At 41.4% G+C, this 112,322-nt stretch carries 131 protein-coding genes and 2 tRNA genes (2 of these 133 running past the window's edge); 65 read left to right on the forward strand and 68 right to left on the reverse strand.

Going from position 1 to position 112,322, the window contains the following annotated elements:
• Window positions 1-239: the 5' portion of a cobyric acid synthase gene (locus BLP52_RS03365; RefSeq protein ID WP_091708703.1), read on the reverse strand. Its footprint begins 1,246 nt before the window's first position; only the first 239 of its 1,485 coding nucleotides appear in the window; its start codon is at window positions 237-239; the stop codon falls past the left edge of the window.
• A gap of 114 nt (window positions 240-353) precedes the next feature.
• Between BLP52_RS03365 and cbiT the strand changes: the two genes are divergently transcribed.
• The 7 genes from cbiT (at window position 354) to BLP52_RS03400 (ending at window position 4,634) form a co-directional block, all read left to right on the forward strand.
• Entirely contained in the window at window positions 354-908 is a 555-nt protein-coding gene (cbiT, locus tag BLP52_RS03370; RefSeq protein ID WP_091708704.1) for a precorrin-6Y C5,15-methyltransferase (decarboxylating) subunit CbiT, read from the forward strand.
• A 38-nt stretch (window positions 909-946) separates the two neighbouring features.
• The gene (locus BLP52_RS03375; protein ID WP_091708706.1) at window positions 947-1,558 is read left to right on the forward strand and encodes a cobalt-factor II C(20)-methyltransferase; all 612 of its coding nucleotides are present in this window, start codon (window positions 947-949) and stop codon (window positions 1,556-1,558) included.
• A gap of 16 nt (window positions 1,559-1,574) precedes the next feature.
• Window positions 1,575-2,318, forward strand: a complete 744-nt coding sequence (gene cobM / locus BLP52_RS03380; protein ID WP_091709174.1) for a precorrin-4 C(11)-methyltransferase — start codon at window positions 1,575-1,577, stop codon at window positions 2,316-2,318.
• A gap of 62 nt (window positions 2,319-2,380) precedes the next feature.
• Window positions 2,381-2,830 (forward strand): cobalamin biosynthesis protein CbiG, encoded by a 450-nt coding sequence (locus BLP52_RS03385; RefSeq protein WP_091708707.1) that lies wholly within the window; start codon window positions 2,381-2,383, stop codon window positions 2,828-2,830.
• Window positions 2,827-3,180: a cobalamin biosynthesis protein gene (locus BLP52_RS03390; RefSeq protein WP_091708709.1), complete on the forward strand. Its 354-nt coding sequence runs from the start codon at window positions 2,827-2,829 to the stop codon at window positions 3,178-3,180. Before BLP52_RS03385 ends, BLP52_RS03390 begins: the two co-directional genes overlap by 4 nt.
• Entirely contained in the window at window positions 3,149-3,940 is a 792-nt protein-coding gene (cobJ, locus tag BLP52_RS03395) for a precorrin-3B C(17)-methyltransferase (RefSeq protein ID WP_091708711.1), read from the forward strand. Before BLP52_RS03390 ends, cobJ begins: the two co-directional genes overlap by 32 nt.
• Window positions 3,930-4,634, forward strand: a complete 705-nt coding sequence (locus BLP52_RS03400; RefSeq protein WP_091708712.1) for a precorrin-8X methylmutase — start codon at window positions 3,930-3,932, stop codon at window positions 4,632-4,634. The genes cobJ and BLP52_RS03400 overlap by 11 nt, the downstream gene beginning before the upstream one ends.
• Before the next feature lie 51 nt (window positions 4,635-4,685).
• On the opposite strand, the gene BLP52_RS03405 is transcribed toward BLP52_RS03400, so the two are convergent.
• From BLP52_RS03405 to BLP52_RS03435, 7 genes are all read right to left on the reverse strand, one after another.
• A complete protein-coding gene (locus BLP52_RS03405; protein WP_091708714.1) occupies window positions 4,686-6,452 on the reverse strand; it encodes a hypothetical protein in 1,767 nt (588 codons plus the stop codon).
• A gap of 107 nt (window positions 6,453-6,559) precedes the next feature.
• Window positions 6,560-7,213 carry a cytochrome c biogenesis CcdA family protein gene (locus BLP52_RS03410; protein WP_091708716.1) on the reverse strand — a complete coding sequence of 218 codons (654 nt, stop codon included), beginning with the start codon at window positions 7,211-7,213 and terminating at the stop codon, window positions 6,560-6,562.
• Window positions 7,214-7,699, reverse strand: coding sequence for a thioredoxin family protein (locus tag BLP52_RS03415; RefSeq protein WP_091708718.1), 486 nt, complete (start codon window positions 7,697-7,699; stop codon window positions 7,214-7,216).
• Between the two features lie 125 nt (window positions 7,700-7,824).
• Window positions 7,825-8,514, reverse strand: a complete 690-nt coding sequence (locus tag BLP52_RS03420; protein ID WP_091708720.1) for a 2,5-diamino-6-(ribosylamino)-4(3H)-pyrimidinone 5'-phosphate reductase — start codon at window positions 8,512-8,514, stop codon at window positions 7,825-7,827.
• Window positions 8,515-8,564: 50 nt separating this feature from the next.
• On the reverse strand, window positions 8,565-9,416 hold the full coding sequence (locus tag BLP52_RS03425) for a CBS domain-containing protein (protein WP_091708722.1): 852 nt from the start codon (window positions 9,414-9,416) through the stop codon (window positions 8,565-8,567).
• Window positions 9,417-9,427: 11 nt separating this feature from the next.
• Window positions 9,428-9,886, reverse strand: a complete 459-nt coding sequence (locus BLP52_RS03430; protein WP_091708724.1) for a universal stress protein — start codon at window positions 9,884-9,886, stop codon at window positions 9,428-9,430.
• A 30-nt stretch (window positions 9,887-9,916) separates the two neighbouring features.
• Window positions 9,917-11,017, reverse strand: a complete 1,101-nt coding sequence (locus tag BLP52_RS03435; protein ID WP_091709176.1) for an amidohydrolase family protein — start codon at window positions 11,015-11,017, stop codon at window positions 9,917-9,919.
• 363 nt (window positions 11,018-11,380) lie between these two features.
• Between BLP52_RS03435 and BLP52_RS03440 the strand changes: the two genes are divergently transcribed.
• Window positions 11,381-11,707: a DUF167 domain-containing protein gene (locus tag BLP52_RS03440; RefSeq protein ID WP_091708726.1), complete on the forward strand. Its 327-nt coding sequence runs from the start codon at window positions 11,381-11,383 to the stop codon at window positions 11,705-11,707.
• A 381-nt stretch (window positions 11,708-12,088) separates the two neighbouring features.
• The gene (locus BLP52_RS03450; RefSeq protein WP_091708730.1) at window positions 12,089-12,556 is read left to right on the forward strand and encodes a toprim domain-containing protein; all 468 of its coding nucleotides are present in this window, start codon (window positions 12,089-12,091) and stop codon (window positions 12,554-12,556) included.
• A 15-nt stretch (window positions 12,557-12,571) separates the two neighbouring features.
• On the opposite strand, the gene BLP52_RS03455 is transcribed toward BLP52_RS03450, so the two are convergent.
• The 3 genes from BLP52_RS03455 to BLP52_RS03465 all read right to left on the reverse strand — a co-directional run bounded on the left by BLP52_RS03455 (window position 12,572) and on the right by BLP52_RS03465 (window position 14,463).
• On the reverse strand, window positions 12,572-12,940 hold the full coding sequence (locus BLP52_RS03455; protein WP_091708732.1) for a DUF356 domain-containing protein: 369 nt from the start codon (window positions 12,938-12,940) through the stop codon (window positions 12,572-12,574).
• Window positions 12,941-13,129: 189 nt separating this feature from the next.
• Window positions 13,130-13,945, reverse strand: coding sequence for a pyrroline-5-carboxylate reductase (proC, locus tag BLP52_RS03460; protein WP_091708734.1), 816 nt, complete (start codon window positions 13,943-13,945; stop codon window positions 13,130-13,132).
• A gap of 26 nt (window positions 13,946-13,971) precedes the next feature.
• On the reverse strand, window positions 13,972-14,463 hold the full coding sequence (locus tag BLP52_RS03465; RefSeq protein WP_091708735.1) for a multiprotein bridging factor aMBF1: 492 nt from the start codon (window positions 14,461-14,463) through the stop codon (window positions 13,972-13,974).
• 83 nt (window positions 14,464-14,546) lie between these two features.
• On the opposite strand from BLP52_RS03465, the gene BLP52_RS03470 reads away from it, so the two are divergent.
• Together BLP52_RS03470 and BLP52_RS03475 are read left to right on the forward strand one after the other, a co-directional pair.
• Window positions 14,547-15,836, forward strand: coding sequence for a proteasome-activating nucleotidase (locus BLP52_RS03470; protein WP_091708737.1), 1,290 nt, complete (start codon window positions 14,547-14,549; stop codon window positions 15,834-15,836).
• 48 nt (window positions 15,837-15,884) lie between these two features.
• Entirely contained in the window at window positions 15,885-16,484 is a 600-nt protein-coding gene (locus BLP52_RS03475; protein WP_091708740.1) for an endonuclease dU, read from the forward strand.
• Between the two features lie 41 nt (window positions 16,485-16,525).
• On the opposite strand, the gene glmM is transcribed toward BLP52_RS03475, so the two are convergent.
• Window positions 16,526-17,866 carry a phosphoglucosamine mutase gene (gene glmM, locus BLP52_RS03480; RefSeq protein ID WP_091708741.1) on the reverse strand — a complete coding sequence of 447 codons (1,341 nt, stop codon included), beginning with the start codon at window positions 17,864-17,866 and terminating at the stop codon, window positions 16,526-16,528.
• 152 nt (window positions 17,867-18,018) lie between these two features.
• Here glmM and larE point away from each other — a divergent pair, with 152 nt between their 5' ends.
• From larE to BLP52_RS03495, 3 genes are all read left to right on the forward strand, one after another.
• Window positions 18,019-18,837 carry an ATP-dependent sacrificial sulfur transferase LarE gene (gene larE, locus BLP52_RS03485; RefSeq protein WP_091708743.1) on the forward strand — a complete coding sequence of 273 codons (819 nt, stop codon included), beginning with the start codon at window positions 18,019-18,021 and terminating at the stop codon, window positions 18,835-18,837.
• 93 nt (window positions 18,838-18,930) lie between these two features.
• Window positions 18,931-19,467: a DUF531 domain-containing protein gene (locus BLP52_RS03490; protein ID WP_091708745.1), complete on the forward strand. Its 537-nt coding sequence runs from the start codon at window positions 18,931-18,933 to the stop codon at window positions 19,465-19,467.
• Window positions 19,468-19,507: 40 nt separating this feature from the next.
• On the forward strand, window positions 19,508-20,251 hold the full coding sequence (locus tag BLP52_RS03495) for a DUF166 domain-containing protein (RefSeq protein ID WP_091708746.1): 744 nt from the start codon (window positions 19,508-19,510) through the stop codon (window positions 20,249-20,251).
• 28 nt (window positions 20,252-20,279) lie between these two features.
• Here BLP52_RS03495 and BLP52_RS14665 read toward each other — a convergent pair whose 3' ends face one another.
• A complete protein-coding gene (locus BLP52_RS14665) occupies window positions 20,280-20,720 on the reverse strand; it encodes a PEF-CTERM sorting domain-containing protein (RefSeq protein WP_238380703.1) in 441 nt (146 codons plus the stop codon).
• Window positions 20,721-20,957: 237 nt separating this feature from the next.
• Entirely contained in the window at window positions 20,958-21,446 is a 489-nt protein-coding gene (locus BLP52_RS03505; RefSeq protein WP_091708750.1) for a PEF-CTERM sorting domain-containing protein, read from the reverse strand.
• A gap of 212 nt (window positions 21,447-21,658) precedes the next feature.
• Here BLP52_RS03505 and BLP52_RS03510 point away from each other — a divergent pair, with 212 nt between their 5' ends.
• On the forward strand, window positions 21,659-22,786 hold the full coding sequence (locus BLP52_RS03510) for a DUF362 domain-containing protein (RefSeq protein WP_091708752.1): 1,128 nt from the start codon (window positions 21,659-21,661) through the stop codon (window positions 22,784-22,786).
• A gap of 70 nt (window positions 22,787-22,856) precedes the next feature.
• Here BLP52_RS03510 and pheS read toward each other — a convergent pair whose 3' ends face one another.
• Both pheS and BLP52_RS03520 read right to left on the reverse strand, forming a co-directional pair.
• Window positions 22,857-24,335, reverse strand: a complete 1,479-nt coding sequence (gene pheS / locus BLP52_RS03515) for a phenylalanine--tRNA ligase subunit alpha (protein ID WP_091708754.1) — start codon at window positions 24,333-24,335, stop codon at window positions 22,857-22,859.
• A 95-nt stretch (window positions 24,336-24,430) separates the two neighbouring features.
• A complete protein-coding gene (locus BLP52_RS03520; RefSeq protein ID WP_091708756.1) occupies window positions 24,431-25,729 on the reverse strand; it encodes a tryptophan--tRNA ligase in 1,299 nt (432 codons plus the stop codon).
• A gap of 201 nt (window positions 25,730-25,930) precedes the next feature.
• On the opposite strand from BLP52_RS03520, the gene BLP52_RS03525 reads away from it, so the two are divergent.
• Window positions 25,931-26,473, forward strand: a complete 543-nt coding sequence (locus BLP52_RS03525) for a hypothetical protein (RefSeq protein WP_091708758.1) — start codon at window positions 25,931-25,933, stop codon at window positions 26,471-26,473.
• Window positions 26,474-26,491: 18 nt separating this feature from the next.
• Here BLP52_RS03525 and BLP52_RS03530 read toward each other — a convergent pair whose 3' ends face one another.
• From BLP52_RS03530 to BLP52_RS03550, 5 genes are all read right to left on the reverse strand, one after another.
• Window positions 26,492-27,694 (reverse strand): radical SAM/SPASM domain-containing protein, encoded by a 1,203-nt coding sequence (locus BLP52_RS03530; protein ID WP_238380704.1) that lies wholly within the window; start codon window positions 27,692-27,694, stop codon window positions 26,492-26,494.
• A gap of 5 nt (window positions 27,695-27,699) precedes the next feature.
• Entirely contained in the window at window positions 27,700-28,479 is a 780-nt protein-coding gene (locus tag BLP52_RS03535; RefSeq protein ID WP_091708760.1) for an RAD55 family ATPase, read from the reverse strand.
• 119 nt (window positions 28,480-28,598) lie between these two features.
• The gene (locus BLP52_RS03540) at window positions 28,599-29,207 is read right to left on the reverse strand and encodes a translation initiation factor IF-2 subunit beta (protein ID WP_091708762.1); all 609 of its coding nucleotides are present in this window, start codon (window positions 29,205-29,207) and stop codon (window positions 28,599-28,601) included.
• Window positions 29,208-29,232: 25 nt separating this feature from the next.
• Window positions 29,233-29,751 carry a 50S ribosomal protein L16 gene (locus BLP52_RS03545; RefSeq protein ID WP_091708764.1) on the reverse strand — a complete coding sequence of 173 codons (519 nt, stop codon included), beginning with the start codon at window positions 29,749-29,751 and terminating at the stop codon, window positions 29,233-29,235.
• A 206-nt stretch (window positions 29,752-29,957) separates the two neighbouring features.
• Complete coding sequence (locus tag BLP52_RS03550) at window positions 29,958-31,040, reverse strand: DUF1786 domain-containing protein (RefSeq protein WP_091708766.1); 1,083 nt, start codon at window positions 31,038-31,040, stop codon at window positions 29,958-29,960.
• Window positions 31,041-31,087: 47 nt separating this feature from the next.
• Between BLP52_RS03550 and BLP52_RS03555 the strand changes: the two genes are divergently transcribed.
• The 3 genes from BLP52_RS03555 (at window position 31,088) to BLP52_RS03565 (ending at window position 32,917) form a co-directional block, all read left to right on the forward strand.
• Window positions 31,088-31,627: a MogA/MoaB family molybdenum cofactor biosynthesis protein gene (locus tag BLP52_RS03555; RefSeq protein ID WP_091708768.1), complete on the forward strand. Its 540-nt coding sequence runs from the start codon at window positions 31,088-31,090 to the stop codon at window positions 31,625-31,627.
• A 173-nt stretch (window positions 31,628-31,800) separates the two neighbouring features.
• Window positions 31,801-32,499, forward strand: coding sequence for an RAD55 family ATPase (locus BLP52_RS03560; RefSeq protein ID WP_091708770.1), 699 nt, complete (start codon window positions 31,801-31,803; stop codon window positions 32,497-32,499).
• Between the two features lie 157 nt (window positions 32,500-32,656).
• The gene (locus BLP52_RS03565) at window positions 32,657-32,917 is read left to right on the forward strand and encodes a YhbY family RNA-binding protein (RefSeq protein WP_091708772.1); all 261 of its coding nucleotides are present in this window, start codon (window positions 32,657-32,659) and stop codon (window positions 32,915-32,917) included.
• Between the two features lie 19 nt (window positions 32,918-32,936).
• Here BLP52_RS03565 and BLP52_RS03570 read toward each other — a convergent pair whose 3' ends face one another.
• Window positions 32,937-33,266, reverse strand: a complete 330-nt coding sequence (locus tag BLP52_RS03570) for a DUF190 domain-containing protein (protein ID WP_091708773.1) — start codon at window positions 33,264-33,266, stop codon at window positions 32,937-32,939.
• A gap of 169 nt (window positions 33,267-33,435) precedes the next feature.
• On the opposite strand from BLP52_RS03570, the gene BLP52_RS03575 reads away from it, so the two are divergent.
• Window positions 33,436-33,861: a hypothetical protein gene (locus BLP52_RS03575; RefSeq protein WP_154717782.1), complete on the forward strand. Its 426-nt coding sequence runs from the start codon at window positions 33,436-33,438 to the stop codon at window positions 33,859-33,861.
• Window positions 33,824-34,939 (forward strand): cytochrome c biogenesis protein CcdA, encoded by a 1,116-nt coding sequence (locus BLP52_RS03580; protein ID WP_091708776.1) that lies wholly within the window; start codon window positions 33,824-33,826, stop codon window positions 34,937-34,939. Before BLP52_RS03575 ends, BLP52_RS03580 begins: the two co-directional genes overlap by 38 nt.
• On the opposite strand, the gene crcB (BLP52_RS03585) is transcribed toward BLP52_RS03580, so the two are convergent.
• The 10 genes from crcB (BLP52_RS03585) to sppA all read right to left on the reverse strand — a co-directional run bounded on the left by crcB (BLP52_RS03585) (window position 34,932) and on the right by sppA (window position 41,474).
• Window positions 34,932-35,282, reverse strand: a complete 351-nt coding sequence (gene crcB, locus BLP52_RS03585) for a fluoride efflux transporter CrcB (RefSeq protein WP_091708778.1) — start codon at window positions 35,280-35,282, stop codon at window positions 34,932-34,934. The genes BLP52_RS03580 and crcB (BLP52_RS03585) overlap by 8 nt on opposite strands.
• Window positions 35,272-35,670, reverse strand: coding sequence for a fluoride efflux transporter CrcB (gene crcB, locus BLP52_RS03590; protein WP_091708780.1), 399 nt, complete (start codon window positions 35,668-35,670; stop codon window positions 35,272-35,274). The genes crcB (BLP52_RS03585) and crcB (BLP52_RS03590) overlap by 11 nt, the downstream gene beginning before the upstream one ends.
• Complete coding sequence (locus BLP52_RS03595; RefSeq protein WP_091708782.1) at window positions 35,663-36,847, reverse strand: molybdopterin molybdotransferase MoeA; 1,185 nt, start codon at window positions 36,845-36,847, stop codon at window positions 35,663-35,665. The genes crcB (BLP52_RS03590) and BLP52_RS03595 overlap by 8 nt, the downstream gene beginning before the upstream one ends.
• 21 nt (window positions 36,848-36,868) lie before the next feature.
• Window positions 36,869-37,150, reverse strand: coding sequence for a ubiquitin-like small modifier protein 1 (locus BLP52_RS03600; protein ID WP_091708784.1), 282 nt, complete (start codon window positions 37,148-37,150; stop codon window positions 36,869-36,871).
• Window positions 37,151-37,255: 105 nt separating this feature from the next.
• A tRNA-Pro gene (locus tag BLP52_RS03605) sits at window positions 37,256-37,333 on the reverse strand.
• Between the two features lie 232 nt (window positions 37,334-37,565).
• Window positions 37,566-38,339, reverse strand: a complete 774-nt coding sequence (locus BLP52_RS03610; protein ID WP_091708786.1) for an ABC transporter permease — start codon at window positions 38,337-38,339, stop codon at window positions 37,566-37,568.
• A gap of 1 nt (window position 38,340) precedes the next feature.
• Window positions 38,341-38,892: a UbiX family flavin prenyltransferase gene (locus tag BLP52_RS03615; RefSeq protein WP_091708787.1), complete on the reverse strand. Its 552-nt coding sequence runs from the start codon at window positions 38,890-38,892 to the stop codon at window positions 38,341-38,343.
• Window positions 38,893-38,905: 13 nt separating this feature from the next.
• Window positions 38,906-39,259, reverse strand: a complete 354-nt coding sequence (gene lpdD, locus BLP52_RS03620) for a prenylated flavin chaperone LpdD (RefSeq protein WP_091708788.1) — start codon at window positions 39,257-39,259, stop codon at window positions 38,906-38,908.
• 1 nt (window position 39,260) lies between these two features.
• Window positions 39,261-40,463: an HD domain-containing protein gene (locus tag BLP52_RS03625; RefSeq protein ID WP_091708790.1), complete on the reverse strand. Its 1,203-nt coding sequence runs from the start codon at window positions 40,461-40,463 to the stop codon at window positions 39,261-39,263.
• A gap of 75 nt (window positions 40,464-40,538) precedes the next feature.
• Complete coding sequence (gene sppA / locus BLP52_RS03630; RefSeq protein WP_202905718.1) at window positions 40,539-41,474, reverse strand: signal peptide peptidase SppA; 936 nt, start codon at window positions 41,472-41,474, stop codon at window positions 40,539-40,541.
• Window positions 41,475-41,582: 108 nt separating this feature from the next.
• On the opposite strand from sppA, the gene cofD reads away from it, so the two are divergent.
• The 12 genes from cofD (at window position 41,583) to pscS (ending at window position 52,456) form a co-directional block, all read left to right on the forward strand.
• Entirely contained in the window at window positions 41,583-42,494 is a 912-nt protein-coding gene (cofD, locus tag BLP52_RS03635) for a 2-phospho-L-lactate transferase (protein WP_091708792.1), read from the forward strand.
• Window positions 42,495-42,650: 156 nt separating this feature from the next.
• Window positions 42,651-43,058 carry a hypothetical protein gene (locus BLP52_RS03640; RefSeq protein WP_091708794.1) on the forward strand — a complete coding sequence of 136 codons (408 nt, stop codon included), beginning with the start codon at window positions 42,651-42,653 and terminating at the stop codon, window positions 43,056-43,058.
• A 76-nt stretch (window positions 43,059-43,134) separates the two neighbouring features.
• The gene (locus tag BLP52_RS03645; protein ID WP_238380705.1) at window positions 43,135-44,262 is read left to right on the forward strand and encodes a magnesium chelatase ATPase subunit I; all 1,128 of its coding nucleotides are present in this window, start codon (window positions 43,135-43,137) and stop codon (window positions 44,260-44,262) included.
• Between the two features lie 13 nt (window positions 44,263-44,275).
• Window positions 44,276-45,943: a VWA domain-containing protein gene (locus BLP52_RS03650; RefSeq protein WP_091708795.1), complete on the forward strand. Its 1,668-nt coding sequence runs from the start codon at window positions 44,276-44,278 to the stop codon at window positions 45,941-45,943.
• A gap of 168 nt (window positions 45,944-46,111) precedes the next feature.
• A complete protein-coding gene (locus BLP52_RS03655; protein WP_091708797.1) occupies window positions 46,112-47,371 on the forward strand; it encodes an ATP-binding protein in 1,260 nt (419 codons plus the stop codon).
• Complete coding sequence (locus tag BLP52_RS14285) at window positions 47,368-47,526, forward strand: hypothetical protein (protein ID WP_154717783.1); 159 nt, start codon at window positions 47,368-47,370, stop codon at window positions 47,524-47,526. Before BLP52_RS03655 ends, BLP52_RS14285 begins: the two co-directional genes overlap by 4 nt.
• Before the next feature lie 221 nt (window positions 47,527-47,747).
• Window positions 47,748-48,311 (forward strand): hypoxanthine/guanine phosphoribosyltransferase, encoded by a 564-nt coding sequence (gene hpt, locus BLP52_RS03660; RefSeq protein WP_091708799.1) that lies wholly within the window; start codon window positions 47,748-47,750, stop codon window positions 48,309-48,311.
• Window positions 48,304-49,299, forward strand: a complete 996-nt coding sequence (gene dph2 / locus BLP52_RS03665; RefSeq protein ID WP_091708801.1) for a diphthamide biosynthesis enzyme Dph2 — start codon at window positions 48,304-48,306, stop codon at window positions 49,297-49,299. The genes hpt and dph2 overlap by 8 nt, the downstream gene beginning before the upstream one ends.
• Before the next feature lie 2 nt (window positions 49,300-49,301).
• Window positions 49,302-49,889: an METTL5 family protein gene (locus BLP52_RS03670; protein WP_091708803.1), complete on the forward strand. Its 588-nt coding sequence runs from the start codon at window positions 49,302-49,304 to the stop codon at window positions 49,887-49,889.
• 310 nt (window positions 49,890-50,199) lie between these two features.
• The gene (locus BLP52_RS03675) at window positions 50,200-50,787 is read left to right on the forward strand and encodes an exosome complex RNA-binding protein Csl4 (protein ID WP_091708804.1); all 588 of its coding nucleotides are present in this window, start codon (window positions 50,200-50,202) and stop codon (window positions 50,785-50,787) included.
• Window positions 50,788-50,840: 53 nt separating this feature from the next.
• Window positions 50,841-51,119, forward strand: coding sequence for a DNA-directed RNA polymerase subunit L (locus tag BLP52_RS03680; RefSeq protein ID WP_091708806.1), 279 nt, complete (start codon window positions 50,841-50,843; stop codon window positions 51,117-51,119).
• Between the two features lie 179 nt (window positions 51,120-51,298).
• Window positions 51,299-52,456, forward strand: coding sequence for an O-phospho-L-seryl-tRNA:Cys-tRNA synthase (pscS, locus tag BLP52_RS03685; RefSeq protein ID WP_091708807.1), 1,158 nt, complete (start codon window positions 51,299-51,301; stop codon window positions 52,454-52,456).
• A gap of 54 nt (window positions 52,457-52,510) precedes the next feature.
• Here pscS and BLP52_RS03690 read toward each other — a convergent pair whose 3' ends face one another.
• Window positions 52,511-53,317: a hypothetical protein gene (locus BLP52_RS03690; RefSeq protein ID WP_091708809.1), complete on the reverse strand. Its 807-nt coding sequence runs from the start codon at window positions 53,315-53,317 to the stop codon at window positions 52,511-52,513.
• 327 nt (window positions 53,318-53,644) lie between these two features.
• Here BLP52_RS03690 and BLP52_RS03695 point away from each other — a divergent pair, with 327 nt between their 5' ends.
• Window positions 53,645-54,541 (forward strand): mechanosensitive ion channel family protein, encoded by an 897-nt coding sequence (locus BLP52_RS03695; protein ID WP_091708811.1) that lies wholly within the window; start codon window positions 53,645-53,647, stop codon window positions 54,539-54,541.
• Between the two features lie 11 nt (window positions 54,542-54,552).
• Here BLP52_RS03695 and BLP52_RS03700 read toward each other — a convergent pair whose 3' ends face one another.
• Entirely contained in the window at window positions 54,553-55,221 is a 669-nt protein-coding gene (locus BLP52_RS03700; protein ID WP_091708813.1) for an alpha/beta hydrolase, read from the reverse strand.
• Window positions 55,222-55,384: 163 nt separating this feature from the next.
• Here BLP52_RS03700 and BLP52_RS03705 point away from each other — a divergent pair.
• The 5 genes from BLP52_RS03705 (at window position 55,385) to BLP52_RS03720 (ending at window position 58,063) form a co-directional block, all read left to right on the forward strand.
• A tRNA-Gly gene (locus BLP52_RS03705) sits at window positions 55,385-55,456 on the forward strand.
• A gap of 120 nt (window positions 55,457-55,576) precedes the next feature.
• Window positions 55,577-56,290 carry a DUF1003 domain-containing protein gene (locus BLP52_RS03710; protein ID WP_091708815.1) on the forward strand — a complete coding sequence of 238 codons (714 nt, stop codon included), beginning with the start codon at window positions 55,577-55,579 and terminating at the stop codon, window positions 56,288-56,290.
• A 170-nt stretch (window positions 56,291-56,460) separates the two neighbouring features.
• Window positions 56,461-57,261: a carbon-nitrogen hydrolase family protein gene (locus tag BLP52_RS03715; protein WP_238380706.1), complete on the forward strand. Its 801-nt coding sequence runs from the start codon at window positions 56,461-56,463 to the stop codon at window positions 57,259-57,261.
• Between the two features lie 105 nt (window positions 57,262-57,366).
• Window positions 57,367-57,498: a hypothetical protein gene (locus BLP52_RS14765; protein ID WP_274377633.1), complete on the forward strand. Its 132-nt coding sequence runs from the start codon at window positions 57,367-57,369 to the stop codon at window positions 57,496-57,498.
• A 46-nt stretch (window positions 57,499-57,544) separates the two neighbouring features.
• The gene (locus tag BLP52_RS03720) at window positions 57,545-58,063 is read left to right on the forward strand and encodes a gamma carbonic anhydrase family protein (protein WP_091708817.1); all 519 of its coding nucleotides are present in this window, start codon (window positions 57,545-57,547) and stop codon (window positions 58,061-58,063) included.
• A gap of 25 nt (window positions 58,064-58,088) precedes the next feature.
• On the opposite strand, the gene BLP52_RS03725 is transcribed toward BLP52_RS03720, so the two are convergent.
• Window positions 58,089-58,475 carry a hypothetical protein gene (locus BLP52_RS03725; RefSeq protein WP_154717784.1) on the reverse strand — a complete coding sequence of 129 codons (387 nt, stop codon included), beginning with the start codon at window positions 58,473-58,475 and terminating at the stop codon, window positions 58,089-58,091.
• Between the two features lie 123 nt (window positions 58,476-58,598).
• Here BLP52_RS03725 and BLP52_RS03730 point away from each other — a divergent pair, with 123 nt between their 5' ends.
• The 3 genes from BLP52_RS03730 (at window position 58,599) to BLP52_RS03740 (ending at window position 61,270) form a co-directional block, all read left to right on the forward strand.
• Window positions 58,599-59,468, forward strand: coding sequence for a CBS domain-containing protein (locus BLP52_RS03730; protein ID WP_238380707.1), 870 nt, complete (start codon window positions 58,599-58,601; stop codon window positions 59,466-59,468).
• Window positions 59,469-59,651: 183 nt separating this feature from the next.
• Window positions 59,652-60,593: a phosphotransferase gene (locus BLP52_RS03735; protein WP_091708820.1), complete on the forward strand. Its 942-nt coding sequence runs from the start codon at window positions 59,652-59,654 to the stop codon at window positions 60,591-60,593.
• Window positions 60,572-61,270, forward strand: a complete 699-nt coding sequence (locus BLP52_RS03740) for an HAD family hydrolase (RefSeq protein WP_091708822.1) — start codon at window positions 60,572-60,574, stop codon at window positions 61,268-61,270. Before BLP52_RS03735 ends, BLP52_RS03740 begins: the two co-directional genes overlap by 22 nt.
• Window positions 61,271-61,276: 6 nt before the next feature.
• Here BLP52_RS03740 and BLP52_RS03745 read toward each other — a convergent pair whose 3' ends face one another.
• Both BLP52_RS03745 and BLP52_RS03750 read right to left on the reverse strand, forming a co-directional pair.
• Window positions 61,277-61,885: a hypothetical protein gene (locus tag BLP52_RS03745; protein WP_091708823.1), complete on the reverse strand. Its 609-nt coding sequence runs from the start codon at window positions 61,883-61,885 to the stop codon at window positions 61,277-61,279.
• Between the two features lie 32 nt (window positions 61,886-61,917).
• Entirely contained in the window at window positions 61,918-62,820 is a 903-nt protein-coding gene (locus BLP52_RS03750; protein ID WP_091708825.1) for a PrsW family intramembrane metalloprotease, read from the reverse strand.
• Between the two features lie 102 nt (window positions 62,821-62,922).
• Between BLP52_RS03750 and BLP52_RS03755 the strand changes: the two genes are divergently transcribed.
• Window positions 62,923-63,429 (forward strand): DUF5788 family protein, encoded by a 507-nt coding sequence (locus BLP52_RS03755; protein ID WP_238380708.1) that lies wholly within the window; start codon window positions 62,923-62,925, stop codon window positions 63,427-63,429.
• Between the two features lie 35 nt (window positions 63,430-63,464).
• Here BLP52_RS03755 and BLP52_RS03760 read toward each other — a convergent pair whose 3' ends face one another.
• On the reverse strand, window positions 63,465-64,406 hold the full coding sequence (locus BLP52_RS03760; protein ID WP_091708827.1) for a mechanosensitive ion channel family protein: 942 nt from the start codon (window positions 64,404-64,406) through the stop codon (window positions 63,465-63,467).
• Between the two features lie 193 nt (window positions 64,407-64,599).
• On the opposite strand from BLP52_RS03760, the gene BLP52_RS14290 reads away from it, so the two are divergent.
• Complete coding sequence (locus BLP52_RS14290) at window positions 64,600-64,767, forward strand: hypothetical protein (RefSeq protein ID WP_154717785.1); 168 nt, start codon at window positions 64,600-64,602, stop codon at window positions 64,765-64,767.
• Between the two features lie 46 nt (window positions 64,768-64,813).
• On the opposite strand, the gene BLP52_RS03765 is transcribed toward BLP52_RS14290, so the two are convergent.
• Both BLP52_RS03765 and BLP52_RS03770 read right to left on the reverse strand, forming a co-directional pair.
• Window positions 64,814-67,273 (reverse strand): tetratricopeptide repeat protein, encoded by a 2,460-nt coding sequence (locus BLP52_RS03765; RefSeq protein ID WP_091708828.1) that lies wholly within the window; start codon window positions 67,271-67,273, stop codon window positions 64,814-64,816.
• A 116-nt stretch (window positions 67,274-67,389) separates the two neighbouring features.
• Window positions 67,390-67,986 (reverse strand): IMPACT family protein, encoded by a 597-nt coding sequence (locus BLP52_RS03770; protein ID WP_091708830.1) that lies wholly within the window; start codon window positions 67,984-67,986, stop codon window positions 67,390-67,392.
• Between the two features lie 150 nt (window positions 67,987-68,136).
• Here BLP52_RS03770 and BLP52_RS03775 point away from each other — a divergent pair, with 150 nt between their 5' ends.
• From BLP52_RS03775 to comE, 9 genes are all read left to right on the forward strand, one after another.
• Entirely contained in the window at window positions 68,137-71,325 is a 3,189-nt protein-coding gene (locus BLP52_RS03775) for a tetratricopeptide repeat protein (protein ID WP_091708832.1), read from the forward strand.
• A gap of 55 nt (window positions 71,326-71,380) precedes the next feature.
• Window positions 71,381-72,037 (forward strand): HAD family hydrolase, encoded by a 657-nt coding sequence (locus BLP52_RS03780; protein ID WP_091708834.1) that lies wholly within the window; start codon window positions 71,381-71,383, stop codon window positions 72,035-72,037.
• A 100-nt stretch (window positions 72,038-72,137) separates the two neighbouring features.
• On the forward strand, window positions 72,138-72,860 hold the full coding sequence (locus BLP52_RS03785; protein ID WP_091708836.1) for a tetratricopeptide repeat protein: 723 nt from the start codon (window positions 72,138-72,140) through the stop codon (window positions 72,858-72,860).
• Between the two features lie 153 nt (window positions 72,861-73,013).
• The gene (locus BLP52_RS03790) at window positions 73,014-74,264 is read left to right on the forward strand and encodes a cysteate synthase (protein WP_091708838.1); all 1,251 of its coding nucleotides are present in this window, start codon (window positions 73,014-73,016) and stop codon (window positions 74,262-74,264) included.
• Window positions 74,265-74,279: 15 nt separating this feature from the next.
• Entirely contained in the window at window positions 74,280-75,044 is a 765-nt protein-coding gene (locus tag BLP52_RS03795; protein WP_091708839.1) for an ATP-binding cassette domain-containing protein, read from the forward strand.
• Window positions 75,041-75,739 (forward strand): GTP-binding protein, encoded by a 699-nt coding sequence (locus BLP52_RS03800; RefSeq protein WP_091708841.1) that lies wholly within the window; start codon window positions 75,041-75,043, stop codon window positions 75,737-75,739. Before BLP52_RS03795 ends, BLP52_RS03800 begins: the two co-directional genes overlap by 4 nt.
• Before the next feature lie 3 nt (window positions 75,740-75,742).
• Window positions 75,743-76,384 carry a (Fe-S)-binding protein gene (locus tag BLP52_RS03805; RefSeq protein ID WP_091708843.1) on the forward strand — a complete coding sequence of 214 codons (642 nt, stop codon included), beginning with the start codon at window positions 75,743-75,745 and terminating at the stop codon, window positions 76,382-76,384.
• A 14-nt stretch (window positions 76,385-76,398) separates the two neighbouring features.
• A complete protein-coding gene (gene comD, locus BLP52_RS03810; protein WP_091709188.1) occupies window positions 76,399-76,923 on the forward strand; it encodes a sulfopyruvate decarboxylase subunit alpha in 525 nt (174 codons plus the stop codon).
• Window positions 76,848-77,483 carry a sulfopyruvate decarboxylase subunit beta gene (gene comE / locus BLP52_RS03815; RefSeq protein WP_238380709.1) on the forward strand — a complete coding sequence of 212 codons (636 nt, stop codon included), beginning with the start codon at window positions 76,848-76,850 and terminating at the stop codon, window positions 77,481-77,483. The genes comD and comE overlap by 76 nt, the downstream gene beginning before the upstream one ends.
• On the opposite strand, the gene BLP52_RS03820 is transcribed toward comE, so the two are convergent.
• From BLP52_RS03820 to mdh, 6 genes are all read right to left on the reverse strand, one after another.
• The gene (locus tag BLP52_RS03820; protein ID WP_238380710.1) at window positions 77,452-78,735 is read right to left on the reverse strand and encodes a methanogenesis marker 16 metalloprotein; all 1,284 of its coding nucleotides are present in this window, start codon (window positions 78,733-78,735) and stop codon (window positions 77,452-77,454) included. The genes comE and BLP52_RS03820 overlap by 32 nt on opposite strands.
• A gap of 102 nt (window positions 78,736-78,837) precedes the next feature.
• Window positions 78,838-79,971: a hypothetical protein gene (locus BLP52_RS03825; protein ID WP_091708847.1), complete on the reverse strand. Its 1,134-nt coding sequence runs from the start codon at window positions 79,969-79,971 to the stop codon at window positions 78,838-78,840.
• Window positions 79,972-80,050: 79 nt separating this feature from the next.
• Window positions 80,051-81,001 (reverse strand): tyrosine--tRNA ligase, encoded by a 951-nt coding sequence (locus BLP52_RS03830; RefSeq protein ID WP_091708849.1) that lies wholly within the window; start codon window positions 80,999-81,001, stop codon window positions 80,051-80,053.
• A gap of 62 nt (window positions 81,002-81,063) precedes the next feature.
• Window positions 81,064-81,804, reverse strand: a complete 741-nt coding sequence (locus BLP52_RS03835; protein WP_091708850.1) for a tRNA(His) guanylyltransferase Thg1 family protein — start codon at window positions 81,802-81,804, stop codon at window positions 81,064-81,066.
• Between the two features lie 3 nt (window positions 81,805-81,807).
• Complete coding sequence (locus BLP52_RS03840) at window positions 81,808-82,077, reverse strand: PRC-barrel domain-containing protein (protein ID WP_091708852.1); 270 nt, start codon at window positions 82,075-82,077, stop codon at window positions 81,808-81,810.
• Between the two features lie 107 nt (window positions 82,078-82,184).
• Window positions 82,185-83,108, reverse strand: coding sequence for a malate dehydrogenase (gene mdh, locus BLP52_RS03845; protein ID WP_091708854.1), 924 nt, complete (start codon window positions 83,106-83,108; stop codon window positions 82,185-82,187).
• Between the two features lie 174 nt (window positions 83,109-83,282).
• Between mdh and BLP52_RS03850 the strand changes: the two genes are divergently transcribed.
• The 4 genes from BLP52_RS03850 (at window position 83,283) to BLP52_RS03865 (ending at window position 87,514) form a co-directional block, all read left to right on the forward strand.
• Window positions 83,283-84,032 (forward strand): ribonuclease H-like domain-containing protein, encoded by a 750-nt coding sequence (locus BLP52_RS03850; protein ID WP_091708855.1) that lies wholly within the window; start codon window positions 83,283-83,285, stop codon window positions 84,030-84,032.
• Between the two features lie 7 nt (window positions 84,033-84,039).
• The gene (uvrC, locus tag BLP52_RS03855; protein WP_091708857.1) at window positions 84,040-85,836 is read left to right on the forward strand and encodes an excinuclease ABC subunit UvrC; all 1,797 of its coding nucleotides are present in this window, start codon (window positions 84,040-84,042) and stop codon (window positions 85,834-85,836) included.
• Between the two features lie 93 nt (window positions 85,837-85,929).
• A complete protein-coding gene (locus tag BLP52_RS03860) occupies window positions 85,930-86,661 on the forward strand; it encodes a glucose-6-phosphate isomerase family protein (protein ID WP_091708859.1) in 732 nt (243 codons plus the stop codon).
• Window positions 86,662-86,758: 97 nt separating this feature from the next.
• Window positions 86,759-87,514: a DUF128 domain-containing protein gene (locus BLP52_RS03865; protein WP_091708860.1), complete on the forward strand. Its 756-nt coding sequence runs from the start codon at window positions 86,759-86,761 to the stop codon at window positions 87,512-87,514.
• Between the two features lie 53 nt (window positions 87,515-87,567).
• On the opposite strand, the gene BLP52_RS03870 is transcribed toward BLP52_RS03865, so the two are convergent.
• Both BLP52_RS03870 and BLP52_RS03875 read right to left on the reverse strand, forming a co-directional pair.
• A complete protein-coding gene (locus BLP52_RS03870; RefSeq protein WP_091708862.1) occupies window positions 87,568-88,944 on the reverse strand; it encodes a RecJ family nuclease in 1,377 nt (458 codons plus the stop codon).
• A gap of 8 nt (window positions 88,945-88,952) precedes the next feature.
• A complete protein-coding gene (locus tag BLP52_RS03875; RefSeq protein ID WP_091708864.1) occupies window positions 88,953-89,450 on the reverse strand; it encodes a hypothetical protein in 498 nt (165 codons plus the stop codon).
• A gap of 150 nt (window positions 89,451-89,600) precedes the next feature.
• Between BLP52_RS03875 and BLP52_RS03880 the strand changes: the two genes are divergently transcribed.
• Entirely contained in the window at window positions 89,601-89,783 is a 183-nt protein-coding gene (locus tag BLP52_RS03880) for a hypothetical protein (protein ID WP_091708865.1), read from the forward strand.
• A 10-nt stretch (window positions 89,784-89,793) separates the two neighbouring features.
• Window positions 89,794-90,213: a secondary thiamine-phosphate synthase enzyme YjbQ gene (locus BLP52_RS03885; RefSeq protein ID WP_091708868.1), complete on the forward strand. Its 420-nt coding sequence runs from the start codon at window positions 89,794-89,796 to the stop codon at window positions 90,211-90,213.
• 86 nt (window positions 90,214-90,299) lie between these two features.
• Here the strand turns inward: BLP52_RS03885 and BLP52_RS03890 are convergent, their stop codons facing one another.
• Window positions 90,300-90,698 carry a DUF1699 family protein gene (locus tag BLP52_RS03890; RefSeq protein WP_091708869.1) on the reverse strand — a complete coding sequence of 133 codons (399 nt, stop codon included), beginning with the start codon at window positions 90,696-90,698 and terminating at the stop codon, window positions 90,300-90,302.
• A gap of 540 nt (window positions 90,699-91,238) precedes the next feature.
• Between BLP52_RS03890 and BLP52_RS14295 the strand changes: the two genes are divergently transcribed.
• Window positions 91,239-92,051: a hypothetical protein gene (locus BLP52_RS14295; RefSeq protein ID WP_154717786.1), complete on the forward strand. Its 813-nt coding sequence runs from the start codon at window positions 91,239-91,241 to the stop codon at window positions 92,049-92,051.
• Window positions 92,052-92,067: 16 nt separating this feature from the next.
• Here BLP52_RS14295 and BLP52_RS03905 read toward each other — a convergent pair whose 3' ends face one another.
• The 6 genes from BLP52_RS03905 to BLP52_RS03930 form a co-directional block, all read right to left on the reverse strand.
• Window positions 92,068-92,814: a MinD/ParA family ATP-binding protein gene (locus BLP52_RS03905; protein ID WP_091708874.1), complete on the reverse strand. Its 747-nt coding sequence runs from the start codon at window positions 92,812-92,814 to the stop codon at window positions 92,068-92,070.
• 77 nt (window positions 92,815-92,891) lie between these two features.
• Window positions 92,892-93,251: a helix-turn-helix domain-containing protein gene (locus BLP52_RS03910; RefSeq protein WP_091708876.1), complete on the reverse strand. Its 360-nt coding sequence runs from the start codon at window positions 93,249-93,251 to the stop codon at window positions 92,892-92,894.
• Window positions 93,252-93,360: 109 nt separating this feature from the next.
• Window positions 93,361-95,007 carry a tRNA uridine(34) 5-carboxymethylaminomethyl modification radical SAM/GNAT enzyme Elp3 gene (locus BLP52_RS03915; RefSeq protein ID WP_091708877.1) on the reverse strand — a complete coding sequence of 549 codons (1,647 nt, stop codon included), beginning with the start codon at window positions 95,005-95,007 and terminating at the stop codon, window positions 93,361-93,363.
• A gap of 22 nt (window positions 95,008-95,029) precedes the next feature.
• Complete coding sequence (locus BLP52_RS03920) at window positions 95,030-96,064, reverse strand: AAA family ATPase (protein WP_091708879.1); 1,035 nt, start codon at window positions 96,062-96,064, stop codon at window positions 95,030-95,032.
• Window positions 96,065-96,075: 11 nt separating this feature from the next.
• The gene (locus BLP52_RS03925; protein WP_091708880.1) at window positions 96,076-97,773 is read right to left on the reverse strand and encodes a preprotein translocase subunit SecD; all 1,698 of its coding nucleotides are present in this window, start codon (window positions 97,771-97,773) and stop codon (window positions 96,076-96,078) included.
• Complete coding sequence (locus BLP52_RS03930; RefSeq protein ID WP_091708882.1) at window positions 97,770-98,672, reverse strand: protein translocase subunit SecF; 903 nt, start codon at window positions 98,670-98,672, stop codon at window positions 97,770-97,772. Before BLP52_RS03930 ends, BLP52_RS03925 begins: the two co-directional genes overlap by 4 nt.
• Window positions 98,673-98,787: 115 nt before the next feature.
• On the opposite strand from BLP52_RS03930, the gene BLP52_RS03935 reads away from it, so the two are divergent.
• Window positions 98,788-99,249 (forward strand): deoxycytidylate deaminase, encoded by a 462-nt coding sequence (locus BLP52_RS03935; RefSeq protein ID WP_091708883.1) that lies wholly within the window; start codon window positions 98,788-98,790, stop codon window positions 99,247-99,249.
• Here BLP52_RS03935 and BLP52_RS03940 read toward each other — a convergent pair.
• The 4 genes from BLP52_RS03940 to BLP52_RS03955 form a co-directional block, all read right to left on the reverse strand.
• Window positions 99,235-99,993, reverse strand: a complete 759-nt coding sequence (locus tag BLP52_RS03940) for a coenzyme F420-0:L-glutamate ligase (protein WP_394328624.1) — start codon at window positions 99,991-99,993, stop codon at window positions 99,235-99,237. The genes BLP52_RS03935 and BLP52_RS03940 overlap by 15 nt on opposite strands.
• A 256-nt stretch (window positions 99,994-100,249) precedes the next feature.
• Window positions 100,250-101,044 carry a helix-turn-helix transcriptional regulator gene (locus tag BLP52_RS03945; RefSeq protein WP_091708884.1) on the reverse strand — a complete coding sequence of 265 codons (795 nt, stop codon included), beginning with the start codon at window positions 101,042-101,044 and terminating at the stop codon, window positions 100,250-100,252.
• Between the two features lie 435 nt (window positions 101,045-101,479).
• The gene (locus BLP52_RS03950; RefSeq protein WP_091708885.1) at window positions 101,480-101,941 is read right to left on the reverse strand and encodes an Hsp20/alpha crystallin family protein; all 462 of its coding nucleotides are present in this window, start codon (window positions 101,939-101,941) and stop codon (window positions 101,480-101,482) included.
• A gap of 144 nt (window positions 101,942-102,085) precedes the next feature.
• Window positions 102,086-103,291 carry a cofactor-independent phosphoglycerate mutase gene (locus BLP52_RS03955; protein ID WP_091708887.1) on the reverse strand — a complete coding sequence of 402 codons (1,206 nt, stop codon included), beginning with the start codon at window positions 103,289-103,291 and terminating at the stop codon, window positions 102,086-102,088.
• Between the two features lie 106 nt (window positions 103,292-103,397).
• Between BLP52_RS03955 and BLP52_RS03960 the strand changes: the two genes are divergently transcribed.
• From BLP52_RS03960 to BLP52_RS03975, 4 genes are all read left to right on the forward strand, one after another.
• Complete coding sequence (locus BLP52_RS03960; protein ID WP_091708889.1) at window positions 103,398-104,684, forward strand: hypothetical protein; 1,287 nt, start codon at window positions 103,398-103,400, stop codon at window positions 104,682-104,684.
• A gap of 114 nt (window positions 104,685-104,798) precedes the next feature.
• Window positions 104,799-106,211, forward strand: a complete 1,413-nt coding sequence (locus BLP52_RS03965; protein WP_091708891.1) for an aspartate kinase — start codon at window positions 104,799-104,801, stop codon at window positions 106,209-106,211.
• Window positions 106,208-107,212 carry a phosphoribosylformylglycinamidine cyclo-ligase gene (purM, locus tag BLP52_RS03970; RefSeq protein WP_091708893.1) on the forward strand — a complete coding sequence of 335 codons (1,005 nt, stop codon included), beginning with the start codon at window positions 106,208-106,210 and terminating at the stop codon, window positions 107,210-107,212. Before BLP52_RS03965 ends, purM begins: the two co-directional genes overlap by 4 nt.
• Window positions 107,213-107,227: 15 nt before the next feature.
• Window positions 107,228-107,506, forward strand: coding sequence for a DUF1894 domain-containing protein (locus tag BLP52_RS03975; protein WP_091708895.1), 279 nt, complete (start codon window positions 107,228-107,230; stop codon window positions 107,504-107,506).
• 25 nt (window positions 107,507-107,531) lie between these two features.
• On the opposite strand, the gene BLP52_RS03980 is transcribed toward BLP52_RS03975, so the two are convergent.
• From BLP52_RS03980 to mtrE, 9 genes are all read right to left on the reverse strand, one after another.
• Window positions 107,532-108,098 (reverse strand): hypothetical protein, encoded by a 567-nt coding sequence (locus tag BLP52_RS03980; protein WP_091708897.1) that lies wholly within the window; start codon window positions 108,096-108,098, stop codon window positions 107,532-107,534.
• Window positions 108,099-108,287: 189 nt separating this feature from the next.
• A complete protein-coding gene (gene mtrH, locus BLP52_RS03985) occupies window positions 108,288-109,244 on the reverse strand; it encodes a tetrahydromethanopterin S-methyltransferase subunit H (RefSeq protein WP_091708898.1) in 957 nt (318 codons plus the stop codon).
• Window positions 109,245-109,261: 17 nt separating this feature from the next.
• A complete protein-coding gene (gene mtrG / locus BLP52_RS03990) occupies window positions 109,262-109,498 on the reverse strand; it encodes a tetrahydromethanopterin S-methyltransferase subunit MtrG (protein WP_091708900.1) in 237 nt (78 codons plus the stop codon).
• A 1-nt stretch (window position 109,499) separates the two neighbouring features.
• Window positions 109,500-109,727, reverse strand: a complete 228-nt coding sequence (locus tag BLP52_RS03995; protein ID WP_091708901.1) for a tetrahydromethanopterin S-methyltransferase subunit F — start codon at window positions 109,725-109,727, stop codon at window positions 109,500-109,502.
• A 1-nt stretch (window position 109,728) separates the two neighbouring features.
• Window positions 109,729-110,457 (reverse strand): tetrahydromethanopterin S-methyltransferase subunit A, encoded by a 729-nt coding sequence (mtrA, locus tag BLP52_RS04000; protein WP_091708903.1) that lies wholly within the window; start codon window positions 110,455-110,457, stop codon window positions 109,729-109,731.
• Between the two features lies 1 nt (window position 110,458).
• Entirely contained in the window at window positions 110,459-110,773 is a 315-nt protein-coding gene (locus BLP52_RS04005) for a tetrahydromethanopterin S-methyltransferase subunit B (protein ID WP_091708904.1), read from the reverse strand.
• Entirely contained in the window at window positions 110,770-111,579 is an 810-nt protein-coding gene (gene mtrC / locus BLP52_RS04010; protein WP_091708906.1) for a tetrahydromethanopterin S-methyltransferase subunit MtrC, read from the reverse strand. Before mtrC ends, BLP52_RS04005 begins: the two co-directional genes overlap by 4 nt.
• Window positions 111,580-112,290 (reverse strand): tetrahydromethanopterin S-methyltransferase subunit D, encoded by a 711-nt coding sequence (mtrD, locus tag BLP52_RS04015; RefSeq protein ID WP_394328627.1) that lies wholly within the window; start codon window positions 112,288-112,290, stop codon window positions 111,580-111,582.
• 5 nt (window positions 112,291-112,295) lie between these two features.
• Window positions 112,296-112,322: the end of a tetrahydromethanopterin S-methyltransferase subunit E gene (gene mtrE / locus BLP52_RS04020; RefSeq protein WP_091708909.1), read on the reverse strand. Its footprint extends 888 nt past the window's final position; 27 of the gene's 915 nt are visible here — the last part of the coding sequence; its start codon lies off the right edge, out of view — the gene reads right to left on this strand; the stop codon is at window positions 112,296-112,298.

Here is a 112,322-nt window from a genome sequence, read left to right on the forward strand (position 1 = left end):
GGGTTCATGTCTGCAGTGGGCTCAACTCCGGCAGCTTTGGCCTGAATAGCCTGGGCAATTCCAATTTCCTTTCCATCTTTTGTTATCCATGAATTCAGGCTCATGTTCTGGGCCTTAAATGGTGCAACCTTGTATTTTCTGGAGAGTATCCTGCAGAGTCCCGTGACCATTATGCTCTTGCCAACGTCCGATGCAGTACCGAGTACCAGTAATTTTCTAGCTTTTTTCTTGTTTTCCATTGCAACCGCCCTAATAATATTTTTGGATTCTTATACTATTTCGTAATAATGCAACAGTTTTATGAAGGGCAACTTATATCTACTTAACTCCAGTTTATCTTAGTTAGGTGGAATATGACTGAACTTTTGCATGTAAGTGGCGGCCCTACAAAACCAGAAATTATCGCAGTTTCGTTATCTAAACTTGATTTAGCAGACGGTTGCAGATTTTTTGATATTGGTTGTGGAACAGGAGCCGTGTCAATAGAAGCTTCAAAAATGGTACGTGACATCAGTATATGCGCTATTGATGCAAGGGAAGAAGCCATTAGTGTAACGAAGAAAAATTTCGAAGCATTTAAGATTAACAATGCACAAGTGTTTTCCGGTGAATCATCTGAGATCCTTGAAAAACAGGAAGTTGGTTCAATAGATTGTGCATTCATTGGCGGCACAAAGAATATTTCCCGTGTGCTTGAAGTGCTTGCCGAGAAAAAGGCAAAAAGTATTGTATTGAATGCGGTCAGGATCGAGACTGTCGTAAACGTAATAAACAAGATGAAAGAACTTGACTTATTCGATGAGGCACTGCATATTATAGTATCTCGCAGCGCGCCGATAACTGGCGAAACTATGTTCAAGCCGGAAAATCCGATCTATATTGTTGTCGGCAAGTCCGGTAAAAACTGACGTTAACTTAATTTATCTTTATTTAATGGTGATAAAAAATGCTTGTAGGAGTAGGACTTGGTCCGGGTGATCCGGAGCTTCTGACATTGAAAGCTGTTGAAAGCCTGAAAAATGCATATAAGGTATACGTTCCCGGTCGAATGGCAGCCGACTTGGTAGCACCTTATGCAGAATCAGAAATTCTCGATTTCCCAATGCTGACCGATTATGAGGTACTCAATGAGGTCTGGAAAAAGAATGCTGATATGCTTGCTGAGGAATCAAAGGATAATCTAATTGTCTTTGGTCTTATCGGAGACCCAAATTTCTTCTCAACTTTCACTCATTTAAAACGTGTAATGAAGAAATTCTATCCTGATGTTGAGACTGCAACAATTCCGGGCATCAGCTCGATCACATCTTTCGCTGCACAGACTGGTGCTGAGGTTGACTCATCATTTGAGGTAAGCGATGGTTCAGACAGCAAGTATAGAATAAGGCTCAAGGCAAGCAGGCCACTTGAGATCATCGAATCATATGAAAAGGAAGGCTTTAACAAGTTCACTTTCTGCGAGCGCCTTTTCAGTGACAGGGAAGTAATAATCACAGAAAGGGATAAGATTCCTGAAAAAGGCAACTATTTCAGTATAATCTATGCCCAGAAGGAATAATCACAAGGTGAATGCAATGACAGATAAGAAAGTCTATTTTGTAGGGTCCGGCCCGGGAAATGCAAAATACATTACCGTAATGGGCAAAGAGCTTCTTGAAGGGGCTGACCTTGTAATCTATGCAGGTTCCCTTGTAAATCCTGAAGTTGTAAACTACTGTAAAGGCGAAAAGATTGACAGTTACGGACTTACCCTTGATGAGACCAACCAACTTATAGTTGACAATCTAGAAGCAGGTAAGAAGGTCGTAAGATTACACAGCGGCGACCCATCACTTTACGGTTCAATCGTAGAGCAGATCGAGGAACTCAAGAAGTTCGATGTAGAAGTTGAGATAATTCCTGGTGTATCTTCAGTATTTGCAACAGCAGCAGCGCTGAAGACCCAGCTTACACTTAATGATGTCTCAGAAACTCTTATTATAACACGTCCTGCAGGTAAGACACTTGAGAAGGACCAGATCAAGGAACTCTCAAGACATGGCGCAACCATGGCTGTGTTTTTGGGAACCCAGAAGATCGAGCAGATCATGGAGAAAGTGGAATATCCAGACGACACTCCTGTGGCAGTTGTTTTCCATGCATCATGGCCTGACCAGAAGATCATTAAGGGCACTGTTGCAGACATTGCCGGCAAGGTCAAGGAAGCAGGTATCAAGCGCTCCGCAATGATCCTTATCGGTGGAGTTGTAGAGCCTGTAGAATATGGTAACTTCGGGAGGTCTTACTTATACGGAGTGGCACAAGAACCGCTGTCATAACCTTTGAGAGAAATCTTGAGGTTGCAGAGCGCCTGGCAGAACATCTGGATGCAGATATCCTGATGTTCGATAAAACCATCTTCAGAAAGGCATTTGAAGAATATGATGCCATCGTGGCAGTGTTTGCCACCGGCATTGTTGTCCGTGAGATAGCACCGCTTATAGTGAATAAGTGGAAGGATCCTGCAGTGGTAGTTGTAGATTCTAATATGAATTTTGCAATTCCTCTGCTTGGTGGTCATCATGGAGGCAACGAAGTTGTCAGGAAGATAGCTGAAATTGGTCCTGTTCCGGTTGTAACTACAGCTACTGAGGTCCACAACAGGAATTCGGTGGAAGGAATTGCCAAGTCGCTTGGATGTGACATTGTCAATAAGCCATCCACTGTTCAGGTGAATTGCGCTCTGCTTGATGAGGATGTTGAAGTCCTCGAAATAAAAGGTCCAAAGATAGTCATTGTCGGAGACGATGTTTCGGTCCTGAAACGAGAAGAAAAGGCTGAGGGCAAATGATCATAGGTATGGGAGCCCGAAGGGGTATTGACAGTCAGGAAGCCATCGATGCGATAAACAATGCGCTTGCGGAGGTAGGCAGAAGTATCGGTGATGTGGAAGGACTGGCATCAGCAAAACTTAAAGAGAACGAGACTGGACTGCATGAAGCAGCTAAGTTCTTCGGGCTCACAATAACGTTCATAGATCACGACGAATTGAATAACTATGATGCGCCGTCGGCTTCGCAGGCAAAACGCTTCGGGCTTAGGGGCGTTGCAGAACCTGCTGCACTGGCGCTGTCGGAAAAAAAACAATTGATACTAAGGAAGAAGGTATATGGAAGGGTCACAATCGCAATCGCAGAGTAAAGGTAAACTCTACATCATCGGAATAGGTCCGGGTTCAGTCGAACAGTTGACAGTGAAGGCAAGGGATGTAATCATGACATCAGATTACATTGTCGGAAACGGTACCTATCTTGACCAGATGGCAAGCCTGCTGGATAAACAGGAGATAGTCCGCAGTGCCATGGGTAAGGAAGTTGACCGCTCACGCAAGGCAGTGGAGCTTGCGCAGGATAAAGTTGTTTCCATGATAAGCGGTGGAGATGCCAACGTTTACGGTATGGCAGGTCTTGTTCTTGAAGTTGCAGAACACGCTGGTCTTGGTGTTGAGGTAGAGGTTCTGCCTGGTGTAACTGCAATTACAGCAGCTGCAAGTGTTGTTGGAGCACCTATTGTCAATGATATGTGTACCGTAAGTCTCAGTGACCTTCTGACACCATGGGAAGTCATCGAGAAAAGACTTGATGCAGCAGCATCAGCAGATTTTGTGATGTCACTCTACAATCCAAAGAGCCGCCAGCGCAAATCCAATTTCTCAAAGGCCATTGATATCATCAGAAAGTACAAGGAAGATTCAGTTCCTGTAGCTCTTGTTAAAAATGCCCTGAGGGACAGTGACCAGGATTACGTTGTCACAACCCTTGGCGAGGTTATGGACTACAACGACTGGGTCGACATGAGTACAACAATCCTTATCACAACAAATGATTCCCGTATATGGGATTCACCATACGGTAAGAGAATAATCACTCCAAGGGGGTATCATCGGAAATATGACTATTGATTCCAAAAAGACTGACACAAGTATTGAAGAGCTTGTGGAAATGACAACTGAGATCGACCCTGATCTCGTTGCTATCTGCAATGACCTTGGTTCACAGACCGATGAGGCCAAGGCAATTTACATGACAAGCCGCAACATTGCCCGCAAGCTTGTGGGTGATGAAACTCCTGAGGATCGCGTGAAACAGCGCTGTGTAACCTCAACCGGTGACCCTGCAGTAGCAGACATCATGCGCTTTGTCAATGATCCTATAAATGCAGGTGTTGAGGCAATTAGAAAGGGAGCTCCCATTCTTGTTGACATCAACATGGTCAAGTCAGGAATTACCAAGAGAGGCCACAACTGTGAGATTATCTGTGTACTTGACAAGGATGAGGATGCAGAACTTGCTAAAAAGTACGGTATTACAAGAACTGCAGCAGGATTCCTGAAATGCAAGGATATTCTTGAAGGTTCAATTGTTGCAATAGGCAATGCACCATCCGCTGCATTTGCAGTATGCAGGATGATAGAACACGGCATCAAACCAGCTATCATTGTAGGCACACCTGTAGGTTTTGTCAACGCAGCAGAATCAAAGGAAGTTGTCAGGGGCGCACCAGTTCCATCAATCACATGTGTGGGTACACGTGGTGGAACACCAATGGCAGTTGCCTGTATAAACGAACTTGTTACAATAGCAAATGAAGATTAATGTGTTCTTGTTTGAACACATTAACCTATTCTTATTTTACAACTGTCTTTCTTATTTTATCTTTCTCATAATATACAAACTAGCTACTACTGCAGCAACACTCATCAATCCTGAAAATCCCGGTCCTTCTTCTCCTTGCCCATCCTGCTGAACATTGTTGTTATTTCCATTCTGGAAATTACCGTTTGCTCCGATTGTGAAAACTCCTGCATCAGGTGCCCTGTCATATAGAGATCTGCCATCGCTGTCTGGATTAATATATACGGTTCCGGTTTCTGCCCGCTTTGAGCCTGGGATTTTCGTACCATAGGGGACCAGGGCAGTTTCGATGAAAATATCCATGTTTCCATCATCGGGCAAAAACTCTGCAGGAATGCTCAGGTACATCTTATTTCCCTGCATGGTGATCAGGTGAGTTGCTTCCCTTACGCTGTACTTTCCATTGTACATTCCAAACATAGTTCCTGAAAGATCTCCATTGTACAGGCCAAAGCTGAGCATGTAGTCCGGGCTATTGTCCTGGTTTGTGTCAAAGTAAACAGTGGTGATAGCTCCATCATCCAGTTCGAGACTTGCATATGCAATAGTTATCAGCATGATGTTGTCCGTGAAGCCGATATCCGCAGATATGATGTCATCACCATCGTATCCAAAACCAGTTGAGTCTCCTGCAGCATCAGTAAGTGTCTTTTTGTCTGCTCCATATGCAAGAAGGGGTTTGATCGAGCCGTCAGCAGTGTTAAGAGCACCCTGTCCGTAATCAGGTACACTGTCCATTTCCCCTCCAAGTGAGCCCTGCAAGCTGAAAGAATCTGCTGTGATGTACATATTCCCGTCATCATTTCCAAGCATTGAGAGGGGTATTCCAAGGAATACTTTATTTCCTGAAACTTTGAAGGTAGCATCATTGTATGGTACCCCGATAGGTGTGCTCCTTGTATCCGAGTAACCTAATTTTGCCATCTCTGAGCCTGTTTTTATCATTTTGATATTTGCATCTGTTCCGGTAAGGGCTCCAACTGCATATTCTATCCTGTAATCCACACCGAAAGTGGGAGGCGCCTGTTCCGTATTGGTAAATCCAGTTGCAAGTTTCTGGTCAGCATCGATGGATATCCAGCCGGTGATGTCTTCGCCATAAGAATATCCACTGGACTCGATATTCTGGTTATAGATCACTTCGACGTTCAGGACATCATTCGTTACACTTGCACTCATCTCTCTAATATCTGCTGAACTGGTGTCTCCGATTTTATCAGTAACAGTTCCTCCAGCCAGATCCAACCCTGAGGTCTCAACACTCCCTGTTGCAGTATTGAATACTCCCTGATCAGGGGCACGGTCAAAGTCAAGGGCTTTTACCATCTGATCATGGAGAGCAACAACAACATTCATGTTCCCATCATCATTTCCAAGTGCCGAAAGAGGCAGTGTTATGAAAATTTGATTGCCCTGCGCATAAATAGAGTCACTGTACAGTGTGTTGTCGTTTAGTGTGGTTGTCACCATGGGTTCTGAATAAATAATGCTCATGTAACTGAATTGATACACATAGTCTGCACCATTATCAGCATAGCCGGTCAGAACATTCTTATCAGTGTCAATAAATACAGCTCCGTAGAAACTGTAATCTGCTACATCTTCTGTACAGGTTATTGTAATGTAAAGGTTATTTCCATCAGTTGAAACATCAAGTGAGCTTATATCCTGTGAATCAAAATCTCCGATAGTATCGGAAATAGCTGCATATGATGTGCCTGCTATCCCGATGATTATAGTAAGAACTAGTCCAGCCAATAATATTATTTTGAAATTCATTATACCACCAAACAAATCTGCCAAATGCGTCCAATTGACATTGCTAAAAAATATGCTACATTTTTATTTAACCGTTATGAAATTTGTCCGGTTTGTATGGAGCTATCTTACAAGAAAAATCTTAGGTGATTTGAATAAACCATCCATAGTCCTACGATTATAAGTATAATGCCTGCTCCTTTTTTGAGCTCGATATCGTATTCTGATATTTTGCTAAGCCTGTCACCAGATAGTTTTGCAAAATAAGCGATAATTATCATTGGAATTGCAAAACCTATTGAATATATTATCAGAAGTCCTGCGCCATAAAGTACGTTTCCTTCAAGTGCAACAAGGGTGAGGATAGATGCAAGTATAGGTCCAACACATGGGATCCATACTATTCCAAGTGTCGCTCCGATTATAAGTCCGCCAATAAGTCCTTTTCCTTCTGTGTGGAGTTTTCCTGTGTATTGAGACAGGGATGTAAATAAGTTCTTTTCCATGAGCATTGATATGCCCATGAAAATGATTATTAGCTCTGCAACAATTCTGAGTTCGCCAATATAGGGTAAAAAATACTCTCCGAATGCTGATGCTGCAATGCCCATTACGGTGAATGAAAAAGTAAGTCCGGCAATTATTGCCAGGGGGCGAAGTCTGCTGTTTCCAGTTGAGTATGCAAGTACGATTGGAAGCAAAGGTAATACACATGGAGAGAACACGCTCACAATTCCTGCAAAAAAAGATGCCACTGGAGATAGTGTGCTTGCATCAATCATTTAATCAACTATTGATTTTCTATATTTTATTGCGTTATCAAGCAAATCTGTAAATTTGCTTTTAGTTGTCAGACCGATGTACCTTGCATAATTTCTATCTGTTGTAACCTGACCATCTGTTCCCATGTAGACGTAACCATTCTCTCCGTTCTTAACTATGACAAACGAGTCTGGGATCGAATAGATGTTAAAACTGGCAGCAAATGCACCTGCCTTGTCCGAGTTGAGATATACTACAGATGCTTTTCCTTCGTATTCCAGTGATATCTCCGCCATTATGGGTTTTTGTGAGCTGCAGGCAGGGCACCAATCAGTTCCTATTTCCATCAGAACAGGTCCCTGTGCTAATAGATCATTAAGTTCCTGTGCACTTGTGATCTCTATTATCGCACTGTTTTCCATCGCTTCTTTATTGTCGCCTGTCATTCCTGCGACTATGAAGAGCACTGAAATCAAGACTATTATCGGCAGGACTAATTTATTCATGATATCACATTTCTCTGGTCAAGGGTTCTTAGCATTCTGTCTGGCTTATATTTAAACTATGATGATTTATAGTTTGTGTGTATTTGGCAATAATGCACAAAACCATAATCTAAAAAAAGAAAATATTATTTCTCTGAATTAGCAAGAACTTTCCATTTAAGGAGAACTCCTTCTTCCATTTTCTCGGCATCAATGAGCTCGAGCTTCTGTATATCTTTTTCAGTAAAACCTTCACCATCTGTAAAGGTTGGTGCTGTCTTTCCGCCGATTATTAAGTTCCCTACAAATGTATAAAATTCATCAACAAGCCCGTTTGATATCATTCCCCAGTTAAGCGTTGCACCGCCTTCGATCATTAAGCGTTCAATTCCCTGGTTTTTGAGTTCTGACATGGCTTTTTTAAGGTCCACATTTTCCTCACCTGCAACAACAATTATTGCCTGCTCTTTCAGAAGATCTACTTTATCTGCCGGAGCAGATTCTGAAACGATAATGATACGCTTTCCTTTCCCTTTTTTAAAGATGTCAGCATCAAGAGGTGTCCTTGCTTTGCTGTCAACAATAATTCTCGCGGGGTTCTCATCCCTACCTGATGAAATCCTTTCTTCCTTGAGTTCAGCAGATTTCACCGTCAGGCTTGGATCATCGGCAAGTACTGTTCCGATACCCACCATTACTGCATCGGATCCTGCACGTAACTTATCCATACGGTTGAAGTCTATCTGGCCGGAAATCCTTACTTGCTTTCTTTCTTTTGTGGATATCTTACCATCGGCAGACATTGCTGAATTTATAAATACAAATGGCCGTTCCATTGGAATCACTATTAAAAAAGATTGTCTGGGTATTGCTACCCATAAAATGATTAATTTTCAACGATTGCTTTCATGAGATTACGGTCACGCAGAAGTCCCAGGAATCTCTGGTTTGCATTGACGATCGGGATCTGGTCTATCTTGTTCCTCTTCATCTTCAATGCACATTCGCTGACACCTGATATGTATGCAGCTTTTACAAGGTCACTGACCATTACATCCTTTACTGGTATGTCAGGTACTTTAACTCTTGAAACGCTGTAATAAATGCTCATGGTATCCCTCATGGATTCCCATGTCCATTCGTCGTCATCTGAACCATTGGACATATCAGACATCTCTACTGAATCCTCGATAACACTGGCACTTATGACATCACGGTCTGTGATAATACCTACAACTTCAAGATTGCTGTCTATTACCGGTGCAGCCTTTGCTTTTGCAAGTTCCATGACCCTTGCGGCAACATTGAGCGGTGTATCTGTCCATATAGGAACAACAGTCTTGTTCATATACTGTCCAACATGGTCTGTTATGTTGAGTTCTGCAATGGATGCAACAATATCAGCAACGGATATGATGCCTACAAGCTTCTCATCTTTTACAACAGGAAGTCTTCTGATGTTGTGCTCCATAAGTATCTTTGCAGCATCGACAATGCTTCCATCAGGGTCTATAACTACAGGGTTGCGGGTCATTAAAAGTGCGAGTTGTTCTTCTTCTGGATTTTTCAGAAGGTTAGCTCTGCTCACAACACCTACGATCTTACCGTCCTTTAATACCGGAACACCTGATACTCTCTTCTCTTTGAGCAAGGCGTGTACTTCATCTCTTGATCCCGGGAGAGTTGCGTATGCAACTTCTGTTCTCATTATATCAGAGACTTTGATGTTTTTTGGCATGGTGAAACTCCTTACTCTTCCTCTTCAGATTCGCCTCGTACTACAAGTACGGGTACCATTGAGTTTCTTGTTACCTTTTCTGCAACACTTCCAAGAAGGAACCGGTCAAATCCGGTCTTTCCGAGAGTTCCCATTACAATAAGGTCAATGTTGTTGTTATTAGCAAATTCGATTATCTCATGGCTGGGGTTACCTTCAAGGACCACGGTTTCAACGGTAACACCTTCTTTCTTTGCCAGCTCTTCAACTGATTCAGTAGCTCCGTTAGCTTCATTTTCCAGAAGTTCGTACATCATTTCCCATCCGGCATCCATAGGGATTGATGCAAAAGCCGCAGTATCAACAACATATCCTGCATATAATTTCGCACCACTCATTTTTGCGAGTTCAACGCTGTGCATAACTGCTTTCTGGTTTTGTTTGGATCCATCGGTTGCAATAAATATATTTTTATACAGAGTACTTGTCATTGTCCCTCTCCTTCGTAAATATATCCCTGTTTAAATTATTACAGATAGTATATCATCGGGTCGCGCTCTTCTCACAATCCCACTTATTATTTCCCTTGTACCTGTGAGATTGCTTGAATCCCCATTAATGATCATGATTTTTGCTTTATTTCCTTCAAGAATAGAACCGGTGTTCTCAAGTCCTAATATTGTTGCTCCCATAAGCGTACACATCATAAATACTTGTCTGTCCTCTATGCCAAAAATTTTAGCTAAAATCTCCATCTCAGAGAACATATTGACAGAATTAAGCATTACATTATCGGTTCCCACTGCCACTTTAATTCCTTCGTCAAGCATTTTTGCAACAGGTGACATTCCAACACCAGTAATAAAATTAGATCGTGGACAGACCACTATAGGTATGTCTTCCTCTGCAACCTTTTTTAGGTCAGACGCTTCTGCATGTGTCATGTGGATCAATATATCAGGATCAAGTGATAATGCCATGTCTATATCACTTCGGTTATTCTCGCCGGAGTGAATAGCAAATGTTGCACCGTATTTTGCTGTCTGTTCTCTTGCAGTTTCAAGTATGCTCATATCCATGTCATTAGTACCGCTCATTCCTAGTCCATCAGCACATGCCAGTATATCATCCAGTTCTGTGCGAAGTTCTTCTGTATTTTCGGTTTTCACCGGTCTGGCAAATATTCTCCTTTCTATCTCTGATGAACTGAGAGCTTCTTTGAGATCATTGATCCCATTTACTCCACCTTCTCTGAAATCTGCAAAAGCATATGTGCCTGTATAATTCATATCGCAGATGGAGCTTTTCATCGCTTCAATCATTTCATCATGGGGAGTACTGTTCAATATGCGATGTTTGAATCCATCAGGTGGTTTTACGAGCTGGTCAAGGTCTCTTTTTACATAGTGTCCAACGGTTTCACCAAGAACAGGATCCTTGCAGACAGAATCACCTATATGGGTGTGTGCATTAACAAAACAGGGAGCAATGATCAATTGTGAATCATTTTTTTTCTCATGCACTTCCTTGATGATGCCATCCTCTACGACAATATAACCTTCAATGACCTCTGCCTCTGGTCCGTATATTATTTTTCCGGATATTGTTTGTTCCCATGACATGAACATGCATTAATGGCTTTAATCCTTTATAAGCACTTATCAAGTATATGTTTTCAGTTTTCATTTACGGTGCTTTTTAGACGCTATATTTATATGCCTCAGCTGTAGTAGATAAACGTGCGTATTGTTAGGTCCTTGCATGAGAGCATGGCAGAGCCTATCTGTGATTGTACAGACAACCTCAATACGCTACATTGGATAGTGCGATAAAGCCTGTCACGAGGGAAACTGGGAAGGACAGCGGAAATTCCAATAGGATGATCTCCCGGAGTTAGTGCGCCAGACGACAGCATTATCCTTCTTTTCATACGATCATTTGTTTTGTTCGTTGGATGTTAATCTGGAATATGGGGAAGTGGCACAATGTCTTTTGAGGATGCTCTAAAAGAGGTAGATTCCGGGGTCATTATTGATATTGAAGTAACACCTGGCTCAAAGGTCCTTTGCGTGCCAAGCGGTTATAATCTATGGAGAAAACGCATCGAAGTGCGTTTGTCTCAGAATGCTCAGAAAGGTAAAGCCAATGAACAACTTATCTCTGCTCTTGCAGACCTGTTTGGACTGCGTAGTTCTGATGTATCTTTTGTAAATGGGATGCATAACTCTAAGAAATCTCTTCTTTTGCAGAGTGCTGAATATTCTAATGTAGCAGCAGTTCTCAGAGACAAACTGCCTGATGATGCTGTTTAATCTTAATGCTCCTGTTATGTTTTTCATATGCCTTAATACTTTCACCTCGCTTGCCTTCTCTTAATATATGCAGATGACAATCTAGTATCTGAGGTGAAATACATGGATGAATATTTCGACAACCTGGTAGAAAGAGCATACTACTATGAACAGTTTGATCAATTCGTTCGCTATTACAAGTAAATTTATCATGTCCTGTCGCAACGATTCCCTCCCAATCCCAAAATGTTTGCTTTCGATTGCGACAGGTCTTTACTTGTAATAGTATCTCTTTTTTATATCTGTTTTGTTTCATGTTTTCAAAGGTCATTCTTTAATCAAATGAAAGGCAATTTACAATCCTGTTTGTACAATAATACTTTTAAAATCTGGACAATTGCCATGCGACCAAGAAAACCCGGCTCAAAAAGATATTTGAAAGCTCCTTTGATCGTATATGAGAATAGAATGGAGCAGATGGATAACTTACTGGATGAGCTTCAGGATTTTGTAGATAAGGGTTCAATTATTGTCGTGGAAGGAAAAAGAGATGTAATTGCATTAAAGTCTCTTGGGTTTCATGCTGAGTTCAGACTGGCCACTCATTATTCGATTGTAAATTTCTGCGAAGACCTTGCAAAGAACGGAAAGGAGATAGTGATTTTAACTGACTGGGATCGCAGAGGCAACATACTTGCTGATAAACTCGTAAAGAATCTGCATTCGCTAGGGGTAAATCCGGATACAAGAATTAGGGAACTTATTGTGTCCCTGGTTCAAAAAGAGATAAAAGATATCGAAAGTCTACCCGGGTACGTAGAAAAACTCAGAAAGATAACCAAAGGTACAGATACAACCGATTCTCTCTAACTTCATAACACCTTTTTAGTGGTGTTGGGGTTCAAAACTACGCTCAAATTCCGGATATAGTTCAGATTTGTCCATAAGCTCATCATAGACATCGTGCCTTGGACTAACTATAACTACATGGGCAGGAGGATGAATCTTCCTCAATTTACTGATTGCAGCGCCTGCGTTGTTGTCAAGCTCCACAAGTGCAGCAGAATTGCATCTGGCTTTCAGTGGTACACCTGCAACACTAACCAGAAGGTTATCCGCATAAACAGGTTCTATTCGTTTAGGTTTTGATACAAACCTCATTCTTCCGTAATGCTCAAGATCATGTAATGCCACGTTGACTTTGTCAGCATTGTCACCCCGGATCACAGCAAAAGATTTAACTCCAATCCCCATTCCAGAAAATCCCCTTGTGTAATTTTTTCATATATTTCTCTCATTGTTTACGTTTTTTAGGCTCCCGCACCTAATATGCCTGGATTTCCTAGCCTAGATATAATTAAAACTTTTTACAGTAATAAACCTTTCTATTCTAGGAAATACAGGACTAGAACAATAATAGAAATTATTATTTTCTGGTATTTATTATTTTCCAAGTTCTTTTGAACGGTTGGATGATTCAATAACAGCCTGCATAAAAGCGGATCTGATGCCGTATTCTTCAAGAACTTTAATTCCTCTTATGGTTGTTCCCGCAGGAGATGTTACCATGTCCTTCAGTTCACCTGGGTGAGTTTCGGTCTCAAGTGCCATTTTTGCAGCACCCAGAACTGTCTGTGCTGCAAGTACAAGTGCACTTTTTCTGTCAAGTCCTTCGTATACTGCACCATCTGCCATTGCTTCTATAACAGGGAATATATATGCGGGTCCACTGCCTGAAAGCCCTGTTACTGCGTCCATGAGATTTTCAGGAACCTGGATCGCACTTCCAACTGAACTGAATATTGCAAGAGCATCCTCTGCATCTTCTTTTGAGGCATTACTTCCCTGTGTGATGGCAGAAGCAGCTTCAGCAACAGTTGCAGCAATATTTGGCATAACTCTTATGACTCTGGTTCCTTCATTGAACTCGCTTTCAATATCCGCAAGTTTGACACCTGCTGCAATGGAAATGATCAGTTTGTCCGAGTCAATATCATCTTTTATGCTTGCAATTACTTTCTTTAGAATCTGTGGTTTTACCGCAAGCACAATTATATCAGAATTAATAACTGTAGCTGCATTATCTGTAGATACGTTAACTCCTACATTCTGTTTAAGTTCATCTAGGGATGGCTCATAGAGGTCACTTGCATATACATTGGATGGAGCAAAAAGTCCGGCGTCGCATATTCCTTTAATTAATGCACTGCCCATTTTTCCTGTTCCGATAAATCCGAGTTTTTTACCTTCAAGGCTCATTTTATCACTCTGGTAATTTTGATTATTTATTTTCTCTTGATGGTCACTATGTCCCCAAGAGTAGTTCCACGATTAAGTCTTTCACCACTCCAATCATTATCTCCGGTTCTTTCCGTGAGCTTGAGATCGAGCGCTTTTTCTATCTTTTGGCGAACATCGTCCTCAGGTACGATCTCCTCACGCTCTATCTTTTTGACAAGTGTTGCTTTTTCCTTGATCTTTGAAGCCAGCTGGTCGTGTGACCACTTCTTTCGTTCTCTTGCTTCTTTTATTGCCTGTCCGTACTCATCTATTAGTTCGTCAACTATCATTCCAGGGGCTTTCCTTGGTGGTCTGCTGCTTCCAGTTGCTGAAGCTGGCCGACGGCTTACAGGTGCAATCTTCTTGGATACAGGACTGCGCTTTCCTGCTGCAGTACCATATTGTGAACATCTTCCACATACTGTAAGTTCACTACCGTCAATATTTACTTTAAAAGAATCGCCTCTGATCTCGGCGCCACATATTTCACACTGCATAGATCTTCAACTCATAAAGTGTCTAATCTCTTCTTTACGAAAGGGCTATATACCCTTTGCACTTAAATAGTATTCGGAGGCACATGAGCGAGACCAGCGACAGTGACTTTGAGCACGGCAGGTATGATTTTACCTCTGTGAACAAAGCCGACTATGACTATGTCGGTTCAGATAATGAGGAAGATTTTTCCAAATATCTGTTAGACCGTATGAGACAGTTAGAGTCCAGGAATACTCTCCTGAAGGAACAATGCGACCAGATCGAGTCGGAAAAACGTTTTGTTGAGAGCCAGAAGCTCAAATATGAACGTGAGGTGCGCAGACTGCAGGCGGAAGTTGACCGTCTGAAAACAGTTCCTCTTGTAGTGGCAACAATAATGGATGTCATTTCAGAGGAAAAAGTGCTTGTCAGAAGTTCCACGGGACCGCAGTTCATGGTCAATGTATCACAGTACCTGAATGAAGAATCTTTAGTTCCAGGTGCAAAAGTTGCATTGAACCAGCAGACACTTGCGATCGTGGAAGTGATCCCTACAAGTGAAGACCCTGCAGTTTCAGCAATGGAGGTAATAGAGTCACAGGATGTGGACTACGAAGATATAGGTGGACTGGATTCACAGATACAGGAACTTATTGAATCTGTGGAATTGCCACTGACAAAACCGGAGGCTTTCCAGCGTATAGGTATCACTCCGCCAAAAGGCGTTCTCCTGTACGGTGAGCCAGGTACCGGTAAGACCTTGCTGGCAAAGGCCGTTGCACACAGGACAGAAGCCACTTACATAAGGGTGGTAGGTTCTGAACTTATACAGAAGTACATTGGTGACGGTTCTAAACTTGTCAGAGAACTCTTCGATATGGCAAGGAAAAAATCCCCAAGTATCATCTTCATCGATGAACTGGATGCAATTGCTTCAAGGCGTCTGAATGACACCAACGGTGCAGACCGTGAAGTTCAGAGGACACTTATGCAGTTGCTTGCGGAAATGGATGGTTTTGATAACAGGGGCGATGTAAGAATTATCGCAGCTACAAACAGGCTGGATGTTCTTGACCCTGCTATTCTGAGACCTGGCAGATTTGACAGGATAGTCAATGTACCAATGCCGGACGAAGAAGCACGTGCAAATATCTTCAGGATACACACACGTTTCATGTCCGTTGCAAAAGATATTGACTTTAGGAAACTGGCAAAACTCACTGAGAAAGCAAGCGGTGCAGATCTGAATGCCATTTCCATGGAAGCAGGCATGCTTGCTGTAAGACTTGACAAGAAAACAATCTCCATGGATGATTTCCTTGAGTCTGTGCAGAAGGTCATGTCAAAGAAAGAAACTGAAAAGGAAGTTCTTCCGGAAGGAATGTTCATTTAACATTCCTGCTGGTAAGTTACTTCACTACCTTTTTTCATATTATTTTTAGTGAATAGCTCATACCGTCATTTTCATATTAAAGATGAGATCCGCATACTTGGTATAGATGATTCTGCGCTTCTCAGCGATAAAATAACTATAGTCGGAGCCTTCTTTCGTGGCGGTAAATGGCTTGATGGCGTACTTCGCTCAGAGATTACAAGGGATGGTCTGGACGCAACTGGCAGGATCGTTTCAATGGTTAACAACAGCAAACATTTGCCACAAATTCGTGCCATAATGCTGGATGGTGTTACTTATGGCGGTTTCAATCCTGTGGACATCGTTTATCTTTATGAAAGAACCAATGTTCCGGTAATCGTCCTGATGCGTGACCTGCCAGATTTTGAAAGTATAGAAAAGGCTCTTTCATTTCTCCCTGAATCAGAAATGAGAATGGAAATTATTAGAAAGGCTGGGAAGATTAGCAGTGTTGTAACAAAAGATAACAAAAATCCTGTTTTTTTCCAGTGTTCTGGAATTGATTATGATATTGCCGCAAAAATAATAAAAATAACTTCAACAAGGAGCAATATCCCTGAGCCACTCAGAGTTGCTCATCTGATAGCTACGGGAATTGTCCTTGGCGAATCAAGAGGAAAGGCCTGATCTTGTTCTACAAATACAAGCCTACTTTACGAATGTGAATGTTATTTCGACTTGTTGACAAGTTCGACACCCTCATTCATGAGAGCATCTGCTCTTTCCTCTGTCTTTGATTCTGCAAATATCCTGATTATTGGCTCGGTTCCTGATGGTCTTATAAGCACCCAGCCATCGTCATACCAGACCTTAACTCCGTCAGTTGTGTCTACCTCGTTGTCTCCGGCAAGAACCTCTTTCTTAACTTTCTCCATAGTTGCAGTTGAGTCCTTAATCCTTATCTTTGTCTTGGAGTTACAGTATTCAGGCACACTCTGGGCAAGTTCTGAAATCTTCTGTCCGTTTGCAATTATCTCAAGGAATTTAGCGCATGCCATAGCACCGTCACGGCAGTACTGGTGTTCAGGGAAGATGAGACCTCCATTGCCCTCTCCTCCGAATACTGCTCCTATTTCCATCATTTTACGTGCCACGTTAATGGAACCTACAGCAGTCCATACAAGTTCAACGCCGGCTTGTTTGGCAACGTCGAGCATACGCGATGAGGAACTGACCGGTGTGACTATTGGTCCCTTTTTCCTTGCAAGGACATATTTAGCCATCATTGCAAGCTGTATCTCTTCCTCGATGAAATTTCCATTTTCATCAAAGAATACTGCACGATCTGCATCCCCATCCTGTGCAACTCCCATGTTTGCACCTGTTTTTTTAACGATATCCGCAAGTTCTGTAAGTACATCAGGAGTTGGTTCCGGGTTTCTCCATGGGAAATTACCATCTACCTGTCCGTTGATAGTTATGACCTCACATCCGAGTTTTTGTAACAGGAAAGGAAGCGTGGTAGATCCTGCACCGCACCCGGTATCAGTTACGACCTTAAATTTCTTTTCACGGATGAGCTCATAGTCAACTGAATTGATTATTCCTTCAAGATAAAACGCGTTAGCATTACTGTCATGGCGCAGGTCTCCCGTTTTTTCCCATGATGCAGCGTTAAATTCTTTGGAATAGTATATCTTTTCAATCTCTCTTTCACCTTCGCGTGACATCTCACTCCCGTCAGAAGCGATGAGTTTTATTCCATTATATTCTCTTGGGTTATGGGAAGCTGTTACAACAATTCCTGCGTCCGCATATTCTTTAACATAATACTGAACAGAAGGTGTAGGACATATACCTATATTAATAACCGTAAGTCCTGCTGATAGTGCACCGGCAATTGCGGCGGATTTTAACATCTCCCCTGAGGCTCTTGTGTCTCTCCCTATAGCCACAACGCCTTTTGAACCCATATAAGTTCCAAGACTCCTTGCAACATCAATTGCAAGTTGTGGAGTAATGTATTCGTTTGCTATTCCCCTAACGCCATTAGTTCCGAAAAATGCCATCAATTATCACCATTATTAAAAGTATTGCATGTATATGTTAAAATCCTATTTTATGCTTTGTGAAGAACATAATGTCCTAGAGTTCTCTATTTGTCCGTACGAAAGTCCTAGTGAGGATATTCTTAATAATATATTCTACATATTGTAATTAAATGAAAATATCCAAAATTGAATTGCTTAAAAAGGACATAGCCTCTTATGAAAGCGCATTAGTGGCTTTTTCAGGCGGCGTTGACAGTGCAACCCTTGCTTTTCTGGCGCATGAGGTACTTGGAGAAAAGGCAGTTGCTGTTACTGTAGATCTTCGTTCGTTCCCGGAAAGGGAGCTCAAAGAGGCAAAGAAAATCGCTGCGGAAATAGGTATCACACATAAGGTTGTGCAGCTTGATGAACTGTCTTTTCCTCGGATTGCAGAGAATAGCCCTGATAGATGCTATTACTGTAAAAAAGAGATTCTTGCATCTATGGACAATGTCAGAAAAAAGCTTGGATTAAATGTAATACTTGAAGGCAGTAATTCTTCTGATCTTGCATCCTATCGTCCCGGAAGAAAAGCAATAGAAGAAGCTGGTGGTATTGTGTATTCTCCTTTTATGACACAGGGCATCAGCAAGAACGAGGTACGTCAGATTGCAAGCGAACTTGGTATTTCAGTTGCAGAGAAAATGTCATCTCCATGTCTTGCTTCAAGGTTCCCTTACGGTGAAGCTCTAACTGAAGAGGGCATTAAGAGAGTAGAATCTGCTGAATCTTTCCTTTTTGATAATGGGTTAAAGGGGTTCAGGGTTCGTGACCATAAAGGCATTGCACGTATAGAAGTAAATGCAGATGACATGCTTATACTGATATGTATGAAAGATGAAGTCACTCGTTATTTTAAAGAGATCGGTTTTAGTTATGTAACCATGGATCTTGAAGGTTTCAGGAGTGGCAGCATGGATGAGGTTCTGTGGGCACAACATGAACCATGAATATGCAATCAGGTATATTCTTCTTTATGCAACAGCTTTAATAACTGTAAGTAATCTGTGTTTGCCTGGAAATTAGGCTGAAAGGTGATAGGCATGCTGACATTAGGTATAGTGAATACATATGATAAGATCAAAGTGCTGGATGCCCATTACAGGGCAATAGCAAGAGCTGCACCTATATGTTATGCATATGGTTTTTCCCTTGCACTTTATGATTTCCCTTTTAAGATGGATGCAGATGAGCTTGTGCAATTTGTTGCTGATAAGACAACTATCGGTGAATCCGGAAAATACCTGAAGTTACTGCATGAGAAAAAACACCTTTTTGTTTTCGACCTTCCAAAGAAAGGTTTCCAACCTCAATTCGGCTCGGTAGTTGTGACAACTTCAAAACCTGAAAAGAAATTTGCCATTACTCCCGAGGCTTTTGCAGATGAGATAATGAATAACAAGTCTTTCCTTGTGCTTGTCGGCCTTGGCCGAAAAGGGCTTCCAAAGGAGCTTTTCAGCCTTGCAAGATCTCATCTTGACATAACTTCTCAGGGAGTTTCACTTGAAACATGTACAGCAATTGGATGTATACCTTCCTATGTAATGGGAATTGTTCGTACAAAGGGTTCAGTAAAGTAAGTAGGGAACTTTATTTAGTATCAATTGTATACTATGTTGCATGCGTCTGAGCATTTTTTATTCAGGGGAGTTTGGAAAGAAGGTTGTAGGTAATCTTGTCAACTCTGACAGTTTTTGTGTGTCATGTGGTGATCTCTGTGACCATTGCCGTGAACCAAGAACGAGTTTTGCTCCTATGATCGTAGGTCTTTTTGAACTAAGAACTGACCTTCCTGATTTTGTAGAGGATACGGATGAATATATTCCATCCAATCTTCCGATTGCAGATCTGGTAATCGCAATTGACCTTCACCCTGATCTTATGATGTCCGTACCTGATATTGCTCTGTCGAGCAATGCAAAGGCTGTTATTATTCCAGTTGATGACTCACGCCTTGTTCCGGCAGGTCTTACTGAACAGATAAGAAAAAAGCTGGAATCAGCAGGTATTGAGTTTGAGTGTCCCAAACCTTTCTGTTCCCTGGAACTAACAGGAAAACCCACAATTGACGAGTTCGTTAAACTGGGATTCGGTCGACCTCTGCTTAAAATTGATGTGGATCATATCAATGATATCTTTACACATGTTGAAGTTATCAGGGATGCTCCCTGCGGTGCAACCTGGTTTGTTGCCAAGAAACTGAAATGGTCTGATGTAATAGATTACAAGGAAACTATTTCCGGCGCTCATCACTCATACCCATGTACTGCAAGTATGGAAAAAGATGCTCAGATAGGTGATACTATTCTGCATGAAGCCGGTTATATTATCAGAAAAAGCGTGGAAGAAGCTATGGATAATTGATATTAAAAAAAAGTTTTAAGGAGCAAATTTACTCCTTTCTACGCTGCATCAGGAACGCAATTCCGATAATTGCTGCAATTGGCACAGCAATTGTTGGGAATTCTGGAACTTCGTAATCTCCAGGGCAGTAGTGTGAAAGTGTTATCATTGCATTTGCATCCAGATTTGCATCAGGATCATTCAATGCGTACTGCACTGTTACTGTCTTGTCCTTGAGAGTATCAAACTCGTAATAAGGCGTAGTATAAAAGTCTACATTATTACCCTGATACGTGTTCGCAGGGAACTCTTCACCGTCAACCAGAATCACAGCATAAGTGACATTTGTTGCACCTATGAATATCCAGTGTAGGTATCCATCTTCGCCAGAGGGTGCTTTATCGTCATTACAATTCAACTGGGCTGAGGTTAGGCCTTGGTTACCATCCCAATCTATACTGCCGTCAAAGGGCACTGATGCTGATGCCATTTGTGCAAAGGCAATCAGTACTATTAAAATTGTTATTATTGCTCTTTTCATGGTCCCCACCATCTACATAGAAACATAGCCATTTCTATGTTAATAATTATTCTCATCTTATTGTTATTATACTTTCCGAAGGAGTTGTAATAGTCATTATGATCATAATGATGAGGTATTTGGGATTAGGATGTGTAAAAGGCTTATTTAATAGTATAGTCAAAAAAGAAAGCTTAAAGGAGTATTTTACTCCTTTCTACGCTGCATCAGAAATGCAATTCCGATAATTGCTGCAATTGGCACTGCAATTGTTGGGAATTCTGGAACTTCAGTATTTTCACCAGGGCAGTAATGTGAAAGTGTTATAAATCCATTTCCATCTAGTGTCCCAGTGTACCTAACTGTCACTGTCATACTCTTGAGTTCGTCCTCAGTATAATAAGGTTCTGTGTAGAAGTCTATATTAGTACCCTGTTGTGAGTCCATGTAAATCCATTCACCATCACCTACTTTGATCTCAGCACCGGTGACACTGCCTGAATGTAAGAGGACCCAGTGAAGCCATCCTGTATCAGGATTCTCTGCATTATAGCCGCTACAATCCAGCATTTCTGAGGTAAATGTTGCACCATTTTGGTGATTCCAGTCAATGTAATTATAACTTGGAGCAATCGCTGCTGCTGTAAAAGGCATAAGAGCCATCGCTATTATCATTGTTATTAATATTTTCTTCATCGTGCACCACCACTTATTGTAAGTTTTTAACTCACCATAAATTGATACATCCTTTTTCTTTATATTTGGATATATACTTTTCCAATTTGTGTGTTAAGTCATCATCCTAATAATAATGATATGTGGTATTTTATTTTTCTCAAATTATTTGGCTATGTATGAAAGTACTTATTCAATACTTATTTCAAGTTACTTCCCTAATATTGTCCTCAATGGCTGACAAAGTTTCCATCGTAAAATGTGATGACTATTCAAAATCCAAAGAATGCATCATTGAAGCACTTTCCATGATTGGCGGTCTGAGTTCCATAATCTCCGAAGGGGACCGTGTCCTTTTGAAACCAAATGTTCTTGCCGCACGCAAGCCAGAGGATGCTGTAACAACTCATCCATCTATAGTTGCCGCAATGTGTGAACTGGTAAAGGACGCAGGAGGTATACCTGTAATAGGAGATGGTGCCGGGATTACCAGACCTGGCGCAACAGCTCATGCATTCAGGATCTCATGCATTGAGGATGTGGCAAAATCTCAGGGTGTCCAGCTACTCAATTTTCAGACAGAAGGTTATGTTGAAGTAGAGATTCCCAATGCAATGCATTTTTCCACTCTTCATATCTCTAAAGCGATAACTGATGCTGATGTCATAGTCTCTCTTCCGAAGATGAAAACCCATGAATTAACATATTATACAGGTGCTGTAAAGAATATGTTCGGTGCATTGCCACTCAAAACCAGAAAGGAAATGCACCTTCTGGGTGACAGGAAGATATTTGGAGAAGCTGTCATTGATTTGTATTCAATTGCAAAACCTCATCTTGCCGTAATGGACGCAGTTACAGGTATGGAAGGCAATGGACCTGCTCATGGAACGCCAATAAAAACAGGTGCTATTATAGCATCATATGATTGTGTCTCACTTGATGTGATTGCTTCAGGAATAATGGGTGTTGATCCCATTCAGGTACCGACAACAGTTGCAGCCCAGGAACGTGGGTTTGGAAGCCAGGTTCCTGAAGTGGTCGGAATTGATCCAAAAACGATCACAATGAGATACAAACCTTCCAGTGGTTGTGTTCTTTTCAATGTTCCTCCTTTTGTCACAAAGTTTTTTGGTAAATATTTCGAAATGAAGCCAAAGATCAATACTTCTAAGTGTGTGCTTTGTGGTGCTTGTGCAATGAATTGCTCTGTGAAGGCAATTGATGAAGTAGAAGATCATTTAGAGATCAATAAGGAAAAATGTATAATGTGTTATTGCTGCCGGGAACTCTGTCCTGCTAATGCAGTTGATATAGATATGTCATTATTGGCAAAAATAATCACAACTGTCAAAAGATAACTTCAATCAATAGCTTTTAGATTGTTTTCAAAATAGAGTAGATACTAAAAAATAGGATTGTATGTTCAGCTTAAAGCTGACATACTTCACTCTTGCGCAGCCAGTCAATGTCAGAGTGATACAACTGGCGCAGGTCTTTGAGTCCGAGTTTGAGCATTGCAAGTCTGCTGACTCCAAGTCCCCACGCAAGTACCGGGTATTTGATTCCAAGTGGTGAAGTGACTTCTTTTCTGAACACTCCAGCTCCACCAAGCTCAACCCAGCCAAGTCCGTCAACATATACCTCGGGCTCGACGCTTGGTTCCGTGTATGGGAAGTATCCTGGCCTGAATCTTACGTCCTCAAATCCCATCCTATGATAGAACTCAGCAAGACATCCCAGAAGGTTTGAGAAAGACATGTCCTTGTCCATCACGACACCCTCAAGTTGCTCGAACTCAGGTGTGTGAGTCGGGTCAATTGTTTCCCTGCGGTAAGCCCTGTCAATAGAGAATGCCTTTACAGGTGCATCCGGATTGTCTGCAAGGTACTTGATTGTCAGTGCTGTGGTGTGGGTTCTGAGAACATTCTTACATGCAATCTCTTCACTCCATTTTCCGCCCCAACCGGTGGAACCTGTTTCTCCGCCATTCTCATGGGCTGCGCACACCTTATCCTTATATTCAGCAGGAAGGTCTGATGTGCTGGAAAGGTGGAATGTATCCTGCATTTCTCTTGCAGGGTGGTCCTGTGGCTGGAACAGTGAATCGAAGTTCCAGAATGAGCTCTGAACTGCTTCTCCCTTGATCTCAGTGAATCCCATATCAAGGAAGATACGTCTCATTTCATCAATGAGGCGCTGGTATGGGTGAATCTTTGCTCCGTATATTGGTCTTGGAGCTGTGTGAATGTTATATGGTCTGAATTTCTTCTCTTTCCATTCTCCACTTTTCAGGAGTTCGGATGTGAGTTGTGCAACCTCTTCTTCAACAGTGATGCCTGCTGCAACAAGTTCCTTTCCTTCAGATGTGATGCAGATCTTTCTCTTCTTATCTTCAGTCTTAGCTACAAGCTTACGTTTGATGAGATCATTAATGACATTTTTGTCTGCTCCAAGTTCCTCGAATGTCTTTGATTCACCCGCGAATGCTTCCAGGACCTTTTCATCCTCTCCTTTTTCTGCATTGCCGGTTGGAACTATCATTCCCTTTTCAATTCCTGCCCAACCCTTGCGGCGAAGCCATCCGGTAGCAATGCCGGCAACAGCAGGATTGAATTTCTCCTTAAGCTCATCCATTGAGGTCGGACCGGAAATAGCATCAATTATCTGTCTTTCAGGCAGTCCTTCCAGGGCATACTTCTTTCCTTCATCCGTAAGATCAAAAATCTCTGTTACTGTTTCATCTACCTGGGAAAGTCCTTTCTCTTCTAGTAAAAAAGCAGCCTGCATTGAAGTTTCCATTTTCATTTCAGACTTATCAGCAAGTTCATCCGGACTTGCATCTTTTAGATTATCCAATGCGATCAATACATTTTTCTCATTGGATGTAAGGTTGTACTGGGAGCTCATTATCACACCTTTTAAATTGACCTGTTAGTAATTGTAATTGATAAGTAATAATTGATTATTAGTAATTGACTATTCGATAATTGTAATATTCCAAGTCAGAGTCTGTATTCGTCAAGTCTGTCCTTTGCGACTTCACGCAGTTCCTGGTGCTCTTTCAGGAACTTTTCCGTTCTTTCTGCTGCAAGGGCTTTACAGTGTCCGCACATTCTGGTTCCGTCACGACATTCCGTGTATATCTGTGCAAGTTCTTCGTCATCATCCACAAGGTGGAACAGGAACATCTCATAAACAGAACACTTCTCAGGTTCTCCGCCAAGTTTCTTCTGTTCCTCAAGGGTTATTCTGCCGCCTGTCTTTGCTCTTTTTACCTTCTTTGCAGCACCCTTTGGCTCTTCTGTGAGTGAAATATAACTTTCAGGCACACTGCTTGACATCTTTCCACCCTGAAGTCCTGACATGAATCTGTGGTATGTTGATGAAGGCGGAACAAAAGCATAACCTCCAAATTCCAGTTCAACATCCTGAACTACTTTCATAAGGCTTTCAAAGTTGTCTGCACTGAAAACATCAACGTGGCCTTCAAATAGCTTTGTTTTGCCGGGAATACGTTGGCTTAGTTCTTTAAGTGCTTCTTCAGGTGCAGCTTTACTGCGGATGCTGAAATACTTGTTTCCTTCCTTGTCTTCCCTGCCTTCGATCTTGAACATATTCATCTTATGTCCAAGTCCTCTTGTAAGCCTGATGTGTGGGTCCTGATCAGAACCGACAGGAATAACGGTTGGTTTCGGTCCACCGTACTCTTCAAGCTGTGGGTGAAGTATGTCTGCACTCTGTGTAACAGCACTCAGCATATGTGCGACATTTGTCTCACCTGTAAAACCGTAGATCGCACTGAGTTCCGAATAGTTTGCTTTTGAACTCAATTCGAATGCAAGGTCTTTGACCTGTTCGGATTTTGACTGGAAGTAGATATGTCCGTTCGGTTCAAATCCAAGAGCAATCAGGCTGATAATATATTCATTGATGCCAATATCGCTGCATCTTTCCCATGACATGCCTCTGACAGCATGTGCTTCACGGTCTGCAATTCCGACAAATGCATCAGCACCCTGCTGTTGGTGCCAGATAATCTCTTCCATTACCATCTTGTGCCCAAGGTGGATCTTTCCGGAAGGCATGAACCCGCTCATTACTGAGAATGGCTTGTTGTTGTTCATTGCATCAGTGATGCGGTCATAGTTCCTGTGACCAAAGATTATCTTACGGCTCATGAACTTGTGAGGATTCTCAATCTCCCGGACCATATCATCAAATGGCTGAATACCAAATTCATCGAATAATTTGGAATAATCATCAATGTTCAATGCGCTCCAGGGGTCAATCTTCATGTTCATATGTTGCCTCTTAATCTCCTGTTTCTCGGATTTTTCATTTAGTGTCCGGCACTTAAAATTGTTAGTAAAAACACGTTGTGATATGTAAAGGTTCTTATTGCATTTCGGCACAAACACTTGTAATTTAATTAGTCATACAGTAAATATTTAATACAATCATGATGATTAATTTATTTAGGTCAATTTCATGGAGACAAGTCAATGGATATAAGCTTCTTTCATTTTGCAGCACTGTTTTTCGTCTTACTAGCAATTTATAACTTGTATTCAGCTCATAAGTATCAAAATAGTTATTTACCTGCAATTATGGGTGCTATGATGGCTATTTCTTTCTTTTTATTCTTAATCACAAAGATAGTTGGTGCAATTGCTTTTTTCCTAACAATGCTATTTGCTCTCGTAAATTTTAAAAAAATCCGCAACATCAATGAAAATAAAATGAAAAGGTATCTCAGTGATTCCGGAAACAATGAACCTATAAAAGTCGCAGACTTATTTACTGGTTGGAAATTACTGCATCGATTAAACAAAAAGTATGGTCCTCGTAAAGCTTCTTTTATCAATTCGTCAATAATATGGATTTTTTGTATTTTGATAGCTTTCATGTACACTTATCTGTGGCCTGATATTTTCACAAACATCTGGTATCTTATTTTTATCATGACTATTATCGTAGCTGGATTTTATCGGCAAAATAAAAGATTGCTGGAAAAGCTTGAAAACGCCAACCCTGCAGAAAAATAAAACGAAAAAGAGCAAAATTCAAGCCTGAATCTTATCAATATCATAAGGTTTTGATGCATCTTCAGGAATCTTGTCCACAAGTTGAAGATACTCTTTTTCCTGCATCAGGCATGTTCTCCGCTGTCCCCTGAAAGCCTTGTCCTTGCGAATCTTTGTCCAGATGTCTTTTATCGAGCTGTCCTGTATGTTTCCATAGTGGAATGGGATATACGGACATCCTTTTACAAGACCGTCAACGCAGACGTGCATCCATCTCTGGCCTGCCATGCATCCGAGCATTTCTCCCTCAAAATAAGTATTGGCAAAAATACGTGGTCCACCTTTGGTAGAGTTTATTCGGTGATACATTTCAAGCACCTTTTTCCTGTCACCATCTGAGATTATAGGGTCATCTTTCTTTTTCGGGACAGATTCCCACAGGGAAAATTCATGAACACCGATATCTCTTGCAAGTTGGTACATTGCAGGCAGTTCATCAATGTTCTTCGGGGACACGTGGGTTGCCATTGTTACAAGCAGTCCTGCATCAAGTCCCATTCTCATAGCATTGGTCGCGATATCAAAAGCACCATCAAGCCTTCTAACAGCATCATGTTTCTCAGTTTCTGTGGAATAAATACTGACAAGCAGGTTATGTAGTCCTGCTTCCTTGAGCCTGCGTGCATTCTCTGGAGTCATCTCGGTTCCCGGGGTGTACATATTGACAATTGCTCTTTCCTTGTCCACATAATCGATAAGCTCGTAGATATCCTCACGCAGCATTGGATCACCTTCTGTGAAGACAATGACCATTGCACCCATGTCAAGCACATCATCGATAGCCTGTTTAATGGTCTCTATATCAAGGTCGCCTTCTCCTCCGCTCACCACGCAATGCTCACAATTACATTTACAGTTACGTGTTATCTCAAAGGAAACAGTTTCAGGTATGTATCTGCCAAGCGCGATCTGGGTCTCAGCCAGCAACAGGCGATTAAATGCTTTACTTGGAATTGGTGGTAGCCATGTTGAAGCTATCACCTTGTCATCATCGACCAACGCAGGTTTTTCTTCCTTAAGACGCTGATTTATTTTCTTTAAAAAAGGTGCACACGCCTTTCTCAACGGTCCATGTGCTTTAAGCTGAACAAAATCAGCCTTTTTGTCCATTTTGATTGAAAGTCCGGGTATTGAAACCAATGCAATGTCTTTATTATCTGAATTTTTATGATCGGCTTTCATTTACATTATTCCCCTAGAATCGAAGATCGCTGTAGGGAGAACACATCAGCTTCCTTGCCTATAACAGAATCGGATGAATAGACAAAAATGCCATTATCAGTAATCACATATGGGCGGAGCACTTCATCATGCTTTACACCCCGCATTTTCAATATCTCAAGGGATCTGATCCTTTCTCCGCCAATCCTGTTGACTTTAAGACAGATAACTCCTTCGGCAAGGTACTCTTCGACACTGAAATGGTCGGGTTCAATGTTTGCTTCGCTGGTTATCAATGTAGTGCAGTCAAAGTTCTCGATGTTCTTGATAAATTCAAGTATAATATATCTGACATCTACCGGATCAGGAGATATTTTAAGAGATGTCAGTGAATCAATGAAAAGGCGTTTAGCATTGATTTCCTTTACACTTGCATAGATCTGCTTTAACACAGTTTCAAGTGTGGCATTATCATGGTCGTGTTTATCAGGTTCAAGTGTCTTCTTGATGTAACGTCCATATGCAATGGGGTCTGCCCTGATAATGCGGAGTCTGTTCTCTTTTATAAGACGCTCCATGTCCCACCCGTATCTCCACATGTTTCTCATGATGCGGGCAGGTGTTTCTTCAAATGTGACATAGACTCCAGGTTCATTATATTGTGTGATGCCTGCATACAGGTATTGTGATCCGAAAGTGGATTTCCCTGCACCGGGTCCTCCAGTCAGGAGGATGACATCGTTTTCAATGAATCCGCCTTCTATAAGCTCGTCAAATCCTGGTATTCCTGTGGGTACTCGTGCCATATCTTTCCTCGATTATTTATTTTCGAGTGATTTAATATATTTAGCGCACGAATATTATATAACAATTGCTTTTAAAAAAGATTTCAAAAAAGAAGATTATTGATACCTGTGGTCAGGTATCATGCTTTTTCAGCAAACGCGAGAGTTCCGCTGATTCTCTTTATTCTTATCTTAAGGGTTTCACCCTTTGCAGCACCCGGTACAAAGATCGTAAACTTGTCAACCTTTGCAATTCCGTCGCCTTTTGAACCAACTGCATCGATACGAACATCGTATTCTTTGCCTTCTTCAATGGAATCCTGCTTAACAGGTGCACTTGCGCGTCTCTTCTTTACAGGCCTGTGAGCTCCACATGCTGCACATTTCAACACAAGGATCCTGTCCATCTTGGTAAGCTGGGTGTCAGGTCTTCCACATTCGGAACACATAACGAATTCTTCAACATATGCTTCGATATTGGATTGAATCTGGTCTTTGGAGAACCTACCCTGAAATACTGCCCTAAGTCCATCGATCTTTCCAGCAGTTCCCATTTCACGTGTGAGATATTTCATCAAATGATCAGGTTCTCTGTTAAGAACATCGGCGATATTATTGAAGTTGTCAAGGATCGTGGTCTTACCCTCGACCATGATCTTTGGTTCAGGGATTACGAAACGGGCATCCGTAGTCTCCATGTCGGGTAAGTTAGCTATCGCACGATCCAGAAGCGCTTCGTAATCTTCCATATTTAATCCCTCTTTATAATTTAGTTTACTGCACAAGTTCCATACCCTGGTCAACTACAATTCTGACTGGGGTTGGCAGTTTCTGACCAGCCTTTCTAAGTGCATCCTTTGCTGCTACAAAGTGTTCTTTGTTAACAGATATTGTGAAGATCTTCTGCTCGGCTGAAACCCTTGCTGCTGTTCCTACGTTCTTTCCGAATGCACCACGCATTCCACTGGATACACGGTCTGCTCCTGCTCCGGTAGCCTGTTTGTTCTCTCTGAGTACCTCATGTGGGTATACTCTGAGTTTGATGTGGTATCCTGTACGGCCCGCTGCGTTTACCATTGCTCTGTTAGCTGTGATACGTGCAGCTTCAAGTGCAGTGTGACGCAGTTGGCATCTTTCTTTGACTACGAGTGTTACTTTTATTGGAAACTCAGCACTCTTGTTACCCATGTCGTAGTGAATGATGTGGCTACCTGGCACACCACCCATGTATTTCCTTCTGGTGTATGAGCGTTGTCTGACGTTCCTGTACATACTTGCTGGTTTTCTTACCATGAATAAAATCTCCTTGAATTAATTATTGTAATTGTAATTTAGCACGATACTATTAGATTCTATTAGCATCGTCATTTTTCGCATCTGGATCTGCACCTTAATTTGTATGTATATATTTGTATTTGTTGATGTTGCTCTCAACAATATGGATTAATCTAGATGGCTGTCCTCATACTACCTAGGAGTTTATAAGTCTTGTCACAGGCTCAGAGTTCTTTATCCAGCTGAACTGTAAGAAGACCAAAACAACCAGACAGCATCATATTGCCATAAGGGGATGCAAAATATAATTTGTCCCACACAGAGCTGTCTTTTTTCTCTTCAGCCATATCCATGAGTATATTACGCCTGGGTCCGGTGATCATTATTGACCTGATGGCATCAGATCCCGGAGTTTCACGTATATAACAACCATGTCCTCCATCATCAAAGATATCCTTAAAACCAAGCTTTCCGCTGGCAAAGTCCATTATATATTTCTGTAATTTTTCACCGTCAAGTGCTGAGCTGTGATGTTCGAACAATGCCACTACGTGATTATCTTTCACAATAGCCGCAAGTGTATGCCCGTTACCAATATTCACTACAACTGCAGGTTGTAATGCATTCTCATCAAGCAAAGCACCAAATATTGCCGCTGGTCCGGTATCCATAATAATAGTATCTTTAATGAAATCCTGCTTTTTCAGCGTTCTTGCAACTGCTGCCATACGGGTGAATTCTTCAGGAACCGCATATGCACTGTAAGCAAACTGCTCAAAGCTGCCACCTTTATCTATAAGTCCTTCAAATATCCTGAAACGGTATATACGGTTACTTTCCTGCGGGGAGTTCCCATGATCCTGAACCGCCACAGCGATCATTTCAGGCATATCTACACCAAAACTTGCAAGAGCATTACTGAGTGCATCAACATCAATGTCCTGAAGAACGATCTCTTCGGATACATTTGAAAGGTTTGTAACTTCATCATCGGAAATGATGTCAATACCCATTGACCTGACCCTTTCAATGTCATCTTTAATTGTAAGGGCGGCTTTCTCAGTTGCATAGACCTTTAATCCTTTTTCCATGTGGGCTTTAATAGCTCTTACACAAGGTCCTCCACCCATGACATCTCCGGTCAGGACTATATTTTGCCCGTTTTGAGTTGCCTTTCCAATCTTCTCTGCAACAATTACTGTCGGCGATGGCATTATCATCACAAGACTGTTCTCAATCTCACGTTCAGTATCGTAAAGCAGTATGTCCTGCGTACCTGTCCCGACATCAATAGAAAGTACTCTCATGGTCAAATCGAGTGTTTCTTATACTTTTTCAGGTATAAATACTTCGTATGAGCAGTCAGTCTACAAAAGAACATAAAGAAGGTACACAAAAAGCATATTCATTTTATCTTGTAACCATTTCCAGTTCCAGGTTCAGTGAATTCGGTGCAGTTACTTCACCGGAAGATGCCAGTGATGGCTCCGGGAAACTAATGCAGGAACTTGTGATTTCCAGTGGCCACGCAGTTACGAAATATGAATTGGTCCCTGATGATCCTTCATTGATAAAAGGTGCCATACACCGTGCCCTTGAATCTGAAGCTGATGTTGTGATCACAAGCGGTGGAACAGGACTTGCATCTAAGGACGTTACTATTGAATCTGTAGTTCCTCTATTCGAAAAGGACATTCCGGGATTTGGTGAACTTTTCCGATTCAAGAGTATAGAACAGATAGGCAGTTCTGTTATTCTCTCACGTGCAGCGGCAGGCCTGTTAAAAGGAAAAGTAATATTCTGTGTTCCCGGGTCTCCAAATGCTGTGGAACTTGCTTTACGAGATATTATTCTCCCGGAAACTGGTCATCTTGTGAAACATGCTCGCCAGTAACCAAAAAAGGTTTATATTGTATATTTTATTTAATTAAAGTGTGTCAAAAGGCACATTTATATACGTTAATATTTATATTTGTAATAGAAGTTAACGGTGTAGAACCCCTTTAAAGAGAAATGATAACTCTCTAAAGGGCAAATCCTATATACAATCCCAATGAAGAGGGAAACATGTCCGGCTACTCTTTAGGCATCAAGGAACTGGATGAGCTCTTAGGCGATATCCGGGAAGGAACCAATCTTATGATGATAGGTCCACCTATGAGCCGAAAAGATGACCTGCTGGATGCCATTATTTTTAAAAGCCAGAGTCCTGCCGGATCTGCAATAATAGTATCTACACGTGAGCCAGGGGAACGTGTTCTCGGATGGTTCCAGGATTATGGTCTGGACACATCAAAAGCCGATATTGGTGTTGTTGATTGTGTGACCAAGACACTTGGACTGGGTGCAGCAGATACTGAAAAGATTAAAAGAGCATCAAGTCCTGTTGATCTCACCGGTATCGGGGTCAAGATCAGCCAGTTCTTTGAAGAAATGCTGGTGAAAAAGAAGAAACAACAGGTCCATCTGTGTATCAATTCACTGTCAACTATTCTGATGTATTCCAACATACAGACGGTTTTCAGATTTCTTCATGTCTTCACCGGACGTGTAAAAGCTGCCAATGGCTTTGGTCTGTATGTGGTTGAAGATGAGATGCATGACGCACAGACAATAGCTACTCTGAAACAGCTATTTGACGGAATGATCGAGATAAAGGCTGTTGGAGATTCCTATGCAATGAGAGTAGTGGGCATGACATCAAAGCCAACACCATGGTTTGAGTACACCATCGAGGGAACAGATATCGTTCTCAAGAAAACATAAACTGTCAGTGAAGGCAGTTATATTTCTTTAGTATCTACTTTTTGCGTGTATTTTACAACCTTGAACATATCCTATGTCCAATGGTCAGTTTCAAATACTCAATGATCAACTGGTAACATATAAATCAAAGCTTAATACAAATTATCGGAGTATCATTATGGATAAAGACAAATTATACCAATTAAAGAACGAAGCAACCAAGATCAAACCTATAATCAATATAGGAAAGAATGGAATTACCGATTCTGTAGTAGAAGAAATAAAAAAGCAGGTCAAAGCAAATCGTCTTGTTAAGATAAAGATGCTGAAGACCAGTGCAGAGGGAGAGGATATCAAGACATCTGCTGAGAAGCTTGCAGAAGCAACTAAGACAACCCTTATTGACGTAAGGGGAAGCACAGTTGTTATCTATAGGTGATCAGAGACTCACAGTCTCTTCACTCTTCTTTAAACCCTTCTCCAGAAACAACTTCCACTTCCTGCACTATCATTAGCTCAGTGGGAAGCATTTCCTTTAGCTCAGGAATGAGTTTTCTTATCTTTTCTTCCTTATCCACAGCCTGAACTATCACCGGCAGGTCTGTTCCAAGTCTCAGGACACTTGCAGTGTGTATCTTGTGGTGAACTCCGTATCCTTCCATGCAATGATGAACAGTGGCTCCTGCGATACCTTTGTCTTTCAGGAACTCAATGACAGCATGGTGTGCGGTTTTGCCTTTGTATTTGTCATTCTCACTCAGATATATTCTCAAAAATAATGTTCTCATGTTTTCCCCTGAATACTTTGCTTGTTAATGCAAATGAGGTAATGTTACATCTTCTTTCTGGTTCCCATCAATATATTAATTATTTCTTATGTCAATATCTAATTTTTATGATTAGGTTGCATGATGATGTTTAGTAAACTTTATAGCTTAAATGCTAATACCAATACTTATGGAAAAAAACAAAAAATATGTCATTGCAGTTATAGCTGTTCTGATACTGGTGGGAATAGCAGGTGCTTACACGTACCTGGGTACTGATAGTGCGGATACTAAAATTAACTCTTCGGAGGCGGTGTCTATTGTTGAGAACGATCCGATGGCAATCAATTATTCCGAAGAATACTTCCATGTGGAAGGATGGAGGGTTACAAACACCGAGCTTTTAGATTCTGTACCTACCGAAACTGTTCAGGATAATAGTGTATGGAGAGTTAGAATAATGGAACGTAGTTGTGCTTGTTCCGGTATCAAGGATCTATTCGTAATAGAAGGATATGTATCTTCCAGCACAGGTGAACTCCTGGGTATTGAAACCAAATCCGTTCTGGAAAGCGAGTATGATAAAAAGACCTGTTCATCGACATCCTGTCACTGAACGAAATGACTGCAGGTTTTTACTTGCATTCTTCTTTTCCATCATACTTCTAACCGGTTTAGCCCAGGCTGCCGTGTCTGTAGAATATTTCTACGAAGATGGCTGTCTGAAATGCGCACAGGCATCGCCTGTAATTGAAGATGTGATTTCCAGTTACCCTGACACCAACTTCAGTTCATACGAGATCAAATCCGCTTTCAGTCTGGCTAAAAGCTATGGCGTGACGACTGTACCGGCCATTGTTGTAAATGGCAGCACTGTCATTAGTTATAATGATTACGAAGGCGACACCGGGAAACTCAGTTCAATGCTTTCAGAAGCAATAGAAACAGCTCCTGTGATTGATTATGCTACTGTTTCATCAAAGACTGAGCTTATATCCCATGAATCATTGGATGATCAAACCCCGGCTGTGATTTTTATTGCCGGCCTTCTGGCAGGTTTTAATCCGTGTCTTATTGCTGTCATGGCCTTTCTTGCATCAGCAATTGTATCTTCCGGAGGGTCCCGCAAGGATATGCTTGTCCTGGTTATCGGATTCTGTGCCGGGATATTTGTAACTTATATGATTGTAGGTTTTGGAATACTGAATACCATCACTTCTTTCCCTGGGATAAAAGATTTAATAACGAAATCCATGATATTCCTTGTTGCGATTTTCGGATTCTGGCACCTCTATGATGCATATTATATCAAGAAATATTCAAAATCCTCATTCAAAACCCCACATTCCTTTGTAGACTTGATGGATCATGCAAGAGGCAAGAATATACTTCTCATCTCTTTCGTTGGCGGAGGAATATTCTCTCTCGTAAAAGCTCCATGTGTAGGTGCTGTTTACCTGATGATCCTTGAAATGCTCCTGTCCGGTGGCAACACTGTTAATGCTGTGTTATACATGGGTCTCTATAATTTTGCAGTTATTCTGCCGATTCTGATACTTGGTGCACTTCTTGCTTTTGGTCTGGATCCTGAAAAGGTCAATGAGTTCAGGGAAAAGAGACGTGTGGAAGTTCGTCTGATCACGGGACTTATATTGATCCTGCTGGCTGCGTTGTTGCAGTTGAACATCATCTAACAAAGATGTACGCTAAAAACACTGCAACAAGACACAATAGTAGGTTAAGTCCTATATTCATCATGGAATGTTTGTTCTCTCCCTCATCCAGAAGCCTGAAGCTCTCATACGCGAATGTGGAGAATGTTGTGAAAGAACCAAGCATCCCTACACTTATCATGTAACGCAGTGTTCCCTCTAAAGAAGTGAATGTCAGCACTGCGAGGACAAAGCTTCCAATAGTATTTACTGCAAGTGTTCCTGCAGGAATCTCATTTATTCTGGGAATCGCTCCGGAAACAAGATATCTGAGGTTTGCACCGATAAAACCTCCGATCCCTACAAGAATTATCTCATATGCCAGTTCCTTCCCTCCTTCTCATTAAATATATCACCAGTGCCCTGCCGGCGAAAATTCCCGCAAGTGTCAGGATGACGTTTGCAAGAATATTGAATGCGGCTTCAGCCAGTTGCATCTGGAATGTCTGGACCATGAATGTCGAAAAAGTAGTAAGTGATCCGCAAAATCCAATTCCCACAAACATACGTGTTCTCGGAGACACAATGCCAAGGTACTCAGAGCTGTACATGAGGATACCAATAAGTATGCTCCCAAGTACATTTACCACAAGTGTTCCGGATGCAGAAGTAAAGTATCCCGCAATAAGGAATCTTGATATTGCTCCAAAGAACCCTCCCATGCCGATGGTGATAAGTTCTGAGCCCTGGTTTTTCAGATAATCACTATTCAATTAACACTACGTCCACTTCGCTTCCTTCTTCACACCCTTCAACATTTTCCGGGATTATAACGAACCCATCGGATTTTGCAATGGAGCTCAGTATTCCTGCACCAGCTGTCATCAGTGGATGAGCAATGTTACCTTCGAGTATTACCCTGGCATAACTGAGATATCCTTCTCTTGAGAGTATTTTCCCGCTTAATGTGGCTTTTACGGTTGTGTCAGGTATATCGGGTATATTTCCGGATTTTCTAAGTGCAGGTTTACCAAAAGCAAAGAGTGCTACAAGTCCTGCTGCCGGATATCCGGGCATACAAAGTACAGGAACATTTTCAACAATTCCAAGAGCAGTTGGTTTTCCAGGGCTGAGTCCGACTCCATGAACAAGTTTCCTGCCCAGTCTCTCCACCACAGCCGGGACAAAATCCCTATCCCCGACAGAGGTTCCACCTGAAACCACTATCATATCAGCATCAAGGTTTGCCTTTATGGCATCTTCAATGAGATCAGCATTTTCAGGAACGATATCACAATATCTTGCAGCTCCGCCCCATTTCTCGACATATTCTCCTATCATGAGGCTGTTTATATCAAGTGTTTTACCCGGTGCAGGTTCTTCATATCCGGGAAGTGGTAGAAGGTCATTGCCGGTAGGGATGATAGCAACAACAGGTTTGGAATAGACTTTGACCTCACTGATTCCAAGTGATGCCAGCACTGCAATATCACATGGTCTGAGTATATGGCTTTTGTTGAATATGATTTCATTCTTCCTGACATCCTCTCCGATCTCACCGACGTTCTTTCCGGGATGTACCTGCGCCCTGATCTCGATCATATCTCCGATGGAAATGGTATCTTCCATCATCAGCACAGCATCAGCATCATCAGGTACATAATCTCCAGTATTCACCGGGGTACAGGTTCCTTCCATTATCTCGTCGGATATCTGGAGCATAACAGGATTTGTTGGGGATGCACCTATGAGGTCCACAGATCTTACTGCAAATCCATCCATGGCAGAACGTCTGTAGTGAGGAACATTGCGTGGTGCAAGTATGCTTGTAGAGAGAACTCTCCCTATTGCAGACCTTGCAGGGAGTACTTCTGTTCTATCAATGCTATTTATCCCGGCAAGGAACATTTCCTTTGCCTTTCCGACATCTGTACGTTCTCTGAATATCATCCAAGTCCCTCTGTTGTCAGTTTAACCGCCGGATACCGGTGGGAATATTCCCAGTTCATCGTTATCATTCAGGATAGTATCCAGTCCTTCCATGTGTTTGATGTTGTTTCCGTTCAGGAATACATTGATGTAACCGCAAAGTTTTACATCGTCTCCTGCCTCGAATACAAGTTCTTTAAGAGCAGGATATTGTTCTGTAAGTGAAAGGAGAACATCTTTTACAGAGTCTCCTGTAAGTGATAATGACGAAGTTTGTGCAATCTCCCTGAGATTTGCAAATAGTTTCACTTTAACGTTTGCCATGGGGACATTATTCCCGGCGGATATGTTATAAAACTAATCCTGTAAGGAGAAAGAGACTAAGCTGATGGTCACAGCACATTGAGATAATAATTGTAAAAAAAGTTCTGGTGGGATAGCGCGGATTTGAACCGCAGTCCAAGCGTCCCAAACGCTCGAGGATGGACCAAGCTACCCTACTATCCCAATCAGATTCAGAAGGGTAGCTCTCACATAGCATATATTGTATAAAAAGGTTTCGTGATGACTGTGTTAAAATGGAAAATACTATGGATTGCAGAAGGCTGAGTATAAATACTCCTTATAATTTCCTCTCCGGTTTTATATTCTTGGGACATAGAATTTTCCCGTATCTATCCATGTTTCGATTTTTTAGCTTCAAAATCATGCGGGCAACCGCCCAACTACGTTACCTCTTTCACTGGTCAACTGCGCTGTCAAAAGCCCGGCTTCCAATTGTCATCATGATAAGTGCAAAAGCTGTGATTACTCCAAGTGACAGGGTTATAGGAACATCGGAAGCATCCAGCAGCATCCATCTCAGTGCCTCCACGCCATAAGTAAGTGGATTCAGGTGAACAGGTATGCTCAACCAGCCCGGGAGATTCTCCATAGGGTAGAACGCAGTACTGGTCATGATGGTGGGGAACGTGATGAAAGTCATCATCATCTGGAATCCCTCATGTGATTCTATTTTTGAGGCCAGCGTTATTCCAAGACCAATGAACCCCAGTCCCATAGTGAACATTATGGGTATACACAGGAGTTCTCTCCATACAGATACGTATTCTATTCCAATCATCCCGCTGATGAACATGAGCAGTGTGCCCTGCACCATTGCTGTTGTAACTCCTCCTGCGGCTTTTCCAAGAGCAGTGTAAAAGCGGCTTACAGGCGCTACCAGTATCTCCTTCAGGAATCCGAATTCCCTATCCCATATGATGGAAATTCCACCCATAAGCGATGCGAAGAGAATTGACATCCCTATGATGCCCGGTGCCATGTAATCAATATACCTGCCGCTGCGAAGGGTCATGGTACTTCCCAGTGCAGAACCCATTATGACAAGAAAAAAGAGTGGCGTTGCAAGGGAGCCTATTATCCTTGAACGTGAGCGCTTGTAGCGCAGCATTTCCCGCAGCCACAGTGTGAACACAGTGTTCAGGCAGAGTCTTTTCCCTGAAAGTGCCATTTCACTCCCAGCGTTTGTAAACGTCGTTTTCAATATCCATCAGATCAAGTGCACGACCTGCCATTGAATTAACAAGATCATCGATTGTCTGTGGTCTGGAATAAAAACCCGGACATGCGGGAAGGATTACTCCGCCGGCTCTCTCAAGTCTCAGCATATTCTCAAGATGGATCTGGTTAAGAGGGGTTTCACGTGGCATTAGTACCAGTTTTCTTCTCTCCTTTAGGCAAACATCGGCCACCCTGCCAAGTAGGTTGTCAGACATTCCGCCTGAGATCTCACCAAGCGTTTTCATGCTGCATGGGGCGATAATCATCCCGTAGAACCTGTGAGAACCGCTTGCAATTGGCGCTGTAAAGTCATTTTCATCGTAGACTGCATCTGCCAGACTTTCAACATATGATAGTTTGTAATCGGTCTCTATCTCAAGTATCTGCTTTGCAGCTTTTGTCATAACAAGGTGAGTATAAATGTCAGTTTTTGCCAGAATTTCCAGCAACCGTACTCCGTAAGCAGAACCCGAAGCCCCGCTGATACCTATTACTACTTCCATTAAAATCCCTCTCCTACTTTCCTATAATTACAGCAAGCTCACTGATCATTTCCTCTGATGCAGCAACGATTTCATTTATTTCGCTGAGTTTAATATTGTCCAGATGAATGCCAACTATGAATACGGATGTCGCTTTGCAGGCTTTGCTGAATGCCTTTGCACCATTTAGTGCGATCTCAGTTTCCCTGTGTCCCGGTGTTGTAATCACAGATGAAGATGCCCTTTTTGATTCATGGTCATAGAACCCGATTCCAACAGCTCCTACGTGTTCATCACCACCGGTAAGGCTGGCAACATAGTCCTCTCCTGTCTTTTTCCATTCAAGCACAAGGCTGATACCCGCCGCAATCTTCCTGATCTCCTGCATATTATTCCTCAATTTCTGTCAGACGGAACTGTTTCGTGGTTCTTTTAACTTCAAAGAAGTTCTTTGCTGCCTTTCCAACAGCTTCCCTATATTCGGTTGGAGTATAAACTCCCATCTTCCAGTTGTCACGGTGTGCCTGCTCCAGGGTGGCAACAACATGAGATGCCTCGTCAAGCCGAAGCATTCTGTTATTGACTTTTACAAGAGCTTTCATTTCAGCTATTTCCGGATTTCTGGGAATATCAATAAGCACAGATTCAGGTTCTATTCCCACTTCTGCCGCAATCTCAGCTTCTACTCTTTTGATGTTCTTTCGGTGCTTTAGAACTCCCTCGCCGACTTCTTCAAATCCAACATACATCGCCCTCTTGTAGAGTTTCCTGTTGTCAAGTCGCTGTGCAAGTTCACCTGCATACCCGTCATCGTTACGTATCATTTCCAGCAGTCTGGAGTCATCCATCTTCCTGAGGTCGAAAGGATTAAGTGACCTTTTTTGGATAAGGTCATCAACTGCTCTTGTAAACATCGTCTCAGCGATTCTTGAAACGTGGTGGTAGTAAACTGATGGATGCATAAGGAATCTGGAAACCAAAAGTGATTCCGCCGCCTTGACACCGCCGGAATTCACTACAAGATTGTTCTCGTAGAACTTCATCTCATTGATGAGCCTTACATGGTCAACAAGACCGAAAGCAACACCGGTGTAATGAGAATCTCTTACCAGATAGTCCATTCTATCTACATCGATCTCACTGTTGAGTATCTTTCCAAGATCGGTCTTCCCCTGTATGTGATCCTCAATAGTTGCAGGGTTCAGGCCATTATCACTGAGAATCTCTCCAAGTTCACCTTTTTTAAGAATGTCACGAACATCCTCATGGTGTTGTCTTGTGTAAAGTTTTGTAAGGTTTTCTGTTACATGTGAGTATGGTCCGTGTCCTACATCATGGAGAAGAGCAGCAACTCTGAGTTCTTCTTTTTCATCATCTGTGACGGAATCTATCTTTCCGGTTAGCATGGTGGCAAGATGCATGACACCCAGAGAGTGCTCAAAACGTGAATGGTTAGCTCCGGGATACACAAGGTTTGACAGACCAAGCTGGCTCAGTCTTCTAAGTCGCTGCATCTGCGATGAATCGATTATTGATAATGTGAGCGGGTCAAGCTCAATATATCCATGTATAGGGTCACGGATGACTTTCATACAACCTACATATCCTTCATCTTATAATGATTTTGCACTTGTTTCTGTTTCTGCTCTCTTCCAATGTTAGTTCTCTCAGAAATACATTCCATAGGATGGAGACGCTTCTTCAACAGATGTACCTGCCAATCCTTTTCCAAAACCATATCCAAAAGAGTACAGAGCATCATTGAGTTTCATTCCCAGAAAACCGGATGATTTTCCTCCGTATTCATATAGATCAGGTTCCCCGGAAATGCCTGCCATCTCTGCAGCAATATCGATTGCATCTTCCTCTGTTCCTACCATGTCAACAAGCCCTGCTTTCTTGGCCTGGGAACCACTGTATATCCTGCCGTCAGCAACCTTGTAGGTTTCCTCAAGGGTCATGTTCCTGTTCTCAGCCACCCAGGAAACAAAATCTTCATAGCTTTCATTCACAATTGAACCAAGCATTTCCTTTTCTTCTTCCGTCATGGGTCTTGTGGGGGAACCTATGTCTTTGTATTCACCGCTTTTGATAGTTGTCACGTTAATTCCAAGATCATCCATCAGGCTATAATAATGGACAATTTCCATTCTTACTCCGATATTACCAACAAGCGACTGCTTTTCAGCCACAATATAATCAGTAGATGATGCCGCCTGATAAGCTGCGGAAGCTGCCATTGATTCAACGTATGCCACAACAACTTTCTTTTCAGATGCTTCCTTTATAGCCCTTGCAAGTTTCTCACTGGCAATGGCCTCTCCGCCGGGAGAGTTGATCCTGATGAGAATAGCTTTTGTTCCATCATCATCTTGCGCATCTTCTATCCATTCGATATAGTCCTCAACCCCGGGCTGATAATCACTGAATAGACCTTCTTCCGTTCCTCCGGAATAAATGGTTCCGTCAAGGTCTATGACTGCTACATCTCCTGACCCTTCGATTGGAACCTGCATGATAGCTACAATTATCCCAGTGAGTGCTAGAACCACAATGATTATGGCCAGAAGTCCATAAATCAATATTTTACTTGATCTTTCCAATTTCCCTTCTCCTTATTCTTCTGATATGAATTATATTAATTTACGAGGTCTTTACTTATATAGCTTGAACCGTATAACGAAGGAAAACTGGCAAGGAGATGGACTAAGATGATAATCTTTTCAGGCGGCACCGGCACACCCAAATTACTGAATGGCCTTCGCGAAGTTTACCCGGAAGAAAAGATCACTGTTGTGGTGAATACTGCGGAAGATATATGGGTTTCAGGAAACCTGATAACACCCGATATTGATACTGTGCTTTATCTGCTTTCAGGCAGGCTTGACACTTCAAAGTGGTGGGGTGTGAAGGATGATACATATCGTACCCACGGGGCTATGAAAGAACTGGGATATGACGAGGTCATGATGCTCGGTGACATTGATCGTGCAACCCATATCATGCGCTCAGACATGCTCAGAAGCGGTCTCACACTTACCGAGTCAATAGTCGGTCTTTCAAAGTCATTTGGTGTAAAGGCTAATGTGTTCCCTATGTCTGATGATCCCGTCTCAAGCATGATTAGCACGCCGGAAGGAAAGATGCATTTTCAGGATTTCTGGGTTGGAAAACATGGAGGGCCTGAGGTTCTGGAAGTATGCCAGGAAGGTATTGATAAAGCAAGTATCTCTCCGGCTGTTGTTGAGGCACTTGAAAGGGAAGATAATGTTCTGATAGGTCCGAGCAATCCGATAACAAGTATCGGACCAATAATCGAGCTTCCTGGAATGAGAGATATTCTGAAAGAGAAAAAGGTTGTTGCAGTCAGTCCTATAATCGGAACTGAACCTGTAAGTGGTCCGGCAGGTAAACTTATGACTGCAAGAAGTATTGAAGTTTCTTCTTATGGTCTTGCTTCATACTATTCTGATTTCCTTGACCATCTGATAATCGATGAGCGTGACCCGATTGACGTTGGACGTTTCAGTGGTCTTGGGTGCAGTGTTTCAAGAACTGATACATTGATGAAGGCTGTGAATGTAAGCAGGAATCTTGCAGAAACTGTGCTGAAACAGTTCTAAATAATGCAGAACCTGTCTTTTGCTCTGCATACTTTCTTTTTTATTTAACGCAGCATAGTAACTAGTTTAATAAGTATATTTTTATTATTATAATGCATATATTCCATATCTCCAATTTGAGGGCATACCAACAAAACATATTCTTAAGGTGAAATTGTGGGTGATGAATGGAAAATAGATTTGAAGATCCCTGACATAGGGATGATGGTCACGCTTATGACAGCTGCATTATGCTCAATGATAATGGGCGCTGCAGAAATTGCTTACACTATGATGTGGATAACGGCTTCATATATCAGGCACGGGAAAGACTTTTTTATTGATCTTCTGAATGCTAAGGCGCTGACATGGACAGCAGAATATATTCTTGTTGCAGGATCACTGTTACTTCTTTCAGCCATTCTCTTTCTTTTAAGTTCCACATTCTCTCTCTATGAGCTCAACGGAATGGCAAAAAATGCAGAAAAGAAAGTACACACAAAAGTTGTGTTCGGATTCTTCATAGGTGGACTAATTCTCCTATTCATGGCACTTATCTCTGCAATAATTCTGAGGTATCTGTAAGGTTCAGGAACACTAAAAGCAATAACAAAAGAAGCAACAAACAAAAGTCAAGATTTCATGCTGGGAAGGCGATAATATGAGTTCAAGTATCACCGGGACTGTAACAGAGGTCCCTAAAGTAGTAGAAAACGAGTCTCCGTCACAATATCTGGAGGATATTGCCAGACAGGCTACTAAAACGGAAAGAGTACTTTATCCGATAGCTGCCATAGTCGGACAGGAGAAAATGCTTCGAGCACTCATCCTTAACACTATCAATCCTTCTATTGGTGGTGTTCTTATACGCGGTCAGAAAGGCACTGCAAAATCAACTGCGGTCAGAGGTCTGGCCGAAATATTACCTGAGACCGAAATGGTAGAGGGCTGTAAGTTCAATTGTGATCCTAGTGATCCTGAAAAGTTCTGCTGGGAATGTCTGGAGAAGAAACGCAAAGGTACAATGCACATTGGCAGACGCCAGATGAGAGTCGTGGACCTTCCGGTCGGTGCAACAGAGGACAGGGTTGTAGGCAGTCTTGATATTGAAAAAGCCGTGCGCCAGGGTGTTCAGGCTTTTGATCCGGGAATTCTTGCCCAGGCAAACCGCGGGATTCTTTATGTTGATGAGATTAACCTGCTGGATGACTTCGTAGTTGATGCACTTCTGGATGCTGCTGCAATGGGTGTGAATACCGTTGAGCGTGAAGGTGTAAGCGTAAGCCATCCTGCTAATTTCATAATTGTTGGAAGTATGAACCCTGAAGAGGGTGAGCTTCGTCCCCAACTGCTTGACAGGATCGCATTGCAGGTGGAGGTCACCGGTATCTATGATGTTGAACAGCGTATCGAAATTGTAGAACGACGTAACAGGTTCAACGATGACCCAAAACAGTTCATCCGTGAGTTCGAGGCTGAACAGGAGAAACTGCGTTCAAAGATCGTAAAAGCTATGCAGATGCTTCCACGTGTAACTACAACAAGGGACAACCTGCGTACAATTGCAGAGATCTGTATTGCTTTTAATGTGGACGGACACCGCGCAGATATCATGATCGAGCGTGCCTCCAGGACAAATGCTGCTTATGAGGGCAGGGAACGCATCACAAATGATGATATCATCGAAGCTTCTGAAATGGTACTGCCTCACAGGATGCGTAAGAAACCATTTGAGGAAGAAGAGTTCAGTGTTGACCAGTTAAGAGCGGTCGTTGACGGCAAGGTATGAAAGAGGTGCGGGGATGGACGATGAACTTGTTCAGCGCCTGCGCAGGAATCTTCCTCGCAATTATGGCATAAAAGTGTTGTATCTGGGTTATCCTGTGCTTGGGCTGCGTATCCCCCAAAATTCTGTTTCAGAGTTTTCCAAAGAGGATACGGATGTCCTGTACGAGAACCTGTACGCAAATATGGAGCAGATAAGGCCAGGTGAGATCGAAGATGTCTGCATCGTTGCGGATTCAGATCATATGTCAATCGAGCCTGAAACATTTTTCAAACCTCTTATCGGAACATCAGATTCAGCTATTGCAGATGTATTCAGGTATGCTCAGGAGAAAGTGTCCATTGACGATGCTATCATTCTACCTCCGGATACTTCAGAACCTGACAGTTCCCTCGTAGAGGATATTATTCCGGAGGATGCTTTTGTCGGTGCTGAAGCAGAAACTCAGGAAATTGATCCTGAAAGGTCGATTTTTGCTGACATTCTGAAACCTGCTGAAAATGAGGAAGTTCCTGAAGTTGAATTTAATGATAAAACAGTAAATGATAAACCTGAAATTCAGGAACGTTTTGAAGATCAAGAACATCAGGAGGCTCAGGAGCTTGATTATCCTGTTGAGGAGCTATCTTTTGAAGTTCCTGCTTCTCTTCCTGATGAAGTTCTCCTTGAAGTAGATGAAAACGAATCTGCGGAAATATGTATTTATGAACCTGAAGTATGCGTAGACCTCACTCCAAAGGAATACGTTCCTATTCTCAGCCATGCTGAACTTGAGAAAGAGTTAGAGGGTGATTCAAGAGTTTCTAAATCAGAATCCAGTAAACTGTTTGATGACCTGAAAGAGGACAAGACAGTTGGTAAGATCCTCAATGATTTTGCCCGCAGTTCCCAGAAGAAGAGACTTGCAGCTGGCAGGCTGAAATCCGGAAGGCGTGCAGAGGTACTTACCAAGAGCAAGCGTGGTCGTTATGTAAGATACAGAATGCCCGGGGAGAAGATCACTGATATTGCCATTGCTCCAACTGTAAGGGCTGCTGCTCATCATGCAAAGGATGGCAAGATCGAGATCAAGAAAGGTGACATAAGGGAGAAAGTACGAAGAAGACGTATTTCCAGTCTGATCAACATTGTTTTTGATACATCTGGTTCAATGGATGAAAGCGATAAGGTTCAGATTACCACAAGTGTTGTTCTCGCACTGCTGAAAGACGCTTACCAGCGCAGGGACAGGGTTTCACTGGTGACATACAGCGGTCGTTCCGGTGAACTGGTGCTGCCGTTCACATCATCTGTGGAAGCTGCAAAAAGGTATCTTGAGAAAGTTCCTTTTGGAGGCACAACTCCTATGGCTTCCGGGATGCTCAGGGGACTTGATACTCTTGTCAGGGAAGTGAAGAAAGAGCCTTCAGCTGTTCCTATTATGATCCTTGTAACGGATGGTACTGCAAATTCTTCACTTCATCTTGGTGGCAATATCAAGAGGGAAATAATGCAGATCTGCAAGCAGATAGCTGACCACCGTGTCAATATTCTTGTTGTTGATATCAGTGCAACCGGTTCAATGCTTGCAAAGGAGGTTGCAATGAAAAGCAATGGAAGTTATTATCATCCGATGTCACTTAGCAAAGAAGCTCTTTATTCTGCAATAAAGCAGGAGAGGGATCAGGTAACGGCTTTTGCTTGAAAGGGATATTTGGATATCCCTTGCATTCTATTTTTCCGGCAGTTTTGTTATGGTGTTAATTATAAAAGGTATCATTAGTAACATTATAATTGCCACTTATAATAAATGCCAGTTTCTTATAATTGGCAATGAAAACTAATATAAGTGATTACATTCCCATATGAGTATATGGATACTGAAACCCTCAAAATGGCAGTTATATCTCATAACTCAATTCCTGAGGAAGAATTCATAGAGAGGGATATTTTCGACAAGGTAAAAGATTCAGGTGAAAATCCATTTATCATTATAATCAATGGGATACGTCGTTGCGGTAAATCCACTTTGATGCAGCAGATAAGAAGAATCAATAAAGAGAATCGGTATTACCTGAATTTTGACGATGAACGCCTGATAGGGTTTAGTATCGATGATTTTCAGAAAGTTCATGAGATATATGTTGAGTTATATGGTTTGGAGAATACCTTTTACTTTGATGAGATCCAGAATATCGACAAATGGGAAACTTTTGTAAGGCGTATGCACGACAGCAAAAATAAGGTCTATATCACAGGATCGAACGCTTCCATGCTGAGCCGGGAACTTGGAACCCGACTTACAGGCAGGCATTTGTCATACACTCTTTATCCGTTCTCTTTCAGGGAATATCTCAGATTCAACAACATTTCCGTCAGTAAAGATGATTTCTATCTTACAGAATCGCGTTCAATAATAAAAAAGCATTTCAACCAGTATCTTACAACTGGCGGAATCTCTGAATATCTGATGTATGGAAATACCGATTATCTCAAGTCACTTTACGAAAGTATAATCTATCGGGATGTTATCGCCAGATATAATCTGTCTGATGAGAAAACGCTCAAGGATTTGATACATTATCTTGCATCCAATATCGGGCGTGAATTCAGTTTCAATTCCCTCAGGAAAATGCTTGGTCTGTCAAACGCGACGACAGTCAAGGAATATCTTAATTATTTCGAGAATAGTTTCCTCGTTTTTACAATACTCAGGTATTCTCCTTCATTGAAAAAACAGATGTATTCCAACAAAAAAGTATACTTCATAGATAACGGTCTTACGAACAGCATCTCTTTCCGTTTCTCAGAAAATCGTGGAAGTATGCTGGAAAATCTCGTGTTTCTCTCTTTGAAAAGAAAGGACTGTGAGATCTACTTCCACAAGGATAAAAAAGAGTGTGATTTCGTCATCAAAGATGGATTTGAAATACGCGAGGCAATACAGGTAACTCAGAATATTGAAGATCCCGAAACTAGAAAAAGGGAGATAGAGGGCCTTAAGGAAGCAATGGACGAGTACGAATTGAAAGAAGGTCTGATATTGACAGAAGATACCGAAGAGGAAATTGTTCTGCAAGACAAAAGAATGATTATTGTCAAACCTATCTGGAAATGGTTGTTGGAAACATGACTGGGCAAACAGATGAAGAGTTCATATGTGATCTTTCAGAGGAAACAAAAGAGCTATCTGAAGAGACCAAGAGGGATATTGAAGAAGCGCGCAAAGAGATACGAGCCGGTAAAATCTCAAATCTGGAAGATGTCAGGCGTGAGCTTGGTTTTTGATTTATAGTTAATGTATCGTTTCGTCCTAAATTAAGCTGACACCGATATATACTAATTGGACATGATCTTTAATTTTGCTATTGAATTACTTCTTTTGATTTTGTTTATTTTCAAATATCCGGTTATAATCAACAATTTTACTTGAAATCATCGATTATGATCGATGTTTGTATTTTACATAGGTATTCTCTTTATATAATGTCAGATATTAAGCCATAACTATGCTAAAGATACTACGTGAATCCCTGCTGAATGCGCCAATCGTTCACAGAGGAAAATATCACTATTTTATTCATCCGATATCGGATGGAGTTCCAAGACTTGAGCCGGAACTTCTGCAAGAGGTTACTGACCATATTCTGGGAATGGTCAGCAGGGATTTTGACAAGATTATTGCAATAGAGGCCATGGGGATCCCTCTTGCAACTGCAATATCCATGAAGACCGGGGTTCCTTTCTGCATTATAAGGAAAAGACCTTATGGTCTTGAAGGCGAAATAAAACTGTCACAGGAAACAGGTTATTCCAAGGGTGAGCTTTACATTAATGATATCTCAGAAGGTGACAGGGTCCTTATTGTGGATGACGTCATCAGCACTGGGGGAACCCTTGTAGCATTGATGAGTGCCCTTAAGGGAGTTGGTGCCACCGTAACCGATACTATTGTAGTTATTGAACGTGGTGATGGTGTTTCCAGACTTAAGGAAATGGGTATTGATGTAAAGACACTTGTTCGCATTGATGTGACAGAGAAAGGCGTTTCCATCGAGGATATACATGAGTAACGGCGAAGCATTTGATTTCAGACTTGATTACATAATTTCTGTAATTAATGATACAGGTGCAAAAGTAGTGGGTTTGCAGTTTCCCGAGGGTTTCAAGAGGCGTTCTCCGGGGATAGCTTCTCGTATAGAGAATGAAACAGGTGTAACTGTATTCATTTCCGGAAATCCCTGTTTTGGAGCATGCGACCTTGACGTTGCTCTGCTTAATGATGTTGATATTCTTTTCCACTTTGGGCATGCTCCTCTTGATGATAACAAACTCTCGCAGAAAGTATATTTCATAGAGACAAGGTCGGCTGTTGATGTACAGGACGTTGTGGAACTGGCAGCTTCCAGACTGGAAGGCAAACGTATCGGTCTTATCACAACGGTACAGCATGTACACAAATTGAATGATGCTGTTAAGGTTCTGGAACGTCATGGAAAAGAATGTGTGATCTGTTCCGGTGACAGCAAGATTGCATATCCTGGTCAGGTGCTTGGATGTAATTTCTCCGCTGCCCGCAGTGCAGATTGTGATGAGTATCTTTTCATTGGAAGCGGACAATTCCATCCGCTCGGGGTTTCAATTGCCATGAAGAAACGTGTCCTTATAGCTGATCCTTTTGTCAATGAGTTGAGGGTAGCAGATCACTCTAAAGTTCTGAGGCAGAGAAGTGCTGTCATTGCAAAATCCCTTGATGCAGAGGTCTTTGGTATTGTTGTGTCATCTAAACCCGGACAGGAGCGCATGGAACTTGCTATGAAGCTTAAAAATATGGCAAAATCTCATGGAAAGGATGCACATATTTTCACTATGGACCTTGTAACTCCTGATCAGTTATTGCAGTTCAAGGTGGATGCATTTATCAACACCGCCTGTCCCCGGCTTGCTATTGATGAGGTTGGAAGGTTCCATGCTCCAATGCTGACTCCACTTGAATTTGAGATCGTGCTTGGAGAAAGGGAATGGGAAGACCTTTACTTTGATGAGATCACAGGTGAATAAGATTGAAGCAACGTAAGCTTGAGATGTTGTTGGAGCAGGTGGAAGGTTTTGATTCTCCAAATGTGAACCTTGAGCAATATGCAACTCCTGCATTACTCGCGGCTGAAATGCTTCATTTTGCATATATGCAGGGTGATCTGGAAGGAACTGTCTTTGATCTTGGATGCGGGACAGGTATGCTTGCAATTGGTGCAAAGATTCTTGGAGCAGAGAAAGTTATAGGTTTTGATATTGATAACAAGGCTCTGGAAGTTGCCCGCAGGAATGCTGAAAAACTTGGTGTTGATGTTGAGTTCCTCCATGCCGATATTTTCGAAGTTGAAGGGCACGCTGATACTGTTGTCATGAATCCTCCGTTCGGCGCTCAGGCCAAAGGCAATGATCGACCGTTTCTTTTAAGTGCGTTGAAAACCAGTGATGTGATATATTCCATTCATAATTGCGGGAGCCATGATTTTATAAGTAAGTTCATAGGTGATGCCAGGATAACAGACTGGTACTCAACGGCATTTCCAATGAAACGAACATTTAAATTCCATAAAAAAGAAGTAGAAATGGTAAAAGTAGAGATTTATCGGATAGTGCGATAATATTTTAAGAAATGCGGTTCTTACTTGAAGGAATTCATGGATTTGTGCATTTTTATATAATTTCAGATTATAAGAAGGGATTCTAATTAGGATAAGAAATAGACGTAAGACTTCACGCAGGAAGATCAAATCATCTGATTCTGAAGACCAGCAGGTAAGTGAAGAAAAGGTTCTTTCCTCAGAGACAGAAGTAGTTGAGGCGCCTAAAAAGGTTGCTGAAGACTCTGTCAAAGAAAAAGAACAGGGCCGTGAAAGAAGGTCAGGAAAGAAAGACAATAAGGCCGATAAAGGATCAACAGAAGATGATGATATGGATGATGAAGAGGAACTTAGTACAGAAGAATCTGTATTTGTAATGCCCGGTGACTTTGTAGGAACTACTGAAGAGTTCAAGGCAGGCGCAGGAACTTATGTCAACGTTGCAGATATTCACTCACTTAACACCGGATATGTAAAAGTTGACAGAAAATCACGAACAATCTCCATAATACCTCAGACAAGTATTCCTCCTGAGATCAAAGAAGGCGATATTGTTATCGGAAGCGTTGTCAATATGCGTGATTCAGTGGCTCTTGTTGAAATTGGTGCGATCAAAGGAAAGGGAGAGCGTGAGTTCCAGACAAATGGCGCTGCAGCAATTCATGTATCCAATGTGAAAGATTCCTATGTCAAGAACCTTGGCTACGAGTTTTCACTTTCTGACGTTGTCAAGGCAAAGGTCATTAACACTCAGAATATGCGTCTGAGTACCGATGAAAAGTCCCTTGGAGTTATGAAGGCATATTGTTCAAGGTGTCACAGCCCTATGGTAAAGGACAATAAGAAACTGAAATGTCCTGAATGTGGTCGCACAGAGACAAGAAAGATTTCTGCAGATTACGGAACCGGAATTGTTTAAGATTAATTTAAATTATCATTTAATGATTACACATTACTTATGGTGAGATAAAGATGGAATTGAAGATCATTGACAAAACAGAAGACGAGATGCATCTTGAGATAATTGGTGAGAACCACACTCTTCTCAACATGCTCAAGTCCGCTCTGCTCGATGACAAGAGAGTTCAGATAGCAACATACGACATGAAACACGTATCAATTAGTGATCCTATCCTTTTTGTAAAGACAGATGGAGCCGATCCTATTGAAGTGGTCAAGGATGCTGCTAATGTTATGGTAACTCAGTGTGATGAGTTCCTTGGCGTTTTTAAAACAGCTATTGATATTTAATTTAGTTTAAAGCTGCACTTAGGTGCTCTTTTTCATTTTATTATGTTTTTTCTCTAGCTGGAACTATACAGTTTGTCTTAATTTTAATTGCATAGTATGAAGTATTTTACAATGAACATTTTTAACTAGTATTGGAAAGTTCAATATCAGTATAATTCACAGATTTACAGGGTAATATTATGGAACTTGATGATTCAATTCTTAATAAATTCGGATTTATCGCACGTGGTCCAAAGGATGCGATAAATATTGATCCGTTGCAGACAGGCGGTAAACTCACAGAAGATGCCCGCAAGGCACTTGTTGAATGGGGAGACGGATACTCGGTCTGTGATTTCTGTGGTGGTGTTCTTGACCTTATCAAGAAACCTCCAGTTGAGGAATTTGTCCATACTGCACTACCTGCATTCCTGGATACAGATGCCGTGAGGATCACCCACGGTGCGCGAGAATCCAAGTTTGCAGTCATGCATTCCATGGCTCAGGAAGGTGACTATGTGGTGCTTGATGAGCTTGCTCACTATTCATCATTCGTTGCTGCACAACGTGCAAGGCTGAATGTAAAGACTGTTCCACACAGTGGAAGTCCTGAATACAAAACAGACGTTGAAGCTTATGCTACAGCTATTGAAGAGGTTATCACTGAAACTGGTAAAGCACCTGCGCTTGCTCAGGTCACATATCCTGATGGCAGTTATGGTAACCTTGCAGATGTAAAGAGAATTTCCGATATTTGCCACAGCTATGATATTCCTCTTATGCTCAACGGTGCTTATTCTGTGGGCAGGATGCCTATCCAGGCAAAGAAGATGGGTGTGGATTTCGTTGTTGGAAGCGGGCATAAGTCCATGGCTTCATCAGGTCCTATTGGTGTGCTTGGTGTGAAGGAAGACTATGCAGACATCGTTTTCAGAAAGTCTCCAACTCATAAGGTAAAAGAGGTCGAACTTCTCGGATGTACTGCAAGGGGTGCAACTGTGATGACAATGATTGCATCATTCCCTGAGGTTGTACGCAGGACACAGAACTGGGAAAATGAGGTTGCAGATGCACGCTGGTTCTCAGCCAAACTTGAAGATATGGGCATCATGCAGATGGGTGATAAACCACACAACCACGACCTGATGTTCTTTGAGGCTCCTGTGTTCTATGAGATCTCGCAGACCGCAAAGAAGGGAAGGTATTTCCTTTACAAGGAGCTTAAGCAGCGTAATATCCATGGTATCAAGTCAGGACTTACCAAGTACTTCAAGCTCAGTACTTTCCAGGTAGGAAGGGAAAATCTTTCATATGTTGCTGATTCATTCCAGGAAATTATCGATAAGTACCAGAAATGAACTTCTGGTACTTTTCTTTCTTTTCTTCTGTTTTTCCCAGCTGAAAAAGTTAGATTATGCAATTGTGGTACTAACCAACAATTGATTCGCAGGATCATTTGTTATTTCAAATGAGGCCTTTTCAGAAGAACCTAGATTTGCTGCACGTTCAACTCTTACATATAGTACGAATGATTCTCCATTATCCAGCGAGTACACATAATGATGTAATCCAAGTTGTTCGCTTATTTCCGGTGATTGAATTGTCTCACCAGGGTTTAGCAAATAACTTTCATTAAATATGGATTTGTTATACGGATCAAAGACCTCTACAGAAAATTCGTGATTTAAACTGTCTTCGTTGATTATATCAAATGTAAGAGGGTCTACAGAATATTTTTCCAGCTCTGACCTTGAATCCGTTATGTCGTAAACAGCTACATAGTGGACAGTTTTTCCGTCAGCTACAACATCAGTAGGGAAGATACTGTACATTCTGTCATAGGTTGTTATGGATGCATATACTTCCTCTCCTCTGAGAGACATATCTACGTTGTAATCGGGATTCTCCTGTGCAAAACCTTTGTACCGGATTACATCCTGGTCACGGTCATCTATTACCTGGATTACAATATCAATGTCTTCATCCATAAGAGCAATGTTCAAAGTTCCATTTCTTGCGAAAGCATTCAATTTTTCTGTGTCTATTATGACAGTTTCATTGTAATCCCAGTCTTCAGGTAGTTTGATGGAAACTGAACCAACGTCAACCTTAGAAACAATTCCTGTGCGTTGTTCTATTTTGGTGTTTACAGCACTTGTTTGAGAGGTGATATTTTTCTGTCCATCTGATACAGTACTTAGGTTATATTCTTCGCTCATATTTTCATGATTTCCGAGTGTTCTGGAATGTAAAAAGGCACTGGCAGAAATAACAGAAAACAGAATGACTAATAGTACAATGATTTGATTTTTTGCTTTTATGTAAACTCCCTCCCGACGTGGTACTTAACTATACTTCTAACTGTTTAATTAATCTTTTTATATAATGTATTATTTCATGGAAGTATTATGTAATGTTCTTTATGATTTCATATCGCCAGTCGCTATACTATCTAACGTTTTTTTTGTCAAAAAATCGATAGAATGATATACATAGAAAATTGAGTATAGAAAAACAATTATCTCTGTAACAGGAGCAAGCTATACATGGTTAAAAAGACACCACGTAGTGGACTTATTTATGTAAAATCAAAACTTGTTCATAAATCATTGAACACTTTTTTCATGTTCTTTGTGTTTCTCATAGCCATTGCTCTGGGAATTATTGCTGTTGATGAACATCAGATATTTGATATTCCTGATGTGGTGACAGGAACACTGAAGGTATTAGTCACTATTTTTGTATCGTATGCAGTTGCAACTCTTTTTACAAAACTTACAGTGAATCGTTTTCTCAATTACTTTGAAGAATTAGGAGAAATCGAAGAGCGCATACTTATGGGTAAGATGTACCTGTGGTTTGTATATCTCATTGCAACACTGGTGGCTTTTTCACTTCTTGGTGGCACTGTAAGCAATATTGCTCTCTTTCTTGGTCTGATAACCACAGGTTTTGCGTTTGCAATAAGGGATGTCATCCTTTCATATTTCATCTGGTTCATACTGCTTACCAAAAAGCCATTCAAGATAGGCGATTACATCAGGGTGGGAGAGGATGATTATCTTGAGGGTCAGGTAAAACACATAGGACTTTTCTATGTGGTTGTTAGTCCAATGCCGGAAATGTCTGATGATTATTTCAAAATACCAAATAAGAAGTTCCTTGAAGAACCCATTAAGAATTATGGAAGGGGTAAGTTCAGAAATGTGTTCGATATGTATTTTGGAATGGATGAGGTCCCCGAAAACCTGCCAGCAAAGATCGAGGCTCTTAAAGATAAAGTATGGAACAGCCTTGATGTGAGTGTAAGTTTTTTCCTTGGTGCAGACCGCGATGGTGTGAAGATTACTGTCTATTACAAGTCTACTTATGATCGCAGGGACCAGATCAGGCATCAAATAACAAGTATGATGCTTGAAGAGCTGATGCCTTCAGGTAGATGATCTCACAACCTTCAAAGATGGTCTGCTAACCATTGTCTGTAGAAGCTGAGATGTTCTGCTGTATGAAAGTAATGTTCACCGTTTTCCATTACTTCCAGATCGCAACTAAAATCCTTTGAAAAAGAACTCACAATATCATATTCGCAAATGTTATCCTCTTTTCCATAAAGGATTGCAGTAGGGCTATTCCATCGAGTAATTGGATTTTCTTTAACATAGCAATAGTAATCCCAGTACAATATCTGTCCAATAGGTGTGAGAATTTCCTGCTCTGTGTTCAGTTGTTCCTCACTCACGTTGAACCAGTTCATCATGTTGTTAATGATGCGTTCCATGTTAACCACTGGAGAAAGGAAGAGGCACTGACGTAAGGGAATTTTTTTAAAGGCAAACAGACTGATATCATCGGTTTTTGTTTGTGCATAGTGAATTATCTTGCAGAGGTCGCTGACACAGTTCTGAACCTTGCAAGGTGTAGATTCATTTTTTCTGTCTCCATGCTGTGGAAGATCAAAACTAAGAACCTGGTACCCCAGGGAAACTGCTTCTTCGGCAAGAATGGAAATTGGAGCATCTGCTTTGTGTGACATGTTCCCATGAACTGCAACAAATAGCTTTGAGCTGTTCTCTCCCCACAGGATAGCCAGGATGTTATCGATGAGCAGGTCTTTTTTTATCATTGTTTTCTTCCAGTTTCAAAGTCACAGTAATCTCTTAAAATATTTGTGGGTGTTATGTGGATGATTATTTTTGATAGATTCTTACAATTCGTTCTAGTTCCTCTGTCACCGCCACAAAATCTATAATCTCAGCCGTAATACTATTTATCAATCTTTTTAACGTGCGGCTGTAGTCTAGCGGTCATGACCGAAGCTTCCCAAGCTTTGAACCCGAGTTCGAATCCCGGCAGCCGCATTGGTATTTTTGTTTAACGGATAATGGTTTTTAAGTATTCATTCATAGAACCAAAGGAAGTTTTGAAATATATTCAGTGATAAAAAAGCTGCTGATCAAGAAAGTGGGTGGAGTGGTCAGATGAAGCAGAAAATGATAACTTGTGAGATATGCGGTCAATCTAAAAAGATGTCAGAGGTAGTTCCTCTGGAACTAGTAAGCAAGTCAGTTATGGATATAATTCTAAAAGAACACCCCGAATGTTCATCCACAGGCCATATTTGTATATCTGATCTTAACCGTTTCAGGCAGGTCTACATAAATGATCTTCTTGAAACAGAAAGAGGTGAACTTTCTAAGTTGGAAGAGGAGGTTGTTCAAAGTCTCAGGGAGCAGGATTTTCTTTCAAAGAACATCAATCTCGAATTTGACCGGAAACTGACATTTGGGGAAAGGCTGTCGGACAGGCTTGCAGATTTTGCAGGAAGCTGGTTCTTTATCTGCTCGTTTACCTTACTGACATTATTCTGGATCGCTATAAACACATTCCTGTTGATCTCAAAACCTTTTGACCCATATCCTTACATTCTTCTGAACCTGATGCTCTCCTGTCTTGCTGCGATACAGGCGCCTTTTATTCTCATGAGCCAGAACCGACAGGAAGCAAAGGATCGCCTTCAGGCAGAATATGATTATCGCGTAAATCTGAAATCAGAGCTGGAAATCCGCACCCTGCATGAAAAAATGGATCATCTCCTGATGTATCAATTCAAGAGATTCATGGAAATTCAGGAAATTCAGATCGAGATGATGGAGGAGATCTTAGAGAAAAATGTGATTACTGAAGTCAGTTGAATCGTTCAGAAAATACCTTCTCTGATATTTCCAAAGCAAATTTACTGCCTCACTTCATGCTTCCTTTTGAAAAATCAATTTTCATCCCAAATTACAAAACCGGATATTGATACAGGTTATCTTTATTACTCGAAATCCCCTTATACTCAATCTCAAGGTGAGTGAAAACAGTGAAAGTTGCCTGCATCCAGATGAATGTCTCAGTCTGCTTAAAACATGATAATCTTCAGCATGCTCTTAAAATGGCAGAAGAAGCAGTTTCCAGAGAAGCAGAATTGCTTGTTTTCCCTGAAGTGTTCTCCACCGGATTCTGTTATGATAAAATAGAACAGGTTGCAGAAGATGTTCCGGGTCCGACAATTGATGCACTCTGTGACTTTTCAAAGGAACATGGCTGTATCCTTGCAGGTTCAATGATAGAACGAAGAGAAAAGGATACAACAAACGAAAAAGATCAATCTCCATCTCAATATAATCTGGGTTTCTGTATCGAGTCAGGAAAACTGGCAGGTTCACACCGCAAGGTCCAGCTTTACGGACCGGAAAAAGAATATTTTACATCAGGAGCCAGCATAGTTCCTGTTAAACTGAAAAAGCACGACCTTTCGGTCGGTCTTATCGTATGTAACGAACTTCGCTACCCGGAAATTGCAAGAAAACTGGCAGTTGAAGGCGCAGATATATTTGTATCATCAGCCGAGATCCCGGATTTTTACGCTCATCCCTGGCACATCATGTCAATTTCAAGAGCAATTGAAAATCAACTACCACATGTTGCCTGCAACAGGGTTGGAAAAAGAAAGCGTACAATTTACCCAGGTGGTTCTTTGATCGCAGATGGCTGGGGCCGTATCCTGAAGGAAGCCGGAAGCGAGGAAACCGTTCTCATCGGGGAAATTGATCTTGATAAAGCAAAAGAGATCAAACAAAAAGGTTCTATTTTGCAGGATTTAAGAACTGATCTTTACTGAGATGATTATGTGATTTTATTCTTCTGTTTATTGGAATAGTCTTTCCTAAAAACACCCACAGCTTTATTTTACTTACAAGACCTAATTACTTAGGAGGAGAATCATATGGCAAGATATTGTAAGATATGTGGAGCAAAAAGCGGACGATGCAATCATCTGGTAATTGATTTTAGAGAAAAGGAAGAGGAAAGCAGTAAGAACAAGGAAGATTCTCAAAACTCTGATACACAAAAATGATTTAACAAATAATTTTTGATAATCTCTTTTCCAAAACGTGATTTATATGATCCTTAAATTCAGATCTTCAAGTCCTGAAATCTCAGATTCTGCTTTTGTAGCTGACAATGCAACGGTGATAGGTGATGTAGTTCTGGGAGAAGAGTCAAGCGTGTGGTTCGGTGCGGTAATTCGTGGTGATGCAAATCCTATTCGCATAGGCAAACGTACAAACGTTCAGGACAACGTTGTGATACACATTTCTGATACATCTCGTGTAGACATAGGTGACAACGTTATCATTGGTCACTGTGCAGTGGTCCATGGATGTAAGATCGGCAATAATGTTTTAATAGGGATGAACTCAACAGTTCTGGACGGTGCAGAGATAGGAGAGAACTGTATCATCGGTGCAAATGCACTTGTACCACCGGGGAAGAAAATTCCTGCCGGGAGCATGGTCATGGGAGTTCCTGCAAAGGTTGTCAGGCATCTTTCAGAAAAAGAGATTATTGGAATAAAAGAGAATGCGGCAGTTTACGTAAAAATGCTTCATGAATACAAGGGAATGGATCCAATAAAATAAAAAAAGTATTTGGTGCAGTTGCTCTTTAGATGCCAAAGCGCACCATTGCTACAAACATAATAATTCCAAGTATGAACAATGCTCCGAAAATAAGGACCATCTTCTTTCTGAGTTCTCTTTCCTTTGGCGTAAGAGGTCTTAATTCATTTTCGTGCTTCTTCTCATTGCGGGTTCCCAAAATTGTTCCAATAACAAGACCTGCCATATATCCGTAGAATATATTGTTCAGGATAAATGCAATTGGAATACCTATTGCAATACCAATTGCAAGGCCCTGACCCATGTAGTGCCCTCTTGGATATTTCCCTGTACGTTTGTATTCTTCCTTTTTGAGCTTTAAAGCAAAATACGACATTACAAGTCCTGCAAGGAGTATTACAAGGATAATTATCATAAGAATTAAATAATTCATAACCCAGCTTTGTTTCCTTTTGGTTAATAGTTAACGGATAACAGTAATTTTTCTTTCATACATATAGTGAGTGCGCATTCTTTAGTTTCAAATAGTTGTGAAGCATATTATATAATGGAGTGAATGGCTGTCTGTGCGGCAGGGGAAGCCACAGTTCAGCATAAGAAAGGTTCACATTCAGGGAGTGAATCAATGAAAGTCGGTGACATAATGACCACAGATCTGGTCTGTGTGAAAGAGAGTGATCTCATGACACATGCCAGGCAGGTACTGCGTGATAATCATCTGCATGGACTTCCGGTACTGAACGATAATGGTTCTGTACTTGGAATGCTCGATGATCAGGATATATTGAGGATAAAGTCGAACAAATCAGATGTAACGGTAAGAGGCTACATACGTGAGACCCCTCTTATAACTCCTGAAACTGACGTGCGCGAAGCTGCAAAACTTCTTCTTCAGGCAAGGCAGCACCGCTGTGCAGTTGTAAGATCCTCAACTGACAGAACCATTGTGGGTATAATAAGTGATAAGGACATACTGAGGAATGCCCACATATCAAAAATGGAACCAAAAACAATATCCTGTATTATGAATACCAGGGTTCTGACAGCTTATCCTGATGACAGCATTGCAAAGATATGGGGTAACATGCTTGAATGGGATTTCTCTGGAATACCGGTGATATCCCATGAGGATGAGGCAATGGGCATTATAACACGCAGCGACATTATAAAAGCCGGTTTTGCCAGGATAAGGGACCGTTCCGGTGACATGCACAGCACTGGCTCAGGAGATTCTCCAAAAGTGGAGCGTCTGATGTCCACCCCGCTTTATTCCATCAGCCCGGAGACCACCATATCAAAAGCCATCGAAGCACTGAATCATCATGATGTGGGTCGTATCTGTGTGACCAATGACAAAAAGATAGTAGGCCTTGTAGATCGCTTCACCATGTTGAAGGAATGTGTTGAAGGGTTTGGCTATCTGTGATAGCACCGGAACAGGCAATTAGTATCCGAAAACAGTCATAGGAAATATATAATTGCGAGTGAGGTCATGCTTTAGATCATTGCAAAAGTTCATGTCGTACGTTTATCTTTTGATAAGGATACATATAGTCCTATATAGAAGTTAATAGAGTATATATTACTCAATTTGTGGGGACATGAATTTTTGAAAAATTACGTAAATACTCTTTATCCGGGAGATTGTTTCAGAGACTGGCTCGTCTGGATACTTGGTGACAGGATACATAACAAGAACTGTGCTGTTGACGTGTTCAAGTATTCACCATCCTCGCATACTGTTTGCAGATATAAGTTCCGGGATGAGCACTATAGTGTGATAGCGAAATTCTTTGGTGAACCCTGTGGTAAGATGAAAAGGTACAATGCCTATGAGGCAATGACAAATGAATTCAATAATCTCAAAAGAGCGGAACAATTCATTAATGTTGCAAGGCCGATAGTCATGAATAGCGATATGAATTATGTTCTCGTGACAGAATACATTTCAGGCAAGTCCCTTTTCACCTATATGGAAAGTGAAAGGCATCTTTACGACCGTTTGACATCGGTTGCACATATGCTTCGCAGGCTCCATGACAATACTGATGGGTATTATAACAAGGAGCGTGAATTTGCAAATTTTCATCATGTGCTTGACCAGCTTCATCTGAACCATTCTACAAGACAGCGTTTCAATGAACTGCTGGGAAAATGGTGGAATAGCTCACTTATAGATCGATATTCCGGGTGCATGGTACACAGAGATGCAACACCATGCAATTATATATTCAGGCATGGAGTACCTTATGCTCTGGATTTTGAAAGTTCCTGGGAGAACGGCAATGCTGTAAGGGATCTGGGAATAATGTGCTCGGAACTAAAAAATTATTTTGAGTTTAATAAAGGATCGGGAAATAATGCAGAGCCTTATATCGGGCATTTTCTCTGGCATTATAGCAGGAGTGAAGAGGATTTTCATTATGTGTCACGAACTCTTCCTTTCTTCATGAGTCTGGGTCTGCTGAGGTCTGCAAGATTGCACCGCCGTTATCCCCATTACAACTATCTTTTAAAGGAGGCTATGGAATGTCTGAAAGCTTACAGGTAAAGGGAATGATATTTGACTGTTACCACACATTGATCGATATCAGCACAGATGAAAGCAGTTTCTATACGTATGATTCACTAAGCAAATGGCTAAAGTATCATGGTGTGGTCATCGATGCTTCCCAGTTAATGGATGAATATAAAAGCAGGGCGGTATCCATGGCGGTAAGTACAGCTGAAACTTACCCCGAGATCAAAGTGGAAGATGTCTTTGAATCGATATGCAGGGATTTTTCCATATGGGATATTGATGCGGTAGAGCTTGGTGTGGCAAGTTCTCTTCTTTTCAGGTCAGCTTCGTTACGCAAGCTAGAGGCATATCCACAAAGTATGAGGCTGCTGGAGAAATACCAGGATCTTCCAAAATGTATAGTTTCCAACGGACAGCGCGTATTTTCAGAACCAGAACTGCGTTTTCTGGGTTTTTATCAGTATTTTGACCATATTATTTTCTCCTCGGACCTTGGTTATAAGAAACCTGACAAACGTCTCTTTGAGGAAGCTCTGGATCTTCTGGGGTTAGAGGCTAGTGAGGTAATATCTATTGGTGACACCCCTGAAAATGACATTGATCCTCCACAGGAACTTGGAATGCAGACCATGCACATATATGATGCATGGGAAAAAATGTTGAGTGAAGAATCCATGTTTGAAGAAAATGAGTATGGGAATGATTAGTTCTTCTTATTTTTCCTTTATTCTGCAATCATCTTTACACATGGTTCTGATAAATTGTTCCACTGAATAGTAATTTTCAGGTGTACAGAACACAATGCTCTTTTCGGCAAATCCAGCCTTAAGAGTAATTGTTTTAGATTTTGGATAAAATATGGCTTTTTTAACATTCTTCCATTTGATATCCTGGTTCTGGTGTGAAGCTGCAAGGAATCCTGTACCAGCAGCGGTTGGATTTCCTGTAAGCAATCCTGCAAATATAAGCAAAAAATTGATTTTACTGTTCTTTGCTTTCTGGTTTTCTCTGGTGATGGTACTTACTGATCTGCTGTCAAGATTGTAGGATAACATGTATTTGTTGCCGTAGTATGCAATGATAAATAGTGCTGTAAACAGGAACAATATTCCTATCAACATAAGTGCATATTTTGCATCCCTGGCATTGCTGCTTGAGGTATACATGCTTCCACTAAGGATTGACGGAAGCATGATAAGTGTTACAATAGCTGCTGTGATCAGTGTGGCAATTCCAAGTACTCTCAGTAGCTCATTGAGAATGAATCTGTTAGTTAATATTGAAACATCAATGTCCCATTCTATATTTTCCCCTGTACTCATTTTTAATCAGCCTTTTCATTTTTAATTGAAGCTTATTTCCAGCATCCAGAATGCTGGATTCCCTGTTTAAGACGTTCAATTTGAAGTCTTTTAGCCTCCCTATAGTGTCTCCATAGCAAATAAAAACCTATGATAGCAACAGATATCTGGCCAGTGAACACATTGAATAAGGTAAGAGGGAACAATGATAGAACATCAGGTAATCCGTTCCATAATCCATGTAAGGCAGCTACTGTAATGTATGCTCCAATAACCTTGAGGTTAATATGGAATTTACGGGGTCCACTTTCCCTGAACATCGTACTGACAAGTATTGCTGTCCATGTACCATGTCCGATTGGTGCTATAACTCCTCTTACCAATGTAATAAGCACTGTTTGTGAAAGACTTCCTCCACTATTGAGGAATGCTGTAAATGTGTATCCTGTACTTTCCAGCGCGGCAAACCCCATTCCGGAAGCAGCTCCAAGGATAAGTCCGTCCATTTCAGAATCATGGAAGCAGCGTTTGGCAATTATAATTACTCCTATTATTTTTGCAAACTCCTCTATAAGTCCCACTTCAAAGGAATAAAATAACGATTTTTGTGACAGGAATATTGGTTCAAGGGTAGCGGCTGCCAGTACTCCCAGCAGTCCTCCGTAGAAAAAAGCCCATGCAGTTGTCGGCATGTCCAGTTTACTAAGGTGCCTTCTCTGGTAGAAAAAGGCAACATAGGTAATGGGTACCAGGAAATTTCCAAGCATTACAACAGTGGGGAATATATTGGTATTGCGGGTAGCAGCAAGTGCAAAAACTCCGAATACATAGAGAAACAATCCTCCGGTGAAGACCTTAAGCCATGAAAGATTTCTGTTATTCTGTATTTCCTCATAATGGGCGTGCTGATCAGCATCAGTATCTGCTGATAGTTCATCAGGAGTTGTACTATCCATTTTATCCCGCTACCTTGTTTGTCCGTAATTATATGTATAACAAAACTTATTTTTATTTAAAGATACTTTGGGTTCTATCTTTGTCAGATGAAAGTAGATTATATGGCAGATACAAGATTTGCAGCATCGCCAGAATGGATCAGTGGAGATATCAATATGTCAGAAAAGGATGATACGTTGTCAGAAGTGGAAAGAAAACAACTTCTTACAGCTTTGCATTCCAGACTTTTCTGGGTAGGTGAAGAAATTCCGTATTCTGTTGACATTGAAGGTAAAAAATGTAAGTTACACGAACGTGTATGGCAACTGATAAACAAGAACAATATTACCGATGAAGACAGAAAACATATTGATGAGTATATAAGGTATCTCCGGGAAAAAGAGCAGGAAGACGAAACAAAGCTCAAAACAGAAAGTCTCACAAAAGAAGAGGCAAAAGCTCTTTTCAACGAGACCGGAGGAATTTTGAGAGCCATTATGGACCTCAGGGAAATAGAGGAGGGGACTATCAGGAAAAAGGAAAAAGAGTACCATGATATTTTTTCTAAGGAGCGTGTGGCTGAGGCACGCAGATGGCTTAAGTTCCTGAATGACACAGGTAGATCATAAATAATAAATGATGAGGAATCAATCGATTTTTAGTTTTATGGCATTTTAGTAATCTCAATACTGGATATACTTCCAATAACAATGCCTGGTTCAGTAGCAAAAGCATCAAGTAAGCCCTGGTTGAGGAGGTCATTTACATATCTTCTCTGTTTTGTATCCACTACATATCTCAGATGCATCTCTATCCTGTCACTCTCGATGAACAAGAATATCTTCGTATCAACATCATATGAAGTAAACATGTATTTTCGTTCCATGCTTGCAAGTTCTTTCTTTGAATGTTCAACATAATCCTTGATCAGTGAGTTTGTAGTCTGCAGTGCTATATCTCTTGATTTTCTCCAGTCGCTTTCGGGACTCAATATTATTGTTACTTCGTCCCATATAAAAGAAAAATCACGTGTATAGTTTTTCACAGTGCTATCAAGGACAAAACTGTTGGGCATTGTGAGTATCCTTCCTGTATATTGATCCCCATCAACCCACTCTCTGATCTCCATAAGGGTTGTATGGAAATAATTTATATCCAGAACATCACCGTAACAATCACCTACCTGTATCCTGTCTCCTGCCTGAAATGTCCTGGAAAACAGGATGATGATACCTCCGGCAAAATTACGGAACACATCCTGTAATGTAATGACAACACCAGCACTTAATATTCCGTAGGCTACGATCAATGTAGTTGTCTCTTTAAGGAAAACTATCATTATGGCTCCCACAGCCAGCAGAGTAATTACAACAGATACTACCTTGCGGAGTGTATATCTGTTCTTTGTATCCTGAACCTGTTTGCCTATGATATTTTCAAAGAAGGAATTCAACAGGTATGCAATCATTATTATGGAGGATGCTTGTATGAGTTTCAGTAGGATGTCACCATAATTAGGTGCAAGGACTGTGAAGTAATTGATGTACGAAAGTGCCAGGATGATAAAAGCAAATACGATAATCCCTATGTAGTTTCTCCCACTCACATAATATTCTTGATTTCAATCTTATATGAATTTTATCTGTAGTTTCTGTTATCACTTGTTTTTCTACATGCACTAATTAAAAATACTCATCATTATGATGATTATTAGATATCATTGTGTAGATATATTTATATAGTATGTTATAATTGTAGATTATGTAGTCACAGCCAAAACACAGGCATGTGATAGAGAAATGTCCCAAAATGGTACGATATGGACATCATCAAACCCGCCAAAAAACGAATTGGATTGCATAGGAATGTGGGATGAAGATATTCCCCTCAATATCTTCAATGTTGCACGCACCCACATTCCATTTGTCAACCAGGAGTATGAGCAAAGGCAGGGAGTAAAAAAGTAGCATTCAACTGAATGCGGGGTTATTGTCATTTCATTTACTCTACGCCTTAAGCACCCTCTTCTATTCTTCTTGCACTTTCATACATCCAGTTTGCATCATCTTTTCTTCCCATAAGCTCAAGAACGTATCCCAGATTCTCAAGGGTGATGGTCACATAGGATTTGTATGTCTTATTTTCAGGATTCTGATCCATAATAGCAGCGTATGATCGCAGTGCATTCTCATAGCTTTTCTTTGCTTCACCATACATTCCGGCATTCAGGAAAAAAGCACCCATTCCGTCAAGCACACCTGCGTGGTCAAGCTCATATTCAATATTGCAAGGATCAGCGTCCATAAGATTTCTGTAGGCTTCAAGGGAAGTGAGGAATCTCTTTTCTGCCTCATTTGCAATTCCAGCGCCCACTGCTATCTCTGCAAGTCTGGTATTGAGGGCTGCGATCCTTTCAACGGGGTACATGTTTTCAGGTTCCATGGCAGCAAGTTCTGAATATGCTTCAAGGGCATAGTTACACATATAACCGGATTCTTCTGTCTCACCTGTTTCTGAAAGCGCATATGCAATACCATCAATGACAGATGCTTTGTTAACAAGTATCTGGATGTTGTCAGGGTGTCTTTCTGCAAGGACATTGTATTTTGAGAGTAAGAATTTCAAAGTTTCAAGCTTTTTGTTGATCTGCTCTTTTGAGGCAGACATTTCCATCTTCTCAAGCAGTTTTATGATCTTAGGAATGTACCTACCGGAATCTTCACTTTCCTGAAGTTGCTCATAAAGTTCCAGTGCATCCATTAAATGTCCCATTGCAACCATTATATCTGCTTTCTTTCCCTGTATCTCTTTTATTCTTCCTGTGTTCCTTCCTTCCTGATCAGGGACAATACCAAGCAGTTCTGCTCTTATCTCAAGAATGCGGTCATATTCCTTTCCGATAAGATCAACATCACCAGTATGGTCTGCTTTCCTTTCCAGCTCTAAAAGAATGCTGTCCACCTTGTCCGCAAATTCTCTGTCAGTCTCTCCACTCTTTATAAGTTGCATATAACTTATCAAAGCCTCATCATAGCGCCCAAGATCAAATTGTGCCTTTGCTGTGTTCTTCAGAACCTCATTCATCTTAGAATCATCTCCAGTTGCATGCTTCACGGTCTCATATATGGATAAGGCTTTCTTGAAATTCTCAAGGGCTTCAGAATAACGTTTTTCTTCAGCAAGTATCAGTCCTGTTTCTCTGCACATATCTGCGCTGATGAGTCCGAGTTCAAGGTTGTCCTGACCAAGTTTTCCTATCTTTTCTCCAAGTTGTCTGTATAAATCAAGTTTTGATCCGTTTTCTTCTTTAAGCTCCGCAAGAGCCAGCATGTCTTCAATAATAGCTATTGCAGCATGGATTGTATTATTGTCATCAACTTCGCTTTGAAGGATATTTACAACAATATCTACTGATTCTTCTATGTTTCTAATTGCACCTTCTATATCACCGGAATCTTTCAGGAGATTGCCGATGATGTCTAGTGAGAAAGCCACATTTAGCTGGTATGAAGTATTTTCAGGCGCAGAGGTAAGTATTTTTCTTGATGTATCAAGTATTAGTCCATATTTATCCATCAGTTTCTGATTGTCATCCTCCGCTTCCAGAAGCCTGTTCATATCCCTCAGGATACCAATACTTATCTTCCTGCCGCCATCCTCATCTTTTTCATTGTCGATGAATGTAGAAGCAATTCTAAGTGCCTCTTCAAGTTTAGAGAATGCATCATCCTTCTGGCCTTCCTTTTCAAGCACATGGGCGCTGTTTTGCAGTATAGCAGCAACTTTCAGGGAATTTTCTCCTTCTTTTTCTGCTTCTTCCATATACAACTGCAGCAGTTTTTCGTATTTTTCTTTCTCCATTTCGGATGCATTTTCCAGAGGAATGTTCAGCAGGTTCTCACGGATGGTCTTTTTCTTCTGTAGAGTGCTGCTTTCATCCGGAGTTTCCTCATCCATTCCTTCCTGAAGTCCAAGAGCCTCTTCAAAAGCATCAAATGCCCTGTCATATTTCCCTGTTTCAGCAAAAAGAGCACCCATGTTATTCAGGGTTGAAACCATGTTGGCGATATGTGACTGGTTAGAAGGATCTTTCTGTACAAGGTCCCGGTAGTTCTGCGCAGCAATAGTATACCTGTCTCCTGCTTCTAATTTCCTTCCCGTATTTTCAAGTGCAAGCGCCATATTACTGAACATGTTAGCTCTCTGTTCAGGCAAAAGGTAATCTGGTTCACTTTCAACAATACCCGCAGCTTTGATGTATCCTTTAAGTGCTTCCTCCTTTTTACCCTGTGAGAATAACAGGTCTGCATATGTCTGCAACACTGCGACCTCAATCTGCGGTGAATCAGCATCCTTTGCCTGTTCAGCTGCCTGTTTTAAAATCTCCAGTGCATTTTCATGCTGTCCCTTCTCAATAAGGCTTACTCCTTTGTTGAAGTGCCTGTATGCCATATCTCTTGCTCTTTTGGACATGTTGCTCTCTGTTTATTTGATGATGATAAAGTAAACAAGTGAATGTTCCTATTTTATTTTTCCAGGAAAAATAATATGTAATGATTTTATTGACCCTGCTTTTTAGGTGGAAGTATCTATATAATAGTAACCCTGTTCCGGGTTATGTTAATAAGCTTTTCCTGAAAAGCATCCCTGGAATCCGAATCTACTTCCACTGTAAAAGAAACAACTTCTGTGTAATCTGTTTTTAATATAGTTCCGTACTGTTGTGCAAACCTGGAAACAGTATCCATATCAGAATACTCCGATTCGATTTTCACAACAGACTTCTCAGTAACTTCAATGATACCTGCATTTTCAATGGCTTCAATGGCCGCCTCTCTGTAAGCTCTGGCAAGTCCTCCGAATCCAAGCTTGATACCTCCAAAATACCGGGTTACAACAACTGCAACGTTGCTTAGTTCCTTCATTTCAAGGATCTTAAATACAGGTTTTCCTGAACTTCCGGCAGGCTCACCGTCATCATCATATTTCATTGCAAGCACATTGTCTCTGTTTATAAGGTATGCTGAAACATTGTGGTTTGCATCTTGGTGACGCTCTTTGATGGTAGAAACAAATGATCTTGCCTCTTCCTCATTGTCTACTGGAATGGCATTGGCAATAAATATGGAATTTTTGACCTCTTTTTGCGCCTGTCCTGCCTTATTTAAAGTTCTAAATCCTGTCAATGTTCAATCTCCATTCCATTATATTAATATATGTCCGGTACAATAATAATCAATTACTATCTACAATTCAAATTAGATATATGTAAATACTTTCAATTACTATATCAGATTACAATTATTAGCACAATTTTTGATTAGTCAGGTAATGTTATGGTCTCTAAAAACTCTGTCCTCAGCATAATACTCCTGTTGGCTTTGATCTTTTTTTGTCCTTTAGCTGACAGTCTGGGTCAGGAGGCCAGGGATTTCAACTCAATTGCAGTTTCGATGACTGAGAACGGATCTTATAATGAAGCGATTAATTATTATAATAAAGCACTTGAGGCAGAACCTGATTACATTCAGGCACTTGATAACAAGGGCTCTACACTTTACCTGATGGGTGATTACAATGACGCCTCAAAAATATTTGACCGTATACTTTCCATTTATCCTGATTCACCTGCAGCCCTTTTCAAAAAAGGTATGGTCCTTTCCAGTCAGGGTCAGGATGAAGAAGCCATTGAATATTACAACAGATCACTTGTGCTGATTGTCAATGAAAGCACATTCGATTATGAAAATGTCTTTGACATTGGTATCTTTTCACTGGTTGATATTTCAAATGACTGTGAAACTCCTGAAATATCATTTGACCCAAGGTTGCCAAGTGTCTGGTACCAAAAAGCAGTTTCTCTTGAAGCTCTTGGAAGATATAACGAATCTATGTACTATTATGATCAGGTTATTGATCTTGCAGAGTCTCAATCTTCTGAATTTTCAATGACCGCAGCCAGTCTTTATGAACTGAACAAGTACAACGACTCGATCGATTATTATAACAGGGCACTTGAGATAGAACCTGATAACTCAAAGTACTGGTATGGAAAAGGACTGGCATATGATGGACTGGATGATTACCAGGCAGCAGTCTCTGCTTATGATGAGGCTATCTATTACGATTCTGAAAACATCAATGCTATCTATAACAAAGCCGTTGACCTTGACAAAATGGGTCAGCCCGATCTTGCGGTAGTACAATACAATGCTTACCTGGCACTGGATCCATATGCTGTTGATATCTGGTACAAGATGGGAACTACCTATGAAGAGCTTGGAGACTATGGATCTGCACTTAAAGCTTACAATCAGGTGCTTGTGTATGAACCTGAAAATGGTGAGGTATGGACCCGAAAAGGTGATGTTCTCGACATACTGGGAAGATATCAGGAAGCCATTGATGCATATGATAAGGCACTTCTGGTAGGTACTGATAACAAGGCTTCAGGTACTTATGGTGCAGGAGCCGGGCTTTTTGGAATGCCTGTGGAAGTATCAGACTGCTATTCAGAAACACCGGATATCAAATCCAGTTCCGCACTTATATGGTACAACAAGGGTCTTGCTTTCTACAAGATGGGCAACTATGAAAGTGCAATTGAAGCATTAGGTAATGCGGCTGCAACTGAATCCGATCATCCTCTATTATGGTATCATATGGCAGTTTCTTATGAGAAGCTCGGAATGTATGAGGAAGCTGCAAGTTCATATGAAAAATCAGTTAAAGTAGACAACTCATGCCCAAGGATATACTATGATCTTGCACTGGATTATGATCGTTTAGGTGAATATAGTTCTGCTCAAAGGGCTTACACTAAGGCCATTCAACTGGAACCTAACTTCACAGCTGCCTACTACAACAAAGCTCTTGACCTTGATAATCTGGAAAAGTATGATGAATCTGTAGACGTCTATTCAAAGGTTCTTGAACTGCAGCCTGCTTCCATTGATGCATTGCTCAGAAAAGGAAATGCATTGAATAAGATTGGCGAATATGAAGAAGCAGTCGGCTGTTATGAACAGATACTGCAGATCGATCCAACTCACGCTGTGGCAAAATTCCAGCTAGAAGTGAACAGGGATATCCTTGAAAGTGCAAATAGGAGTTCTTCCTGTTATGTTGCTCCTTCAACGGTTTTTGGTGTCATGGACGATGATATTTTTAGTTCTGACATCTTTATATGGTATTCATCAAATCCGTTTGAAGGCTCTTACTCTACCAGTTTAAATAATGCTGAGATATTGGGTGATGTAGTTACGTATGATAATGTGTGGGTTTCCAGAGGTTTAACTCTTGAAAGTTTATCCCTGAACAACCAGGCAGTAGAATCATACACTACAGCTTTACTTTTAGATCCATCTTCTTCTGAAGCATGGGTCAGTCTTGCATCTTCTTACGAACAACTGGGTAAGTATTCAAATGCCATCACATGTTATGAGCAGGCAGTGTTGCTTGATCCGTCTGACAAGGCTGCATGGTACAGTAAAGGTCTTTCTCACTTTAACAATGGTGACAACCAGTTAGCTGTGGAATCCTTCTCCAAGGTGCTTCTGCTAAATCCTGGTAACCTTGCTGCTCTTTATTATGAGGCAATGGCTTATGATAATCTGGGAATGTACACTGAATCTCTAAAATCCTATGAGACTATCCTCAAAAATGATGCCCAGAATACAGATGTCTGGTACAAGGCAGGTTCAGCTGCATACAAACTTGGACTCTATGACAAATCTATAGATTCTTTCAACCGTGTACTGATGTATGATCCGACCAACGTATCCGTGCTTAAAATGCAAAGCAATTCAGCTGTGGGTCTTGGAGAATATGATGCTGCGCTGGGATATTATGGCAGGATACTTGAGGTAACACCGGCTGATTCAATCACACTCTTTGGAAAAGCTTCCACATATACCATCCTTGAAAGATATGATGAAGCAATTGAAACTTACGATGCAATACTGGAACTTGAGCCTACCAATGTGAGAGCACTGAACAGCAAAGGTTTCACTTATTATCTGATGGGTGATCTTGATGGTGCTACATCCTGCTTTGAAGCGGCAGCAGCAGAAGACCCGGCGAGTGCATCTGCATGGTATCATCTGGGTATGCTATCTTATATGAGAAGTAGCTACAAGGGTTCTGTCTATTATTATGATAAAGCTCTGGAAATTGATCCTTTATGCATTACTGCATGGTATAACAAGGGCTTTATACTGAACATAATGGGCGAGGTAGATGCTGCAGTGGAATGTTATGACAAGATACTGGCAATTGATCCAAACTCAGCATCAGCACTTTATAATAAACAGTTTGCTCTCTATCGTGTCGGTAAATCAGTGTCTGCCGACGAAACCAAAGCAAAACTGGAGGCAATAGATCCTGGCTTTACAGCAGCCCTTGATGACAGAGGTACTAAGTTCTTCCTGCCAACGTCATATAGTGATACCCTGGATTACGAACTGCCATCCAGATGGTATTCAGATACTGCAGGCAGTCTGGATAATACGACTGCAAATGCATGACCCATGTCTGAGCTTATCACACAAACTTTATTGTGGATAAAGCCAATTAGGGCCCATGCTCAGTTCCCTTATTTTTGATATGGATGGCGTGCTTGTGGATTCCATGCCCTATCATGCCGAGGCGTGGATGCAGGTCTCCCGTGAAGTAGGTGCCAATGTTACATCCGAAGACATATATGAAATTGAAGGCGCCAATCACAGACTGGGTTTACAATGGCTTTTTGAGAAAGCAGGTGGAAACATCGATCCTGATCGATATGATACAATTTTACAGAGGAAAGTGGAAATATTCACCAGTATTGCCGATGTCAAACCATTCAATGGAATGGCAGATTGCCTTAAGGCAATGAAAAATAATTTCAGACTTGCGGTGGTTACAGGTTCTGAGCGTGTGACTGTTGAATCCTTTATGGACCAGTTCTTCCCTGGTATTTTTGATGTGATCGTTTCCGGTGAGGATGTGCATTATGGAAAACCATATCCTGAACCGTATCTTAAGGCTGTTGAGCTTCTTGATATTGAAAAAGAAGAATGTCTTGTGGTGGAAAATGCTCCCATGGGAGTTGAATCCGCAAAGAGGGCAGGTCTTTATTGTGTGGGTGTGCCCACGTATGTTTCCCCGGATAAACTTTCACAGGCGGATATTGTGTTGGAGGATCATGCCTCATTAACAGATTATCTTTATACTCATCTCAATAATTGTTCACAATAATTCGGACTTTCTTTTTTACAATGACTTTATCGTTTGTCAAAACGTCATGATTGGAAGTTGTTCGTAAGTTTTTAAAATAGATTGTTCTATATTATTTAGCATGGAAGATAAAAGCGAAGTTGACATGAAAGCTGTAATGAAGGATAACCTGCAAAGTCTGAAAGAAAGTTTCCATGAAACGCCAAGCATGGAATATCTCCTCCAGATAGTTGCTACCTATCGTGGACTTGAAATGACCGAACGCGGAGTTGGTTTTGCAGAAGCTTTCCTTATGCAGATAGAGGATGAAAAGGAAAGACTACTTCAGACATCCATGATCTTTGAGATGGTAGATCTTAATGAAGAAGCTCTCTCTTATCTTACAGAGGCTATGGATAAATATCCTGAAGATACACAGGTAAAGAACCATCATGGTATGCTCTTAAACAAGAGTTCAAAGTTTGAGGACGCTCTTTTGATCTACGATGGATTACTGGAAAGCAGCCCTAAATCCCTGGAATCTCTTTCCGGGAAACTGATAGCTCTTATAGGACTTGGAAGACATGGTGATGTGCTTAAAATCTATAAGACTTCAATTACTATCACTCCTTCATCACCTCAGGACTGGCACTTCAAAGGAGTTATCGATGGTCTTCTTAAGGATTATTTTGACCATGAAAAAGGTAAATCGATTACTGAAGGGCAGGCAGAGAAGTTATCCAAAAGCTTTGATTCAATAACTCATATAATGGATGGTCTTGGACCGGAAGTCAGCAATTTCTATATGATGGGCAATTTTGCAGGTAAAGAGATTTACCATGAAATTCTGGAAAATAAGTCCTGAATTGAAAACTTGAGGCTGAGTTCCTCAAGTTTTTGTAAGGAACTGCAATATTAGTGTCCGTTTTGTACGTAGTTTTTTTTGATATCTTCCATTTTAGGAAAATCTATCTGGTTTTAGGGTAACTTTTATAACAGCTTTTTCCTCATTCGTTATATGGACAAATATAATGTAAAATGCCTGCTGTGTGGCGAAGTCCACGACCCGTACTCATTGAATTGTAAAAACGGGGACGAATCTCTTCTTCGTGCATATTACACAGAAAAACAGTTAATTCCAACTGACATGCCAGGTATCTGGAAATTTTATAACTGGCTTCCTGTTGACGGTATTATTGAGGAAGGCTCCGGCAAAACTGTAACTTATAAAAGCGAGGCTTTAGCTTCCGAACTAGAACTTGATGACCTGTGGATTGCCTTTAATGGCTACTGGCCGGAAAAAGGAGCAGATCTTATGACCTGCACTTTCAAGGATCTTGAATCTTTCCCGACAATGCAGAGGCTTAAGGAACAGGATGAACAGAGAATAATGGTGGTGGCATCCGCAGGCAACACTGCAAGGGCATTTGCCAATGTTTGCAGCATAACAGGACAGCCACTTCTCCTTGTAGTTCCTAAGGAAAGTGTTCACAGATTATGGACTATACGTGATGACAATCATTCAATTTGTCTTGTAACAGTTGAAGGTGATTATTTTGATGCAATTTCCCTTGCAGGTAAGATTGCTGCCAGGGATGGATTTGTTAATGAAGGCGGTGCCAAGAACGTAGCAAGGCGTGATGGTATGGGTACCGTTATGCTTGATGCAGTACTGACCTCAGGCAAGGTCCCGGACCACTATTTCCAGGCTGTAGGAAGCGGAACTGGCGGAATCTCAGCATGGGAAGCATCTCTGAAATTACTTGATGACGGCAGGTTTGGAGAAACACTTCCAAAGCTCCATTTAGGCCAGAGTCTGCCATGTGCACCTTTGTATTCACTATGGAAAGGTGTTGATGCGGTAGATGCTGCATGTCCGGACGGGATGTATGATGACGTTTTATTCAACAGGAAGCCACCTTATGCTCTGAAAGGCGGTGTTAAGGATGTGCTTGAAGCAAGTGGAGGCGACATTTACGCTGTAACTAATGAAGAAGCATCCGCTGCCCAGAAACTCTTTGAGAAGTCAGAGGGAATCGATCTTAACCCGGCCGCTGCGGTTGCAGTTGCAACACTTGTGCAGGCTATCGAAGCTGGAACTGTAAAACCGGATGAAAAAATAGTCCTGAACATCACCGGTGGCGGACAAAAACGATTGATGCAAGATTACGAATTAAAGCAATTACCTGTTTCACTCGAAGTGTCAGCAAAAGATGAAGATGCTGAAGACAAAGTAGTAAAAAAGGTAGCAGGAGTATTTGGAATTTGATGATTGGTGTGCAATATGAGTGAAATAATAAATCTTACTATACTGGGCGGAGTCAACAAGGAAGGAGCTGACGAGCCTATAAGATCAGTAGAAATTTCCAGCGGTGAGATTGTGGGCATTGTAGGTCCCACAGGCTCCGGGAAAAGCACTCTTATCGACGATATCGAACAGCTTGCCCAGGGCGATACTCCAACCGGCAGGACAATTCTTGTTAACGGAGAAAAACCTGATGCAAACATACGTGTAGACCCACGAAAGAAACTTGTTGCTCAGCTTTCCCAGAATATGCATTTCCTTGCAGACATGACAGTTGAGGAATTCCTGCAGATGCATGCACGCAGCAGGGGTAAGGATGAAAGTCTTGTCTCAAGAGTTATTGAGCTTGCAAACACACTCACAGGAGAGCCAATTGCTCCACACCACCACCTCACAGCTCTCAGCGGTGGTCAGTCCCGGTCACTTATGACTGCGGATATTGCAGTAATAAGCGACTCTCCTGTGGTTCTCATTGATGAAGTTGAAAATGCAGGTATCAAGAAGCAGGAAGCTCTCCAGTTACTTGCAGGTGAAGGAAAGATCGTTGTTGTTGTCACACATGACCCGGTACTTGCTCTTATGTCCTCACGCAGGATTGTCATCAGGAATGGTGGTATGGTTGACATAATCACCACAAGCCAGGAAGAGCAGAATGTCTGCTGCAAGATAAGTGAAGTTGACAACTGGCTCATGTCCCTGAGGGAAACCATCAGGCGTGGCGATATTGTGGAGCAGGTTGCATGAAGCTGGTAGTAGTTGCAGGTACACCAGGTTCAGGAAAGACCTCTGTTCTTTTACACACCATAAAAGCTCTCATGAGAAATGAGAAACGTCCTGCAGTTGTTAAGGTAGACTGTCTCTGGACCGATGATGACCAGCGTTTCAAGAGGCTGGACATTCCTGTACATGTGGGACTTGCCAAGGACATGTGTCCTGATCATTTTACTATTTACAATACCGAGGAAATGCTCAGGTGGGCAGAGGATGAAGGTGCCGATGTCCTGCTGAGTGAAACGGCCGGACTTTGCCTGCGCTGTGCTCCATATCCTGACGAATGTCTCGCAGTCTGTGTTATTGACGTTACAACAGGACCTAACACTCCACTAAAGGTTGGACCACTACTCACAACTGCCGATATAGTTGTCATGACAAAAGGTGACCTTGTCTCCCAGGCAGAGCGTGAGGTATTCAGGGAACGTGTACTTGAGGTAAATCCAGGCTGTAACATTGTTGAAGCCAACGGACTGACAGGTAAAGGTGCTTTTGAACTTGCAGAACTTATCCGCTCCGGTCCTGATGCTGTTGATAATATGCTTCTGCGTTACAATCCTCCACTTGCAATATGCTCTCTCTGTACAGGTGAGACCAGAGTTGCAAGAAAGCATCACATGGGAGTCCTGAGAAACCTTGACGGTTTCATGGAATACAAGGGGGAATAACCCTTGAGCGAAATTGAAAAACTACTTCCAGGTTACAACTGTGGAAGTTGTGGCTTCCGTCAGTGCAGGGACTTTGCAGCGGAACTTTCAGAGAAGAAAAACGCAGAAGAACTGCATAAATGTCCATTCCTTTCCCGTGATAATTTCAAGGATAATGTGGATAAAATCCTTTTTCTTCTTGGAAAAGATGTCCCGATGGCCGAAAAGATAATAGGTATTATTGATGGTCAGGAAGCTGATTTTATACTTGCACCTCTGCGGGATGAATGTTCATGCAGAGAAGATATCCATCCATTTGACGGTTCCATTGAAATAGAGGTTGGTGACATACTTCGTTACAGGCCATTGGGATGTCCTGTTACCCACTTTGCAAAGGTCATTGACAAAGTACCGGGAATATACACGGTCCACATGGTAGGGCCGCTTCACAGGCTTGGAAATGATGATATCAAGTTCAAGGATGTTGGTCTCTGTATGATACTGGCCTTTGACGGTAAAGTGGCAAAGGGCAGGATCCCTAAAGTCGGCCAGACAGTACGTTTTGTTCCTGAATACTGCATGATGCAGAAAGTTCACTCCGGCATGGTTGTCGGAGTTGAAGGAAAGAACGTGCGTATAGAAGCTATTGATCTTAAAGTATGGTAAGAATGGTGATTTTTATGACAGGTTTGCCAGAAGTTCTCACTCCGTCTGAAGCGGTATTCAAAGGTATAAAGGACGCAGGAATTGATTTTATTGTTAGTGTTCCCTGTGCCAATCTCAAGGAGCTCATTCCCATGGTTGATGAAGCTCCAGAAATTCTTCATCTTCCGGTAACCCGTGAGGAAGAAGGCGTGGGAATCTGTGCAGGAGCCTATATGGGTGGTAAAAAAACTGCTATGCTTATGCAGAATTCCGGACTTGGAAATTCAATTAATGCTCTTGCATCACTGGATATGCTTTACAATATCCCGCTTTTGATGATAATGAGCCACAGGGGTGTGGAAGGCGAACCAATTGTTGCCCAGGTGCCAATGGGTGAACTCACTCCAAAATTGCTTGATACTATGGAGATTCCCTATTTTATGCCGGAAAGTGGTGTTGACCCGGCAGACCTTATTGTAAAAGCATGGAATACGGCAGTGGAAATGAAAAAGCCGGTTGCAGTACTTTTACCAATTCCATTCTGGAGGAAACAGGCATGAAACGCATAGATGCTATCAATGAGATTGCTGCAAAAGTAAAGGAAAGCGGTGCTCTGCTCATAGGCAATATCGGAATTCCATGTAAAGAGATTCATCATGTTTGTGACATCCCGACAAATTTCTACATGCTTGGTTCCATGGGACTGGCTTCTTCAATAGGGCTCGGTCTTGCACTTGCACGACCTGACAAAAAGGTTGTTGCAATAGATGGCGATGGTTCCATCCTCATGAATATGGGAACTCTTGCAACCATAGCTACACAGAGTCCTGAAAATTACCTGCTGGTAATAGTTGACAACGGAGCCTACGGTTCAACAGGTAATCAGCCCACTGCTACGTCTGTTGTAACTGACCTTGCAGCAGTTGCAAGAGGTGCCGGTAACAGGGATGTTCTTGAAGTATCAACTCCAGAAGGACTCAGGGATGTGCTGAAAAAAACAGAGAAAGGTATCATTGTTGTAAAAGCAGAGCCTGGAAATACTGATGCTCCGGTAATAGAAATGACACCTGAAGGAATAATTAAGAGGTTTATGGATATATCCTCTCAACCATCTCATTGAGCTTGAATTCTCCGCTCAATATCTTTTCTTTCAATTTTTCTGCCATTTCTTCTGCTCTCTTGCGGTCAGACTGCCGCAGGACAATAGGTACATCCTGATGCTTTCCTTCCATTTCAAAGTGAAGGGTTCCAAGTTCGGCAGTGAAAACTCCTCCCGGACAGACAGTTGAGCAGAATCCACAATTGAAGCACTGGTATCTATTAAGCAATATTCTATTGTCTTTGCGCTGAATTGCTTCCATTGGGCAGTCCCTGATAGGTTTGCAGACCTCACAATCAAGACATGCATCAGGATTGAAACTTATTGCACGGTCAGTATTTTTCCATGCATCTGCATAGGTGCTGCTGCCAATCATGACTCTTTTATCGACATCGTTTACAACCATTGGAATGTCACTGTCTGTCTGCAGGGCAGCATCAAGTACAGACTGGCTAGTGACTGGTATAGCAATTGCCCATGATGCTATGCACTCCGGTCCGGCGGATGTTTTGAATCCTCCCATTAGGGCTGCGTCCATCTTGTGCATATCGGCAACGCCTGTGAGATTTGGTTTTGCAGGGCTGCTGCGTGTTCCTTCTCCGATAACGAAACCTTCGGCTCCGTTCATGAGTACGCGTGTACCAATTCCAATTGTTTCCATCTTTGGGTCATTCTGAACCGGATTAATCTCTCCACAACCGGAAAGCGTTGCACCGTGCATGTCAGGGCTGAATTGGGTTGCATGGAAAATAGTATTCACAGGTTTATCGGAACCATTTACAAAAGCTGCATAATTCTTGAATGCATGTCTTGTGGCATAGAGTTTGGCAAAAGGCATATCCACCAGTTTAACCTGGCTTTCTATTGTTTCTTCTTCATTTGTTACAACAGAAACATTAACTTCCTTTCCTTCAACAAGTTCCCTGAAAACATGTCCGGCACCGTAATTGTGTTTGAGGACTGAATGTGCGGTTCCAAATACTATCGCATCGACGATTCCAAGACTTTCATTCGGGCATGGTCCAACATGTGCAGGAACGCCGTTGAGAAGCACTTTTGAGGCTCGTTTGAAACATACGGGGGAGTTTACAGGGAAGGACAGAACAGCATAAGTTCCGCTCATAATGGCTCTTGTTGCGGTTGTAACAACGTCCACATCCATGCTGGAAACGTCTTCTCCTTTGTCCACAAGTTCGGATATCTCCTGAGCTGTCATTACAACAGCTTCTTTATTTTCTAATTTCTCCCTGATTTCAGCTACTGAACGTTCCAAAACTATCCCTCATAAATTGGTTACCATTATTCGCTTAAATATTAATTCAAGCGTAAGTAAATATAGAGCTAAAAGTAAAAAAAGGTTGCAGCATTTGCTGCATTAATCAACATTAAGGATGCTGGCAAGTTCCAGACCTTCGCTTCCAAGTTCTGCGAGCTGGTCAAATGCCTCTTCCTTAGTTATGTATTTCTCGGTTCTGGTTCCGTCAGATGCTTCAATCTTGATTGTGATCTCATTTTTGACATAACCCTTTTCCAGAGATTCGCTTACAATTTCACCGTACTGCTCAGCAATAAGTTTCAGGCAGTCAAATACCTCATTGTTGCGTACTGCATCCTGTCCGTCAAGAAGTATCTGGGTAAGTTTCTGGTGTTTGATGAAAAGTTCCATGTACTTTTTAACATCGTTTACAACGCCTGAAACGTCGTCGATGTTTAATGACTGTAACAGTTTTTCATCACCAGTTATTTCGAATTCTCCCTGGTATATCTGGTATGCATCACTATCAGAAACAATCTTGAATTTCTGGTCACCTTTCTTGTTCTCAAAACTCAGATCAATGTGTGCGACACCATCAAAGTTCATAGAAGTAATTGTGTAATCAGAAACATCAATCATTTTTACCTTGTTTTCTTTTGAGAAAATACCTGCTTTGGTCCAGGTTGGCAGGGACAAGTCGCCATAGACTTCCCTGACGGAAAGAATATCGTGAGCATAAACAAGGTCGCAGGAATATTCCATTCCTGAAAAAGATGCTTTCAGAGTTCCTTTCAGAGTTCCGTCTTTTGAGGATACTGAGTATGCTTTGTTCGCCCCGTATATGCCGGACTCAAAAAGAGGATTCAGATTGTTCAGCAGGTCCATTTCTATTTTATAGATACCACTTTCGGACTGCCTTTTAATCTGTTCCAGTTTTAGGTTGAGTTCCTTGAGTCCTTTGTCAGCAGTTTCAACGCATGCATCAATAACTGAGTTTCTGCATTCAAGAATTTCTTTTTCCTCTGCACCCTTTGAACGCTCATCCACGTATTGTTGAACGTCCTTGCTAAATTCCTCTATTTCTCTGATCCTTGCTTCAAGAGAGGATATCTCTTCAGTTTCTTCCTCACTGAGCTCAATTGCAGAATTTTCAAGTGGCAGGACCTTCTTTGCCATTTCTATGAAATTGTTAAGGTCCTGAATGAAATCTCGTTGTAAAGGTAATTCGGTAGAGTCCTGAAATGTATACTTCATCCTAATCCCCGTCTTGTTTTTAATCTTATATTCTTGCAGACATAATATATAAATTACTACTCAGGGGATGAAGCGTATTTTAAATTACGCTTCTGACCACTTCAAGTATCATGTTCATGTACTTTGTAGCACCGTTCTTCAGATCCATTGGATGAAGTTCCTCGGATGCGAATACTTTCTCCAGTTCCTCATAACCCTTGCATACAAGGTTGCCACCGAATTTTTCAGGTCTTTCAAAGACAATCTTTTCATATCTTGGGCAGATGTGATATTTGAAAAGCTCCATTACAGGATTATCTTCAACCTGTCCTGCAGGGCAGAATGCCTTCTTCATCTTCTTCTTCAGGTCTGCTTCACTGTCATCAACGGATATGAAGTTGTTATTGGAAGATGACATCTTCTCACCGTCAAGACCGAGAAGTATTGGTGTGTGGATACAGAGAGGTGCTTTAAAACCAAGTCCAGGAAGCCCTTCCCTTCCAAGCATGTGGATCTTTCTCTGGTCAATTCCGCCAACAGCAACGTCAACATCAAGCATTGCGATGTCGACTGCCTGCATGATTGGATAGACCATCTGGGATACTGCCGGATCATCCATCTTTCTTCCGACTTCGTCCATACTCCTTGTTGCTCTGTTCAGGGTTGTGCTACGGGTAAGTTTCAGCACGTTAAGGATGTATTCCTGTCCAAGCTGGTAATCAGAGCCATAGACGAATCTGGTATTCTCCTCGTCAAGTCCCAGTGCAATAAAGCATCTTTTATTGTAATCTGCAATCACACGTACCTCTTCAAGTGTTCCCTTCTTGTTGAGGTATGCGTGTACATCTGCAAGAAGTACAGTGATCTTAAAACCGGCTTTCTGAAGGTCGAGAAGCTTGTTTACAGTAAGGACGTGTCCCATATGGATCTTACCGCTTGGCTCATATCCGACATAGGCTGTAGGATGTTCCTTTGTTTCCAGAAGCTGTTTAAGTTCGTCCTCAGTCACTATTTCCTGTACATTTCTTTTTATAAGCTCAAGTTTATCCATAGGTTCACCTTATAACTCGTGGAATCTATAATCACATATGTCTTTAAATGCTTTTTCTTATTTTACTCATCTGCATTTTTAGAAAGAAGTTTTTCCAGAAAACCCTCCCCTTCTTCAGAAGAGAATAAAGGAATTTCGTATTCAGAAAACACTTTTGTCCTTGTGCTGGTGGTTTTGACATTAAGGCGAGGGTTGAATCCTTCTATCTCTGTCTCTTTTTTCATTATCATAATTCCACGCCTCTGCCACGTAGGAACTTTTGAGATATTGATCTCTCTTTCAAAAAGCAGCTCATGCATGTCAGATGCTCCCTTGTTCTTAAGCATCTTTGCAGCTTCATGTTCATTCATACCTTCAGAAATAAGAGTGTAGTAAGCGTAGGAGTTAATGCAGTTACGCCATGCTTCATCCTGTCTCCAGATGAGATATTCACGAACATCTTCTTCGTGCATTGGAATAATTCTGGAGTCAAATGAAACAGGTTCTTCTGGATTTAGTGCCATGCTAAAAGCACTGCTAATGTAAGATGGAATTATCGAGTCCAGTTTCTCGATCCTGCCGTCAAAGGCATTGTCTCTGAAAAAGAAACTGATCTCATCAGAAAAAGTATAAGCAAAAACAGGGCTCAATCCGCTTTTCTTAAAAAAGGCTTCAATAGCCTCTACAATTGCGGATGTGAACCTTTCATCATAGGGTTTCTCAAAACCCATGCGTGACAGCGCATTCTTAAAATTCCTGCCATCAATGCGCACGACCACAGGCGGTATGCAACGCAGATCTGAATAGATCTCTCGCCTCTTCATGGATCAGTCTTCTTCTACCACTTTATTGGCTTTCTTGAACTTGTTAACAACGTTTCTTACAAGTACGATATCTCCTGCGGTGACGACCCATCTGTAAGGAATTATGACTCCTCTTGAAGTAACGTCAAAAATATCTCTGTTGATGTCAGAAACAGCAATTCCTCTGACCTTTCTCTCGTCAACATCTAACACAAGGTCAGCGACTTTACCTACATATGTACCTGTTTCGGTATAAATGTTCAATCCAAAAAGTGAAGTTATGTCTGCACGCATGATATCCCTACCCTCTTTTATTTTACTTATATATGAATATTTGTATGTAAGTCGGAAATTCCGTATCTTATGTCCTGTTTTCAGAACATTTCCTTTTTTTCTTATAATTATATCCTTATGATTGCAATCCCTTTCTTAACTGCTTCAGCCGACCTTTGCAGAGCACTTGTTTCCTCATCTGTGAGTTCCAGTTCGATGATCTCTTCAACTCCGCGTCTTCCAAGTTTTACGGGCACTCCGAGACAGATATCATGCTGTCCGTATTCTCCGTTAAGGAATGCAGATGCAGGAACTATTTTCTTTGTATCATTGAGTATGGCTTCAACCATAATTGTTATAGCTGCTGAAGGCGCGTAGAATGCACTGCCGTTCTTCAGGTGACCCACGATCTCAGCACCTGCATTGACTGTCCTGTCAACTATTCTTTTGATAGTTTCATCATCCATAAGCTTGCTCAATGGAATTCCTGATACAGTTGAATACTCAGGGAGTGGTACCATTGAGTCTCCATGTCCTCCGAGTACCATAGCACTAACATCCCTGACTGAACAGCTCATTTCCTTTGCAATGAAGGATGCAAAGCGGCTTGAATCCAGCAGACCGCTCATTCCGAATACTCTGTTCCTGTCAAACTGGGTACAACGAAGTGCTGCATAGGTGATGATATCAAGAGGATTTGTTACAGTCATAATTATGGAATCTGGTGCATATTTCTGAATATTCTCACAGACCTGCTGTGTGATCTTGATATTAGTTGCCAGAAGATCACTCCTGTCCATTCCCGGCTTGCGTGCAATTCCTGCTGTTACCACGACAATATCTGAGTCTGTGATGTCTGCATAGTCATTAGTCCCTGTAACCTCAACATCGTAACCCATAAGGGGGGCCGCCTGGAGTATGTCAAGCGCTTTTCCCTGTGGCAGTCCTTCAACTATGTCAACCATGACAACATCTGCTATGTTAAGTTCTGCAAGTCTCTGAACTGTAGTGGCACCTACATTGCCTGAACCGATAACTGAAACTTTGTTCATGTTTATCTCCTGATGAGTTTGATTTGATAATATGGTAGAATGATATAATTACTTCTTCAAATAATGGAAGTTGAATCCAATATGTATATATCGGAGCTTATTTTATTTAGCACTTGCAGCCAGAAAACATAATTTATCAATACCTTCTGTTATAACTGAAAAAGGGAATACATCATGCTTACAAGTACTTACATTCATATGCCGCGGATCGGTGCAACCGTGGAAAAAAAGATATGGTCAAATGGGATAAAAACCTGGCAAGAATTCATGGATAACCATGATTGTCTCTTGATTCCACCTTCCAAAAAGGATATGATAATGACAGGGATACGGGACTCAGTAGAACATCTTGAGGCTCGCGATTTCGAGTTCTTTGCAAGATCATTGCCCTCTTCTGAACACTGGAGGGCTTTCAGGGAATTCTCCGACAAAGTGGCTTATGTGGATATAGAGACCACTGGTCTTTCTCCCGGCAGTTCCTCAATAACGGTTGTCGGGATATATGATGGAAAGGAAGCCAGGACATTTGTAAAAGGCATTGACCTTGATGATATTGTGGACATATTCCCGAAATACGAGTTTCTTGTAACTTTCAACGGAGCAAGGTTCGATCTGCCTTTCATAAAGCGTGAATTCCCTGAGATTAAGTTCAACCAGCTTCATGCGGACCTGATGTATCCATTGCGCCGTATAAAGCTCTCAGGTGGCCTGAAAAAGATAGAATGTGACCTTTGTATCTCAAGGGCAGAGGAAACGGTAGGTATCAGTGGTTTTGATGCTGTACGCCTCTGGCATCAGTATGAAAGCGGCGATGAAGAAGCTCTTGACCTTTTACTGAAATACAACCGTGAAGATATTGTCAATCTCAAAACTATCATTGATATGACACTTCCTCGTTTTATAGAAAACAAATTCTCTGAATAAGTTCCACATGAAGTTCGATCTGAAAACACTTCCTGCACTCCCTGGTGTGTATCTTATGAAGGATACTTCCGGGGATGTGATCTATGTAGGCAAAGCAAAATCCCTGGATAAAAGGGTTCGTCAATATTTTCAGTCAAAGAGAAATCTCTCTCCTAAAACTGTCACTCTTGTAAAACACATAGATGACATTGAGTATATCGTTACTGCTTCTGAGCTTGATGCCCTTGTACTTGAAGCAAATCTTATCAAAAAGTACAAGCCTCGTTATAATGTCCGCCTGAAGGATGATAAACGATACCCATATGTCAAGGTCACTATTAATTCAGAATTTCCACGTATATTCCTTACCAGAAGGCGACTTATGGACGGCGCTATCTATTTTGGTCCTTATACGAATGCAAAAGCTATCCGTACAACTCTTGATGTTATTTCCCGCATATTCATGCTCAGGCAATGCAAAAAGAAAATAGAGCCCGGAAAAACCAGACCGTGTTTAAATTATCATATCAAACGTTGTATGGCTCCGTGTAAAGATGGTCTGGATAAAGAAGAGTATCGCAGGCGGGTCATGGAAGCTGTCAGACTCCTGAAAGGTGAAACTTCAGGTCTTCTGAAGGAACTGGACAAAAAGATGAGTGCTTTTGCAGAGAAGCAGGACTATGAATCCGCCGCAATTATCAGGGACCAGATCGAATCTGTAAAATCAATCTCCGAACAACAGATCGCAACATCAGGGATGGATGACCGCGATGTTATTGCAGCAGTTTCAGATGAGAAAGCCACCTACATTCAGGTTTTCTATGTACGCCAGGGAAGCATGGTCGGCAAGGCAGACTTTACGCTTCTGGGTGCAGATGCCTCCGAAAGCATTGATGAATCCATGGCTCAGTTTGTCAAGCAATATTATCAGGATTCACCTATTCCGCCCGAGATTCTTGTTCAATATGAGCTGCCTGAAAGTGAACTGATAGTAAAATGGCTCTGTCAGCGTTCCGGAAGGGATGTACGTGTTCATGTTCCCCAGCGTGGTGACAAGAAAAAACTGGTGGAAATGGCTGCAAGGAATGCCGAAATGTCAAAACGAATGGCAGGATTGAAATCAACACCATCAGAATCCGCTATTGAAGCACTGGAAGCATTGAAGGATGTACTTTCGCTTGAAACACTTCCTCTTCATATCGAAGGTTTTGATATTTCCAATATTTCAGGAACAAATCCTGTAGGTTCCATGGTTTATTTTGAGAACGGGATGCCTGCAAACAGTAAGTACCGACAGCATAACATCAAAACCGTAAAAGGAATTGATGATTTTGCCATGATGGCTGAAGTGGTTCACAGAAGGTATTCACGTTTACTGAAGAATAAAGAACCATTGCCAGATCTGATTCTTATAGATGGAGGGCCGGGGCAGGTAGGCGCTGCAAAATCCTCTCTTGATGCCTTAGGAATTGAAATTCCAATGATAGGTCTTGCTAAGAGATTCGAGCATATAATCACTACTAAGAAAGGTCCTGATGAGGTTATAATTCTCCCTCACAGTTCACCTGCACTTAAACTATTGATGCATATTCGTGATGAAGCCCATAGATTTGCGGTAAGTTCTCATCGCAGGAGACGTTCTGCAAGTTTGACTCATTCAGAGCTGGATTCTATTCCCGGTGTTGGTTCTTCAAGAAAAAAGGCCTTGCTTGAGAATTTTGATTCCATTGATAAAATAAAAATGGCATCTGTGGAAGAGCTATCATCGTTAGATGAAATTAGTGAAAATCTTGCCCGAAAGATATTGGACCATCTAAACAAATAATCAAATCTAATTAATCTATTTGCGGCAAAAATAAATACTGTGGGTTCCAATATTGATTATACTGAATTTGTGCAAATTATAAAGTGTGATCATATGGGAAAGGAATTGGAGTTTTACGGGAAAACACATAATCCTGATATCAGGATGTTACATGACATGGATGAGGTAGTACACGATCAGCCGTGGCTGCGTTCACAGGATAACATTGAACTTTATTACATGTATCGTGATCTTTCAGCAAATGAAGAAGATCATAAAAGAATAGTTGATAACAGGCTAAGGTATGATATTACAATAATTCCGCCTGCAATGCTAGGTGATGAATATGTCAAGACAGCAGGTCACTATCATCCGGCTGTGGAAGGTCACAATATCTCTTATGCTGAACTTTATCAGGTGCTTGAAGGCAAAGCAACATATCTTCTCCAGAAAGCTGAAAACGGAAAGGTTGTTGATGTTATTGTCTGTGAGGCATCAGCAGGTGATATTGTACTTGTACCACCTGATTACGGGCATATAACCATAAATGCTTCACAGGAAACATTGAAAATGGCTAACTGGGTATGTCGTGATTTCTCATCCCTTTATGACCCAATCAAGAAGCTTTCCGGCGGAGCGTACTATCTGTTAAAGGATGGTTTCGTAAAAAATCCTGATTATCCGTCTGTGCCTGAGATCAGGTATGAGAAACCCCATGACTATCCTGAAGCAAATTTGTTCTGCGGAACTGATATGTATGTCATGGTAAAGGAGATTGAAAAACTTGATTTCCTCGTGCATCCACAGAACCATCCTGAGATATTCGGACGGATGACATCTGTCTGAATCCTGTTCTTTATGCAAGACTTATGCGAAACTATAAATGTCTGGCAGTTACTAGTTCTTAGAAATAAAGCAGTTACAAAACGGTAGAGGTATGTCTTTGCAAAGGAACCAGCGCATTCAGTTCACATCGTCTAAAATAGAAGACCTGATGTTCAGGACCACCTTCAATCCTAAAACAATGGAAGGTGATGTTATTGTGAACCTTTCTCTCATTGATAAACAGGATTTTGATGATGTTCTCAAGATCTTCAGTATGGCTATCAATAGCGGGCTCTCTGTAAGTCCGCTTCTTAAGATTCTCCATGAAGGGGATTCAATAGGTGACCGCAAGATCGGTGAAGGCGAGGTCGGCTTTGCAACGGTGTGCAGTATTACTATCGATGGTCTCCTCCTCAAAGCAGGTGTCATGGTAAAACCACGCTTTGGAGGTCTTGTTGAGATCCGTGATGGTGAACCTGTACGTTTTACAAATGTGCTGACATACCAGAGCACTACAATTGACCCTCTTGAGGTTCTCATGTCACAGGAACTGACATCTGTGATGAGTATGCTTAAAACAGGTTCTGGTAAGATTCTTGCAAATCTGCGTGAGGCCCCAATGGTTGCCAGGGATGTCATTGACAGCACACTGGCTGATATGGTGGATGCCGGAATAAACGGAATTCTTGAAGTGGGTGAACCAAATACCAGAATACTTGATGTTCCGGTTGAGCGTGACCACCTAGGCATTGTGGTAATTGGTGGTACCAATCCTATGGCTATCGTTCAGGAACACGGAATTCCTATCAGGACAAATGCAATGTCCACTCTTATTGATATTAATAAATTATCCCACATCAACGACCTTGTTTGATGTGGATTTAAATATCTTTAAAAATAGCTTAAATCTCGTTTTTAATCATAATTTCAGCTTAACTGGGCAGCGATTGCCGAGTTAAGTTTCTGAATGAACTCTTCTTTTTTGCCAAATGGCACCGTCGCTCCGGCAGCGATATCATGTCCGCCGCCAGCTCCTCCAAGTTCCTGACAAACTACACTCAATGCTTCTGCAAGGTTAAGTCCTCTGTTAACGAGTTCCTGAGTTCCTCTGGCTGAAACCTTGTAGCCATCATCTTTATCTGCAAATGCTATTATCGGCAGTTTACGATTGCCTGCAGAGGAATGGCTCATTCCTGCAACAATTCCTACAATGGTCTCAGGGATTGTGTTTCCTGCATCGAAATACTGGAGGTGTGAGAGTTCAGTTATCCCGTTATCCTTGACAAAATTAAGTCCGTCAACAAGGTTCTTACGGTGGTTATGCAACAGTTCCTGGGCTTGTACATATGCTTCGTCCCGATCTCCCATGCATACCTGCATTCCGACCTCAGCCTGCATGTATCTTCCGGTTGCATTCAGGAGTGTTGAATACTCAGTTGCATCCCTCATTTCAGTGCCTTCTTGTTCTGAAAGCAGAATATAGCCCTCAGATACAAGTCTGCCAATGTTGTAAGAAGAAATACCACTTTGCATTGCATGCTGCAAAAGTGAGGATGTGACTTTTTTCTTCTCATCTTCTGACAGATCTATCCATCTTCTCCACTTCTCATCGTTAGCGAACTGAAGTCCTATCCTTGCCAGGAAATCAATACATGCATCCTCGTTGCCCGTAAGCCCTGGGATGAATGGATCAGATGAGAATTGCAGCATTTTATAGACTGGTCTAGTTTGCTTTCCGAAAAGTGAAATGTCTGCAACTGATGATATGACCTCGGGATTTGTGTCCAGTATCATTCTATTGAGACTCACAAGTTTTCCATACTTCCTGTATTGCATGTCCCCGACACAACCTACTATAGCAAGATCTGCAAGATCACGGTTATCCCCAAGCTGGGTTGCAAGTATGAACGTGGTCCCTGAACCACTTATCTCATAAGAACCATTTGCTCCGAAGAGATGAGGATTAAGGTGGAATTTAGTATCTCCCTGAGGTCTGTGGTGGTCTGAAACAACTGCATTCACTCCATAGTTTGTGATGTGTTCAAGTTGTCCACTTCCAAGGTCAGTGAATATGGTAAGTTCTGGATTGATATCTGCAATCTCTTTTACAATAGTTTCATCAAGCTGTTTGACAAACATCATGTCGTATCCAATACCTGCTCTTTCAAGGGCTTTTGCAATGATGGCTCCTGATGTTATACCGTCTGCATCGATATGTGATACTAACTGCACCTCATCATATTTTGTTATCTCTTCAGCACATTCCCTAGCTTTTTCTGCCATCATTACCATGGTTTCAGACATTTTATCCTCTATTGTATCAACCTGAGTTTCTTCCACCCTTTTGGGTCTATCAGGTACTTATTACTCTCTCTTTCGATCCGGGGGTATCCCTGTATTTCCTCAACTGTGATCTTTGCAGTTCCTTCTTCATGATATCTCCGGCACAGTTCGGTCCATGGGACCATGTATGCTTCCCGTGTGCGTCCCACACCCATTCTAAGTTCAACTGCAAGGAATCCTGTCCTTCCGGATCTTAATAGGAAATCAGATATCCTATCTATCTGGTGCACACCATTCTTATCTGTTGTGAAATGTTGTGTAAAATAAAGTGCCTTTGCACCTTTGTCCACTGATATACTTTTACATTCAATTCCCATATAATGGTCCGGGTCAAGCGAATCTACAAGAACATCCAGGAACTGTGAAGTGAACCTGTGTTGTTTCAGGCGGTAGGCTATACCTTTCATTTTCTTCTCTTCAAAGAATGTGTTGAATGACTTGACAAGTTCCCTTTCAAATTCTGTCATTGATGAATCACGTTTTTTGAATTATATTATTTTTAATGTTATATTTAATATTGTACTGTAGGGTGAAAGTATTCATATGCATTATTTCATGTGAACTGAAACTTTCTGCTGTTCGATAGATTCATGTATATCTTTACTCAATTAGCAGTGATGATTAAGAAAAATCTGGAAATCATATCTTCAATAGGCTCAGTAATACTATTGATTATAATGTTTGCTCTTTCACACATGATCAGGAATTCCATCCATCAGGAATATGGATTTATTGTATCACTTGTGGTATTCATACTTGTCATGTCTGTTATTGGTTTAAAGCTGAACGAAATGAATTGAGGCTTGATAGTTGGCAGTTTACAGCGGAAGCTTTGGTATTGACACAAAAGGAAATGCAGATATAATCGATATTACGCCAGAGGTATCAGACCTTGTAGCTTCATCAGGTCTGAGCAATGGCATTGTTCTTGTTTACGTTCCCGGTTCAACTTCTTCTATAACTACGATCGAGTATGAGCCCGGACTCATACATGACCTGAAGGCAGCTCTTGAAAGGCTTGCTCCCGAAGGAATTGTTTATCAGCATAATGAGAAATGGCACGATGGAAATGGTCATTCTCACATACGTGCTTCTTTCATTGGGCAGAGTGAGTCGTTTCCGCTGATGAATGGGGAATTGCTTCTTGGAACCTGGCAACAGATAATTCTGGTGGATATGGATAACAGACCACGTTCCAGAAAAGTTTTCGTTCAGATATGTGGTGAATAACGTACAGTAAACAGTTGAATACTGTATATGTGTGAAGTGTATAAAGAAAGAGTTTTTCCGGCTTTTGCCGGAAGTGAGTGAGTATTTTATTCCTGTTTTACGAGGAATTTGACAAAGTCCGGGCTAAGTCTTGTTTCCCTGATCATCTTGTCTTCGACTTCTTCGTCAGAAAGTCCGTCCTGCTTGTACTGTGCAATACGGTCATACACGCTCTGTGAAACTTCGGAGTACTCGTTGATGTCCTTTCTGTGACCCCATACGTCTCCTTCAAGAAGCTCAATTCCCTGCATTTCAAGGTACATCTTTGCAGAGTTTGAGATGGTTCTCTTGTATGAGCTTGGAATGTGAAGTGCCTTTACGTTTGGACATTTCATTATAAGGGAAAATATGTCTGTGTTTGATGGTCTGAATGCGAGGTGGATAATCTCTTCGTTTGGACCAAGTGAATTGATCTCTTCTTTTGAACTTACAACTCTGATTTTCATGTTTTACCTTCCTTTTTTTTACGTTTTTTGCAATTTTTATTGCGAATGCATGAGAAATTTACTCTCTAAAAATTAGTGTATATACAAACTTTTATTTAAAGGTTGCTGATATAACGTTATATTACTGATCTAAAGTAGTTCAATGATATAATTTCTTAATTATTTATAATTGTACTCTCCATACAAAACCAATATCATTTGATTCTCTCTTACTTTATACTAACTGTTATTTACGGATTTTTTGATATTTTCGTTTTATTTTTTTGTAAATAATTAAAAAATAGTTTTTTTATATTTTGCAGTTAATATAACTATTATTCAGTTGCCCGTTGAAAATATTCATTTTGTTCATGAACACTCTGTGACGTGTGTATCTGTATTATACAAGTACATTTTCAGTTTTATTTCCAATGTATATACAACTACTATTTCTCTTTATTTTCTCATCCACCAAAAAGAAACATGTAACGACATCTTTTTAGTTACTCATTTTTATTCGGATGTAAAAGCTTATATAAATACGCTTCCATTTTAAGAAACGTGTATCCCAAACTGTTGCCAAAGCTAAGAGTAAAAAATGATGTAAAAGTAGTTTACATTGCCTTTGGCGTAGTTTTGACCTATTTTTCCATATACATGCCTGACTTTATGGAAGTCGTTGGTATCGACAATGTTCAGATAAGTTCCACAGTATCTTTTAGTGCACTAAATGGTATGCTATTTGGACCATTTTGGGGTGCACTCATAACTCTCTCGGGTTTCTCTCTATACAAAATAAGTGCTGGGACTTTTTTTACAATGAGCGCGTTTTCGTTACTCTCATTAGCATTCAATGCCATGACTTCAATAGTATCGGGTCTTGTTGTCAACCGGGAACATAAAGCTGCAAAGACCATCTTCTTTGCTCTTATTTGCATGTGGTACTTATCTCCTGTGGGTAGGACTGCATATATGTATCCCTGGTATCATTTACTGGTCCTGGGAGCATTCGTTTATTTCGACAGGCTGATTCTTAAAAAGAGCGTCACATCTAAATTGTTTGTCTTTATTTCTTTGTTCTTTGCCTCACTAATGGGGGTTCTGACAGACCATATGGCAGGCAGTATAGCATATCATCTGCTGTATGATCTTCCTGCAAGTGCATATAAATCTGTAATATTGGTCTACCCTGTTGAAAGAACTATTCTGGCATTCTTCCCGGCATTCCTTGTGTATGTACTTATAGTAGTTTTCAAGGACATTCTCCTTTCAGCAGGGGATATAGAAAAGGATATCAGTGATCGTAAATCCCGCGATCTGGATGAATATATAAGAAATGATGTTCTGGATATCCTGAAAAATGACGAAAAATAATGAATTAAAGTAATGATCACTTCATTGCTTCTATTTTTTCTTTGATAGATATTATACTTTTTGAGAACAGGTGTTCGGGTTCTGTATGAACGAGGATTTCATTCTTTCCTCTGGTTGCTATCTCACACATACAGGGTATTGTAGCAAGAACAGGCACACCATATCTTTTTTTGTCAATCATGTCAAGACAATTATTGTGGGACATATTGTCTATAATACCACATTTTTTATCAAGAAGAGAATAAACACCATTGATCAGCTGCTCAGTACAACTGGTACAGGCATTTGTATCATTGTGTACTATGATCACCACATCAGATGCTGCCACTGCATTAATTGACTCATATTCTACTCCGGGGCTGGTGTCGAATATTATTACATCCAGGTCTTTTTCAGAAAGCTCTCTCTTTCCGTTCATGAGTGCTTTCAGGGCACTGGCCTGCCAGTCGCGGTCTTTGCTTACCAGATCCCTTATCTCTCTGATATCCGGGTTTGAAAAACTCAGATATAAATGAGCTTTTGTGTCCATTTCTCCCTTAACATCGGTAAGTGTATCCTTTATGCTACATTTACCTGAAAGAAAATCATTTATCCAGAAATGGCTCTTTGGTTCAAACATGGAGCAAAGTGAAGGTCCTCTAAGATCTAGATCTATAAGACACGTGTTCTTCCCGGCAGATGCAAAAGCGACTGCTAGGTTCATCGCAATACTGGTTTTCCCTGTACCGCCTTTGGAAGAATGGATTGCTAATGTGAGTGTCATGTTAATTCATTGATTGGTTCAATTTGGGTATAGCTATATTTCAAATATGCAGAAAGAAGCATCTATGTCATCATATATTATTTTTTCTTTAAGCTATCGTTAATACGGAAATAGACTTTTCTTCCTTCCCTGTATTTACGTACATGGTTCATCCTGACAAGCTGGTTAAGGTAGTTACTTTCAACTGCTCTCTCTTTATTTGTTATCTTTGAGATCTCATCTGCCGTTGCAGGCCCAATCTCAAATAGGGTTGTTGCAGTTGTCCTTAAATGATCAGGAAGGGATAATAATGTAATCACATCCAGGGAATCAGCCATGATTCTTTCTTTTTCAGTGATCTGCTCATCCCTGTTCTCGACCTGCACTATAAGCTTATCAAGTTTGGAATTTATATCTTTTAAATTGGTGACAATTTGTTCTAGGAGTTCAGAGTCCAATTTTTTGTCTCCTGCATTTAATCATCAGAATTTCTCAACCTATTCTATATTTGTTTGTATATACAACTATCCGTCATACTTACTAATAAAACTTTCTGGTCAAGTCTTATTACAAGCTTTTCATCATGTATGATTTTTCCAGTTCGTAACCTGCTTTTCTGTAGTATCCCCGAACTCCAATTCCACTGATAATTGCAAGTTTACTGAATCCGGCATCTTTTGTAAGCTCTTCAGCATGCGTAATTAGCTCTCTTCCATAACCTTTATGCTGCCAGTCGTTTCTGCCAGCTTCTTTTCCTACAGCTACGGTTGAACCGTATATGTGTAGTTCTCTTACAAGAGCTGCATCAGAAAGCTCTTCACGGTGTGGTCTTGCCGGGAACCGTAATCTTAAAAATCCTATTAGTATATCCTTTTTAATGTCTTCAAAGGCAATAAAGTGTTCCTGCCCTTCACAACATTCATATGACTCGACAGTAAGCTCTATGTTGTCTATGTCTGGTTCATTTCCTTTTAGTATATTATGTCCAACTTCACGGCATCTGATACAGCGACATTTTCCTCCATGTTCTTCCAGATATTCATTTGCAAGCTGTCGTATGTTGCTTTTTCTGACGCCTGCAAGTATCTGAGGTGAGGGTATGTCTCTCTGTATGCGCTGTAATCTGACCCATTTAGGGATAAAGGATTTTATCTCTGAAAGCAGTAACGTTGCTTCATCATCACCAATAGCCTGATACTTTCCTTCCTTCCACATCTGGTGAAGCTCAGTACCTTCTGTGACCAGTGTGGGATATATCTTCAGGTAATCAGGCCTGAATCCAGGTTCGTCAAAAAGGCGTTTAAAGTTCCTGATATCTATTTCCACATCAGTTCCAGGAAGTCCCGGCATCATGTGGAATCCGACCTTCAGGGCACTATCTCTTAGTATCCTGTTAGCCTCAATGCTTTCAGCAACGGTATGACCGCGCTTCATTCTCTCGAGTATGAAATCATAGGTGCTCTGGACACCTATCTCTACCTTGGTGGCACCAAGCTCAAGCATCTTATCAATGTGATGTGTTTTCGCCCAGTCAGGACGTGTCTCAAAGGTTATTCCGGTGTTCCTTACCTCTGCATTCTCATTTGCCTTCTGGACGTCCTCAATGGTGTAATATGGTATTGTCCTTCCAATTGGATTCACATTCTTTCTCCATGAATCTCCGTAAAAGTCGTTCATAGCTTCGAGGCAGCGTTTTGTATACCATTCCTGATAGTCTATTGACCTGGCGGAAAAAGTGCCTCCCATGACTATCAGTTCGGCTTTTTTAACCTCATGCCCTATCTGCTTTAACTGGGTCAGTCTGTTTGTTACGATCTTATAAGGGTCGTATTCGAACTGTATGGCTCTCATGGTAGATGGTTCTCTTCCCATGTAGCTCTGGGGTGAATGGAATTCAGAATTAGGGCCGCCTGGACACGGGACGCATATTCCGTGAGGGCATGGTGCAGGTGATGTCATTGCAGCGATCACAGCTACACCTGAAATTGTGCGGACAGGTTTGCGTTGAAGGACAGACCTTACGATTTCCTGCTCATTATCATTTCCTGATATAATGATGTCCGCATTCTTGGGCAGGGTCGAAAGACGAAATTCCTTTGCTATTTTTTTCTTGGCATTATTGAGCTCTTTCTCGTCATTGATGCTGCCATCAAGTACCATGTCAAGTATCTTACGACATGCCGCTTTAAAGTTAGTTTTTTCGTTATCAGTCATGGATCATCAAGCTGGATTTTTCTTAGCACTGCTGGCAGAATCCTGCAACCAGTGCCTCAAGCTGTATTCTTTCATTCGCAGTTTCTGTAAGATAAAGATCAGTGTCAGCTATCTTTGTGACCCATCTGGCAATAATGTCATCAGGTTCGTTTGAATTAATGGTAGCTTGATGTAGCTGCAGCAGGATCTCCTGACCGGACAATCCTTCTCCGAGAATAAGCTCATCAATATATTTCCTGGCTTCAAGAATATTCTTTCCAACCATGGACTCAAAGAGCTTGTTAATGTTTTCAGATTGCTCTCCAAGGGTTGCATCATATATCTGCTGAGGTCCGATCTCATTGCAATCCGGCATAATGGATGCTGTCTGCAAAGTGTTAAGTGCTCTGGCAACATTGCCTCTTGCATGATATACAAGTGCAGCAATGCCATCTGTACTAACATTAAGTCCTTCTTTTTCCACAACTTCCGAGATGAACTTGATCATTTTATCATCAGAAACGTGTGTGAAAAAAAGTTGCAATCCTCTGGATCTTAAAGGAGTTATAAGTTTTGAAGGCTGTGTTGTAGAGAGAATAAAACGGCAGGTAGTTGTGTATTTCTCCATAATTCTCCTCAGAGCATGCTGGGAATCAGAGTTAAGTGATTCCGCATTGTCAATGAATATTATCTTATAGTCAGCATCCACAGGTGCCATGCTTGCATACTCATTGATCACCTCTTTGAAGATGTGGATCACGCTACTTGTGATCTTTTTAGGATCATCGGTTCCTATGATGCGCAGGAATCTCTTATCACGCACAAGGTAGCTTTTACCCTGTTCAAAGAAATCAGACGCATTGAAATAAGCCAGGTTCCGCTCGTAATCTTCCTCGTATAGTTCAAAAGCAAGTGCAAAGGCTGTACTTGATTTCCCTGAGTTCTCCGGACCGTGGAACACGAGATGAGGAAGGTTGTTGGACATGGCCAGTTTCCTGATCATGTCCAGGGATTGCTCGTTACCGATAATCTCATCAAATGTCTTTGGCCGGTATTTTACAGTCCACAGGTCCTTCATTATATATCTCCTTATTCGGCTTCAGTTTCTGCTCCTGCTGCAAGTACTTCATGGATTACCTTGCCGTAAACTGGTCTTGCGATAAGTATTCCTATCAGGACACCAACAATTGTTGTAATTGCAAATCCTTTCAGGCTTCCAAATCCCATGACCACCAGTGGTGACATTGCAATAATGGTCGTTGCAGCTGCTGCAAATATTATTCCGAATGCTTTTGTTATCCTTGAAAGATAGACTTTTCTTGGAGGGAGTTTTCCTTCGTACAGCACTTCATCGGTAATGATCACAAGATGGTCAATACCTGTTCCTATGGCTGCTATGATACCAGCGATACTTGCAAGGTCAAGTTGCCATCCGATAGCTGCTGCAAAACCAAGGATCATTATTACTTCACTGATGGAAGTGCTGACCATTGGAACCAGTATTGCAGGCTTGTTGTATTTCCTGAAAACGACGAATGCAACCGCCAGAAGTGCGATCAGTCCTGCGATTACAGCCTCTTTTTTGAATTGCTGTCCAAGGGATGCATCCACATGTCCTGAACCCATTAGTTCTACGTTAACAGGCAATGCACCTGCACGCAGGTGTATCTGCAGTTCCTCTGCCGTTGTCTTGCCATCTTCATCGGTACCTGTTGATGCCTGCCATGAGTATATTGGTGCCTGTTCCAGTTTTGATGCTGCTGAAGAGCTGAGTGGTGCACTGTAAACCTGATTCTCATCAAGGTACATCACAAGATTATGTGACATTGGATCCTTTGTTGCTCCCGTTTCAATGGCAATTTGCTGGAGTGCCTGTGCGCCGGCATCGTCCAATGTGAAAGGTACGTACCATTGTCCTGCATCTTCATGATATCCTACAATGCCCACAGATTGAATTTCATCACCATAGAGAACATGCTTTGATTCATTGCCCTGTGTGATGATCCTTATCTCGAATTTACCTGGCTTCTCTGCAATATTCTTGGCTGTTGCAAGGTCAATTCCTGCAAAGTCAATAAGGATGTAATCGTCACCAACTGTTTTTACAGGTATATCCTTAAGTCCGAGGGAATTGAGCTTGTCACTGAGGATTTTCTTTGTAAGATCTCTTGTTTCGGTTGTAACTCCTTCCTTGTAGACCGGATTTCCATTGATGTCAGTTACAATAGAACCACCAACCTTTTCCATCATAGTTTGAAGCTCTTCCTGTGTGATGGCGGTCCTTATCTCGTATTCCACACCGTCGGAAACAAGTGTTGGAACTACTTCTGTTTTCAGTTTATCTTCAATGTATGTACTGATGAGCGTTTCCTTTGAGGAATGAAGTTCTACCTGAGTTAGATTGTTGCTTCTTGTGATTGTACTCTGGCCAACACCAAGCTGGTCTATCTGGTTATTGGTAAGCAACGAAGGTGATGTGAAAGTAACTGTAACATCATTAGCTCCTTCATTCACCGATGTAATAGTAACGTCTTCTGCAAGATTGATATTAACTATTTCTTTTACAAGAAGGCCGCTGTCAGCATCGAGCTGTGCAACTGCACCCTGAAGCTTCAACTGAAGCCAGGAACCGCCTTCAAGGTCAAGTCCGTAGTTTAGATTGGTTGTGAATCCATCATTTGAGGTATACCAGGGGTGTATGAATATTATAGAGCCAAGTATCGCAAGAATGAATACTATCACTCTTATGTCTTTTAAGAGACTTTGCTGTTTTTCATCGCCTCTCATGCTTTTCTCCTCCTTGTGCCGACATTTGTGACGTGCCACCTGAGGATTGATGTGTTGAGCATCCAGGTGTTCATCAAATCTGCTACCAGTCCGAAAATGAGGACAATAGATATGTTTGAAAGAAGGGTGATCTGTGAGAATGATGGGCTTATCAAGTAGGAGAATGTTGATACAAAGTACATTGCCACAAGCGCTGCAAGTGTTGTAGTTGTCATTGTGACACCTGTATGCATTGCATTGCTAATGTTCTCCTGCGGGGTTCCACGTCGTTTCAAAACCCTTGTTGTAAGCAGAATGTCACTATCTACTGAATAACCAATGAGCATCAGAAGAGCTGCAACTGTACCAAGGGACAGTTCGATCCCTATAATGTTCATGAATGCTGCTGCGATAATAATATCAGAGAATGCAGAAAGAACTACAGCTACAGATGGTACAAATGTTTTGAAAATCAAAAAGACAACAATTGCCATTCCAATGAATGATACAATAACTGCTCTTACGGCTTGTTTCTGCAGGCTTGCACCGTATACGGGTCCTATCTGATTGATCTCAACATTATCATAGGAATCTATCACATCACTTGTAAGTTTTTGTTGCAGTTCGTCACTCATAGGCCCAAACTGCATAATAATACGTGATCCGGCCTGTCTGACGTCGGTGATAGGGTAATCTGCATACTTCTGCTGCATGGCTGTCACACTTTCCTGACTCGCCATTGAGATCATAGTTCCGCCTTCAAAATCCATTCCAAGCTTTACAGGTGATCCGCTGCTTGCAAAAGTGATTGCAAGTATAATTAATGAAATAACAAATACAGCGAGCGGTAATGCTGCAAGCTGACGATCGTTATGTTTTCTAACAAAAGAATCTAAACGTTCAGTCAAACCGACTTCCATGTTTCTATGCTCCAGAAATAATAGCTTATGAATTTAGTCTATATAAGCAATTGAAATTGATAAATACACTCTTACACTACAACTTATATATACCACTTACTGCTTCATTTAAACGATGACTGAAAGGCCAAGTATAGATGAGTATTTTCTTGAGATAGCTACGGTTGTGGCCAAACGCTCCACTTGCTTGCGAAACCGGGTTGGAGCTGTGATTGCCAGGGATAAACGAATACTTTCTACAGGTTACAATGGCGCACCGAGAAATATGGATCATTGCCTTGATATAGGCTGTATCAGGCAGCAAAATAATATTGCTTCAGGCACCCGTCATGAAAAGTGCCGTGCGGTACATGCCGAGCAGAACGCTATCATTCAGGCTGCCCTTCATGGTGTCAGCACAGATGGTGCCACACTTTATTGTACACATCAGCCATGTATACTCTGTGCAAAAATGATTATCAATTCCAATATTAAAAAGGTTGTTTACATCCAGCCTTATCCGGATGCAGACTCGCTTGTTTTCTTTGAGGAATCCGGTGTAGAGGTGGTAAACATCCCCATATCAGACTTTGCTTAAACTGCGAAGTCCTTTTTTAATTATATCCTCGCGGTCACTGCGGTACATTTCCTGAATGGATGCCTCTTCTGCCCTTAGTTCCAGTCCTCTTATTATCACTACAGGATATCCGCCGTCACCTTCTCCCATGAGCAGGTTCGCAGCTCCTGCGATCTCATCTGCAATTGCCTCTTCTGTGATCTCGAGGGTGTTTCCAAACAGGTCTTTCTGTCCTTTCCAGTTCTTTACAGGATGTATCTTGTAAACACCAATGGCAATTCCGGTCTGTCCTATCTTAAATGCTCTGCCGTTGGTATCTGTGAGTATTACGCTGATCTTCTTTCCAGTGATATGCTCGATAGCCGAACCGATCTTAGACGTGCTTTCATCCGGACTTGATGGCAGGTCTGCAAGGTAGCCAATATCAACATTTGATTCATCGATCCCTGCTTTGATGCAGACGTGTCCGTTATGTGTTTCTACAAGAAAGATTGGATGATCGACCAATACTTCCTTACTGCGGTCAAGGACAGCCTGTATAAATCTTGCATCAAGGTCATGCTTTGAGGCAATAGCCAACGCCTTTTCTCCGGGGATGATGTCTTCAAGTCTGAACATCCTACCTTCTGCCTTGGCAACAATTGTAGAGGCTATTACAACAATATCATTGTCTTCTATGGTGATGTTTTCACAGATGATCGATGCAATATCATCCCCTTCTTTTATGAGGGGAATATTTTCTACAGTATATACCTGCATTTTCAATTTGAGATTCTCCAGTATGTATGATTGGTTATGTAATCGTGAATAATACTCTTATATTAATTAACAATGCTATGTTAAATTCATACAAGTTTAATTTATATATGAATCATATAATATTCTACGAATAGGGAATGGATTATTGAAGTAAGTGCAAGTTTCAATCTATAAAACTACCAACCAACCAACCAATCACACATTGAAGCAAATCTTAACTTTATGTACTTACTTCCCATTCTATTACGGCTTCAAACACTATTCATTCTATTTTTAAAAGTGGTACGGATTTGATGAAATAGTGGTCAAAAAGTTCATTTCCCCAGTTAATAGCCTCCGGATCATCAGATATGAGATACCTTGGGTCGTATATTTCATTAAGGGTCAAGAGTCTCAACAAAATAAAATCTTCTGCCATTAGCACGGCGGAAACTTCCATTTTATGTGGGTATATGTAGAAATTGATATTAGGATATTGAATAAGTTCTTTAAGTTTTTGTTTTTCCTCTTCGATGAACTTTGTCAGGACTTCTTCAGTTATAACAAATCTGAATTCTGAGCCGTTCTTTGCATATTTAGTAAACAATGAAGAATATTCTGAGTGGTAAAATGATGCTAAAGAACATATCTTTTGAGACTTGAGGCAATTTTTGATTGCGACCTTACTTAAATCCAGAGCTTCATGTAAATCTGGTTCTATAAGTGCACAATTTTTTAGTTCTCTCATTCGATAAAAAAGTTCAGGTGGTATGAAGTCTATATTGTGATTTAAAAGATAGTCCATCTGTTTTTCGAGGGTCTCAAGGGTACTGAGCAATGGTTCCAAGTCACTTACTATGAGTTTCCCATATTTAGAAAGAGCATATGTATCCTCTTTTTCATTTTTCGTTATCAAATGAGCTTCATCTAATATTTTCATTTGTGGAAGTAGCGCATTTCTGCTAACATCCAGTTTTTGCAAAATAGTGGACATTCTAACCGGTCCGTTTTTCAGGAGCAACAATACATCCTTTCGCTTTTCAGATCTGCTAATAGTTTCGATCAATGCTTTTCTCATTAATAATCATTCTCTTGTATGAATGGCTTATCTTTTCTCCATATTTATTGTACAATTGTAATTATTTAAAGTAAGAACTAATTCGTAAATTACTCTGACTTCAGTATGAGCCAACCACACCTTTAAAACCTATCTAAAAAACTAGGTTTGTACTATATAAGTGTATTGATATCGTTATATATTCTGACCACTTTTGAACTTTTTCGCTAGCTAAAATCTATAGCTAAAATCTATTATTCTTGTTTTTTGTCAGAGAAAAGTAATATACTATATTTGCGTTGTACTTTTTTGCGGTGATGATGACAGTTACCCCGACTGAGCAAAGGATGATGATATTTCTAACTGATGCCGCAATCTGAAACTATCGAATAAAAAATCAAAAACGGGGTAATCAAAAAAAAGAAGGCCGAATGGCCGGACATGGATCAAAAATCTCTATTCGATCATTATCCTGCGCTTTTCCTCTATCTCTGCCTTTGGCATTGTGATGGTAAGCACACCATTCTCAAGCTTTGCACTTGCTGCGTCTTCATTTACCATTGATGGAAGGTTGAATGCTCTTGCAAACCTGCTGTAAGTTCTTTCACGCATAAGGTAACCTTCTTTTTCCTCTTCTGATTCCTTGTGCATGTTAGCTTTGATCCAAACTCTATTGTTTCGTATGTCTATGTCAACATCCTCTTTGCTGACCCCGGGAAGATCTGTTGTGACGATTATATTGTCATCGTTCTCTTTGATATCAACCAGAGGAGAAAGAGTACCTATGTCCATCATCTCCGAACTCCGCTCTCTATCTCCGAACAAACGGTTAAGACGCTCCTGCATTTGCCTCATGTCGTCAAATGGGTCCCATCTTGAGGCTGTTGATGGTGACCATGGTGTAAGTCCAAACTTCATTTTACCACTCTCTTGCTTATATATAGATGGAACTATCCGGAAAACAGATACTCCCACAATAAATAATATCTAAATGGTTCTATATATATATGATGAGTGTTTTTGTCACTCGGAAAAAGAATACAAGAGGCGTTGTGTAGTGGGTTATTGAGCCCACTCGCCATCAATAAGTTTTCTCACAAGGTCTGCTGCATAAACTGTTCCAAGAGCACCTTTCTTTACAGATTCCTCATTGAATGCATCTGCATTATCAAATGCTGTTTCAGATGTACAATAGATAGCTACTGGAATAGGGTTGGATGTGTGAGTTCTCAGTGCAATTGGTGTTGGATGGTCAGGAAGTACCATAATGGTTACGTCTTCTTCCATTTCCCTGGCTGCTTTAAGAACTGTGCCTACAACTTTCTCATCGAAGTCTTCAATAGCCTGGATCTTTGCATTCATATTACCCATGTGTCCTGCTTCGTCAGGAGCTTCCACATGCACGAAAACAAAATCATGGTCTTTGAGTGCATCAATTGCGTATTCCGCCTTTCCAAGATAGTTCGTGTCAAGATATCCTGTTGCGCCAGGTACTTCAATAACATCAAGTCCTGCATAGATACCTATACCTTTAACAAGGTCCACTGCTGATATTATGGCTCCCTTGAGTCCGTAAAGTTCGCCAAAAGGTGTGAATGCAGGTGCGTATCCCTGTCCCCAGAGCCATATGGAATTTCCAGGATTCTTACCTTCCTCAATTCTCTTGAGGTTGACAGGATGATCTTTAAGTATTTTCATGGACTTTTCAGTTAACTCACAGATAAGTTCGCTGTCTTCGCCTTTTGGCATATGCTCGAATCTGTTCTCATCGATCACGTCATGCGGAGGCACGCACTCGGTGTTTGCTCCGAGTCCTTTCTTACCTACCATAAGGTGACGGTAACTGATTCCCGGATAAAATTGAACCTTTTCATCTCCAAGCTCTACATCAATTATTTCTATAAGTTCTTTTGCTTCCTCGTTGGTAATGTGTCCTGAACTATAGTCAGCTATCATGTCATCTTTGATGGTTATCAGGTTACAACGGAAAGCGACATCGTCCTTTTCCAGTTCCACTCCCATGCTTGCAGCTTCAAGCGGTGACCTGCCTGTATAGTACTTTTTCGGATCGTACCCTACAATTGACATATTGGCCACATCGCTTCCCGGATGCATGCCTTCCGGAACAGTCTGTGCAAATCCCGCCCTGCCACGTTTGGCAAGGTAATCCATGTTGGATGTGTTGGCTTTCTGAAGAACTGTCATGCCATCAAGTTCCTCAAGAGGCTCATCTGCCATGCCGTCTCCGATGAGTACTACATATTTCATATTATCACCTATATTAATAGAAATCAATAAAAACCATAAGACAGTAATAATGCCATGAAAATGGTAGAAGTCCTGTCATTTTATTGGTTCTATGAGTGAGGTTTCGATGAAATATATACATTTTGTAATTATCTCTGTATGTATCCTTTTGTTATGCGTGTCTCCCGCTTCCGGTGTGAGAACAAAGACAATGATCCATTATTCGGAACCTCAGGTTACAGTACAGGATGAGATCTTCCTTGAGCAAGGTTATTCTTTCAAAGTGCTGGATATGAATAGCAACAGCGGTGATATCTGGATCGAACTCTACCTGAACGGGGAAGAAGTAGAGCTTGATAACAATTTTGCCAAGGAGAACGAACCACTCGAATACGTTCGCTCGGTAGTTGAAGATGAAGATGATGGAGAAGGGACGGAAGTAGACTATTTCATCCTCAGGATAACTCCTGAAGGTGATGTGGATGAAGAGAACGGTGTGGTGTATTCCACTATTTATGTTGAGCAATATATGGACCCGGTTGAAGATGTGGAGGATTATCTGCTGCTTGACAAAAGTTATTCGCTGAAATTGGATTCTGAAATGGAATTGTCAGATCTCTATACTCTGGAAGCTACAGACGTAGACGATGATAAAGTCACTCTTGAACTGAAGCTTAATGGAAAACTTCTGAAGGAGGATGATGTAGGGGAAGATGAGTATTTCTACTATACCGTTTACTCTGATGGTAACCCTGAAACTCTTTTTCTTGCCAACTTAAAAGCTTTTTTTGAAACCGATGATGAAGTATCTGTATTCCTGAATCATGTCTCGTTGAAACAAAGTCAGGTAACCACTTCAGATGAAGTTCTTGATGGTCTGGATATTGATGTATCCTCGCCTGTGGATGAAGGGCTCAAAGCCGGAAGGATTGCAATTGTCAGTTATTCTTTGAACGAGTCATTTTCAGAAGTACGTATTCTGGTGGACGGTGAAGTTCTGGATACCAGATATAATGTAAGTCCTGGTGTATACAAGGCTGTAAGCGATGAAATGGATGCGGGTATCCACAAGGCTACTCTTGTAACTATAAATAATGATGAACCTTCATATTATTCAGAGGATTTCTCTGTATCAGTAAATATCAAAGATAATATCACAGAGTCTATTGTCCAGTTTGCAAACACAGCAGCAACCGAGATATCAAAAACCTATAATCTGACATCGAACATGTCCGGATCGGGTGACTCTATTAAAGAAGCGTCAGTAGACTCAGAAGAGCCATCCGGATCAAAGGAGGCGGGTAGCTCCCTGCCCTCATGGACTTCATCTACAGGAGTGTCAAATGCTGTATCTATCATTGTCACAGCAGGTGTTTTCCTGTTATTCTTTACGTTCTTTAATAAGTTCAGGTAAGCCAATAAATATTCTTCTATTGATACTTTTTTAGAATATAGGTTTACACATAATCTTTATATTACTCTTTATTGTTTATAGACGCAATTAGCTGACAAACTAAAGGGTTGTATCATGAGAATCGTAATGAAGTTCGGCGGGACTTCCGTGGAAAACGGCGAAAAGATCCGACATGTGGCAGAACTGTTAAGACAGTTTCACATGGATGGTAATGAACTTGTGGCAGTGACATCTGCGCTCGGTGGCGTTACAGATGGTTTACTGAGCACGGCAAAAGATGTATCAAAGAACGGAAAAGTTAGCCAGGTAAAGGAATTCATTGCAGATCTCCGTAAAAAACATTATGATGCAATTAATGTTGCAATTGATGACGATAATATCAGGTCAGAATGTGTTGAGGTAATAGACAGTAGGGTCGATGAGCTGGAAAAGGCTTTGATCGGTATCTGCTATCTTGGTGAACTCACAAATCGGTCCATTGATTATATTTCTTCATACGGCGAACGTCTTGCTGCTCCTATTGTAAGTGGTTCTATTCGTTCACTTGGCACTCCATCAAAGGCATTTACTGGTGGAGAAGCAGGTATCATCACAGATTCAAATTATGGTGATGCCAAACCTCTGGAGGATAGCTATACCAGAGTTCATGAAAGACTGTGTCCTCTGCTTGCAGACCATATTCCTGTTGTGACAGGTTTTATCGCCCAGGACAAACAGGAGATAATTACAACTCTTGGAAGAGGCGGCTCTGATTTCTCTGCATCCATAATCGGTGCTTCAATTGATGCTGATGAGATATGGCTGTGGAAAGAAGTCCATGGAATACTGACAACTGATCCAAAGATCGTAGCTGAGGCAAGTCCGATTCCCCAGATATCCTATATTGAAGCCATGGAGCTTTCATATTTCGGAGCGAAGGTGCTTCATCCAAGGACTATTGAGCCTGCTATCAGGCATAAGATCCCGGTACGTGTGAAGAACACATTTGAGCCGGATTTCCCGGGAACTCTTATTGTTGCTGAGCAGCAGTGCAGAGAGGATGTCGTTAAGGCTGTAACTCTCATTAACAAAGTTGCACTTATCAATATAAGTGGTGCAGGAATGGTTGGCACCATAGGAACGGCTGCAAGGGTTTTTTCCGCACTTGCAAATGCCGGTATTAACATAATCATGATCAGTCAGGGTTCATCTGAGGCAAACATGTCACTGGTGGTCAATGAAGATCATCTTGAAGCAGCAGTTGGAGCGGTCAGATCTGAATTCACAACCAATGTTGTGGGTGATGTTGCCTATGACCGTGATGTATGTGTTGTAGCTGTTGTCGGTGCAGGCATGGATGGCATTCCGGGAGTTGCAGGAAAGGTATTCAATTCACTTGGAAAGGCCGGAATAAATATTATTATGATCAGTCAGGGTTCATCACAGCACAATATTTCTTTTGTGATAAGTTCCAAACAGGCGTTGGAAGCAGTTAAGACCTTACACAGTGAATTTGAACTTGACAAACAATGCAGGGGATTTCAATGAAAGATAAACACCTTACGTATGCAGAATCTGGGGTAGACATCGAAAAGGAAGAAGTGACCATTAAAGCACTCACAAAGGGAATGGACTATAGGCGTGAGGGTCTGGGTGCACCTTTGACCGGCATAGGTCACTACGCCGGACTAATCGATTTTGGGGAATATGCCCTAGCCCTTGCTACGGATGGTGTCGGCTCAAAGGTTCTCATTGCAAATGAGATGAAATGCTGGAATACAGTGGGAATTGACTGTATTGCAATGAATGTCAATGATCTGCTTGCAATAGGTGCAGAACCAATATCATTTGTGGATTATCTTGCACTTGAGAAACATGATGAAGATTTCGCCGCACAGATCGGTGAAGGCTTAAGAAAAGGTGCAGAGATTTCCCGTATGTCTATAGTTGGCGGCGAGACAGCAACACTTCCAGATATTATAAATGGTTTTGATCTTGCAGGAACTTGTCTTGGTATGGTCAGGAAAGAAAACATCATCACAGGAGAAAAAGTTCAGCTTGGGGATGCAATTGTAGGTATTCCTGCTGACAGTGTTCATAGTAATGGCTATACTCTTGTGAGAAATATCATGGAACAGTCATCATACTCTTATCATGATAAGTTCCCATACAATGAATCCACCACAATTGGTGATGAACTTCTTATCCCAACAAGGATCTATATGGAAGTTCTTGATGTCATAAAAGAATGTGATGTTCACGGACTTGCTCATATAACAGGCAGTGGTCTGTTGAAACTCAAGAGGGTTACAAGTCTTGGATTTGATTTCTACGATCCGATCGAGCCAAACGATATTTTCAAGTTCCTCCAGGAAGAGGGTAATGTCGATGACTTTGAGATGTATAAGACCTTCAACATGGGAATGGGCTTTGTCATTATTCTGCCTCAGGATCAGGCAGAGAAAGCTGCAAGCATGACCGGCGGTAAAATTGTTGGACGTATCACGGAAAAAGGTATTAAAGTTGGCAACCTTGTAATGGTAGAATAACCAGTAGGTAATATCATGGCCTGTATTAATGACATTCCTTTTGAGATCCTTATAAAAGGTGCTACTCCTTCACAGTCTGAGAAACTTATTCAGGAAAAGTCCGATACAGTTTACCATGTACCTGGCGGTTACAGGCTGCGTGGTGTTGCACTGATGGGGGATAATATTCCGGTGGGTGTAAAAGGAGATGAGGTTTTCTTCCAGTTCATCAAGCCATGTTTTGGTATTTTTGTTCTCAGGGTTGCTGATGCTGCAGATATTGCAGAACAACTTAAAAAGGATTTCAAAAAGTAACTTACAATTGTAATTAAATTATAAATTATAATTTGCTCTTTTTTGCAGTTTTATTTATCCATTTAAGGAATTCTCCTGAGGGGAATTCATGGATTGTTGTGGCAATTATCCTTCCTTCTCCAAGTTCTTTTACTACCATTAGAGGATTGCCTTCATCACTTCTGAATATGACATCACCATCTGTTTTTGTGAAATAACCGTCAAATTCCACTTCAGAACACGTATCTTGAATAATACACTGGGCTTCATGCTCTTTTTCTTTGCAAATGTGGGTTACCTGGTATTCTTGCTTGTAGTTCAGTTCCATTGGTAGCCATTTGTATTCATATTCAGGTACTGCAGGGCTGAATATTACGAGATTTCCTCCTCCTCTTACAAATCTCTCAAAACTTTTTCCATTTCTCTCAATACCTGGTAATATGTTGGTATATGCTTTATTTGCAAATCCTGTTGGGATTACAACACATCTGCATGGAGGAATAAAAGGTGTACCAATAGAATCGGATACAATTCTCTGGAATTTGATATCATGCTCTTTAAAAAGTTTCTCAAATAACAAAGGGTTATCCCATACAAGCATTACCTCGGTCATGCTTGTTGATAGTATTTGTTTCCTTAATTATTTTCTGCTATTGAACATGTCCAAATAATACTGTTTCTATTCTAACGTATTTGTAATATATCTTATTTTTATGTGCAGCTGCGGGTTTGGAAAGGATTTGAATTATACCTGCGGCTCCTCATTTTTATTTTGGAGAAAAAAGAAAGAAAAAAAGCTGGTTTAAACCAGCTTGTTGATTGGGTGGTTCTCGTCCATGATCTCAAGGCCGAGTTCCTTTGCAGTCTCTGCAAGCATAATGTCAACCATTGCTGTTGCAGGGAATACTTTGTCAGTGTTCTCGATTGGACCAAAGAGCTGGAAGTTTGAACCGAGTACCTGTGGGACAAGGTTTGTTCCGATATCAGCTGGCATGTAGATTGCCTGCTTCTCTTCTCTGGTTTCGAACTGCTTTTTGTATGCCTTCATCCAGTCCCATGCGGAAGCCATGTTGTGGTATCCACCACCAACAGGAAGTCCGAGGTGTCCCTTGATTGCAATTACTGCTCTCATGGATGCACCGGAACCTGCTCCCAGTGGGGTTGCTGCTACGTCGATAAGTGGCTTTGTGATTCCACATTCCTTTGCTATCTCGAGCATACCCTTCTCCTGACCGGTACCACCGGATTCAAGGATCTCAAGCTTGCCCTTTACGCTTGGGTCTGTTGCATTGAATGCAAGTACAATAGATGCAGTGATGTCGCTGTCCCTGATAGCCTCTATCTCGTCAGCGTGAACACTGGCATTGATGGAGTTGTAGATAGCCCTGTCAGCTACACCGATCTCTGTTACGTACTCTGCTGCTGCTGCACGAACGTCGCCAGCGGATGAGTCAATAAGGAATGGTGTCTTGTCATCAACATCTACGAACCAGTCGATGTACTTCTTGATTGCTTCTGGGGTTTCTCCGACGATCTGGTTTACTATTGGGTTACCTGTGACTTCGCCCATGTCAACCATTGCCTGCCAGAGTTTGTTTGCAGCATCTACATCGAAGACACCTTTGTCTTCATCGGTCACGATCTTGTGCCTGTTGTAGAACATTGTTCCTACAAGTACTGTGGGGTATTGTCCTGGCTGGCCACCGAATTTGACCCCGCCTACCTCATATACTTCTTGCTTCTTGTCAAATTTGAACATATGAATAACCTCTTATTTTAAATACCGAGCATAGGTGCAAGGAACAGTACATAAAGCAGGAATATGATTATTCCGGCAACAGCTCCGTAAAGTATTCCTATGTCTCTTCCAACTTTCTTACCAATACGCTGTGCAACTTCACTGTTTACGAACTCGATCTTCTCATCAATCTTGTTGAGTTTATCAAGTACAGCCTGGAAGTCTTCCGGGTCTGTGACCACACTTGGTACCCTGTCGCTTCTGTCTTCGGTCATTTTACATCACCTTCCAAGCGAACATAGGGATGATAACTACCATTACGATTGCAAATATGAATCCTGCAATGAATCCAGCTACGCCTGTTGCGGAAACACCAGAGTCAAGTTTCTGGTTTCTTGCAATAAGCTGGGCTCTGTAACGGATGTCTTCGACTACAGCTTCAATGGCTCCCATCTGGGGAGTAATTACCATTGGTACGCCTTTTCCATATTCTTCTTCTGCCATATCACTGACCTCCGAACAGTAGCATTCCTAAAAGTGATAATGTGATTGCTAGACCGATCATTATACCTTCTACCTTTCCTGCGTGTACACCGGAGTGGAATTTGTTGAGGTTACCGATTGTCATCATTTCCTTGTTGATGCTCAGTATCCTGCTTCTGACGGTTGCAAGTTCAGCTGCCATTGGCTTAAGTCCGCCGGCTTCCCCTTCGTCGTCTCCGCCGGCTTCTCCTACTTCAAGGACCAATGGATCAGCGTCGAAGGCTCCGGGGTCTTTGGATGCGTATTCCTTGATCTTTGAAGTAATGGCACTCATGTCTTCGGTACCGATGAAATCGATACATTCGACCTGTTCCTGGAATCTTGCGATTGCTTCATCTGAAAGGTTCTCTACATAAGGGATAGCACCTGATGCACCGACGATCCTGTTGTCTTTGATACCATTCTTGTGGATCATGACAATTGCTTCACCGGTAATGTGACCCTTTACTTCAGAACCTGTTACTAGGAGGAATCTGATGTTCGGGTTGGATATTATGTGTGCAACAACTTTCTCAAGACCAAGGTTCTCAGTTTTACAAGGACCTGCTATACAGGCACCTGCATCCAGCATTGGACCGGCTGAGAGGTGTGAACCACATGTTACTACTGCAACACAGTTATTGACATCGCCAACATCGTATTCACCTTTAAGGATTGGCCATCCGCTTGCTGGTTCTCTTTTATCTGCCATTTCACATCACTCCTAATGCGCTCATGACAAGGAGCATAACTCCTGCAACACCAAGACCTACTACTACTCCGTAGAATGTGTTACCATAGAAACCTGCACTGTATGAGGTGTTCTCACGACCTGCATATGAGTTCATGAGTGGTTTGCTTGGTGACAGGGAGTTGATGAGATCATCGGCTATTTTGTCAAGTTCGTCAAGCTGTTCCATTATAGGATCCATTGAATACTGGATTATGTCTTCTCTCTCTTCAGCAAGAAGTGAGGTGAGTGGGTCCAGTACAAGGTGTGCCTCGGGGGCTGCGTGTACCATGCTCATTCCAATTCCTCCTTAGAAGGCAGCATTCCAGCTCCTACAACATCGTATGCGTCTCTCTTTGTACGGTCGTAGAATCCACTGAATGCTACGTACCAGAGTGCGATTCCGATAAGGATTGTGAGAGCACCTGATGCATTTGGATTGGTTGTTGCAACAATTCCTGAAACAATCATTGCGATTGCACCCTTTTCAACTCCTACCATGAGTGTCCTGTCCTGTGTCTCATCCGGACCAAGACATGCGTTGAATGGGTGAAGGATTGCCAGACCACCTGCAATGAATATCACTGCTATGTATCCGGTAGAGATTACCTGGCTGAGTACAACAGGGAAATCAAATGTTCCTGTCATTGCAATTGCAAGTCCGATAATTGTGATCGTACCTGCTGTTGCAATCTCTGTCATGGATACTTCCATGATAGGAATTCCCATACTAAGTACTTTGTTTGCGAGTACACCGATCATAAGACCAATGATTGCTGCCGTGACCAGTGCGATTACCGGTCCGGCAATGCCGCCTACTGCAAGTCCGAATGTTGCTGCAATAACTCCCATACCAAGTGCAAGCATACCGATTGAAGGTACACCGGTACCAAGGCCGTAACTTGCTACTCTTCTAACTGCTGCTGCGCCCCATACCATGCCGCATATTGCGCCAAGGGCACCGATGAAGGACATATACTGTCCGACCATACCTACGAGGAAGTATGCTCCGTATATTCCTATAAGTCCGCCTAATACACCGAAGGCGATTATGTTATTCTGTGGAATTGCCTCTGCGGCTGCTCCACTTCCGCCTGCTGACATTTACAGACCTCCTATTGCAAGTACACCGATAAGTGCACAGAAGAATGTTGCTATTAAGGATGCGAGAACTGCCTTTGGGAATCTCTTGAACTTAGGGTCGTGGAAACCTTCGATAGTTCCTCCAATGTTATAGGATGGAATTACTGCGTTCACAAAGAAGATACCTACTGCGAAAACACTGGCAATACCTACAAGGTCTGCGAGTGGAAGTCCGTTCTCAACGCTCATAAGTGCGTAATATACAAGTGAACCGCCGATACCACCAAGGGCACCACCGATCACACCACTTACAAATGATACGGTTGGAAGTCCGTGACCCTCAGTACCCTGTGATACATAGAGATCCTGCCTGTCCTTTGTAATAGGGTCGTACTTTACCTTTGCTGATGCTGGAGGACATCCGACACCATATACGTAAACCCATGTTCCTACGATCATTGTTACAGCCATCATAATCATTGCGCCGACTGCACCGGCTGCAATTACAAGTGCTGCACTGCTTGTTATTTCCATCATTGCACCTGCTGTCACAAGTCCTGTAAGACCTGCACCAGCTGCGAGCTGTACGGTACCAGTTCCGATACCAGTTGCCTGTGCCATTGCTGCTGGAGCACCACCTACTGGTACGAAGTGAACACTCCATGAAATTAATACTCCACCTAATGTGATCAAGATCACGTAGAGTATATTCTGCATTAAAATTCCTGCAATATCGATCATGCAGCCACCTCTGCTTCTGCCTC

The sequence above is a fragment of the Methanolobus vulcani genome (assembly GCF_900100715.1).
Taxonomy (GTDB): Archaea; Halobacteriota; Methanosarcinia; order Methanosarcinales; family Methanosarcinaceae; genus Methanolobus; species Methanolobus vulcani.

Coding starts and splice junctions, on each gene's coding strand:
- cbiT (WP_091708704.1), top strand. CDS start 354: ATGACTGAACTTTTGCATGTAAGTGGCGGCCCTACAAAACCAGAAATT.
- BLP52_RS03375 (WP_091708706.1), top strand. CDS start 947: ATGCTTGTAGGAGTAGGACTTGGTCCGGGTGATCCGGAGCTTCTGACA.
- cobM (WP_091709174.1), top strand. CDS start 1,575: ATGACAGATAAGAAAGTCTATTTTGTAGGGTCCGGCCCGGGAAATGCA.
- BLP52_RS03385 (WP_091708707.1), top strand. CDS start 2,381: ATGTTCGATAAAACCATCTTCAGAAAGGCATTTGAAGAATATGATGCC.
- BLP52_RS03390 (WP_091708709.1), top strand. CDS start 2,827: ATGATCATAGGTATGGGAGCCCGAAGGGGTATTGACAGTCAGGAAGCC.
- cobJ (WP_091708711.1), top strand. CDS start 3,149: ATGGAAGGGTCACAATCGCAATCGCAGAGTAAAGGTAAACTCTACATC.
- BLP52_RS03400 (WP_091708712.1), top strand. CDS start 3,930: ATGACTATTGATTCCAAAAAGACTGACACAAGTATTGAAGAGCTTGTG.
- BLP52_RS03405 (WP_091708714.1), bottom strand. CDS start 6,452: ATGAATTTCAAAATAATATTATTGGCTGGACTAGTTCTTACTATAATC.
- BLP52_RS03410 (WP_091708716.1), bottom strand. CDS start 7,213: ATGATTGATGCAAGCACACTATCTCCAGTGGCATCTTTTTTTGCAGGA.
- BLP52_RS03415 (WP_091708718.1), bottom strand. CDS start 7,699: ATGAATAAATTAGTCCTGCCGATAATAGTCTTGATTTCAGTGCTCTTC.
- BLP52_RS03420 (WP_091708720.1), bottom strand. CDS start 8,514: ATGGAACGGCCATTTGTATTTATAAATTCAGCAATGTCTGCCGATGGT.
- BLP52_RS03425 (WP_091708722.1), bottom strand. CDS start 9,416: ATGCCAAAAAACATCAAAGTCTCTGATATAATGAGAACAGAAGTTGCA.
- BLP52_RS03430 (WP_091708724.1), bottom strand. CDS start 9,886: ATGACAAGTACTCTGTATAAAAATATATTTATTGCAACCGATGGATCC.
- BLP52_RS03435 (WP_091709176.1), bottom strand. CDS start 11,017: ATGTCATGGGAACAAACAATATCCGGAAAAATAATATACGGACCAGAG.
- BLP52_RS03440 (WP_091708726.1), top strand. CDS start 11,381: ATGTCTTTTGAGGATGCTCTAAAAGAGGTAGATTCCGGGGTCATTATT.
- BLP52_RS03450 (WP_091708730.1), top strand. CDS start 12,089: ATGCGACCAAGAAAACCCGGCTCAAAAAGATATTTGAAAGCTCCTTTG.
- BLP52_RS03455 (WP_091708732.1), bottom strand. CDS start 12,940: ATGGGGATTGGAGTTAAATCTTTTGCTGTGATCCGGGGTGACAATGCT.
- proC (WP_091708734.1), bottom strand. CDS start 13,945: ATGAGCCTTGAAGGTAAAAAACTCGGATTTATCGGAACAGGAAAAATG.
- BLP52_RS03465 (WP_091708735.1), bottom strand. CDS start 14,463: ATGCAGTGTGAAATATGTGGCGCCGAGATCAGAGGCGATTCTTTTAAA.
- BLP52_RS03470 (WP_091708737.1), top strand. CDS start 14,547: ATGAGCGAGACCAGCGACAGTGACTTTGAGCACGGCAGGTATGATTTT.
- glmM (WP_091708741.1), bottom strand. CDS start 17,866: ATGGCATTTTTCGGAACTAATGGCGTTAGGGGAATAGCAAACGAATAC.
- larE (WP_091708743.1), top strand. CDS start 18,019: ATGAAAATATCCAAAATTGAATTGCTTAAAAAGGACATAGCCTCTTAT.
- BLP52_RS03490 (WP_091708745.1), top strand. CDS start 18,931: ATGCTGACATTAGGTATAGTGAATACATATGATAAGATCAAAGTGCTG.
- BLP52_RS03495 (WP_091708746.1), top strand. CDS start 19,508: ATGCGTCTGAGCATTTTTTATTCAGGGGAGTTTGGAAAGAAGGTTGTA.
- BLP52_RS14665 (WP_238380703.1), bottom strand. CDS start 20,720: ATGGCATCAGCATCAGTGCCCTTTGACGGCAGTATAGATTGGGATGGT.
- BLP52_RS03505 (WP_091708750.1), bottom strand. CDS start 21,446: ATGAAGAAAATATTAATAACAATGATAATAGCGATGGCTCTTATGCCT.
- BLP52_RS03510 (WP_091708752.1), top strand. CDS start 21,659: ATGGCTGACAAAGTTTCCATCGTAAAATGTGATGACTATTCAAAATCC.
- pheS (WP_091708754.1), bottom strand. CDS start 24,335: ATGAGCTCCCAGTACAACCTTACATCCAATGAGAAAAATGTATTGATC.
- BLP52_RS03520 (WP_091708756.1), bottom strand. CDS start 25,729: ATGAACATGAAGATTGACCCCTGGAGCGCATTGAACATTGATGATTAT.
- BLP52_RS03525 (WP_091708758.1), top strand. CDS start 25,931: ATGGATATAAGCTTCTTTCATTTTGCAGCACTGTTTTTCGTCTTACTA.
- BLP52_RS03530 (WP_238380704.1), bottom strand. CDS start 27,694: ATGAAAGCCGATCATAAAAATTCAGATAATAAAGACATTGCATTGGTT.
- BLP52_RS03535 (WP_091708760.1), bottom strand. CDS start 28,479: ATGGCACGAGTACCCACAGGAATACCAGGATTTGACGAGCTTATAGAA.
- BLP52_RS03540 (WP_091708762.1), bottom strand. CDS start 29,207: ATGGAAGATTACGAAGCGCTTCTGGATCGTGCGATAGCTAACTTACCC.
- BLP52_RS03545 (WP_091708764.1), bottom strand. CDS start 29,751: ATGGTAAGAAAACCAGCAAGTATGTACAGGAACGTCAGACAACGCTCA.
- BLP52_RS03550 (WP_091708766.1), bottom strand. CDS start 31,040: ATGAGAGTACTTTCTATTGATGTCGGGACAGGTACGCAGGACATACTG.
- BLP52_RS03555 (WP_091708768.1), top strand. CDS start 31,088: ATGAGCAGTCAGTCTACAAAAGAACATAAAGAAGGTACACAAAAAGCA.
- BLP52_RS03560 (WP_091708770.1), top strand. CDS start 31,801: ATGTCCGGCTACTCTTTAGGCATCAAGGAACTGGATGAGCTCTTAGGC.
- BLP52_RS03565 (WP_091708772.1), top strand. CDS start 32,657: ATGGATAAAGACAAATTATACCAATTAAAGAACGAAGCAACCAAGATC.
- BLP52_RS03570 (WP_091708773.1), bottom strand. CDS start 33,266: ATGAGAACATTATTTTTGAGAATATATCTGAGTGAGAATGACAAATAC.
- BLP52_RS03575 (WP_154717782.1), top strand. CDS start 33,436: ATGGAAAAAAACAAAAAATATGTCATTGCAGTTATAGCTGTTCTGATA.
- BLP52_RS03580 (WP_091708776.1), top strand. CDS start 33,824: ATGATAAAAAGACCTGTTCATCGACATCCTGTCACTGAACGAAATGAC.
- BLP52_RS03595 (WP_091708782.1), bottom strand. CDS start 36,847: ATGATATTCAGAGAACGTACAGATGTCGGAAAGGCAAAGGAAATGTTC.
- BLP52_RS03600 (WP_091708784.1), bottom strand. CDS start 37,150: ATGGCAAACGTTAAAGTGAAACTATTTGCAAATCTCAGGGAGATTGCA.
- BLP52_RS03610 (WP_091708786.1), bottom strand. CDS start 38,339: ATGGCACTTTCAGGGAAAAGACTCTGCCTGAACACTGTGTTCACACTG.
- BLP52_RS03615 (WP_091708787.1), bottom strand. CDS start 38,892: ATGGAAGTAGTAATAGGTATCAGCGGGGCTTCGGGTTCTGCTTACGGA.
- lpdD (WP_091708788.1), bottom strand. CDS start 39,259: ATGCAGGAGATCAGGAAGATTGCGGCGGGTATCAGCCTTGTGCTTGAA.
- BLP52_RS03625 (WP_091708790.1), bottom strand. CDS start 40,463: ATGAAAGTCATCCGTGACCCTATACATGGATATATTGAGCTTGACCCG.
- cofD (WP_091708792.1), top strand. CDS start 41,583: ATGATAATCTTTTCAGGCGGCACCGGCACACCCAAATTACTGAATGGC.
- BLP52_RS03645 (WP_238380705.1), top strand. CDS start 43,135: ATGAGTTCAAGTATCACCGGGACTGTAACAGAGGTCCCTAAAGTAGTA.
- BLP52_RS03650 (WP_091708795.1), top strand. CDS start 44,276: ATGGACGATGAACTTGTTCAGCGCCTGCGCAGGAATCTTCCTCGCAAT.
- BLP52_RS03655 (WP_091708797.1), top strand. CDS start 46,112: ATGGATACTGAAACCCTCAAAATGGCAGTTATATCTCATAACTCAATT.
- BLP52_RS14285 (WP_154717783.1), top strand. CDS start 47,368: ATGACTGGGCAAACAGATGAAGAGTTCATATGTGATCTTTCAGAGGAA.
- hpt (WP_091708799.1), top strand. CDS start 47,748: ATGCTAAAGATACTACGTGAATCCCTGCTGAATGCGCCAATCGTTCAC.
- dph2 (WP_091708801.1), top strand. CDS start 48,304: ATGAGTAACGGCGAAGCATTTGATTTCAGACTTGATTACATAATTTCT.
- BLP52_RS03675 (WP_091708804.1), top strand. CDS start 50,200: ATGGATGATGAAGAGGAACTTAGTACAGAAGAATCTGTATTTGTAATG.
- BLP52_RS03680 (WP_091708806.1), top strand. CDS start 50,841: ATGGAATTGAAGATCATTGACAAAACAGAAGACGAGATGCATCTTGAG.
- pscS (WP_091708807.1), top strand. CDS start 51,299: ATGGAACTTGATGATTCAATTCTTAATAAATTCGGATTTATCGCACGT.
- BLP52_RS03690 (WP_091708809.1), bottom strand. CDS start 53,317: ATGAGCGAAGAATATAACCTAAGTACTGTATCAGATGGACAGAAAAAT.
- BLP52_RS03695 (WP_091708811.1), top strand. CDS start 53,645: ATGGTTAAAAAGACACCACGTAGTGGACTTATTTATGTAAAATCAAAA.
- BLP52_RS03700 (WP_091708813.1), bottom strand. CDS start 55,221: ATGATAAAAAAAGACCTGCTCATCGATAACATCCTGGCTATCCTGTGG.
- BLP52_RS03710 (WP_091708815.1), top strand. CDS start 55,577: ATGAAGCAGAAAATGATAACTTGTGAGATATGCGGTCAATCTAAAAAG.
- BLP52_RS14765 (WP_274377633.1), top strand. CDS start 57,367: ATGGCAAGATATTGTAAGATATGTGGAGCAAAAAGCGGACGATGCAAT.
- BLP52_RS03720 (WP_091708817.1), top strand. CDS start 57,545: ATGATCCTTAAATTCAGATCTTCAAGTCCTGAAATCTCAGATTCTGCT.
- BLP52_RS03725 (WP_154717784.1), bottom strand. CDS start 58,475: ATGAATTATTTAATTCTTATGATAATTATCCTTGTAATACTCCTTGCA.
- BLP52_RS03730 (WP_238380707.1), top strand. CDS start 58,599: ATGGCTGTCTGTGCGGCAGGGGAAGCCACAGTTCAGCATAAGAAAGGT.
- BLP52_RS03740 (WP_091708822.1), top strand. CDS start 60,572: ATGTCTGAAAGCTTACAGGTAAAGGGAATGATATTTGACTGTTACCAC.
- BLP52_RS03745 (WP_091708823.1), bottom strand. CDS start 61,885: ATGAGTACAGGGGAAAATATAGAATGGGACATTGATGTTTCAATATTA.
- BLP52_RS03750 (WP_091708825.1), bottom strand. CDS start 62,820: ATGGATAGTACAACTCCTGATGAACTATCAGCAGATACTGATGCTGAT.
- BLP52_RS03755 (WP_238380708.1), top strand. CDS start 62,923: ATGGCAGATACAAGATTTGCAGCATCGCCAGAATGGATCAGTGGAGAT.
- BLP52_RS14290 (WP_154717785.1), top strand. CDS start 64,600: ATGTCCCAAAATGGTACGATATGGACATCATCAAACCCGCCAAAAAAC.
- BLP52_RS03765 (WP_091708828.1), bottom strand. CDS start 67,273: ATGTCCAAAAGAGCAAGAGATATGGCATACAGGCACTTCAACAAAGGA.
- BLP52_RS03775 (WP_091708832.1), top strand. CDS start 68,137: ATGGTCTCTAAAAACTCTGTCCTCAGCATAATACTCCTGTTGGCTTTG.
- BLP52_RS03780 (WP_091708834.1), top strand. CDS start 71,381: ATGCTCAGTTCCCTTATTTTTGATATGGATGGCGTGCTTGTGGATTCC.
- BLP52_RS03785 (WP_091708836.1), top strand. CDS start 72,138: ATGGAAGATAAAAGCGAAGTTGACATGAAAGCTGTAATGAAGGATAAC.
- BLP52_RS03790 (WP_091708838.1), top strand. CDS start 73,014: ATGGACAAATATAATGTAAAATGCCTGCTGTGTGGCGAAGTCCACGAC.
- BLP52_RS03795 (WP_091708839.1), top strand. CDS start 74,280: ATGAGTGAAATAATAAATCTTACTATACTGGGCGGAGTCAACAAGGAA.
- BLP52_RS03800 (WP_091708841.1), top strand. CDS start 75,041: ATGAAGCTGGTAGTAGTTGCAGGTACACCAGGTTCAGGAAAGACCTCT.
- comD (WP_091709188.1), top strand. CDS start 76,399: ATGACAGGTTTGCCAGAAGTTCTCACTCCGTCTGAAGCGGTATTCAAA.
- comE (WP_238380709.1), top strand. CDS start 76,848: ATGGAATACGGCAGTGGAAATGAAAAAGCCGGTTGCAGTACTTTTACC.
- BLP52_RS03825 (WP_091708847.1), bottom strand. CDS start 79,971: ATGAAGTATACATTTCAGGACTCTACCGAATTACCTTTACAACGAGAT.
- BLP52_RS03830 (WP_091708849.1), bottom strand. CDS start 81,001: ATGGATAAACTTGAGCTTATAAAAAGAAATGTACAGGAAATAGTGACT.
- BLP52_RS03835 (WP_091708850.1), bottom strand. CDS start 81,804: ATGAAGAGGCGAGAGATCTATTCAGATCTGCGTTGCATACCGCCTGTG.
- BLP52_RS03840 (WP_091708852.1), bottom strand. CDS start 82,077: ATGCGTGCAGACATAACTTCACTTTTTGGATTGAACATTTATACCGAA.
- mdh (WP_091708854.1), bottom strand. CDS start 83,108: ATGAACAAAGTTTCAGTTATCGGTTCAGGCAATGTAGGTGCCACTACA.
- BLP52_RS03850 (WP_091708855.1), top strand. CDS start 83,283: ATGCTTACAAGTACTTACATTCATATGCCGCGGATCGGTGCAACCGTG.
- uvrC (WP_091708857.1), top strand. CDS start 84,040: ATGAAGTTCGATCTGAAAACACTTCCTGCACTCCCTGGTGTGTATCTT.
- BLP52_RS03860 (WP_091708859.1), top strand. CDS start 85,930: ATGGGAAAGGAATTGGAGTTTTACGGGAAAACACATAATCCTGATATC.
- BLP52_RS03870 (WP_091708862.1), bottom strand. CDS start 88,944: ATGTCTGAAACCATGGTAATGATGGCAGAAAAAGCTAGGGAATGTGCT.
- BLP52_RS03875 (WP_091708864.1), bottom strand. CDS start 89,450: ATGACAGAATTTGAAAGGGAACTTGTCAAGTCATTCAACACATTCTTT.
- BLP52_RS03880 (WP_091708865.1), top strand. CDS start 89,601: ATGATTAAGAAAAATCTGGAAATCATATCTTCAATAGGCTCAGTAATA.
- BLP52_RS03890 (WP_091708869.1), bottom strand. CDS start 90,698: ATGAAAATCAGAGTTGTAAGTTCAAAAGAAGAGATCAATTCACTTGGT.
- BLP52_RS03905 (WP_091708874.1), bottom strand. CDS start 92,814: ATGACACTCACATTAGCAATCCATTCTTCCAAAGGCGGTACAGGGAAA.
- BLP52_RS03915 (WP_091708877.1), bottom strand. CDS start 95,007: ATGACTGATAACGAAAAAACTAACTTTAAAGCGGCATGTCGTAAGATA.
- BLP52_RS03920 (WP_091708879.1), bottom strand. CDS start 96,064: ATGAAGGACCTGTGGACTGTAAAATACCGGCCAAAGACATTTGATGAG.
- BLP52_RS03925 (WP_091708880.1), bottom strand. CDS start 97,773: ATGAGAGGCGATGAAAAACAGCAAAGTCTCTTAAAAGACATAAGAGTG.
- BLP52_RS03930 (WP_091708882.1), bottom strand. CDS start 98,672: ATGGAAGTCGGTTTGACTGAACGTTTAGATTCTTTTGTTAGAAAACAT.
- BLP52_RS03935 (WP_091708883.1), top strand. CDS start 98,788: ATGACTGAAAGGCCAAGTATAGATGAGTATTTTCTTGAGATAGCTACG.
- BLP52_RS03945 (WP_091708884.1), bottom strand. CDS start 101,044: ATGAGAAAAGCATTGATCGAAACTATTAGCAGATCTGAAAAGCGAAAG.
- BLP52_RS03950 (WP_091708885.1), bottom strand. CDS start 101,941: ATGAAGTTTGGACTTACACCATGGTCACCATCAACAGCCTCAAGATGG.
- BLP52_RS03955 (WP_091708887.1), bottom strand. CDS start 103,291: ATGAAATATGTAGTACTCATCGGAGACGGCATGGCAGATGAGCCTCTT.
- BLP52_RS03960 (WP_091708889.1), top strand. CDS start 103,398: ATGAAATATATACATTTTGTAATTATCTCTGTATGTATCCTTTTGTTA.
- BLP52_RS03965 (WP_091708891.1), top strand. CDS start 104,799: ATGAGAATCGTAATGAAGTTCGGCGGGACTTCCGTGGAAAACGGCGAA.
- purM (WP_091708893.1), top strand. CDS start 106,208: ATGAAAGATAAACACCTTACGTATGCAGAATCTGGGGTAGACATCGAA.
- BLP52_RS03975 (WP_091708895.1), top strand. CDS start 107,228: ATGGCCTGTATTAATGACATTCCTTTTGAGATCCTTATAAAAGGTGCT.
- BLP52_RS03980 (WP_091708897.1), bottom strand. CDS start 108,098: ATGACCGAGGTAATGCTTGTATGGGATAACCCTTTGTTATTTGAGAAA.
- mtrH (WP_091708898.1), bottom strand. CDS start 109,244: ATGTTCAAATTTGACAAGAAGCAAGAAGTATATGAGGTAGGCGGGGTC.
- mtrG (WP_091708900.1), bottom strand. CDS start 109,498: ATGACCGAAGACAGAAGCGACAGGGTACCAAGTGTGGTCACAGACCCG.
- BLP52_RS03995 (WP_091708901.1), bottom strand. CDS start 109,727: ATGGCAGAAGAAGAATATGGAAAAGGCGTACCAATGGTAATTACTCCC.
- mtrA (WP_091708903.1), bottom strand. CDS start 110,457: ATGGCAGATAAAAGAGAACCAGCAAGCGGATGGCCAATCCTTAAAGGT.
- BLP52_RS04005 (WP_091708904.1), bottom strand. CDS start 110,773: ATGAGCATGGTACACGCAGCCCCCGAGGCACACCTTGTACTGGACCCA.
- mtrC (WP_091708906.1), bottom strand. CDS start 111,579: ATGTCAGCAGGCGGAAGTGGAGCAGCCGCAGAGGCAATTCCACAGAAT.